This window comes from Kitasatospora sp. NPDC094016 (assembly GCF_040304045.1).
Taxonomy (GTDB): domain Bacteria; phylum Actinomycetota; class Actinomycetes; order Streptomycetales; family Streptomycetaceae; genus Kitasatospora.
Genome location: NZ_JBEOUK010000007.1, coordinates 112,769 through 227,197 on the forward strand (window position 1 = coordinate 112,769; position 114,429 = coordinate 227,197).

General features: G+C 73.1%; 97 protein-coding genes and 3 tRNA genes (2 of these 100 only partly in view). 32 read left to right on the top strand and 68 right to left on the bottom strand.

The annotated features are described in order from the left end of the window. Positions 1 to 1,330, top strand: the 3' portion of a protein-coding gene (gene gad, locus ABT015_RS09740) for a glutamate decarboxylase (protein ID WP_350878159.1). Its footprint begins 74 nt before the window's first position; only the last 1,330 of its 1,404 coding nucleotides appear in the window; its start codon lies beyond the left edge, outside the window; it ends in the stop codon at positions 1,328 to 1,330. A gap of 468 nt (positions 1,331 to 1,798) precedes the next feature. Then, positions 1,799 to 2,902 carry a helix-turn-helix domain-containing protein gene (locus tag ABT015_RS09745; RefSeq protein ID WP_350878161.1) on the top strand — a complete coding sequence of 368 codons (1,104 nt, stop codon included), beginning with the start codon at positions 1,799 to 1,801 and terminating at the stop codon, positions 2,900 to 2,902. A 13-nt stretch (positions 2,903 to 2,915) separates the two neighbouring features. Here ABT015_RS09745 and ABT015_RS09750 read toward each other — a convergent pair whose 3' ends face one another. From ABT015_RS09750 to ABT015_RS09770, 5 genes are all read right to left on the bottom strand, one after another. Next, on the bottom strand, positions 2,916 to 4,085 hold the full coding sequence (locus tag ABT015_RS09750; protein ID WP_502897278.1) for an RNA polymerase sigma factor: 1,170 nt from the start codon (positions 4,083 to 4,085) through the stop codon (positions 2,916 to 2,918). Positions 4,086 to 4,222: 137 nt separating this feature from the next. Continuing rightward, on the bottom strand, positions 4,223 to 6,127 hold the full coding sequence (gene dnaG / locus ABT015_RS09755; RefSeq protein WP_350878164.1) for a DNA primase: 1,905 nt from the start codon (positions 6,125 to 6,127) through the stop codon (positions 4,223 to 4,225). 96 nt (positions 6,128 to 6,223) lie between these two features. Further along, positions 6,224 to 7,537 (bottom strand): deoxyguanosinetriphosphate triphosphohydrolase, encoded by a 1,314-nt coding sequence (locus tag ABT015_RS09760; RefSeq protein WP_350878166.1) that lies wholly within the window; start codon positions 7,535 to 7,537, stop codon positions 6,224 to 6,226. 126 nt (positions 7,538 to 7,663) lie between these two features. Next, positions 7,664 to 8,629 carry an SGNH/GDSL hydrolase family protein gene (locus ABT015_RS09765; RefSeq protein ID WP_350878168.1) on the bottom strand — a complete coding sequence of 322 codons (966 nt, stop codon included), beginning with the start codon at positions 8,627 to 8,629 and terminating at the stop codon, positions 7,664 to 7,666. A 174-nt stretch (positions 8,630 to 8,803) separates the two neighbouring features. Beyond that, the gene (locus tag ABT015_RS09770) at positions 8,804 to 9,748 is read right to left on the bottom strand and encodes a PAC2 family protein (protein ID WP_350878170.1); all 945 of its coding nucleotides are present in this window, start codon (positions 9,746 to 9,748) and stop codon (positions 8,804 to 8,806) included. A 645-nt stretch (positions 9,749 to 10,393) separates the two neighbouring features. Between ABT015_RS09770 and ABT015_RS09775 the strand changes: the two genes are divergently transcribed. After that, a complete protein-coding gene (locus tag ABT015_RS09775) occupies positions 10,394 to 11,122 on the top strand; it encodes a GNAT family N-acetyltransferase (protein ID WP_350878172.1) in 729 nt (242 codons plus the stop codon). 30 nt (positions 11,123 to 11,152) lie between these two features. Here ABT015_RS09775 and ABT015_RS09780 read toward each other — a convergent pair whose 3' ends face one another. Then, positions 11,153 to 12,412 carry an ADP-ribosylglycohydrolase family protein gene (locus ABT015_RS09780; RefSeq protein ID WP_350878174.1) on the bottom strand — a complete coding sequence of 420 codons (1,260 nt, stop codon included), beginning with the start codon at positions 12,410 to 12,412 and terminating at the stop codon, positions 11,153 to 11,155. Positions 12,413 to 12,523: 111 nt separating this feature from the next. On the opposite strand from ABT015_RS09780, the gene ABT015_RS09785 reads away from it, so the two are divergent. Then, positions 12,524 to 13,519: a hypothetical protein gene (locus ABT015_RS09785; RefSeq protein WP_350878176.1), complete on the top strand. Its 996-nt coding sequence runs from the start codon at positions 12,524 to 12,526 to the stop codon at positions 13,517 to 13,519. 37 nt (positions 13,520 to 13,556) lie between these two features. Here the strand turns inward: ABT015_RS09785 and ABT015_RS09790 are convergent, their stop codons facing one another. From ABT015_RS09790 to ABT015_RS09815, 6 genes are all read right to left on the bottom strand, one after another. Beyond that, a complete protein-coding gene (locus ABT015_RS09790; protein ID WP_350878178.1) occupies positions 13,557 to 14,072 on the bottom strand; it encodes a ribonuclease in 516 nt (171 codons plus the stop codon). Positions 14,073 to 14,356: 284 nt separating this feature from the next. Beyond that, a complete protein-coding gene (gene ppdK / locus ABT015_RS09795) occupies positions 14,357 to 17,065 on the bottom strand; it encodes a pyruvate, phosphate dikinase (RefSeq protein ID WP_350878180.1) in 2,709 nt (902 codons plus the stop codon). Positions 17,066 to 17,629: 564 nt separating this feature from the next. Beyond that, entirely contained in the window at positions 17,630 to 18,799 is a 1,170-nt protein-coding gene (dusB, locus tag ABT015_RS09800; protein ID WP_350878182.1) for a tRNA dihydrouridine synthase DusB, read from the bottom strand. 114 nt (positions 18,800 to 18,913) lie between these two features. Further along, positions 18,914 to 19,702: a DUF4097 family beta strand repeat-containing protein gene (locus tag ABT015_RS09805; protein ID WP_350878184.1), complete on the bottom strand. Its 789-nt coding sequence runs from the start codon at positions 19,700 to 19,702 to the stop codon at positions 18,914 to 18,916. A gap of 2 nt (positions 19,703 to 19,704) precedes the next feature. Continuing rightward, positions 19,705 to 20,349, bottom strand: coding sequence for a response regulator (locus tag ABT015_RS09810; protein ID WP_350878186.1), 645 nt, complete (start codon positions 20,347 to 20,349; stop codon positions 19,705 to 19,707). Next, complete coding sequence (locus ABT015_RS09815) at positions 20,337 to 21,563, bottom strand: sensor histidine kinase (protein ID WP_350878188.1); 1,227 nt, start codon at positions 21,561 to 21,563, stop codon at positions 20,337 to 20,339. Before ABT015_RS09815 ends, ABT015_RS09810 begins: the two co-directional genes overlap by 13 nt. A 135-nt stretch (positions 21,564 to 21,698) precedes the next feature. On the opposite strand from ABT015_RS09815, the gene ABT015_RS09820 reads away from it, so the two are divergent. Both ABT015_RS09820 and ABT015_RS09825 read left to right on the top strand, forming a co-directional pair. Next, entirely contained in the window at positions 21,699 to 22,307 is a 609-nt protein-coding gene (locus ABT015_RS09820) for a hypothetical protein (protein ID WP_350878190.1), read from the top strand. Continuing rightward, positions 22,304 to 22,690, top strand: a complete 387-nt coding sequence (locus ABT015_RS09825) for a hypothetical protein (protein ID WP_350878192.1) — start codon at positions 22,304 to 22,306, stop codon at positions 22,688 to 22,690. The genes ABT015_RS09820 and ABT015_RS09825 overlap by 4 nt, the downstream gene beginning before the upstream one ends. Positions 22,691 to 22,705: 15 nt before the next feature. Here ABT015_RS09825 and ABT015_RS09830 read toward each other — a convergent pair whose 3' ends face one another. Then, positions 22,706 to 23,593: a helix-turn-helix transcriptional regulator gene (locus ABT015_RS09830; protein WP_350878194.1), complete on the bottom strand. Its 888-nt coding sequence runs from the start codon at positions 23,591 to 23,593 to the stop codon at positions 22,706 to 22,708. A gap of 102 nt (positions 23,594 to 23,695) precedes the next feature. Between ABT015_RS09830 and ABT015_RS09835 the strand changes: the two genes are divergently transcribed. After that, positions 23,696 to 25,165 carry an MFS transporter gene (locus tag ABT015_RS09835; RefSeq protein ID WP_502897279.1) on the top strand — a complete coding sequence of 490 codons (1,470 nt, stop codon included), beginning with the start codon at positions 23,696 to 23,698 and terminating at the stop codon, positions 25,163 to 25,165. Between the two features lie 161 nt (positions 25,166 to 25,326). Here the strand turns inward: ABT015_RS09835 and ABT015_RS09840 are convergent, their stop codons facing one another. After that, the gene (locus ABT015_RS09840; protein ID WP_350878195.1) at positions 25,327 to 25,917 is read right to left on the bottom strand and encodes an alpha/beta hydrolase; all 591 of its coding nucleotides are present in this window, start codon (positions 25,915 to 25,917) and stop codon (positions 25,327 to 25,329) included. A 99-nt stretch (positions 25,918 to 26,016) separates the two neighbouring features. Further along, positions 26,017 to 26,961 carry a phosphatidylinositol-specific phospholipase C gene (locus ABT015_RS09845; RefSeq protein ID WP_350878197.1) on the bottom strand — a complete coding sequence of 315 codons (945 nt, stop codon included), beginning with the start codon at positions 26,959 to 26,961 and terminating at the stop codon, positions 26,017 to 26,019. Between the two features lie 205 nt (positions 26,962 to 27,166). Here ABT015_RS09845 and ABT015_RS09850 point away from each other — a divergent pair, with 205 nt between their 5' ends. The 6 genes from ABT015_RS09850 to ABT015_RS09875 all read left to right on the top strand — a co-directional run bounded on the left by ABT015_RS09850 (position 27,167) and on the right by ABT015_RS09875 (position 32,192). Further along, entirely contained in the window at positions 27,167 to 27,400 is a 234-nt protein-coding gene (locus ABT015_RS09850) for a hypothetical protein (RefSeq protein WP_350878199.1), read from the top strand. Positions 27,401 to 27,404: 4 nt separating this feature from the next. Then, positions 27,405 to 28,475 (top strand): methyltransferase domain-containing protein, encoded by a 1,071-nt coding sequence (locus ABT015_RS09855; protein ID WP_350878200.1) that lies wholly within the window; start codon positions 27,405 to 27,407, stop codon positions 28,473 to 28,475. Positions 28,476 to 28,583: 108 nt separating this feature from the next. Beyond that, positions 28,584 to 29,285, top strand: coding sequence for a hypothetical protein (locus tag ABT015_RS09860; RefSeq protein ID WP_350878201.1), 702 nt, complete (start codon positions 28,584 to 28,586; stop codon positions 29,283 to 29,285). Between the two features lie 59 nt (positions 29,286 to 29,344). Further along, entirely contained in the window at positions 29,345 to 29,923 is a 579-nt protein-coding gene (gene ybiA / locus ABT015_RS09865; protein WP_502897280.1) for a riboflavin biosynthesis intermediates N-glycosidase, read from the top strand. Then, a complete protein-coding gene (locus ABT015_RS09870; protein ID WP_350878202.1) occupies positions 29,920 to 31,026 on the top strand; it encodes a hypothetical protein in 1,107 nt (368 codons plus the stop codon). Before ybiA ends, ABT015_RS09870 begins: the two co-directional genes overlap by 4 nt. 68 nt (positions 31,027 to 31,094) lie before the next feature. Then, a complete protein-coding gene (locus tag ABT015_RS09875) occupies positions 31,095 to 32,192 on the top strand; it encodes a hypothetical protein (protein ID WP_350878203.1) in 1,098 nt (365 codons plus the stop codon). Positions 32,193 to 32,282: 90 nt separating this feature from the next. Here ABT015_RS09875 and ABT015_RS09880 read toward each other — a convergent pair whose 3' ends face one another. Continuing rightward, a complete protein-coding gene (locus tag ABT015_RS09880; protein ID WP_063347506.1) occupies positions 32,283 to 33,665 on the bottom strand; it encodes a glycine--tRNA ligase in 1,383 nt (460 codons plus the stop codon). Between the two features lie 191 nt (positions 33,666 to 33,856). Between ABT015_RS09880 and ABT015_RS09885 the strand changes: the two genes are divergently transcribed. Genes ABT015_RS09885 through ABT015_RS09900 form a run of 4 tightly spaced genes read left to right on the top strand, consistent with a single transcriptional unit; the run spans position 33,857 to position 37,055 of the window. Beyond that, positions 33,857 to 34,849 (top strand): metal ABC transporter substrate-binding protein, encoded by a 993-nt coding sequence (locus tag ABT015_RS09885; protein ID WP_502897281.1) that lies wholly within the window; start codon positions 33,857 to 33,859, stop codon positions 34,847 to 34,849. A gap of 15 nt (positions 34,850 to 34,864) precedes the next feature. Further along, on the top strand, positions 34,865 to 35,629 hold the full coding sequence (locus tag ABT015_RS09890) for a metal ABC transporter ATP-binding protein (RefSeq protein ID WP_350878204.1): 765 nt from the start codon (positions 34,865 to 34,867) through the stop codon (positions 35,627 to 35,629). Next, positions 35,626 to 36,609, top strand: coding sequence for a metal ABC transporter permease (locus ABT015_RS09895; RefSeq protein ID WP_350878205.1), 984 nt, complete (start codon positions 35,626 to 35,628; stop codon positions 36,607 to 36,609). The genes ABT015_RS09890 and ABT015_RS09895 overlap by 4 nt, the downstream gene beginning before the upstream one ends. 35 nt (positions 36,610 to 36,644) lie before the next feature. Continuing rightward, complete coding sequence (locus ABT015_RS09900; protein ID WP_350878206.1) at positions 36,645 to 37,055, top strand: Fur family transcriptional regulator; 411 nt, start codon at positions 36,645 to 36,647, stop codon at positions 37,053 to 37,055. 65 nt (positions 37,056 to 37,120) lie between these two features. On the opposite strand, the gene ABT015_RS09905 is transcribed toward ABT015_RS09900, so the two are convergent. The 4 genes from ABT015_RS09905 to leuA form a co-directional block, all read right to left on the bottom strand. Further along, the gene (locus ABT015_RS09905) at positions 37,121 to 37,960 is read right to left on the bottom strand and encodes an isoprenyl transferase (protein ID WP_063347509.1); all 840 of its coding nucleotides are present in this window, start codon (positions 37,958 to 37,960) and stop codon (positions 37,121 to 37,123) included. Positions 37,961 to 37,964: 4 nt separating this feature from the next. Beyond that, positions 37,965 to 38,711, bottom strand: coding sequence for a DNA repair protein RecO (recO, locus tag ABT015_RS09910; RefSeq protein ID WP_063347510.1), 747 nt, complete (start codon positions 38,709 to 38,711; stop codon positions 37,965 to 37,967). 241 nt (positions 38,712 to 38,952) lie between these two features. Next, a complete protein-coding gene (locus ABT015_RS09915) occupies positions 38,953 to 39,495 on the bottom strand; it encodes a TerB family tellurite resistance protein (protein WP_350878207.1) in 543 nt (180 codons plus the stop codon). 360 nt (positions 39,496 to 39,855) lie between these two features. Then, positions 39,856 to 41,652: a 2-isopropylmalate synthase gene (leuA, locus tag ABT015_RS09920; protein WP_350878208.1), complete on the bottom strand. Its 1,797-nt coding sequence runs from the start codon at positions 41,650 to 41,652 to the stop codon at positions 39,856 to 39,858. Positions 41,653 to 41,982: 330 nt separating this feature from the next. Between leuA and ABT015_RS09925 the strand changes: the two genes are divergently transcribed. Together ABT015_RS09925 and ABT015_RS09930 are read left to right on the top strand one after the other, a co-directional pair. Further along, a complete protein-coding gene (locus ABT015_RS09925) occupies positions 41,983 to 43,005 on the top strand; it encodes a M4 family metallopeptidase (RefSeq protein ID WP_350878209.1) in 1,023 nt (340 codons plus the stop codon). A 134-nt stretch (positions 43,006 to 43,139) separates the two neighbouring features. Next, positions 43,140 to 43,406: a protealysin inhibitor emfourin gene (locus ABT015_RS09930; RefSeq protein ID WP_063351090.1), complete on the top strand. Its 267-nt coding sequence runs from the start codon at positions 43,140 to 43,142 to the stop codon at positions 43,404 to 43,406. 101 nt (positions 43,407 to 43,507) lie between these two features. On the opposite strand, the gene era is transcribed toward ABT015_RS09930, so the two are convergent. From era to hrcA, 14 genes are all read right to left on the bottom strand, one after another. Further along, positions 43,508 to 44,437, bottom strand: coding sequence for a GTPase Era (gene era / locus ABT015_RS09935; protein WP_063347514.1), 930 nt, complete (start codon positions 44,435 to 44,437; stop codon positions 43,508 to 43,510). Positions 44,438 to 44,496: 59 nt separating this feature from the next. Continuing rightward, positions 44,497 to 44,655, bottom strand: a complete 159-nt coding sequence (locus ABT015_RS09940) for a hypothetical protein (RefSeq protein ID WP_350878210.1) — start codon at positions 44,653 to 44,655, stop codon at positions 44,497 to 44,499. A gap of 141 nt (positions 44,656 to 44,796) precedes the next feature. Beyond that, a complete protein-coding gene (locus ABT015_RS09945) occupies positions 44,797 to 45,150 on the bottom strand; it encodes a cytidine deaminase-like protein (protein WP_063351091.1) in 354 nt (117 codons plus the stop codon). A gap of 31 nt (positions 45,151 to 45,181) precedes the next feature. Beyond that, positions 45,182 to 45,727 (bottom strand): DUF4383 domain-containing protein, encoded by a 546-nt coding sequence (locus tag ABT015_RS09950; protein ID WP_350878211.1) that lies wholly within the window; start codon positions 45,725 to 45,727, stop codon positions 45,182 to 45,184. A gap of 44 nt (positions 45,728 to 45,771) precedes the next feature. Then, positions 45,772 to 46,008, bottom strand: coding sequence for a hypothetical protein (locus ABT015_RS09955; protein ID WP_063351092.1), 237 nt, complete (start codon positions 46,006 to 46,008; stop codon positions 45,772 to 45,774). A gap of 33 nt (positions 46,009 to 46,041) precedes the next feature. After that, positions 46,042 to 47,367, bottom strand: coding sequence for a hemolysin family protein (locus tag ABT015_RS09960; protein ID WP_350878212.1), 1,326 nt, complete (start codon positions 47,365 to 47,367; stop codon positions 46,042 to 46,044). Positions 47,368 to 47,386: 19 nt separating this feature from the next. Further along, entirely contained in the window at positions 47,387 to 47,881 is a 495-nt protein-coding gene (gene ybeY, locus ABT015_RS09965) for an rRNA maturation RNase YbeY (RefSeq protein WP_063347517.1), read from the bottom strand. A gap of 14 nt (positions 47,882 to 47,895) precedes the next feature. Then, positions 47,896 to 49,014 (bottom strand): PhoH family protein, encoded by a 1,119-nt coding sequence (locus ABT015_RS09970; protein ID WP_402446227.1) that lies wholly within the window; start codon positions 49,012 to 49,014, stop codon positions 47,896 to 47,898. A gap of 176 nt (positions 49,015 to 49,190) precedes the next feature. Continuing rightward, positions 49,191 to 50,114: a ribonuclease Z gene (locus ABT015_RS09975; RefSeq protein WP_350878213.1), complete on the bottom strand. Its 924-nt coding sequence runs from the start codon at positions 50,112 to 50,114 to the stop codon at positions 49,191 to 49,193. Positions 50,115 to 50,119: 5 nt separating this feature from the next. Further along, on the bottom strand, positions 50,120 to 50,473 hold the full coding sequence (locus ABT015_RS09980; protein ID WP_350878214.1) for a histidine triad nucleotide-binding protein: 354 nt from the start codon (positions 50,471 to 50,473) through the stop codon (positions 50,120 to 50,122). A 117-nt stretch (positions 50,474 to 50,590) separates the two neighbouring features. Beyond that, positions 50,591 to 53,827, bottom strand: a complete 3,237-nt coding sequence (locus ABT015_RS09985; RefSeq protein WP_350878215.1) for a S41 family peptidase — start codon at positions 53,825 to 53,827, stop codon at positions 50,591 to 50,593. 70 nt (positions 53,828 to 53,897) lie between these two features. Continuing rightward, positions 53,898 to 54,647 carry a 16S rRNA (uracil(1498)-N(3))-methyltransferase gene (locus tag ABT015_RS09990; protein ID WP_350878217.1) on the bottom strand — a complete coding sequence of 250 codons (750 nt, stop codon included), beginning with the start codon at positions 54,645 to 54,647 and terminating at the stop codon, positions 53,898 to 53,900. A gap of 95 nt (positions 54,648 to 54,742) precedes the next feature. Beyond that, positions 54,743 to 55,882: a molecular chaperone DnaJ gene (dnaJ, locus tag ABT015_RS09995; RefSeq protein ID WP_350878218.1), complete on the bottom strand. Its 1,140-nt coding sequence runs from the start codon at positions 55,880 to 55,882 to the stop codon at positions 54,743 to 54,745. Between the two features lie 76 nt (positions 55,883 to 55,958). Next, positions 55,959 to 56,993: a heat-inducible transcriptional repressor HrcA gene (hrcA, locus tag ABT015_RS10000; protein ID WP_063347523.1), complete on the bottom strand. Its 1,035-nt coding sequence runs from the start codon at positions 56,991 to 56,993 to the stop codon at positions 55,959 to 55,961. Between the two features lie 263 nt (positions 56,994 to 57,256). On the opposite strand from hrcA, the gene htpX reads away from it, so the two are divergent. The 3 genes from htpX to ABT015_RS10015 all read left to right on the top strand — a co-directional run bounded on the left by htpX (position 57,257) and on the right by ABT015_RS10015 (position 59,684). Continuing rightward, the gene (gene htpX / locus ABT015_RS10005; protein WP_350878219.1) at positions 57,257 to 58,177 is read left to right on the top strand and encodes a zinc metalloprotease HtpX; all 921 of its coding nucleotides are present in this window, start codon (positions 57,257 to 57,259) and stop codon (positions 58,175 to 58,177) included. Between the two features lie 70 nt (positions 58,178 to 58,247). Next, the gene (gene pspAB, locus ABT015_RS10010; RefSeq protein WP_350878220.1) at positions 58,248 to 58,832 is read left to right on the top strand and encodes a PspA-associated protein PspAB; all 585 of its coding nucleotides are present in this window, start codon (positions 58,248 to 58,250) and stop codon (positions 58,830 to 58,832) included. A 24-nt stretch (positions 58,833 to 58,856) separates the two neighbouring features. Next, positions 58,857 to 59,684: a DUF3097 domain-containing protein gene (locus ABT015_RS10015; RefSeq protein WP_350878221.1), complete on the top strand. Its 828-nt coding sequence runs from the start codon at positions 58,857 to 58,859 to the stop codon at positions 59,682 to 59,684. 6 nt (positions 59,685 to 59,690) lie between these two features. Here the strand turns inward: ABT015_RS10015 and ABT015_RS10020 are convergent, their stop codons facing one another. From ABT015_RS10020 to ABT015_RS10030, 3 genes are read right to left on the bottom strand one after another with little or no spacing between them, the layout of a single operon-like run. Beyond that, entirely contained in the window at positions 59,691 to 60,248 is a 558-nt protein-coding gene (locus tag ABT015_RS10020) for a Uma2 family endonuclease (protein ID WP_350878222.1), read from the bottom strand. Positions 60,249 to 60,289: 41 nt separating this feature from the next. After that, positions 60,290 to 61,519 carry a radical SAM family heme chaperone HemW gene (gene hemW / locus ABT015_RS10025; protein ID WP_350878223.1) on the bottom strand — a complete coding sequence of 410 codons (1,230 nt, stop codon included), beginning with the start codon at positions 61,517 to 61,519 and terminating at the stop codon, positions 60,290 to 60,292. Between the two features lie 58 nt (positions 61,520 to 61,577). Continuing rightward, the gene (locus ABT015_RS10030; RefSeq protein WP_350878224.1) at positions 61,578 to 63,536 is read right to left on the bottom strand and encodes an AMP-dependent synthetase/ligase; all 1,959 of its coding nucleotides are present in this window, start codon (positions 63,534 to 63,536) and stop codon (positions 61,578 to 61,580) included. Positions 63,537 to 63,893: 357 nt separating this feature from the next. On the opposite strand from ABT015_RS10030, the gene ABT015_RS10035 reads away from it, so the two are divergent. Together ABT015_RS10035 and ABT015_RS10040 are read left to right on the top strand one after the other, a co-directional pair. Next, entirely contained in the window at positions 63,894 to 65,627 is a 1,734-nt protein-coding gene (locus tag ABT015_RS10035) for an ABC transporter ATP-binding protein (RefSeq protein ID WP_350878225.1), read from the top strand. Between the two features lie 209 nt (positions 65,628 to 65,836). Continuing rightward, positions 65,837 to 67,735 (top strand): ABC transporter ATP-binding protein, encoded by a 1,899-nt coding sequence (locus tag ABT015_RS10040; RefSeq protein WP_350878281.1) that lies wholly within the window; start codon positions 65,837 to 65,839, stop codon positions 67,733 to 67,735. 142 nt (positions 67,736 to 67,877) lie between these two features. On the opposite strand, the gene lepA is transcribed toward ABT015_RS10040, so the two are convergent. Continuing rightward, positions 67,878 to 69,746, bottom strand: a complete 1,869-nt coding sequence (lepA, locus tag ABT015_RS10045) for a translation elongation factor 4 (protein ID WP_350878227.1) — start codon at positions 69,744 to 69,746, stop codon at positions 67,878 to 67,880. Positions 69,747 to 69,934: 188 nt separating this feature from the next. On the opposite strand from lepA, the gene ABT015_RS10050 reads away from it, so the two are divergent. Together ABT015_RS10050 and rpsT are read left to right on the top strand one after the other, a co-directional pair. Beyond that, the gene (locus tag ABT015_RS10050) at positions 69,935 to 70,240 is read left to right on the top strand and encodes an antibiotic biosynthesis monooxygenase family protein (RefSeq protein WP_350878228.1); all 306 of its coding nucleotides are present in this window, start codon (positions 69,935 to 69,937) and stop codon (positions 70,238 to 70,240) included. Between the two features lie 155 nt (positions 70,241 to 70,395). Beyond that, complete coding sequence (gene rpsT, locus ABT015_RS10055; RefSeq protein WP_350878230.1) at positions 70,396 to 70,665, top strand: 30S ribosomal protein S20; 270 nt, start codon at positions 70,396 to 70,398, stop codon at positions 70,663 to 70,665. A gap of 449 nt (positions 70,666 to 71,114) precedes the next feature. Here rpsT and holA read toward each other — a convergent pair whose 3' ends face one another. Continuing rightward, on the bottom strand, positions 71,115 to 72,113 hold the full coding sequence (gene holA / locus ABT015_RS10060; protein ID WP_350878231.1) for a DNA polymerase III subunit delta: 999 nt from the start codon (positions 72,111 to 72,113) through the stop codon (positions 71,115 to 71,117). 157 nt (positions 72,114 to 72,270) lie between these two features. On the opposite strand from holA, the gene ABT015_RS10065 reads away from it, so the two are divergent. Next, the gene (locus ABT015_RS10065; protein ID WP_350878232.1) at positions 72,271 to 72,564 is read left to right on the top strand and encodes a hypothetical protein; all 294 of its coding nucleotides are present in this window, start codon (positions 72,271 to 72,273) and stop codon (positions 72,562 to 72,564) included. Between the two features lie 200 nt (positions 72,565 to 72,764). Here the strand turns inward: ABT015_RS10065 and ABT015_RS10070 are convergent, their stop codons facing one another. The 15 genes from ABT015_RS10070 to ABT015_RS10140 all read right to left on the bottom strand — a co-directional run bounded on the left by ABT015_RS10070 (position 72,765) and on the right by ABT015_RS10140 (position 88,350). Beyond that, entirely contained in the window at positions 72,765 to 75,389 is a 2,625-nt protein-coding gene (locus ABT015_RS10070; RefSeq protein WP_350878233.1) for a ComEC/Rec2 family competence protein, read from the bottom strand. Positions 75,390 to 75,488: 99 nt separating this feature from the next. After that, positions 75,489 to 76,193 (bottom strand): helix-hairpin-helix domain-containing protein, encoded by a 705-nt coding sequence (locus ABT015_RS10075; RefSeq protein ID WP_350878234.1) that lies wholly within the window; start codon positions 76,191 to 76,193, stop codon positions 75,489 to 75,491. A gap of 540 nt (positions 76,194 to 76,733) precedes the next feature. Continuing rightward, a complete protein-coding gene (locus ABT015_RS10080) occupies positions 76,734 to 77,579 on the bottom strand; it encodes a DegV family protein (protein ID WP_350878235.1) in 846 nt (281 codons plus the stop codon). 132 nt (positions 77,580 to 77,711) lie between these two features. Continuing rightward, positions 77,712 to 78,521 (bottom strand): hypothetical protein, encoded by an 810-nt coding sequence (locus tag ABT015_RS10085; RefSeq protein ID WP_350878236.1) that lies wholly within the window; start codon positions 78,519 to 78,521, stop codon positions 77,712 to 77,714. Between the two features lie 260 nt (positions 78,522 to 78,781). Next, positions 78,782 to 81,664 (bottom strand): leucine--tRNA ligase, encoded by a 2,883-nt coding sequence (gene leuS / locus ABT015_RS10090; protein WP_350878237.1) that lies wholly within the window; start codon positions 81,662 to 81,664, stop codon positions 78,782 to 78,784. A 313-nt stretch (positions 81,665 to 81,977) separates the two neighbouring features. After that, entirely contained in the window at positions 81,978 to 83,282 is a 1,305-nt protein-coding gene (locus ABT015_RS10095; protein ID WP_350878238.1) for an NsdA family TPR-like regulatory protein, read from the bottom strand. A gap of 97 nt (positions 83,283 to 83,379) precedes the next feature. Further along, a tRNA-Ala gene (locus ABT015_RS10100) sits at positions 83,380 to 83,452 on the bottom strand. Between the two features lie 239 nt (positions 83,453 to 83,691). Continuing rightward, a tRNA-Ala gene (locus tag ABT015_RS10105) sits at positions 83,692 to 83,764 on the bottom strand. A gap of 43 nt (positions 83,765 to 83,807) precedes the next feature. Beyond that, positions 83,808 to 83,880: transfer RNA gene (locus ABT015_RS10110), tRNA-Ala, on the bottom strand. 174 nt (positions 83,881 to 84,054) lie between these two features. Next, positions 84,055 to 84,702, bottom strand: coding sequence for a histidine phosphatase family protein (locus tag ABT015_RS10115; RefSeq protein ID WP_350878282.1), 648 nt, complete (start codon positions 84,700 to 84,702; stop codon positions 84,055 to 84,057). After that, a complete protein-coding gene (gene rsfS, locus ABT015_RS10120) occupies positions 84,699 to 85,157 on the bottom strand; it encodes a ribosome silencing factor (protein WP_063347541.1) in 459 nt (152 codons plus the stop codon). The genes ABT015_RS10115 and rsfS overlap by 4 nt, the downstream gene beginning before the upstream one ends. Before the next feature lie 130 nt (positions 85,158 to 85,287). Next, a complete protein-coding gene (locus tag ABT015_RS10125; RefSeq protein ID WP_350878239.1) occupies positions 85,288 to 87,126 on the bottom strand; it encodes an LCP family protein in 1,839 nt (612 codons plus the stop codon). A 12-nt stretch (positions 87,127 to 87,138) separates the two neighbouring features. Beyond that, the gene (gene nadD, locus ABT015_RS10130; protein ID WP_350878241.1) at positions 87,139 to 87,771 is read right to left on the bottom strand and encodes a nicotinate-nucleotide adenylyltransferase; all 633 of its coding nucleotides are present in this window, start codon (positions 87,769 to 87,771) and stop codon (positions 87,139 to 87,141) included. Positions 87,772 to 87,895: 124 nt separating this feature from the next. Beyond that, positions 87,896 to 88,051 (bottom strand): hypothetical protein, encoded by a 156-nt coding sequence (locus ABT015_RS10135; protein ID WP_167745857.1) that lies wholly within the window; start codon positions 88,049 to 88,051, stop codon positions 87,896 to 87,898. 152 nt (positions 88,052 to 88,203) lie between these two features. Then, positions 88,204 to 88,350: a hypothetical protein gene (locus ABT015_RS10140; RefSeq protein WP_159398425.1), complete on the bottom strand. Its 147-nt coding sequence runs from the start codon at positions 88,348 to 88,350 to the stop codon at positions 88,204 to 88,206. 248 nt (positions 88,351 to 88,598) lie between these two features. Here ABT015_RS10140 and ABT015_RS10145 point away from each other — a divergent pair, with 248 nt between their 5' ends. Continuing rightward, positions 88,599 to 89,693: a M48 family metallopeptidase gene (locus tag ABT015_RS10145; protein ID WP_063347544.1), complete on the top strand. Its 1,095-nt coding sequence runs from the start codon at positions 88,599 to 88,601 to the stop codon at positions 89,691 to 89,693. 71 nt (positions 89,694 to 89,764) lie between these two features. Here ABT015_RS10145 and ABT015_RS10150 read toward each other — a convergent pair whose 3' ends face one another. After that, positions 89,765 to 91,162, bottom strand: coding sequence for a DUF2079 domain-containing protein (locus tag ABT015_RS10150; RefSeq protein WP_350878242.1), 1,398 nt, complete (start codon positions 91,160 to 91,162; stop codon positions 89,765 to 89,767). A gap of 129 nt (positions 91,163 to 91,291) precedes the next feature. On the opposite strand from ABT015_RS10150, the gene ABT015_RS10155 reads away from it, so the two are divergent. Next, complete coding sequence (locus ABT015_RS10155; protein WP_350878243.1) at positions 91,292 to 91,969, top strand: response regulator transcription factor; 678 nt, start codon at positions 91,292 to 91,294, stop codon at positions 91,967 to 91,969. Further along, positions 91,959 to 93,539 (top strand): sensor histidine kinase, encoded by a 1,581-nt coding sequence (locus ABT015_RS10160; protein WP_350878244.1) that lies wholly within the window; start codon positions 91,959 to 91,961, stop codon positions 93,537 to 93,539. The genes ABT015_RS10155 and ABT015_RS10160 overlap by 11 nt, the downstream gene beginning before the upstream one ends. Here ABT015_RS10160 and ABT015_RS10165 read toward each other — a convergent pair whose 3' ends face one another. The 10 genes from ABT015_RS10165 to ABT015_RS10210 form a co-directional block, all read right to left on the bottom strand. Further along, a complete protein-coding gene (locus ABT015_RS10165; protein ID WP_350878245.1) occupies positions 93,540 to 94,598 on the bottom strand; it encodes an SCO2583 family membrane protein in 1,059 nt (352 codons plus the stop codon). It lies immediately after the preceding gene. 116 nt (positions 94,599 to 94,714) lie between these two features. Continuing rightward, positions 94,715 to 95,293, bottom strand: a complete 579-nt coding sequence (locus ABT015_RS10170; protein WP_350878246.1) for an SCO2584 family spore wall biosynthesis protein — start codon at positions 95,291 to 95,293, stop codon at positions 94,715 to 94,717. Between the two features lie 123 nt (positions 95,294 to 95,416). Continuing rightward, complete coding sequence (locus ABT015_RS10175; RefSeq protein ID WP_350878247.1) at positions 95,417 to 96,739, bottom strand: glutamate-5-semialdehyde dehydrogenase; 1,323 nt, start codon at positions 96,737 to 96,739, stop codon at positions 95,417 to 95,419. 135 nt (positions 96,740 to 96,874) lie between these two features. After that, complete coding sequence (locus ABT015_RS10180; RefSeq protein WP_350878283.1) at positions 96,875 to 97,273, bottom strand: DUF8830 family protein; 399 nt, start codon at positions 97,271 to 97,273, stop codon at positions 96,875 to 96,877. A 294-nt stretch (positions 97,274 to 97,567) separates the two neighbouring features. After that, positions 97,568 to 98,704, bottom strand: a complete 1,137-nt coding sequence (gene proB / locus ABT015_RS10185; RefSeq protein ID WP_350878248.1) for a glutamate 5-kinase — start codon at positions 98,702 to 98,704, stop codon at positions 97,568 to 97,570. Positions 98,705 to 99,049: 345 nt separating this feature from the next. Next, positions 99,050 to 100,528, bottom strand: coding sequence for a GTPase ObgE (gene obgE, locus ABT015_RS10190; protein ID WP_350878249.1), 1,479 nt, complete (start codon positions 100,526 to 100,528; stop codon positions 99,050 to 99,052). Between the two features lie 100 nt (positions 100,529 to 100,628). Then, positions 100,629 to 100,886 carry a 50S ribosomal protein L27 gene (gene rpmA / locus ABT015_RS10195; RefSeq protein ID WP_030309712.1) on the bottom strand — a complete coding sequence of 86 codons (258 nt, stop codon included), beginning with the start codon at positions 100,884 to 100,886 and terminating at the stop codon, positions 100,629 to 100,631. 14 nt (positions 100,887 to 100,900) lie between these two features. Further along, positions 100,901 to 101,218 carry a 50S ribosomal protein L21 gene (gene rplU, locus ABT015_RS10200; protein WP_350878251.1) on the bottom strand — a complete coding sequence of 106 codons (318 nt, stop codon included), beginning with the start codon at positions 101,216 to 101,218 and terminating at the stop codon, positions 100,901 to 100,903. Positions 101,219 to 101,451: 233 nt separating this feature from the next. Beyond that, positions 101,452 to 105,045 (bottom strand): Rne/Rng family ribonuclease, encoded by a 3,594-nt coding sequence (locus ABT015_RS10205; RefSeq protein ID WP_350878252.1) that lies wholly within the window; start codon positions 105,043 to 105,045, stop codon positions 101,452 to 101,454. 432 nt (positions 105,046 to 105,477) lie between these two features. Beyond that, complete coding sequence (locus ABT015_RS10210; RefSeq protein ID WP_350878253.1) at positions 105,478 to 106,239, bottom strand: TIGR03936 family radical SAM-associated protein; 762 nt, start codon at positions 106,237 to 106,239, stop codon at positions 105,478 to 105,480. 410 nt (positions 106,240 to 106,649) lie between these two features. Here ABT015_RS10210 and ABT015_RS10215 point away from each other — a divergent pair, with 410 nt between their 5' ends. Beyond that, positions 106,650 to 107,024: a peptidoglycan-binding domain-containing protein gene (locus ABT015_RS10215; protein ID WP_350878255.1), complete on the top strand. Its 375-nt coding sequence runs from the start codon at positions 106,650 to 106,652 to the stop codon at positions 107,022 to 107,024. Between the two features lie 131 nt (positions 107,025 to 107,155). Here ABT015_RS10215 and ABT015_RS10220 read toward each other — a convergent pair whose 3' ends face one another. Continuing rightward, positions 107,156 to 109,099: a TIGR03960 family B12-binding radical SAM protein gene (locus ABT015_RS10220; protein ID WP_350878256.1), complete on the bottom strand. Its 1,944-nt coding sequence runs from the start codon at positions 109,097 to 109,099 to the stop codon at positions 107,156 to 107,158. 468 nt (positions 109,100 to 109,567) lie between these two features. Between ABT015_RS10220 and ABT015_RS10225 the strand changes: the two genes are divergently transcribed. After that, on the top strand, positions 109,568 to 110,860 hold the full coding sequence (locus ABT015_RS10225) for a M14 family zinc carboxypeptidase (RefSeq protein ID WP_350878257.1): 1,293 nt from the start codon (positions 109,568 to 109,570) through the stop codon (positions 110,858 to 110,860). 131 nt (positions 110,861 to 110,991) lie between these two features. Here ABT015_RS10225 and rodA read toward each other — a convergent pair whose 3' ends face one another. Then, positions 110,992 to 112,191 (bottom strand): rod shape-determining protein RodA, encoded by a 1,200-nt coding sequence (rodA, locus tag ABT015_RS10230; RefSeq protein WP_063347559.1) that lies wholly within the window; start codon positions 112,189 to 112,191, stop codon positions 110,992 to 110,994. Next, positions 112,188 to 114,429, bottom strand: the 3' portion of a protein-coding gene (gene mrdA, locus ABT015_RS10235) for a penicillin-binding protein 2 (protein ID WP_350878258.1). 59 nt of this gene lie beyond the right edge of the window; only the last 2,242 of its 2,301 coding nucleotides appear in the window; its start codon lies beyond the right edge, outside the window; its stop codon occupies positions 112,188 to 112,190. The genes rodA and mrdA overlap by 4 nt, the downstream gene beginning before the upstream one ends.

Sequence of the window (114,429 nt, forward strand, 5' to 3'; positions counted from 1 at the left end):
GGGCTCGATGAAGCTGGCACCACCGCTGCACCGGCTCGGCGAGGGGCCCGTCACGGCCGACACCGCGTACCAGCTGATCCACGACGAGCTGATGCTGGACGGCAACGCCCGGCTCAACCTGGCGACCTTCGTCACCACCTCGATGGAGGCGCAGGCCGCCCGGCTGATGACCGAGTGCCTGGACAAGAACATGATCGACAAGGACGAGTACCCGCAGACCGCCGAACTGGAGCGGCGCTGCGTGGCGATCCTCGCCGACCTCTGGCACGCCCCCGACCCGGACGCCGCGGTCGGCTGCTCCACCACCGGCTCCAGCGAGGCCTGCATGCTGGCCGGCATGGCGCTCAAGCGCCGCTGGATGCGCCGCAACGCCGAACGCTACGCGGCCGGGGCCCGGCCCAACCTGGTGATGGGCGTCAACGTGCAGGTGTGCTGGGAGAAGTTCTGCACCTTCTGGGAGGTCGAGGCCCGCACCGCGCCCATGGAGGGCGAGCGCTTCCACCTCGACGCCGAGCACGCGGTCGCGCTGTGCGACGAGGACACCATCGGCGTGGTCGGCGTCCTCGGTTCCACCTTCGACGGCTCCTACGAGCCGATCGCGGAGATCTGCGCGGCCCTGGACGGCCTCCAGCAGCGCACCGGCCTCGACGTCCCGGTGCACGTGGACGGCGCCTCCGGCGGCATGGTGGCGCCCTTCCTCGACCACCAGGTGGTCTGGGACTTCCGGCTCCCCCGGGTCGCCTCGATCAACAGCTCCGGGCACAAGTACGGCCTGGTCTACCCCGGCGTCGGCTGGGCCCTGTGGCGCGACCAGGAGGCGCTGCCGGAGGAACTGGTCTTCCGGGTCAACTACCTCGGCGGCGAGATGCCGACCTTCGCGCTCAACTTCTCCCGCCCCGGCGCCGAGGTCGTCGCGCAGTACTACGTCTTCCTGCGGCTCGGCCGGGACGGCTTCCGGGCCGTCCAGGGCGCCTGCCGCGAGGTCGCCATCCACCTGTCCGAAGCGATCGGGCAGCTGGGCGGCTTCCGGCTGCTGACCCGCGGCGACCAGCTGCCGGTCTTCGCGCTCACCACCGCCGACGACGAGCCGTTCGACGTGTTCGACGTCTCGCGGCGGCTGCGCGAGCGCGGCTGGCAGGTGCCCGCGTACACCTTCCCCGCGAACCGGACGGACCTGTCGGTGCTCCGGGTGGTCTGCCGCAACGGCTTCTCGCTGGACCTCGCCGACCTGCTGCTGGCCGACCTCTCCCGGCTGCTGCCGGAGCTGCGGCGCCAGCCCGGCCCGCTCAAGGAGCTCGGGGTGCCGGCCCGGTCGGGCTTCCACCACTAGCGCGTGGGCCCGCCGGGGCGTGAACGCGGTAGGGCGTGAACGCGGTGGGGCGTGAACGCGGTGGGGCGTGATCACGGTGGGGCGTGATCACGGTGGGGAGGGCGCGGCGAAGCGCCCTCCCCACCGTGCGTCCCGGACGAACCGGGGCAGCCTCCCCCCGCGAGGCTGCCCCGGTCGGTGGGGGAATCGGGACGTGCTGCCGGAGCGGGGACCGGTGACCGGTCCGCGTCCGAACGACGCCGTCGGGCGGCGAACCGCGCCGACCAGAGAACTGTGCACGACGGACACGTGCCCATGCGAGCCTCCCCGGGGGTTGTGAGACACTTCCGTCCGTCTCAGCGCCATGACCTGGGGTTTGGGACGCCGGACCGATGGGTTTGGAGAAGCGGAGACACCCGGACGGCCCCGGCCGGAGCCCGTTCCGCTCTCCCCGTCCCCCGTTCCCGTCCCGCATCGTTGGAAGGCCCCATGGGTTCCGCCTGGAAGAACCTGCCCGAAGAGCTGTCCGGACCCGCCCGGCTCCTGGCCGAGGAGCTCCGGGTCGTCAAGGACACCGCCGGACTCTCGCTGTCCGAGCTGGCCGCCCGGACGCACTACAGCCGGGCCTCCTGGGAGCGCTGGCTGAACGGCAAGCGGGTCATCACCGGGCAGGCCCTGGAGGCGCTGACCAGGGCGGTGGACTGCGACGGGCCGGCCCTGCGGGCGCTGTGGGAGCGGGCCGTGGCGGGGCCCGAGGAGGACGGCGGGCCCGCCGCCCCGGAGGAACCCGCCGCGCGGGCGGCCCCCGAGCAGGCGGCCCCCGAGCAGGCGGCCCCCGAGCAACCCCCGGCGGCACAGCCCCCGACGGACCGGACCGGGGCGCCCGCGCCCTCCGACGCACCTGCCGCCTCCGACGTGGCCGACGTGACCGACGTGCTCGACCTGACCGCCGTACCCGGCGAGCCCGGCGGCGCCGTGCCGGCACCCGCGGCGTGGTGGCGGCGCCCGGCGACGCTGCTGACCGGCGCCGCCCTGCTGGCGGCCCTGCTGGTGCTGGTCGGCCTGCGGGCCACCCGGCACCAGGAGCAACCGCAGACCGTCGCCGAGCCCGCCCCGACCGCCACCACGGCCAAGCCCGTCCCGGGCGCTTCCGTCTGCCAGGCCGTCGGCTGCGCGCACAAGGACCCCAAGGCCACCGGCTGCGGCAAGGACGCCCGGACCCTGCAGACCGACGTCATCGGCAAGGTCGTCGTCTACCTCCGGTACAGCCAGACCTGCCAGGCGGCCTGGGCGGCGATCACCGAGGGCGAGCCGAACGACTACGCGACCATCACCGACGACTCCGGCCAGAGCGAGACCGCGCTCATCCACTGGGGCTACGACAACTACTCGTCGATGCTGGACGCGGCCGACCCGGCCGTCACCTTCCAGGTCTGCGGCTACCAGCCGGCCGGACACGTCTGCACCTCGCCCGTCTCCGGTCTGGCCGCCGTGGTGGCCTCCACCCCGATCCCGATCGGCCCCGCCTCACCGCCCCCGGGCACCGGCCCGGACGCGGCGGCCACCGACCTGCCGTCCCCGGGCCAGCCCTAGGGTCCTGGGCCGCTCAGTCGAGGTACCCGCGCAGCTGCGCCGCGAAGGCGTGGTCGCGGAGCTTGATCAGCGTCTTCGACTCGATCTGGCGGATCCGCTCCCTGGTCACGCCGAACACCGTGCCGATCTCCTCCAGCGTGCGCGGGCGGCCGTCGTCCAGCCCGTAGCGGAGCTGGACGACCTGGCGCTCCCGCTCACCCAGGGTGGCCAGGACCGCGTCCAGGTGCTGGCGCAGCAGCAGGAAGGTGGCGGACTCCGAGGGTGAGGCGGCGTCGGCGTCCTCGATCAGGTCGCCGAGCGCGACGTCGTCCTCCTCGCCGACCGGGGTGTGCAGCGAGATCGGCTCCTGGGCCAGCCGGAGCAGTTCGCGCACCCGCTCCTCGGTCAGCTCCAGGACGGCGGCGATCCCGGCCGGCGTCGGTTCCAGCCCGCGCTCCTGCAGCAGGGCGCGCTGCACCCGGATCACCCGGTTGATCAGCTCGACCACGTGCACCGGCACCCGGATCGTCCGGGCCTGGTCGGCCAGCGCCCGGCTCATCGCCTGCCGGATCCACCAGGTCGCGTACGTGGAGAACTTGTAGCCGCGGGCGTAGTCGAACTTCTCCACCGCCCGGATCAGGCCCAGGTTGCCCTCCTGGATCAGGTCCAGCAGGGTCAGTCCGCGGCCGACGTAGCGTTTGGCGACGGACACCACCAGCCGCAGGTTCGCCTCGATCAGTCGGCGTTTGGCGATGCGGCCGCGCACCACCAGGGTGTCCAGTTCGCGGGCCGGCGGGTCGGGCGGCGGGGGGTCGCCGTTCAGCCGCTCCTCGGCGAACAGGCCGGCCTCGACCCGGCGGGCCAGCTCCACCTCCTCGGCGGCGGTGAGCAGGCGGACCCGGCCGATCTCGCGCAGGTACTGGCGGAGCAGGTCCGGCGCCGGGCCGGCGTCGCCCTCGGCCGGCGGGCGGGGCTCCTCCTCGTCCCCGTCGTCGGGCTCCGGATCGTCGGCGTCGGGGTCCGTCTCCGGGGCCTCGGGGTGGCCCTGCGGCACGCCTCGGGCGCCGTCCGGGGGCGCGGCACCGGCCCGGCCGTGGTCCGCCTCCTGTTCCCCGGGCGGTGCGGCGCTCAGCGCGCCGGGCGGTGCGGCTGTCGGTGCGGCGGTCGGGCTGGAGGTCGCGGCAAAGCCTCGGTCCACGGGCATCCCTCGGGGCGGGCGCGACTCTGGCGGACCCGCGCTGAACGGAGGTGGGACGCCCTCCAGTGTGCGGTACGCCACACTCCGTGGCCGAGACTCGTGCGCCGACTTTTCTGGGCCGCTCCCACAGCCCCGCCGCGCTCCTACAGCCCCGCCGCACCCTGGCTGCGGAGCTGCTGGCCGTACTGCTGGAGCTGCCACAGCTCGGTCTGCACGGCGTGCTGCTGCTCGGCGTCGGCCCGGTGGCCGAGCCGCTGCAGGTAGCCGCGGACCTCGGCGATCCGCCGGTCCACCGCCAGCAGGCGCAGCTTGACCAGGAACTCCCCGGCGTAGACCGCGTCCACCTTCCGGCGGGAGCGCACCGGCTCGACGGTCAGCTCGGTGACCAGCGAGCGCACCTGGTCGTCCGGGGCCGCCTCGCGCACCGCGCTGGTGAAGTCGGGCAGCGTCGCCCCGTACGCGGCGCCGCCGGCCTTGGCGATGGCCTGCCGGACGGCGGTGTACGGCAGGGTGGGGAACTCGTCCTCGCCGTAGTGGTCGAAGGCCGGGCTGACCAGGTCCGGGTGCTGGAGCGCCAGCTTGAGCAGTTCCCGCTCGACGAACTGGGCCGGGTCGCGCGGGTTGAGCCGGAACGCGGGCTGCGCCGGGCGCACCGGCGCGGGCTCGACGCGGCGGCCGCGGTCGGCGCCCCGGGGGTTCTGCTGGCGCTCGCGGTCCCAGCGGGCCAGCTGGGAGACCCGGCGGACGACGAAGGGCTCGTCCAGGATGCCGAGCATGCCGGCCAGGCGGACGGCGTACTCATGCTGGATCGAGCGGTCCTTGATCTTGGCGACGATCGGGGCCGCCTCCTCCAGGGCCGCCGACCGCCCCTCCGGCGTCTCCACCCGGTGCTTGGACACCGCCGAGACCAGCGCGAACTCGAACAGCGGGACGGGGTTGTCGATCAGCTGCTTGACCGCCTCGTCGCCCTGGGCCAGGCGCAGTTCGCACGGATCCATGCCGCCCGGGCTGACCGCGATGGAGGTCTTGGCGGCGAACTTCTGGTCGTCCTCGAAGGCCCGCAGGGCGGCCTTCTGGCCGGCCGCGTCGCCGTCGAAGGTGAAGACCGTCTCGCCGCGGTACTGCGAGGTGTCCATCAGCAGCCGGCGGATGATCTTGATGTGGTCCTCGGCGAAGGCCGTACCGCAGGTGGCCACCGCCGAGGTGACCCCCGCCAGGTGGCAGGCCATCACGTCGGTGTAGCCCTCCACCACGACCGCGCGGCCCGACTTGGCGATCTCCTTCTTCGCCAGGTCGATGCCGTACAGCACGTGCGACTTCTTGTAGATCGGCGTCTCCGGCGTGTTCAGGTACTTCGGGCCGTTGTCGTCCTCGCGCAGGCGGCGGGCGCCGAAGCCGACCACCTCGCCCGCGATGTCCCGGATCGGCCAGACCAGCCGGCCCCGGAAGCGGTCGATCAGGCCGCCGCGCTGGCCCTGCGAGGCCAGGCCGCCGAGCAGGATCTCCTTGTCGGTGAAGCCCTTGCCGCGCAGGTAGCGGACCAGGTGCTCCCAGCCCACCGGGGCGTAGCCGACGCCGAAGGTCTTCGCGGCCTCCTCGTCGAAGCCGCGCTCGGCCAGGAAGCGGCGGCCGATCTCCGCCTCCGCCGAGGCCAGCTGCTCCCGGTAGTAGGCGGCGGCCACCTTGTGCGCCTCGACCAGGCGGGTCCGCTCGCCCTGCTGGTGGCGGGGGCTGTAGCCGCCCTCCTCGTAGCGCAGGGTGATGCCGGCCTGGGCGGCCATCCGCTCGACGGCCTCGGCGAAGGTGAAGTGCTCGATCTTCATCAGGAAGGCGATGGTGTCGCCGTTCTCCTGGCAGCCGAAGCAGTGGAAGACGCCCTTGGCGGGGTTCACGTAGAACGAGGCGGACTTCTCGTCGTGGAAGGGGCAGACGCCCTTGTACTCGCCGCCGCCACCGTTGGTGAGCTGAACGTAGTCGCCGACCACGGCGTCGATCGGCAGTGCGCTGCGCACCGCTTGTACGTCTTCGTCCCTGATCCGCCCGGCCACCCCGGAAGTCTACTGGGGTGGCCGGGGTTTCCCGGCGGTCCGGTCGCGCCGGGACCGGTCCGAACGGTTGTGCCTGATCGGTCGGGCGCCGGGCGGTCAGGCCCAGGATGCGCCGACGAGCCTGGCGTGCAGGGCGAGGGCGGAGGCGTCGGTGAGGGTGGCGATCTGGTCGATGACCGCGCGCAGCGCGGCCCGGTCGTCCTCGGCCTCGCGGTAGAGCGCGCCGAACACCGGGTCCAGGCCCTCGGGGGCGCGCTGGGTGAGCACGTACGCCAGCTCGGCGATCACGATCCGCTGGCGGGCCCGCAGCTGGGCCTGCTCGTCGCGCTGCATCACGTAGCGGACGGCGACGGCCTTGAGCACCGCGACCTCCAGCCGGACGCCCCGCGGCACCACCAGCTCGGCCATGTACCGGGTGAGCCGGCCGGGGCCGTAGCGGGCCCGGGTGGCCTGCTCGGCGGCCAGGCAGAAGCGGCCGATCAACTGGCTGGTGAGGTCCTTCAGCCCGGCCCGGGCGCGGGCCGTGCCGTCGTACTCCTGGGGCCACCGCTCCTGGGCGAGCAGCCGGTCGAGGGCGGCGGCCAGCTCCTCCGGCTCGGCGTCCGGGGCGTAGCGCTCGGCGACCTTGAAGAGTTCGGCCCGCTCGCTCGGCGCCCGCAGCGCGGCCGGGTCGATGTGGCCGGCCTGGAGGCCGTCCTCGACGTCGTGGGTCGAGTACGCGACGTCGTCGGACCAGTCCATGACGGTGGCCTCGAAGCACTTGCGCCCGGCCGGGGAGCCGGCCCGCAGCCAACGGAACACCGGCAGGTCGTCGGCGTAGACGCCGTACTTGGGCGAGGCCGGGTCGGTGGGGTGGGCGCCGCGGGTCCACGGGTACTTGGTGGCCGCGTCGAGGGCGGCGCGGGTCAGGTTGAGGCCGACGCTGCGGCCGGGCCAGGGAGCGAGCCGGGCGGCGGGGTGCTCACCCTCCGGGGCGAAGCGCTTGGGTTCGAGCCGGGTGAGGATGCGCAGCGACTGCGCGTTGCCCTCGAAGCCGCCGCAGGCCTCGGCAGCCTGGTCGAGCGCCTCCTCGCCGGTGTGGCCGAACGGCGGGTGGCCGATGTCGTGGGCCAGGCAGCCGGCCTCCACGAGGTCCGGGTCGCAGCCCAGGGCGGCGCCCAACTCCCGCCCCACCTGGGCGCATTCGAGGGAGTGGGTGAGCCGGGTGCGGGGGAAGTCGCTGCGCATCGGGGCGACCACCTGGGTGGTGCCGGCCAGCCGCCGCAGCGCCGCCGAGTGCAGCACCCGGGCGCGGTCGCGCTGGAACGCCGTGCGGCCGGGGCGCTTGTCCGGTTCGGGGACCCAGCGGGCCTCGGCGGCGTGATCGTACGGGAGCGGGGCGGCGGCGAGGCGGTGCGCGGTGTCATCCATATGCCCCTCACGGTACGCCGCGCCCCCGACAGCCGGGGTGTGCCGCGCACGAAGGGGCGTGGGCCGGAGCGTGAATCCTGCGGTACGCGCTGGTGTCCGCCCCGGCCCGCTGCCTGCCGTACGGCCTCAGCCGCGAACGGCCTTGAGGACGACGGCGGCCACCGCCTCCTGCCCCTTGGCGTTGGGGTGGATCGCCGCCAGGCCCGGGGCCGGGAAGGGCGGTTCGACCCAGCGGGTGGCCTCGCCCGCGCACATGTCGTGCCCGGCCGAGGGGGCGGCCGCGTCCACGAACACCGCGCCGGCGCCCTCCGCCCGCCGCTTCAGCATGCCGTTGAGCTGCTGCTCCTTCTCCGAGAGGAATCCCAGGTCCCCGGCCGCGACCGCCTTGCCCAACACCTTTCGGCAGCCGGCCGGGTCGGACGGGAGCAGCGTCGGGTATCCGATCACGTACACCCGGGCCTGCGGGGAGCGGTGCTTGATGTCCCGCAGGATCCGGCCGAGTTGCTCACCGGCCGCGTCGACCTTGCGCTGCACCTCGTCCGTCCCGCCGGAGGCGTAGTGCTCGCGGCAGGGCGAGGACGCGCGGGTGGCGCCGACGATGCCCTTCACCGCGTCCACCAGGTTCTCCTTGGCGCACTCCTTGACGACCTCCATGAAGCCCGCGTCGTTGCCGCCGATGCCGACCGTCACCAGCCGGGTGGCCGCGGTCAGCGCGTCCAGCTGGGGCGGGTTGGTGCCGTGGTCGGTCTCCTGGGCGCCGGTCAGGTCCCCGGTGCGGGCGCCGCTGCAACTGACGTCCTGGAACTGGCCGGCCGGCAGCCCGAGCCCCTTCGCCACCAGGGACGGGTAGTTGGCCCCCGAGCGGGAGCAGCCCTTCGGCTCGCCCACCTGCGGGGCGAGCTTCAGACCGGCGGTGTACGAGTCGCCGAGCGCCACGTACGGGCCGTTCGGCGGTGGCGTGGACTTGGCGTTCTTGGCGGGCAGCGCGCCCGCGAAGCCGTCCGTCCCGCCGTCCGCGGGGGTGCACCCGGCGAGCAGCAGCACGGCGAGCCCGGCCGTCAGGGCGACGGCCGGGCGGAAGGTCCTGGACATGGTCGTGGGCATGGCATCCCCCCGGGGGATAGGCGTCACGGGCAGCTCCGTACAGCGGCGCGTCCCCCGACGCCGCCACCACCAACGAACGGGGCCCGCGAATGACTCCCGTGACTCCCGGCCGCCACCGACCCGGCCGGATCCCGCCCCTGCGAGGCCGATTCCGCGCCGGGCCTACTCCGCGCCGCGTTCGTGCTCGGCCAGGAACTGCTCGAAGCGCCGCCCCAGCTCGTCCGCCGACGGCAGGTCCACCGGCTCGGCCAGCAGGCTCTCACGGCCCTCCGACCCCGCCACCGCGTCGTACTGGCCCTCCATGCCGCGGATCGCCGAACGCAACTCGCCGTCCCCGTGCGCCAGCTGCTCCTCGATGTCGGCGTACACCTCGCCGACCCGCTCGCGCAGCCGGGTGCCGGGCAGCACCAGGCCGGTGGCGGACTGCACCGCCTCCAGGATCAGCACGGCGGCCGCCGGGTACTCCGAGCGCGCCACGTAGTGCGGGACGTGCACGGCGAAGCCCAGCACGTCGTGCCCGGCCTCGGACAGGCGGTACTCCAGCAGCGCCTGGGCGCTGCCCGGGACCTGCGCCTGCTCGAACCACTGCGGGTAGCCGGCCGCCAGGTCGAGCCGGTTGCCGTGCGGGGTCAGGCCGACCGGGCGGGTGTGCGGCACGCCCATCGGGATGCCGTGGAAGTCCACCGCCAGCCGGACCTCGAAGCGCTCCACCAGCTCGCGCACGGCGCCGGCGAAGCGCTCCCACTCGACGTCCGGCTCGGGGCCGGTGAGCAGCAGGAACGGCGCGCCCGCGCCGTCGCGGACGAGCTGGAGCAGGATCTCCGGCGGCTCGTAGGACGCCCACTGGTCCCGGTCGAAGACCATCACGGGGCGGCGCGCCCGGTAGTCGACCAGGCGGTCGTGGTCGAAGCGGGCCACCACCTGCGGCGAGCCCGTCTCCAGGAGGTGGGCCACCACCTGGCCGCCGGCCTCGCCGGCGTCCATGAAGCCCTCGAAGTGCTGGAGCAGCACGAGGCCCGCACCGGTGTCGCGCAGCTCCGCGGTGGCCGCGGCCACCGCGGCCACGCCCTGCTGATCCAGCTCGTACAGCGCCTGGAAGTCACGCACCGCGCACCCAACCCCGTTCTCTACTCGTCACGACGTACCGGCTTCTCGTCCTCTCCAGCGTGCCGGGCGCCGCCGGAATTCCCGACCCGCCCGGCGGCGGGTCCGGCGGCCTCGCCGGACCGCTCCGGACCATGATCGCACCCGGGTGGAAAGCCCCTGGTCACGGGTGTTCAACGGCCCGTCCGAGGGCGGGTCGCAGCGACCCGCACCGCCATTCGCGTGCCGCGAAGTGACGCACCGCCTTCTGACGGGTATCGTCCTCTCGCTGCCTCGCATCGTCGCGTCGTCGTCACGTCGTCCCGTAACGCCGTCGGCCACGTCCCGGACCGGTGCTCGGCCAGCCCACACGACGCATCTTGCCTTCATCTGGCCGCCTGTTTCCTTCGCGCTCCCGTTTCCTCATCGGCCATCTCGCGGACGCACACTGTCCCCTCGCTCATCCCCGCCGGACCGGTCCGTGGACCCGAGTCCGTTCCGGCACCGCGCTGCCCGCCTCCGGGCCGCCGCCCCCGCCCCGCCCGACCGGCTCTCCGGCGTGCGCGGGTACCGGCGGGCGTGCTCCGGGGCCGGGGCGACTGTCCCTGCCTCCCGCGCCGTACCCCGGCACGGTAGGCACCCTCCGACCGATGAAGGACCGAAGGTTCCGTGCCCGTACCTGTCATCCTCACCGGCCGCACCGTGCGGCTGGAGCCCCTCGCCGCGCACCACGCCTCGGCCATCGCCGAGGCCGGCGCCGAAGACCGTACGACCTACGCCTTCACGCCCGTCCCGCACGGCCTCGAAGCGGCCCGCGACTACATCGCGCGCGCCCTCGCCGACCAGGCCGCGGGCCGGTCGCTGCCGTTCGCGACGGTGAACGTGGCAAACGGCCGGGTCGTCGGCTCCACCCGTTTCCTGGAACTCGACTACTGGCAGGGGCCGATGGTCTGGCCACCGGTGCCCGGGGTGCCGTTCGGCGACCCGGCCACGGCCGTCCCGGACGCCGCCGAGATCGGCAACACCTGGCTCTCGCCGCGTGCCCAGGGCACCGGCATCAACACCGAGGCCAAGCTGCTGATGCTGCGCCACGCCTTCGAGACCTGGGGGGTGCAGCGGATCTCGCTGCGCGCCGACGCCCGCAACCAGCGCTCGCGCACCGCCATCGAGCGGCTCGGCGCCACCTCCGAGGGCGTCCGCCGGGCCCACTCGCGCGGGCTCGACGGGGTGGTGCGCTCGACCGCGTTCTACTCGATCCTCGACGACGAGTGGCCCGCGGTGCGGGACATCATCGAGCTGCGGATCGCCGCCGCCACCTCGCCCAGCGCCCCGGATCCGGCGATCAACCAGGAGTGCCTTAGACACGGCGGCGGCCCCGGGCACCTGATCACGGCCTGACCCGGACGCCTGACCACGGCCCGCCAGGGGCTACGGCCGCCGCCCGTAGCCCCTGGCGGCCAGACCGAGGACCCGCGCGAGGAGCTCCGGATCGGCAGCTCCCCGGAAGCGGTCGGGGTGCGCCTCGGCCAGCGCCGACCCGGGCCGCCAGCCGCCGCGCACCGGGGTGACCCGGACGCTCCAGATCTCGAAACCGGTCCAGCTGCGGTGCAGGTGCAGCACGCCCTCGGCGGTGTGGGACACCCACTTGTCCTCCATCTCCCGGGGGCGCAGCCCGGCCCGGATCCGCTGCCACTCCTCGTCCGTCCAGACCACGTCCGGCACCGGGCAGGCGCGGGGCAGCAGCATGGGCTTCAGACGGCCCTCGCTCTCCGGGGCGGGCCGGACGCCGCCCGGCTCGGGGAACGCCCAGCCGGGCAGCGGTTCGCGGGCGGCCAGCCAGGCGGCCGGAATGCCCTCGGTCCCGGTGCGCGCGGCGACCACTCCCCCGGTGATCGCGGCCACCGTGTCCATGTCGCCGCCGGCCGCGACCGCCGCCCGGACGGCGGCCGGATAGTCGCTCAGGTGCCGGGCGGCGCACCACAGGGCGTACGGGACGGTGTCGACGGCGGACGTCCGGCTGCCGTTGCCCAGGATCTCGGCGGCGGCCCTCGGGTCCGGTTCGGCGAGCAGTTGGAGCGCCTCGGTGAGGCCGTCACGGACGGCGCCGTACGGGGTGAGGGCGACCACCGCCGCCAGGAAGGACTCCGGCGTCATCGCCTCGGTGCGCGCCCGCACCGCGTACGCGGCGGCCACCGCGACCGCGACGGCGCCGTCCACCGCCTGCGGGTGGGTGTGGGTGATCACGGCGGTGCCGGCGGCGGGCCGGACCACGGCGGCCGGGTCCTCGGCGTACGCCGCCCCCAGCGGGGCGACCCGCATCGCGGCGCCGTTGCCGTACGAGCCCTGGCCGTCGAAGAGTTCAGCCGCCAGGGCCTTCGCGTCACCGCCCTCCCGGACCAGCCGCAGCATCCGGTTGGCAGCCGGACCGTACCCGCGGTCGAAGTCGTGGCGCCGGGCGAAGGCGTGGGTGAGGTCGAAGGTGTCGATCGTGCCGCGTTCGGCGTGCGCGGCGTACACCGAGCAGGCCATCTCGGTGTCGTCGGTCCACGGCCAGGGGCCGGGCGGGTCGGTGCGGGCGGCGAAGTAGGCGGCGGCGGTGGCCGGGACGAAGAACTGTGCACCGAAGGCATCGCCTACCGAAAGGCCGTTGAGCGCGTCGAGCGCTGGGCCGGTGGGTGGAGTCGTCATATGGTCCCCAGCTCAGCGGTTCGACCGCTGCTCCGTCAACCTCATTCTCACAGGCTCCCCCGACGAGGGATGTTTCGCATACCCCCGATCCTGGTGGGCAGCACCCGGGGTATGACCCGCGTGAACCCGCTCGACCCCGTCGTGCTGCTCGGCGCCGACCAGCAGCACATCGCCACCCGGGCGCAGCTGCGCCGGCTGGGCGTACCGTCCGGCACCATCGCCCACCGGCTGCGCCCCGGCGGGCCCTGGCAACAGGTGCTGCCCCGGGTGATCTGCCTGCAGTCCGGCCGGTTGACGGCGCATCAGCGGCTGCGCGCCGCGCTGGCGTACGCGAGCCCCAAGGGGCGGGCGCCGCAGGCCGGGGAGGTGCTGCTGACCGGGGACGCGGTGCTGGCCGACGCGGGGCTCCCGAGCGCCGGACACCCGGCGGACCTGGCCCGGATCGACGTCCTGATCCCCGCCCGACGCCGCGTCGGCGACCGCGAGTTCGTCCGGATCCACCGGTCGGCCGGGCCGCTGCCGGGCGGCTTCGAGCGGGACGACGGGCTGTGGAGCACCACCGTCGCCCGGGCGCTGGCCGACCTCGCGCCGGGCGAGACCGGGCAGCGCCGGTTCCGGGCGCTGTGCGCGGAGGCCGTCCAGCGGCGGCACTGCGAACTCGGCGAGCTGCTGGACCACTTGCTGGCCCGGCCGGGCGCGCTCGGACTGCCGCAGGTAACCCGGGTGGTGGAGGACCTCACCGCCGGAGTGCGATCGGTGGTGGAGGGCGAGGCCCGCGAACTCCTCGCGCACGCGGGCCTGCCCGAGCCCCTGTGGAACCCGGTGCTCTTCCTGGACGGCCGCTTCCTCGCCGTCCCGGACGCCTACTGGCCGCACGCCTGCGTGGCGTTGGAGATCGACTCCCGCGCCTGGCACCTGCGCCCCGCCGACCACGAACGCGGTCTGGCCCGCGCCAACCGGCTGACCGCCGTCGGGCTCCCCGTGGTCCGCACCACCCCGGTCCAGCTCCGGCGCGACCCCGTCCCGGTGTTCCACGAGCTGACCGCCCTCCTCACCACCGGCCCGCACGGCCCCCACCGCCGGATCAGCTGGCGCCGGGCCCGGTGAGGGGCGAGGGGTGCGGGGTGTCACGCGGCGTGGGGTGTCAGCAGCGCGGGTCGATCTCCTGGAAGGTCACGTAGTGGTCCGGCGACCAGTACTGCTCGCCGGAGCCGCCGGTGACCACGCGGCGGGTGCCGCGGTCGTTGGAGCCCGGGGTGACCACGGTGAACTCGTGGTAGTAGCCGCCGGACTTCTTCGGCAGGCGGCTCTCGCGGTTCTCGAAGACGATGCCGTCGCGGTTGTACGGGTACGGGCCGTTCTTGGCGATCAGGCCGAGGGTGTCCTGGGCCTGGCTGGGGAGCTTGCTGCGGCAGACGTCGGCGAGCGCCGGGTCGGCGGGCACCCAGGTGCCGCTCGGGGCGGGGGTGCCGCCGGCGGGCGGGGACGGCTTGGGGGCCGAGGACTTGGCGGCCGAGGCGCCCGCCGAGGTGGCGGTGGAGCTCGCGGCGGCCTGGGGGTGGCTGCTGCCGCCCTTGCCGGCGAGCAGGTACCCGATGCCGGCGACGAGGGCCAGGATCAGGACGGCCACGACGACGAGCGGGCTTTTACGTCTGGTCATGCGCCCCAGCTTGGCAGGCCCGCGGGCGCCGCCCGGCCAGCTACACACGTGGCCGCCGCCACATCCGGCCGGCCGGGGAACGCCGGCCGGCAAGCGCGGCCGGGCACAGACGGACGGCCGGGCGGGGACGGACGGCCGGGCGGGGACGGACGCCATTGTCCGTTCCCGCCCGGCCGTTGTTACGTACGCCGGTTCTCCTGCGCCGAGCTCCGGTGTACGCCCTCCCGACGGGGAGGGAAGCGGTCAGTCCGGCCCGCGGCCGAGGAGGGGATGCCTACCCTCTCTCAGCGCGGGTCGCTGCCCGCCGTCTCGATGGCGGCGCGGCCTGCCTCCAGGCGCGCCACCGGGATCCGGAAGGGGGAGCAGGAGACGTAGTCCAGCCCCACCTCGTGGAAGAAGTGGACCGAGTCCGGGTCGCCGCCGTGCTCGCCGCAGACGCCGAGCTTGAGGTCGGGGCGGGTGGCCCGGCCGGCCTCGACGGCGTGCTTGACGAGCGCGCCGACGCCGTCGCGGTCGATGGTCTCGAACGGGGAGACCCCGAAGATGCCCTTCTCCAGGTACGCGGTGAAGAACGAGGCCTCCACGTCGTCCCGGGAGAAGCCCCACACGGTCTGGGTGAGGTCGTTGGTGCCGAAGGAGAAGAACTCGGCGGCCTCGGCGATCTGACCGGCGGTGACCGCGGCGCGCGGCAGCTCGATCATGGTGCCGAGCTTGATGTCCAGCTGGACGCCGGTGGTCTGGGCGACCTCGGCGAGCACGCGCTCGCACTCGTCGCGGACCAGTTCCAGCTCCTGGACGGTGCCGACCAGCGGGATCATCACCTCGGGGCGCGGGTCCCCGCCGGCCAGCCGGCGCTCGGCGGCGGCCTCGGCGATGGCGCGGACCTGCATGCCGAACAGGCCGGGGATGACCAGGCCGAGGCGGACGCCGCGCAGGCCCAGCATCGGGTTCTGCTCGTGCAGCTTGTGCACCGCCTGGAGCAGGCGCAGATCGTTCTCGTTCGGGTCCTTGCGGGCCTCGGCGAGGGCGACGCGCACCGACAGCTCGGTGATGTCGGGCAGGAACTCGTGCAGCGGCGGGTCGAGCAGCCGGACGGTGACCGGCAGGCCGTCCATGGCCTGGAAGAGCTCCAGGAAGTCGCCCTTCTGGAGCGGCAGCAGGGTGGAGAGGGCGAGCTCGCGGTCCTTGTCGTTGTCCGCCAGGATCAGGTGCTCGACCTCCTTGCGGCGCTCCTCGCCGAGGAACATGTGCTCGGTGCGGCACAGGCCGATGCCCTGGGCGCCGTAGCGGCGGGCGCGCCCGCCGTCCTCGGCGTTGTCGGCGTTGGCGCGCACGGCGAGCCGGCGGCGGACGTCGGCGTGCGCCATCAGCCGGTGGACGGCCTGGACGAGCCCGCCCTGGACGTCGGCGCCGGCGTGCAGGGTGCCCTCGAAGTACTCGACGACGGGGGACGGCAGGACGGGGACCTCGCCGAGGTAGACCTTGCCGGTGGCGCCGTCGATGGAGACGACGTCGCCCTCCTCCAGCACCAGGCCGGCGGCGGTGGTCATCCGGCGGCGCTTGGTGTCGACCTCCAGCTCCTCGGCGCCGCAGACGCAGGTCTTGCCCATGCCGCGGGCGACGACGGCGGCGTGCGAGGTCTTGCCGCCGCGCGAGGTGAGGATGCCCTCGGCGGCGATCATGCCGTCCAGGTCGTCCGGGTTGGTCTCGCGGCGGACCAGGATGACCTTCTCGCCGGAACGGGACCACTTGACGGCGGTGTAGGAGTCGAACACGATCTTGCCGATGGCGGCGCCGGGCGAGGCGGCGAGGCCCCAGGCGATCTGCTGGGACTCGGCGTTCGGGGCGAAGCGCGGGAACATCAGCTGCGAGAGCTGGCCGCCGGTGACCCGCATGAGGGCCTCGTCCAGGTCGATCAGGCCCTGGTCGACCAGCTGGACGGCGATCCGGAAGGCCGCGGCGGCGGTGCGCTTGCCGACGCGGGTCTGCAGCATCCAGAGCTTGCCGCGCTCGATGGTGAACTCGATGTCGCAGAGGTCGCGGTAGTGGTTCTCGAGCGTCTGCATGATCGTCATCAGCTCGTCGTACGACTTCTTGTCGAGCTTCTCCAGCTCGGCCAGCGGCAGGGTGTTGCGGATGCCGGCGACGACGTCCTCGCCCTGGGCGTTGGACAGGTAGTCGCCGTAGACGCCCTGGGCACCGGTGGAGGGGTCGCGGGTGAAGGCGACACCGGTGCCGGAGTCCTCGCCGAGGTTGCCGAAGACCATGCTGCAGACGTTGACCGCGGTGCCGAGGTCGTTCGGGATGCGCTCCTGCCGGCGGTACAGGCGGGCGCGGTCGCCGTTCCAGGAGTGGAAGACGGCGTGGATGGCGAGGTCCATCTGCGCGCGCGGGTCCTGCGGGAAGGCCCGGCCGGTCTCGCGCTCGACGATGCCCTTGAACACCTCGACGAGTGCCCGGAGGTCGGAGGCGTCCAGGTCCAGGTCGTCGGCGGTGCCCTTGGCGTGCTTGGCCTCGTCCAGGGCCTCCTCGAACAGCTCGCCGTCGACGCCCAGCACGGTCTTGCCGAACATCTGGACCAGGCGGCGGTAGGAGTCCCAGGCGAAGCGCTCGTTGCCGGACTGGGCGACGAGACCGACCACCGAGGCGTCCGAGAGGCCGATGTTCAGGACGGTGTCCATCATGCCGGGCATGGAGAACTTGGCGCCCGAGCGCACCGACACCAGCAGCGGGTCGTCGGGCTGGCCGAGCTTCTTGCCCATCTCCTGCTCGAGCGCGTCCAGGTGGGCGCCGATCTCCTGGTGCAGCGAGGCCGGCTCGCTGCCGGTCTCCAGGAAGACCTTGCAGGCCTCGGTGGTGATGGTGAACCCCGGAGGGACGGGGAGGCCAAGGTTGGTCATCTCGGCCAGGTTCGCGCCCTTGCCGCCGAGAAGGTCCTTGAGGTCCTTGTTTCCTTCAGTGAAGGAGTAAACAAACTTCTGCTGGGACGGCACGGGTCGGTCTCCTCGTACGCGGTTGCCCTGACGCCGGAGAACATACCCATTTCGAAGGTTCTTCTCTGCCCCGAATAGGCCGTACGAGGCCGGTACCCGGGGGTAACCCGATAGATCGAATGCACATAAAGGCGTTCACCTCTGTTGGTGAAATCGTCCGGATGACGCTAGCCCGCCTTCAAGTCTTGAACGAATGGAAACACGAAGATCGCACGATTCGGACGCTGGGTAGCGGTCGCGGGTCACCCGCGTCGCCCCGGCTTGATTTCCTGCACTCGGATCGGCCGATCACCGGCCCACCGGCTTCGGGAAGCGATTCACAGTCGACCTGTCCATTTCGTCCACCGGCCCGCCATCGGGCGCCGCCACATGTGGCAAGCGTCACCAGCGCATCTCACCGGTCGAACGTAGTCCGCCTCCGCCGATCGTCGCACTCCGTCCAGAAACGTGCCCGTTCCGTGACATCGGACCGCCGAAAAGGAGCCCTCCTGTCCAGATTGGACAAGAGGGCTGGGACCGAGTGGCAGTGGGCCCCGGAGGGGCGATTTCGCCACTACGGACAGATCATCCGCCAGAGGTGTCCGATTCGGCGTCCACCCCCGGTCGGGCGCAGTCGTACGGATCGTCCAACCAGCCCTCGGGCAGCACCACCCGGTTGTTGCCGGCCGTACGCCCGCGCGGCCCGTCCGCACCGGCCGGCCAGGCCTGGGACTGCTCCACCAGGGCGAGGGTTTCGGCCAGTTCGACCAGGGAGGAGGAGTTGGCGAGCTTCACCCGCAGCTCCGAACCGACCGAGAAGCCCTTGGTGTACCAGGCGACGTGCTTGCGGAAGTCGATCACGCCGCGCGCCTCGTCCCCGATCCACTCACCGAGCAGCTGCGCGTGCCGCACCATGGCCCGCGCCACGTAGCCGAAGTCCGGACGGGCGTAGTCGACCTCGCCCTCGAAGATCGAGACCAGGTCCCTGAACAGCCACGGCCGGCCCAGGCAGCCGCGGCCCACCACGACGCCGTCGCAGCCGGTCTCCCGCATCATCCGCAGCGCGTCGTCCGCCGACCAGATGTCCCCGTTGCCCAGCACCGGGACGTGCGCCGGAACGGACTCGCGCAGCCGGGCGATCGCCGACCAGTCGGCCGTACCGCCGTAGTGCTGGGCGGCGGTACGCCCGTGCAGGGCGATCGCCGCCACGCCCTCCTCGGCGCCGATCCGGCCGGCGTCCAGGTAGGTGAGGTGGTCGTCGTCGATGCCCTTGCGCATCTTCATGGTGACCGGCAGGTCGCCCGCGTTGGCCACGGCCTCGCGCAGGATCTCGCGCAGCAGGTTGCGCTTGTACGGCAGCGCCGAGCCGCCGCCCTTGCGGGTCACCTTGGGGACGGGGCAGCCGAAGTTGAGGTCGATGTGGTCGGCCAGGCCCTCGTCCGCGATCATCCGGGCGGCCTTGCCGACCGTCACCGGGTCCACGCCGTACAGCTGGATCGAGCGCGGCTTCTCGCTGGCGTCGAACTTGATCAGCTGCATGGTCTTGGCGTTGCGCTCGACCAGGGCCCGGGTGGTGATCATCTCGGAGACGTACAGGCCCTTGCCGCCGCTCTGCTCGCGGCAGAGCGTGCGGAACGGCGCGTTGGTGATGCCGGCCATCGGCGCCAGCACGACGGGCGGCCACACCCGGATCGGGCCGATGTCCAGCGGCGCGAACTCGGCGTCGGGCGCGGTGGGTGCGGGCGTGGCTGTCATGCGCGGCTGACCTCGGGGCAGGGGAACGGGACTCTCCATTGTCCCCCACTCGGGTCAGCCCCGGTTTCCGGGCCGCTCCAGGCCGCTCCGGGCCTCCCAGGGCCCCAGACCTCTCTAGGCCGGGTCGATCGTGATCGAGCCCGAGGTGACCGAGCCGTGGATCCGGTTCGGGCTGGCCGGGTCCGCCAGGCTCGGGTCGATGTGGCGGCTGCCGCTGCCGACCTCGCCGCTGAAGGCGTAGTGGGAGTCCTGCGGCAGGGCCAGCTTCACCGAGCCCGACCCGCTCCTGGTGTCCACCGACCGCGGCGCCCTGGAGAAGGCCAGGTCGACCGCCCCCGAGGTGGTCTCCGCGTACACCTGCTCCGAGCTCAGGTCGGTGCCCTGCACCATCCCGGAGGTGGCGTGCGCGTACACCTGCCCGGACGTGCCGATCAGTTTCAGCTCGCCCGAGGTGAGGTCCATCCGGACGCCGCCGCTCAGGCCGTCCACCTCGACGCTGCCCGAGCTCACCTCCCCCGAGACGTCGGTACCGGCCGGCACCTCCAGCTCGATCTGGGCACCGCAGCCGAAGTCGGCGAACGGCAGGAACGTCCGGCACTCCATGCCGACCGTGAGCACGTCACCGTCGAAGGTGGTCGACACCGACGGCTTGCGCACCATCCAGTCCAGGTTCTGCCGGACCACCACCCGGCCGTCGCGGCCCGCCCTGATCCGCACCGAGGCACTGCCGGTGTCCAGCCGGAGCTTGTGGACGACGACGTTGTACGGCTGCGTCGAGGTCGTCTGCTGCTGCACCACCATCGCCCAGGTCTGCATCCCGGCGCCGATCATGACGATCGCGATCGCGATCGTGCCGGTGGTCCGCCAGGCCTTCCGCCCCCACGCCTTCGTCGGTCCGCCCACGGCTACCCGACCTCCAGGAACCGCAGCACCGCCAGCACCCGGCGGTGGCTGTCGTCGGCCGGCGGCAGGTCGAGCTTGGTGAAGATCGAGTTGATGTGCTTGGCCACCGCGCTGTCGCTGACCACCAGGGCGGCCGCGATCGCGGCGTTGGAGCGGCCCTCCGCCATCAGGCCGAGCACGTCCCGCTCGCGCGGGGTCAGCTTCTCCAGCGGGTCCCGGTGGCGGCGCACCAGCAGCTGGGCCACCACCTCCGGGTCCAGCGCGGTGCCGCCCGCGGCGACCCGCTGCAGCGCGTCCACGAAGTCGTCCACGTTGGCCACCCGCTGCTTGAGCAGGTAGCCGACGCCGCTGGTGTTGGTCGCCAGCAGGTCGGCGGCGTAGCGCTCCTCCACGTACTGGGAGAGCAGCAGCACGGCGACGTCCGGCCACTGCCGGCGGATCATCAGCGCGGCCTTCACGCCCTCGTCGGTGAAGCCCGGAGGCATCCGGACATCCGCCACCACCACCTTCGGGCGGTGCTCCTCGACGGCCGCCAGCAACTCGGTGGCGTCCCCGACGGCGGCGGCGACCTCGAAGCCCACCGCCTCCAGGACCTTGACCAGGCCGACCCTCAGCAGGACCGAGTCCTCGGCGATCACAGCGCGCACGGCAACTCCACGGTGATGGTGGTGGGGCCCCCGAGGGGGCTGAGAACGGACAGCGTGCCGTCGACGGAGGCGGCGCGCTTGCGCAGGCCGGTCAGCCCGGTACCGCGGGAGGCGTCCGCACCGCCCACGCCGTCGTCGCTGATGACCAGGCGCAGCCGGCCGCCGACCGTCCGCACCGAGAGGTCGACCCGCTGGGCGCGGGCGTGCTTGGCCACGTTGGTCAGGGCCTCGGAGACGGTGAAGTAGGCGACCGCCTCGACGGTCGGGACGACCGGCTCGGCGAGGTGCACGTCCAGGCGCACCGGCAGCGGGGCGCGGGCCGCGATGCCGGACAGCGCCGCGTCCAGGCCGCGGTCCTCCAGGACCGCCGGGTGCAGGCCGCGGACCAGGTCGCGCAGCTCGTCGATGGCCGCCTGCGCCTCCTCGTGCGCGTCCACGATCACCTGCATGACCTCGGGCGGGACGTCCTTGAGGGTGCGCCGGGCCAGGCCCAGGTTCATCGCGAGGGAGGTCAGGCGCTGCTGGGCCCCGTCGTGCAGGTCCCGCTCGATCCGGCGGCGCTCGGCGTCCACCACGTCGACCAGCCCGGCCCGGCTCTCGGCGATCTCCTCGACCCGCCGCTCCAGCGCCTCCGCCCGGTTGGGGCCGAGCAGCAGCTGGGCCGTGCGCACCTCCAGCCAGGCCGCCAGCGCCGCCAGCCAGGGCATCACGGCCAGCAGCAGCACCCCGGCGACCGTGATCAGGACGTCCAGCCCGGCCAGCTCCGAGCGCAGCGGGCTGCCGACCGGCATCAGCCAGACCCAGCCGTACACGCCGGCCATCACCACACCGGCGCCCCAGGCGTACAGCACCACCAGCGCGCCCGCCGCCAGCAGCGGGCCGGCCAGCAGGTGGTGGACGCTCTGGCGCCAGGTCAGCCCCAGCAGCAGCCGGCCCGGCAGCCAGGCCCACGGCTCGCCCGGGCGCGGCGGCGACACCTCCACCCCGCGCAGGGCGCGCAGCCGGCCGCGCTGGGCGGCGGTGAGCGGGCGCGTGCAGACGAGGACCAGGACCGTCATCGGGAAGAGCAGCTTGGACTCGGTGACGGCCAGCCAGACCGGCAGGGCCATCGGGAGGCCGGCGGCTATGAAGCGGGTGTCCCGCCAGGCCTCGGGCGACCACGGGGGGCGCCGAAGGCTCCTGACGAGCGCTCGGCGCAACGTGGTGGAGGGCATGACCGACAGCGTAGGGCGCGATGATCAACGGCCGCCATGAAGGGGGGCTCACGGTCGGGGTGTATCCAGGTACACCCCGGATTCGGAGCACGGCACCACCGACAGCGGCCCGTGATCGACGGGAAGCTGGACGGCATGACGAGCACCGCATCGCACTCCGCCACCCCGCCGCACCGGCGGCCCGTCCCCGGAAGCCACGGGGGTGTTCCCGGGGACGCGCTCCGCCGGACGGCGGGGCCGGAGGGGACGCTGCCGGTCGGGGCCGGGCCCTGGTCGGTCCGCAGCCTGGTCGGCCGCCGCGACCGGGCCGCGCTGGAGGTGTACCAGGACGGCGAGTTGGCCGATGTCCTGGTCGCCGCCCGGCTCACCCCGCAGCTGCTGCGCGGTGCTCGGCGCAGCCCGGCCGGCGGGCGGGCGCACCACGTGCTCGCCTGGGGCCGGCTGGCGGCCGACGGTGGTGCGCCCGCGGTGGCGTTCACCGCCGGGCGGCTGGCCGGGCCGCTCGGGTCCGTGCGGCCGTTCCGGTCCGTGCGCTCGCTCCGGTCGGCCGGGCCGTTCCGGTTCGAGCGGCCGGCCGTCGGCGCCGAGGTGGTCACCGTCGCCGGGCGGTTCTGGCTCGCCTGGGCCGAGGGCCCGTACACCGGGGTGCTGGTCCGGCACCCCGGCGGGGACACCACCGAGCGGCAGCCGCTGGAACGGGTGCGGCGCCGGGGCGAGGCCGCGGTCATCGGAGGGACGGCATGAGCACCGCCGTCCTCGCCGGCCGCCCGGCCGCCGCCCTCGTCCTGCCCGCCCGCTTCGAGCGGGTGCCCGCCGTGGCCGCCGTCGCGCTGCTGCCCTGGCTCGCGGTCCTCGCCGCCTGCCACGAGACCCCGTGGGTGGTGCTCGACCTGCTGGAGTTCTCCGCGCTGCTCTCGCTCGACGCCCTGCTGCGCCGACGCAGCGCCGCCGCCGGCTGGGCCGGCGCAGCGGTGGCCCTGCTGCTCGCGGGGGACGCGCTGGCCGACATCGCCTGCGCCGGCCCGGGCCACGCGGTACTCGCCGCCCTGGTGATGGCGCTCGGCGTCGAACTGCCGCTCGCGGTGGTGTGCGTGCTGCTCGGGCGTGCCGTCCTCGCCCCTCGCTAGAAGCCGTCGGGCCGGCTAGAAGCTGCTGGGCAGTCGGTTCATCAGCTCGCGGGTGTCCTCGTCCAGCGGGGTGTACGTGATCATCCGCGTCCCGAGTCGGGGGCCGAGCCAGAAGCTGGTGTACTCGCAGCGCAGCAGTCCGACGCCCGGCACCTGGAACCGTTTGATCCCGTTGCTCGGCCCCATCACCTCGTGCCGCTGCCAGACCTCCGCGAAGTCCGGCGAGGTCTTGAGCAGCCGGGCCAGCAGTGCCTTCCAGGCGGGCTCCGCGCTGTGGTCGGCCATCGCGGCGCGGAACCGGGCCACCATGCCGAGGCGTTCGGTCCGGTAGTCGATCAGCACCTCGCGGAACCGCGAGGGGGCGAACGCCAGCCACATCAAGTTGCGGTCCTCGGGCGGAAGTTCGTTGAGATCACCGATGATCGCGGTGTACTGGGCGTTGTACGCGAGCACGTCGTAGCGGGCGTTGACGGCCACGGCCGGGTACGGCGCCATCTGCTCCAGCACCAGCCGCACGCTCGGGGTGACCGAGGGGCACTCCTTCACCGGCGCCGGATCCTCCGCGCCGGCCAGGGTGAACAGGTGCGCGCGCTCGCTCGGGTCCAGCAGCAGGGCGCGGGAGACCGCGTCCAGCACCTGGGTGGACACCTGGATGTCGCGCCCCTGCTCCAACCACGTGTACCAGGTCACCCCGACGGCGGCGAGCTGCGCGACCTCCTCGCGGCGCAGCCCCGGCGTGCGGCGGCGGCCGGTCGGGGGCAGGCCCACCTGGTCGGGTGCGATCCGCTCGCGGCGGCTGCGCAGGAAGGCCGCCAGGTCGTGCCGGCGGGCGTCGTCGGGGGCGGTCCGGGCTTGCGCCGCCGAGGCGGACCGGGCTTGCGCGGCCGGAGTGGTGAGGCTCATGGTTCCTAGCATGCGCCAGCCCGGAGCCTGTTGCCAGGTACTTCTTATACCTGGATAACCACACTCTGGTACCAGGGTACGACCAGGCGGATCGTAGGACCCGTGACCCAACAACTCGCCGTCGCCCCCGACCCGGTCCGCACCGCCACCACCCCCGGCACCGCGACCGCGACCGCCGCCCGCACCGCCGTCCCCTCCCTCGGCACCGCCGGGCTGGTCACCGTCCTGCTCGGGGCCTTCCTGCCGATGCTCGACTTCTTCATCGTCAACGTCGCGCTGCCCACCATCGACCACGACCTGGCCGCCGGGCCCGCCGTCCTGGAACTCGTCGCCGCCGGCTACGGCATCGCCTTCGCCGTCCTGCTCGTCCTCGGCGGGCGCCTCGGCGACATCTTCGGCCGCCGCCGGCTCTTCGTCGTCGGCGCCGCCGCCTTCGCCCTCACCTCGCTCGCCTGCGGCCTCGCCCCCGGCGCCTGGACGCTGGTCGCCGCCCGCGCCGCCCAGGGCGCCTCGGCCGCGCTGCTGATCCCGCAGGTCCTCGGCACCATCACCGCCGCCACCGACGGCGCCCGGCGCGGCCGCGCCCTCAGCATCTACGGCGCCGTCGGCGGCATCTCCGTGGTGATCGGGCAGGTGCTCGGCGGCATGCTCGTCGCCGCCGACCTGTTCGGCACCGGCTGGCGCTCCGTCTTCCTGCTCAACGTGCCGTTCGCGCTGCTCGCCATGGTCCTCGCCGTCCGCTACGTCCCGGAGAGCCGGGCCACCCAGGCCGCCCGGGTCGACGTGCCCGGCACCGTCCTGCTCACCGCCTCGCTGCTCGCCCTGCTCGTCCCGCTGATGGAGGGCCGCGCCGCCGGCTGGCCGCTCTGGTCCTGGGTGCTGCTCGGGCTGTTCCCCGTCCTCGCCGCCGCCTTCGTCCTGGTCGAGCGCCGGGCGGAGCAGCGCGGCGCCACCCCGCTGGTGCCGCCGTCCCTGCTGCGCATCCCCGAGATGCGGCGCGGCCTCGGCATCGCCCTGCCCTACTTCGCCGGCTTCGGCGGCTTCATGTTCGTCATCGCCGTCGCCCTCCAGCAGGGCCTCCACCTCGGTCCGGTCGCGGCCGGCTGGGCGCTCGTCCCGATGGCCGTCGGCTACTTCACCGCCTCGCTCTCCGGCCCCCGCCTGATCGGCCGCTACGGCAGCCGGGTGCTGAGCGCGGGCGCCGTCATCCAGGCCGCCGGCCTGGCCACCCTCGCCGTCACCGTCCTCGCCGACTGGTCGCACTTCTCCCCGCTGCGGATGGCGCCCGGCGTCGCCCTCGCCGGCATCGGACAGGGCCTGATCGGCACCCCGCTGTTCCGCGTCGTCCTCGCCAAGGTGCCCGCCGCCCGGGCCGGCGTCGGCAGCGGCGTCCTGGCCACCGGCCAGCAGTCCAGCCTCGCCCTCGGCGTCGCCACCCTCGGCACCCTCTACCTGTCGCTCTCCCCCGGCCTCGGCATGGACCGCGCCCTCGCCCTCTGCCTGGGCCTCCAGCTCATCGGCTCCTTCGTCATCCTGTACCTGACCACCCGCCTCCCCCGCTCCATCGGCTGAGCCCACCGGCCCCACGGGCCACGGCGACGGCAACGGCAACGGCCCCGCGATCGGCACCCGATCGCGGGGCCGCCGCCACGCCGCGGGGCACCTCCTGCGCAGCCCGCCACCCGGGAGGCGTGGACCGCGCCGGCACCCCGGGGGAACCGGCCGGCCGCCCTCTAGATTTCGAGTGAGCCGACGAAGCGGTCCAGCCGCGAGACGACCTGCCGCAGCACCCCGACCGACCCCACGGGATCATCCGCCAGCTCAAGGGAGTGGTCCGCCGAGGGCACTTCCAGGACCTCGTGCCCCACCGACCCGGCGACCTGCCGATCCCACAGCTTGTCGGCGCTCCCGCCGACAAGGAGCGTCGGCGCTTCGGATCGGCGGAGGGAGCGCGCCACCTGGTCGAGGGTCAGGACGGGCGTCAGCCAGGCCGCCGCCATCCTCCGATCGGCCGCGATGCCACAGGCGAGCGAGCCCAAGGACTTGCCGACCAGCAGGCGGCAGGCCTCCCCCTCGGCGGCGACGGCCCCGCCGACCTGCCGCTCGACCCAGGCGATCCGGTCGTCCACGGTCAGCTGGGGAAGGTCGTGCGGGGCCTGCCACCACAACTCCTGCACCGTCCAACCGTGGTGGAGCAGTACGGCACGGGCGAAGTGGAGCAGCGGCCTGGCGGGCGAGTAGCCGCCCCCGGGGATGACGAGTGCGACACGGTCGGGGTCGCCGTCGAAACGGGTGGGGAGCGCGAGGGGGGAGGGAGCAGGCATGCCGGCAGGCTACCCAGCGACGGGGAGCCTGCAACGGCGAGTCGGCGGGCCGGTTCGGGGACCGGTTCGGGGGCGGTTCGGGGGCGGTTCGGGGGGCGGTCAGCGGCCGATGAAGTTCTTGTCGATGAGCAGTTGCAGGACGTCGGTGTGGAAGTCGGGGAAGTCCATCGGGACGATGCCGAAGTGGGCGGGCTGCTGGCGGCGGGCGTTCAGGTAGTCGCGGACGGGGGGCACGATGGCGGCCGCGTTGACCTTGGGCCAGCCGCCGTTGGCGTAGCTGGTGAAGTTCACGTACATCCGCGGGGAGCCCTGGTCGAGGAAGGCCCGGTCGAACCAGTCGGTGACGGCCTTGGACTTGGCGGCGAGGCTGATGCCCTGGAAGGTGTCCTGGGTGGCGAACCAGGTGTTGGTACCGCTGGACCACTGGATGACGGACCACGGGTTGGCGAAGTCGGCGGCGAGGACGACGCGGCCGCGGGCCTGGCCGAGGGTGGGCCACCAGGGGTTCGTCCAGAACAGGCCCCGGTAGCCGAGGTCGTCCAGGTAGTGGTTGATCCGGCGCTGGAACTCGGCGTCGTCGAGCCGGTTCCCGCCCGCGTACTCGTTCCTGACGCGCATGACCAGGCCCTCGCCCGGGTTGGCGGCGAGGAAGGCGCGGCACTGGTCGAGGACGTCCTGGAGGCGGACGTACTGGTAGTTGTCGCTGTGGTAGATGCCGAGTTCGTCGGCCGTCCCGGCGAGCCCGTTGCAGCGGATGTCGAGGAAGCGGATGCCGCGCTGGAGCTGTTCGGGCACGCCCCAGTTCTGGGTGTGGGACCACTCGGTGCCGTGCAGCGGGTCGGTGCAGCAGGAGTCGTGGGTGCCGGGGATCGTCAGGGCGGTCAGCGGCGTGGCGTCGTCCAGGGCACTCATCCAGGCGGACGGGCTGACGGCCGCGGCGGCGGCTTCAGCTGCCACCGCGTCCGGGCCGAACGCGGCGGCGGCCAGGAGGGCGCCACCGGCGCCGGCTCCCCAGCGCAGGACGTCACGACGGGTGGGGCTCATGCGGGCTCCTCACATCGACCTCTGGAAGGGGGAATTGTCATGCCCCCTTCCCGATCTGCTCGATGGGAGGGGCCCCGAAACCCGTGGCGCGCGGCACGAGAAATCGGCCTGGTCGACCTCCCGTGCGGCGGGTCGGTGGAATTGACCCTTCCGTGGAGATGGTTCGTCATGGGACGATCCAGGCCCGGGGGAAAGGTGAGACCTCATGACCTTCGTCATCGCGTTCCTGGTCGCGCTCGTGGCCACCATCGTCGGCACGACCGTCTTCCTGAGTCGCCGAGAGCGCGCCCGTAGCGGCCACTCGGACGACACCGCTGGACTGCTGATCGAACACCAGCGAACCACCCACGCCGCCCAGCTGCGCGGGACCTACTCCAGCCAGGCCATCCACCACGGCACCGGGCTGATCACCGACGACCTGCACAAGCACTACTCCTAGGCCCATGACCCCGGACACCGCCGCCGCCCGCCGCGCGCTCGCCGACCGGCTCGAGGCGGTCGGCGCCCTGACCAACCCGGCGCTGCGGGCGGCCGTGGAGGCCGTGCCCCGGGAGCCGTTCCTGCGGCCCGGGGTGTTCGTGCCCGCCCGGCGCCGCTGGCGGCCGGTGACCGAGCTCGGCGCCGATCCGGCGGAGTGGGTCGAACTCGCGCACAGCAACCGGCCGTTGGTCACCCAGCTCGACGGGCATCTGACCGCCGACCAGGTCTCCGCGCCCGTCCGGGGCTTCCCCACCGCCTCCACCACCGCCCCGGCCCCCACTGTCCGCATGATCGACGCCCTGGACGTCGAGGACGGGCACACCGTGTTGGAGATCGGCACCGGCGCGGGCTACTCGACGGCCCTGCTCCGCCACCTCCTCGGCGAGCGCGACGTCAGCACCGTCGAGGGCGACCCCGAGGTCACGCACGACCGGGTGATCGCCACCCACGCGGTGCGCCGCATCCCCTACGCCTGGGTCCAGCGGACCAGGCCCGGCGGCGCGATCCTGGCCACGATCGGCACCTGGCCCGAGGGCGCCGGCCTGGCCAGGGTCACCGTCGCCGCCGACGGCACCGCCGACGGCCGGTTCATCGACCGCTCCACCCTCCCTCCCGCCCGACCCGAGCCCCCGGCCGCCCGGGTCGGGGGCCTCGCGGCCCGGGCGGGGACGGCCGCGCCGACGCGGCCGGCGCACGTCTCCCCCACCCTCCTCAACGAACCGACACCGGCCCTCCTCATCCAACTCGCCTTCCCCGGAGCCAAGTTCGCCGTTTCGATCGGAGCGGACCTGGAGTCGATCCACTACCTGGCCACCCCCGAATCCGTCGCCGAGGTCGCCGACGACACCTACGGCTGGACGGTCCACCAGAGCGGCCCGGTCGCCCTGTGGGACGAGGTCGAGCGCATCCTCACCGCCTGGCAGGAGGCCGGCCGCCCCGACCTCACCGCCGTCCGCCTGCGGATCACCGACCGGGCGACCCACTACTGGGTCGACGGCCACCCCGCCCTCTGCTGGGAGCACTGCGCCACCTGACGCCCCGACAGAACATTTCCGGGAAACGGGCGATCCCCGGGACGGCGGAGCCGGCCGATGGAATGCTGTGGCTCGATCCGACCACCGCGACCACCCGGGGAGCCACCCATGCCGCTGTTCGGCAGCCGCAAGAACCTTCCGAAGCCGCTGTGCGACGAGCACGGCCCGTGCCAGGCGCTGGCGAAGATCTCGGTCTTCGAGGTCCGGGACCGGCTGCGGCTCCTGATCACCAGGAGCCGTGGCCTGGGGCCCGATCCGATGGCGCGGCAGATCGACGACGAGCTGTCGGTCGTCCTCTGCGTGGACGCCGGCAAGCGGGCCGGCAAGACCGAGGCCCTGTCGATAGCCGAACACGCCGCCGACCAGTGGAGCATCAGCCGGGCCGAGCTGTGGGAGCGGGCCTTCGCGAACCTGGCCACCGAGCAACTCAACCGGCAGGTCTTCGACGCGTCCAACGGCGACACCGTCCACACCGTCAACGGGATGGGGGCCTGGCCCGGCGCCGCCCACGCGCTGCGCCTGGAGAACGCCATCGGAGGGGGCATCGAGCTGCCCAACGGCGCTCTGGTCGCCCTGCCGACGAACAACGCGCTCTGCGCGGTGCCGATCCGCACCAGCCTGTCGCTGAACGCCATCCGCTTCCTGATCGACCTGTCGAAGGAACTGGCGGCCGCCGATCCGGCCCCGCTGACCCCGTCGCTCTTCTGGTACCGGGACGGCTGGATCGAGAACCTCAACGTCGGCTCGGACGGCATGATGCGCGTGTCGCCCCGCTTCCGGGACATGGCGAACGCGCTGCCCGCCGGCTGACCCGACCGGTCACCGAAAACCCGCTGGCCCGACGGCCCCCTTTACGTCAGAATGACGATATGAGCGAGATGCGCGTGGGGGCCTCTGCCGACGTCCGTAGCCGGGCGGAGCTGGCGGCGCTGATGGCCACCGGGGTGCGGCCGAAGTGGCTGATGTTCTGGGGGCACACCGAGCGGAAGGGCGGGGGGACGCGGCGGGAGTGCCTGAGCCAGTGGTGGCCCGGGGAGTTCACCGTCGACGGGGTCGCGTACGCGTCCGCCGAGCACTGGATGATGGCGGGGAAGGCCCGGATGTTCGGGGACGAGGCCATCGAACAGCAGGTGCTGGCGGCCCGCACGCCGGCCGAGGCGAAGAAGCTGGGGCGGCTGGTCGAGGGGTTCGACGACGCGGCCTGGACGGCCGGTCGGTTCGAGCTGGTCGTCGAGGGGAACGTCGCGAAGTTCGGCCAGGACGAGGCGCTGCGCGCCTACCTGCTGGGCACCGGCGACCGCGTTCTGGTCGAGGCCAGCCCGGTGGACCGGATCTGGGGCATCGGGCTCGCGGCCGACGACATCCGCGCCGAACGGCCCGACGAGTGGCGGGGGTTGAACCTGCTCGGCTTCGCGCTGATGGAGGCGCGGGCCCGGCTGGCCGGATGAGGGCGGTCGGCCCGGTGCTGGACGGCACGGTGGTGGCGTCGGCCGCCGCCGCGCTGGCCCTGGCGCCCGGGGTGTGGCGGCGGGAGGTCCGGCCGGGGCGCGGGGGGCGCTTCGGCCCGGAGGGGGTGCTGGCCCTGGTCGTGGCGCTCGTCTACCTGAACCAGGTGCTGTTCGCCGTGTACGTGCAGCGGGTGCGGGGCGGGAGTACGGCGTTCATCGCCCGCTACCTGCCGCCCGGGTGGTTCGACGTGCCTCGCGGCAACCCGGCGGTCGACTGGCTGGCGGCGCACTTCCCCGCGCCCGAGCTGCTCGCGCCCACCGTGCTCCGCGTCCAGGCGTTCCTCGAACTCCCGCTGGTGCTGCTGGCGTTCGCCGCCGTGCTGCGACGCCTGGACCACGGCCTCTACGTCCGGGCGGTGCGCTCGCCGCTGACCGGGCTCGCGGCCGCCTCGTACACGGTGGCGTTCTGCGCCGTGGAGTGGGACCTGCGGAATCCGTACACGGTGGACGACATCGTGCTGCGGACGGCCTCGGCGCTCGTCACACCGCCGCTGCTCGTCTGGCTGGCCTCTCGCGAACGGGCCCGGCCACCCCGCGGCCCGCTGCTGTTCACGCTCGACCTGTGGGCGTTCGGCACGCTGATGCTGACGCTGTACGACACCGCGCTGCTGTACGACCTGGCCCGGCTCGGCGACCATCTCGTCGGCGCGCTGGTCGCGTTGGCGGTCCTGGCCGCCACCCGGTTCGCGCCGTGGAGCGGCGGTCCGGCCGGGGCGCACACCACCGCGCTGACCGACACGCTCGGGCGGGCCCTCGTCCTGTTCTTCGTCCCCGCGCTGGCCGTCCGCTACGGCGTCTCCTTCGGCACCCCCGAACTGGCCGCCGCCGCGGGGCTCGTGGTGCTCCTGCCCGCGGTGCGGACGGTCCGACTGATCCCCGCCGCCCTGGTCGGAGCGGCCGTCGGGTACGCCGTCGCCGTGGTCGCACCCGGCTCGTACTACGAGGCGACCCTGCTGCGGAGCGCGACCGGCGCACTTCTCGCAACGACCGCCGTCTGCGCGCTCCTTGACACCAGTCGCGCACGACTGGACGTGCTCCCTTAACTCCCCCGCCACATAGCGACGCCAGGATGTCCCGCAGTCAGGGGAGAGATGGACGGGGTGGGGCGATCATGCGCATGCGGCCGACGGCACGAGATGCGGGCCAGGACCCGGAGGGCGAGCAGCAGGCGTACGAACTCCGGGCGGAGCTGGACGAGTTACTGCGCGCGAGCCGCTACGCGAGCCAGCGGGAGCGGCGGTTGAACGAGGCGATCCGGGCGGCGCCGGGCCGCCAGCGGCCGGACGGGGACCTGCTGCGGCAGCTGGCCCAGGCGCGCACCCTGCGCGAGGGCCTGGGCGCCCGCTGCCTCCAACTGAGCGATCGGCTGGAGGCGTTGGAGAACCGGCTGCGGAGCCGACAGTCGGAGTCGCAACCGGCCCAGGCCCCGCCGCCCCAGGACCGACCCGCCCGACCCGCCCGACCCGCCCGACCCGACATCGGCGCCCTCGCCGAGCGGGTGGCGGCCCTGCACCGCACCGGCGCCATCGCCGAGGCGACGGAGCTGCTGTCCCGGGCGGCCACCGGCCTCGATCCGGCGGACGCCGCGCTGCTGGCCGGCATGCTCTCCCGGCGCGGTCCGACGGGCGCGTCCCTGCACCTGGCCAGGAGCGCCGCGCGGTGCGCCCCCGAGCAGGCGGTGGCGATGCTGGCGGAGTTGCGCGAGCTGGGGCTGGCGGAGGAGGCGGCGGAACTGTTCCACGCGTTCTGGGGCTATCCGGCGTCGGCCCTGCCCGCCCTGCTGGCCGCGCTGGAGCGGGCCGGGCAGGGCGCGGACGGCGCGACGCTGCTGTGGGAGTGGGGTTCGGCGCCGACGCAGGAGCTGACGGCGCTGGCGACCGGCCTGCGCCGCACGGGCCGGCACGCCGACGTGCGGACGCTGCTGCGCCAGGCGGCCGGCCGGCCGACGGCGGAGCTGGCCGCGCTGGCGGCGGAGCTGCCGGCCGAGCTCGCGACCGTCCTGCTGTACGAGCTGGCGGCGCTGCGCCCGCCGGTGGAACTGGTCAAGCTGGCGGCCGCGTTGGACACCAGCCCGGAGCTGTACGGGCGGCTGCTCGCCGCGCTGCTCGCCGACGGCGCCCGGCACCGGGCGACGCTGGCCGCCCTGCGCAGCGCCGGCCTCCCGACCGAACCGGCCGCGGCCCCCCGGTCCCGCTGGGGCAGGCGGTAAGCGGGGGCGGAAACGGCGGGAACACGCGGGAGCCCCCGCCCGCCCCGGAAGGACCGGGGCGGACGAGGGCTCCAGACGGGCGGAGCCGGCTCAGCAGCCGATCAGCCGCGCGCCCAGGTACGCCTTGACCTGGTCGAGCGAGACGCGCTCCTGCGACATGGTGTCGCGGTCGCGGACGGTCACCGCGTTGTCCTCGAGGGTGTCGAAGTCGACGGTGACGCAGAACGGCGTGCCGATCTCGTCCTGGCGGCGGTAGCGCTTGCCGATGGCGCCGGCGTCGTCGAACTCGACGTTCCACGCGGTGCGCAGGTCGGCGGCGAGGCCGCGGGCCTTCGGCGAGAGGTCGGCGTTGCGCGACAGCGGCAGGACGGCGACCTTGACCGGGGCCAGGCGCGGGTCGAGCCGCATGCCGACGCGCTTCTCCATGACGCCCTTGGCGTTGGGCGCCTCGTCCTCGAAGTAGGCGTCGATCAGGAAGGCCAGCATGGCGCGGTTGAGGCCGGCCGCCGGCTCGATGACGTACGGGAAGTACCGCTCGCCGCTCTCCTGGTCGAAGTACTTGAGGTCCTGGCCGGACGCCTCGCTGTGCACCCGCAGGTCGTAGTCGGTGCGGTTGGCGACGCCCTCGAGCTCGGAGTACTCGCTGCCACCGAAGTTGAAGCGGTACTCGATGTCCACCGTGCGCTTGGCGTAGTGGGAGAGCTTCTCCTTCGGGTGCTCGAAGAAGCGCATGTTCTCGGTGCGCAGGCCCAGGTCGACGTACCAGTCCCAGCGCTGCTGGAGCCAGTACTCGTGCCACTGCTCGTCCTCGCCCGGCTTGACGAAGAACTCCATCTCCATCTGCTCGAACTCGCGGGTGCGGAAGATGAAGTTGCCGGGGGTGATCTCGTTGCGGAAGCTCTTGCCGGTCTGGGCGATGCCGAACGGCGGCTTCTTGCGCGACGTGGTCTGGACGGCCTTGAAGTTGGTGAAGATGCCCTGGGCGGTCTCGGGCCGCAGGAAGGCCAGGCCGCTGGCCTCCTCGGTGACGCCGAGGTGGGTCTTCAGCATGCCCGAGAAGTCCTTGGGCTCGGTGAACTGGCCCTTGGTGCCGCAGTCGGGGCAGTTGACGTCCTTGAGGCCGTTCGGCGGCGGGAAGCCGTGCTTGGCCTCGTACTTCTCCTCCAGGTGGTCGGCCCGGTGGCGCTTGTGGCAGGAGAGGCACTCGGTCAGCGGGTCGTTGAAGGTGGCGACGTGGCCGGAGGCCTCCCACACCTCGCGCGCGAGGATCACCGACGAGTCGAGTCCCACGACGTCCTCACGGGCCTGGACCATCGCGCGCCACCACTGGCGCTTGATGTTCTCCTTGAGTTCGACGCCCAGCGGCCCGTAGTCCCAGGCGGCACGCGTGCCGCCGTAGATCTCGCTGCAGGGGTAGACGAAGCCACGGCGCTTGCTCAGGCTGACGATCGTGTCGATCTTGTCGGCGGCCACAGTGCTCTCTTCAGTACGTACGGCACGGTCAGGGCACGGCTGGTTGCGCGTACCCGAATACCTCAGGTTACCGGCCATATGGGTACGGGGTTCAAATCGGTATCGTCCGGCCCCTCCCAGCCACGGCCACCTGCCGTTCACCCGTCCGAGTGAGTTGACAATCATTTCCAGATAAGATGAGAATGATTGTCATGATGATCGGACGACGTACCCGCAGCTCCATAGCCATCGCCGCCACCGCCCTCACCGCCTCCCTCGTCCTGACCGCCTGCGGTGGCAGCAGCAGCGCCCAGAGCGCCGACGGCAAGCTGAAGGTCGTCGCCTCCTTCTACCCGATGGAGTACCTGGCCCAGCAGATCGGCAAGGAGCACGTCGCGGTCACCGACCTCACCGCGGCCGGCGTCGAGCCGCACGACCTGGAGCTCACCGCCAAGCAGGTCGCCACCGTCCAGAAGTCCGACGCGATCATCTACCTCAAGGGCCTCCAGCCCACCGTCGACCAGGCCGTCGGCCAGTCCTCGGCCAAGTACAAGATCGACGCCACCGCCGCCAGCCCGCTCGTCGACCACCACCTCGACGAGGGCACCGAGGCCGACGGCCACCAGCACGAAGGCCCGGCCGGCGACCCGCACATCTGGCTCGACCCGACCCGCTACGCGGCGATCGCCAAGAGCGTCGGCGACGGGTTCGCCAAGGCCGACCCGGCCCACGCCGACGACTACCGCAAGAACACCGAGGACCTGGTCGGCCGGCTGACCACGCTGGACCAGGAGTTCCGGGACGGCCTGAAGGACGCCAAGTCCAGGACCTTCGTCACCAGCCACGCCGCCTTCGGCTACCTCGCCGACCACTACGGCCTCACCCAGGTCGCCATCAACGGCGTCGACCCCGAGTCCGAGCCCACCCCGGCCCGCCTCGCCGACGTACAGAAGGCCGCCAAGGACAACGGCGTCACCACGATCTTCTTCGAGACCCTGGTCAGCCCCAAGCTCGCCGACACCGTCGCCAAGGACCTCGGCCTCAAGACCGCCGTGCTGGACCCGCTGGAGGGCGTCAAGGACCCGAGCAAGGAGGACTACCTCTCGGTCATGAAGCAGAACCTGGCCAACCTCCAGGCCGCCCTCGGCGCCACCCCCGCCGCACCCGGCGCCACTCCCACCGCGACCGGCACCCCCACCAGCTGACGGGACGACAGCACCATGACCCACCCGATACCCCCGGCCGTCCGCCTCCGCGACGCCGTCGCCTCGCGCGGCGGTCGGCCGGTGCTGCGCGGCGTCGACCTCACCGTCCAGCCCGGCGAGGTGGTCGCCCTGCTCGGCGCCAACGGCTCCGGCAAGTCCACCACCGTCAAGGCCGTGATCGGCTCCGTCCCGCTGGGGCAGGGCACGCTGGAGCTGTTCGGCATCCCGTACGCCGGCTTCCGCGCCTGGCACCGGATCGGGTACGTCCCGCAGCGCACCACCGCCGCCTCCGGCGTGCCGGCCACCGTGCGCGAAGTGGTCTCCACCGGACGGCTGCCGCAGCACCGGCTGCTGCCGTTCCGCCGCCGGGACCGCGCGGCGGTGGACCGCGCGCTCGCCGCCGTCGGCATGCTGGAGCGCGCCGGGGACGGCGTCGCCGACCTGTCCGGCGGCCAGCAGCAGCGGGTGCTGATCGCCCGCGCCCTGGTCGGCACCCCCGACCTGCTGATCATGGACGAGCCGATGGCCGGCGTGGACGCCGCCAGCCAGCAGGTGCTCGCCGACACCCTGCGCGCCGAGGTCGCCCGCGGCGCCGCCGTCCTCCTCGTGCTGCACGAACTCGGGCCGCTGGAACCGCTGATCGACCGCGCCGTGGTGCTGCGGGACGGCTGCGTCGCGCACGACGGCCCGCCCGTGCCCAACACCGGCCTGCACGCGCTGCCCGGCCACGACCACGTCCACCCGCACGCCGACCACACCCCGCCGAGGCTGCTGGCATGACCGAGATGCTCTCCTACGACTTCATGCAGCGCGCCCTGCTCGCCGCCGTCCTGGTCGGGATCACCGCCCCGGCCGTCGGCATCTACCTGGTGCAGCGCCGGCAGGCCCTGATGGGCGACGGCATGGGACACGTCGCGATGACCGGCGTCGGCCTCGGCTTCATCTTCCAGACCAGCCCGGTCTGGATGGCCGTGCTGGTCTGCGTGCTCGGCGCCGTCACGATGGAACTCGTCCGCTCGCGCGGCAACCAGCGCGGCGACATCGCCCTGGCGATGCTCTTCTACGGCGGCATGGCCTGCGGCAAGCTGCTCGTCTCGCTCTCCGCCCAGGCCGGCGCCGGCTCGCTGGAGAGCTACCTGTGGGGCTCCATCCTCACCGTCGCCCCGACCGACCTGATCACCATCGCGGTGCTCGGCGCGGTGGTCGTCGCGGTCACCATCGGCCTGCGCCGACAGCTCTTCGCGATCTGCCAGGACGAGGACTTCGCCCGGGTCACCGGCCTGCCGGTGCGCACGCTCAACCTGCTGCTCGCGGTGATGGCCGCCGTCACCGTCACCGTCGCGATGCGGGTGGTCGGACTGCTGCTGGTCAGCGCCCTGATGGTGGTCCCGGTGGTCGCCGCCCAGCAGCTCACCCGGTCGTTCGCCGCCACCCAGGCGGCCTCGATCGCGCTCGGCGTGGTGGTCTCGCTGGCCGGCGTCACCGGCTCCTACCACCTCAACGTGCCCTCCGGCCCGGCCATCGTGCTGCTCGCCATCGCGGTCTTCGCGGTGTTCAGCCTGCTCGCCGCGCCGCTCGCCCGGCGGCGCCACCGCAGGGGCGTCACGGACCCCGGACCGAAGGTCTGCGACGTCGCCCTGCCGGAACAATCCCCGGGTCAATCCCCGGATCAGGTCCCGGGGCAGATCCCGGGGCAGATCCCGGGCCGCGGTTCCTCCGACGCGATCACTCCGGAGCGGGGGGCGGGGCTGGCACAATGAGGTGCGAGACGCCCACCACCCCAGGAGGACCCACGGTGACCACCGCAGGCCCGTCGCCGCGCGCCCGCTCGACCCGGCAACGTGCCGCCGTCTCGGCGGCCCTGGACGAGATCGAGGACTTCCGCAGCGCGCAGGAGCTCCACGACATGCTCAAGCACCGCGGGGACTCCGTCGGTCTGACCACGGTCTACCGCACCCTCCAGTCGCTCGCCGACGCCGGCGAGGTGGACGTGCTGCGCACCGCCGACGGCGAGGCCGTCTACCGCCGGTGCAGCAGCGGGCACCACCACCACCTGGTGTGCCGGCACTGCGGCGCCACCGTCGAGGTGGAGGGCCCGGCGGTGGAGCGCTGGGCCAACGCGGTCGCCGCGGAGCACGGGTTCAGCGACATCGCGCACACCCTGGAGATCTTCGGCACCTGCGCGGAGTGCGCCAAGAAGGCCTGAGCAGCGGAGCGGCGGTACGGCGAAGGGCCCGTGGGAGCGATTCCCACGGGCCCTTCGCCGTACCGTCAGCGCTGGGTGGGCAGGTCCAGCGCCTCGGGCACCTCGTTCGGGATCGCCCCGCCGAAGCGGCGGTCGCGCCGCGCGTACTGCTCGCAGGCGCGCCACAGGTCGCGGCGGTCGAAGTCCGGCCAGAGCACGTCCTGGAACACGAACTCGGCGTACGCGGACTGCCAGAGCAGGAAGTTGGAGGTCCGCTGCTCGCCGCTGGGGCGCAGGAACAGGTCCACGTCCGGCATGTCCGGGTGGTACATGTACTTGGCGAGGGTCTTCTCGTTGACCTTCTTCGGGTCCAGCTTCCCGGCGGCGACGTCGGCCGCGAGGGCCGCCGCGGCGTCCGCGAGTTCGGCCCGGCCACCGTAGTTGACGCACATGTAGAGCGTGACGGCGTCGTTGTCCTTGGTCTGCTCCTCGGCGACCTGGAGCTCCTGGACGACGCTCTTCCACAGCTTCGGCATCCGGCCCGCCCAGCGGACCCGCACGCCCATCGCGTCCATCTCGTCGCGGCGGCGGTGGATGACGTCCCGGTTGAAGTTCATCAGGAACTTCACCTCGTCGGGCGAGCGCTTCCAGTTCTCGGTGGAGAACGCGTACAGCGAGATGTTCTTCACGCCGAGCTCGATCGCGCCCTTGAGGACGTCCAGCACGACCGACTCGCCGACCTTGTGGCCCTCGGTGCGGGGCAGTCCACGCTCCTTGGCCCAGCGGCCGTTGCCGTCCATCACGATGGCGACGTGTTCGGGGACCAGCTCGCCGGGAATCTTCGGGGGCTGTGCGCCGCTGGGGTGCGGGGTCGGGGGGAGGTACTCCCTCTGCTTGCCGCCGCCGAAGAGCCGTCGCGCTGCCATGTGCTCACTTCTCCACGTATCTCATCGAGCGGATGCCCCGCTCCAAATGCCACTGCAGATAGGCCGCGACCAGGCCGCTGCCCTCCCGCCAGTACCTCGGCTCGCAGGAATCGGCCGTCTGCCAGTCCCCTGACAGCAGCGCCCCGAGCAGTACCAGCGTCTCAGGGGAGGGTACGGCACATCCGGGCACTCGGCAGTCCGGGCAGAGGACCCCGCCCGCGGGAAGGGAGAAGAAGCGGTTCGGCCCCTCCAGCCCGCATTTGGCGCAGTCCGTGAAGCTCGCGCCGTACCCGTTCACCGCGAGCGAGCGCAGCAGGAAGGCGTCCATCACCAGGTGCGACTCGTGCAGCCCGGCCGCCAGCGTGCGCAGGGCGCCCACCAGCAGCAGGTACTGCTGGACGGCCGGTTCGCCCTCGTTCTCGGCGAACCGCTCGGCCGTCTCCAGCATCGCCGTCCCGGCGGTGTAGCGGCCGTAGTCGGTGACGATCGAACCGCCGTACGGCGCGATCGTCTCCACCTGGGTGCACAGCGGCAACCCGCGTCCGATCAGCTCACTCCCCCGGCTGAAGAACTGCACGTCCACGTGCGAGAACGGCTCCAGACGGGCGCCGAACTTGGACTTGGTCTTGCGCACCCCGCGCGCCACCGCCCGCACCTTGCCGTGGTGCCGGGTCAGCAGGGTGATGATCCGATCGGCCTCGCCGAGCTTCTGCGCCCGCAGCACGACGCCGTCGTCCCGGAAAAGACTCATGGGAGCCATTCTCCCCCACGGCGCGCCCCGGCCGCCGACAGCCGTGTTGCCCGCACCGAGTCCGTGGGGGAGGACCGAGCGGTGCGGGTCACGGCGGGCCCGGAGGGGGATTTCGGGCCCGTTCTGTGGGGGATCGGAGATGGCTCGGGGGTTGCGCGGCAGGCCCGGCACCGCGGAGCGGGCCCGGTACTGCGGAGGAGGTCCGGTACTGCGGAGGAGGTCCGGTTACTGCGGAGAAGGCCTAGTACGGAGCCCTGGTCGCCGCCTCCAGCAGCGCCCCGACCCGCGACTGCGGTAGATCCAGACAGCGCCCGACCGCGGCCAGCGCCTCGCGCTCCTGCGGCAGGTAGCGCCCGTCGGACAGGGCGATCGCCGCGCCCTGCAGCAGCAGCCGCTCCCGGCCCTGGTGGGCCAGGTGCGGGGCGAGCGGTTCGAGCACCGCGTGCAGTTCCACGGCCAGGCCGCCGGCCATCCCGTGGGCGTCGTAGAGTTCGCCGCCGAGCCCGGACAGCGCGGCGAGCGCGGCCAGCACCTGGGCCTCGCCGCAGTCCTCGAACCCGGCCTCGCGGACCGCCGTGCAGGCCGCCTCGCGGGCCGCGCGGTGCGCGGTGCCGCCGGCCGCGAGCAGGGCGAGCGCGATGGTGTACTGCGCATCCCGCAGCATCGCGCCGAGCCGTACGGAGGTGGGCTGTTCCAGGCTCTCGACGCCGTAGCGGCCGTGGCAGCTGGTGCACTGCACGCTGCCGATCACCGGGCCGAGCGGGGCCACCGGGGTCCCCAGCAACCGCAGCCACCGCCGACCGTGCTGCCGGCGGTAGTTGCGGTCCCCGCCACAGCCCGGACAGAAGAAGTCACCGAGAACGTCAGTCCGCCACCGCGGGCGAACACCCCACAACCTGGTCACGGCGCCACTCCCCAGACATGGCAGACGGCCTGCACAACAATGGGCAGGTCACGCGACCGGACACCGAGGCCGTCCCACCGACCCGGCTTTCCGGTGGATCGATGTTGCCATGGTTACCGGCACGTGTCAGTACCTCGAACGGCTTCCGACCCGAAAAAATGTGGCGCAGGACACAACTGGCCCCAGGCGCGGCGAAGGGCCGCCCCGGAGGACGGCCCCGCCACATATCACTCGTACGAACTACCCGCGCTGTGCCCGGTTGACGGCGCTGATGATCGCCTTCAGCGAGGCCAGCACGGTGTTGCCGTCGATGCCGACGCCCCACAGCACCTTGCCGTCCACCGCGCACTCGACGTACGCGGCGGCCTGGGCGTCGCCGCCCTCGCTCAGCGCGTGCTCGGCGTAGTCCAGGACGCGGACGTCCAGGCCGATCCGGGCCAGCGCGTCCGTGAAGGCGGAGACCGGACCGTTGCCGACACCGGTCAGCGTCACCGGTACCGAGTCGACCAGCGCGCCGGCGATCAGCGCGTCCCGGCCGTCCTCGGTGGTCAGGGTGCGCGAACCGCTCAGCGAGATCCGGCCCCACGGGTTGTCCGGGGTCGGCAGGTACTCGTCCTCGAAGACCCGCCAGATCTCGGCCGGGGTGACCTCGCCGCCCTCGGCGTCGGTCTTGGCCTGGATGATCCGGGAGAACTCGATCTGCATCCGGCGCGGCAGGTCCAGCTTGTGGTCGTTCTTCAGGACGTACGCCACACCGCCCTTGCCGGACTGGCTGTTGACCCGGATGACCGCCTCGTAGGTGCGGCCGACGTCCTTCGGGTCGATCGGCAGGTACGGCACGCCCCAGGTGTGCTCCCCCACCGGGACACCCGCCGCCGCGGCGTCCGCCTCCAGGGCGTCGAAGCCCTTCTTGATGGCGTCCTGGTGCGAACCGGAGAAGGAGGTGTACACCAGGTCGCCGGCGTACGGGTGGCGCGGGTGCACCTCCATCTGGTTGCAGTACTCGGCGGTGCGGCGCACCTCGTCGATGTCGGAGAAGTCGATCTGCGGGTCGATGCCCTGCGAGAACAGGTTCATGCCCAGGGTCACCAGGTCGACGTTGCCCGTCCGCTCGCCCTGGCCGAACAGGCAGCCCTCGATGCGGTCCGCGCCCGCCATGTAGGCCAGTTCGGCGGAGGCGACGGCGGTGCCGCGGTCGTTGTGCGGGTGCACCGACAGGCAGACGAACTCGCGGCGCGACAGGTTGCGCGACATCCACTCGAACTGGTCGGCCTGCACGTTCGGGGTGGCCCGCTCGATGGTGGCCGGCAGGTTCAGGATGATCTCGCGGCCCTCGCCCGGCTGCCAGACGTCCATGACCGCCTCGCAGACCTCCAGCGCGAAGTCCAGCTCGGTGTCCACGAAGATCTCCGGCGAGTACTGGTAGCCGAAGACGGTCTCCTCGCCCAGCAGCTTCTCGGCGTACTCCATCACCAGCCGGGTGCCGTCGGTGGCGATCGCCTTGGTGGCGGCCCGGTCGTTGCGGAACACCACCCGGCGGAACAGCGGCGCCGTCGCGTTGTACAGGTGGACCGTCGCGCGCGGGGCGCCGACCAGCGACTCGACGGTCTTCTCGATCAGCTCCTCGCGGGCCTGCGTCAGCACCGAGATGGTGACGTCCTCGGGGATCGCCCCCTCCTCGATCAGCGACCGCACGAAGGCGTGGTCGGTGGCACCGGAGGACGGGAAGCCGACCTCGATCTCCTTGTAGCCCATCGCGACCAGCAGGTCGAACATCTTGCGCTTGCGGGCCGGGGACATCGGGTCGATCAGCGCCTGGTTGCCGTCCCGCAGGTCGGTGGAGAGCCAGCGCGGCGCCTTGGTGATCACCTTGCTCGGCCAGGTGCGGTCCGGCAGGTCGACGGTGTCGAACGGCAGGTAGCGCCCGTACCGCATGCCGGAGGGCAGCTGGCGAACGGACGCGGCGGTGATCGGGGTGGGGCGGTCGACGAAGGCGCGACCGGCGGGGATGGGCGCGGCGGAGCTCTGCTCGGTCATGGAATGACTCTCGGCTTCCTGTGATGCGTGGTGCGGGGGCGGGTCGGGGTGGTCAACACCGACTGGCCGGCAGCTGCCGCTCGCGATCCTCCGTTGGATCGCCGGATGACGCGCACAGCTCGATCCCCGCGGCGAGGGAGCCGGCCCTGTGGACTACAGGCCCTCGACGCGGCAGCTAAGAAGAAGCAGCCCGTTGCGCATGATGGCCCCAGCGTAACCCAGGGGCGCGCGCCCCCGAAGTGATCCGGGCCACCGTTCCACCCCTTGAGACACCGACCGGTCACGCCGAGAGTGGTGACAACCGGTCATCGAGGCCTCACCCTGGGCCACATGACTGCAGCAGTTCCGATCTGTGCGATCGTCCCGCCGTACGTCCTGGACCGCCTCGCCGAGGCCGGTCACGAGCCCGCCGTCCGCTCCCTCCTGCTCGACACCGCGCACCGCGCGGCCCGCCTCGCCCCCGCCCCGCCCGTCAGCACCGGCCCGACCCCCAGCCGGCTGATCGCCGACACCGCCCACAGCCAGCGGCTGCCCGGCCGCACCGTCCGCACCGAGGGCCAGGCCCCGGTCGCCGACCAGTCCGTCAACCACGCCTACGACGGCCTCGGCGACACCTTCGCCCTGTACGCCACCGTCTTCGGCCGCCGCTCGATCGACAACCGGGGGCTGCGCCTGGACGCCACCGTGCACTACGGCCAGGACTACGACAACGCCTTCTGGAACGGCCACCAGATGGTCTTCGGCGACGGCGACGGCGAGATCTTCGGCGACTTCACCGCCTGCGTCGACGTCATCGGCCACGAACTCACCCACGGCGTCACCCAGTTCACCGCCGGCCTGCAGTACCAGGACCAGCCCGGCGCACTCAACGAGTCGGTCTCCGACGTCTTCGGCTCGCTGGTCAAGCAGTACTCGCTGGGCCAGGACGCCGCCCACGCCGACTGGCTGATCGGCGCCGGCCTGCTCGCCCCCGGCATCCAGGGCGTGGCGCTGCGCTCGATGAAGGCCCCCGGCACCGCCTACGACGACCCCAAGCTCGGCAAGGACCCGCAGCCCGCGCACATGCGGGACTACGTGGACACCACCGACGACAACGGCGGCGTGCACATCAACTCCGGCATCCCCAACCACGCGTTCTACCTGCTGGCCACCGCCCTCGGCGGCCAGGCCTGGGACCGCGCCGGGCGGATCTGGTACGACGCCCTGACCGGCGGCCAGTTGGCCGCCGACGCCGACTTCACCGCCTTCGCCCGGGCCACCGTGGCCGCCGCCAAGGCCCGCTACCCCGGCCAGTCCTCGGTGGCGGACACCGTGACGGCCTCCTGGGCGCAGGTGGGCGTCAGCCCCGGCTGAACCCCTCAGACCTCGACGACGGCCCCGACGACGGCCCCGATCGAGGACCGGTTGAGACCGGGTTGAGCCGCGCTTAAGGTCACGGTCCGGGAAAAGACCGGCAAACTCCCTCCCCTGGTAGCACCATGGACACCATGCGTATCCAGGTGACCCGGACCGGCGGCTTCGCGGGGATCGTCCGCCATGCGGAACTCGACACCGTCGACCGCACGGACGCCCCGCACGTCCACGCGCTCGCCCGCGAGGCCGTCGCGGGCGGGCTGCGGGCGCCCTCGTACGGGGTGCCGGACGGCTTCCACTACGAGATCACCGTCGACGGCCGGACGGTCTACTGCGCCGACCCGAAGCTCACCGACTCGCAGCGCGAACTGGTGTCGCTGGTCCTGCGCGAGGGCGCTTGATCCTGCCCGACCCCGCTTGATCCCGCTCCGCCGGCCCCCGGACACGCCGAAGGCCCGCCCGATCGACAGATCCGGGGCGGGCCTTCGCTGGGAACCAGGGCTCAGAAACCGAGCTTGCGCAGCTGCTTCGGGTCGCGCTGCCAGTCCTTGGCCACCTTGACGTGCAGGTCCAGGAAGACCGGCGTGCCGAGCAGTGCCTCGATGTGCTTGCGGGCGGTGGTGCCGACGTGCTTGAGCCGCGCGCCCTTGGCGCCGATGACGATCGCCTTCTGGCTCTGCCGCTCGATGTAGACGTTGGCGTGGATGTCCAGCAGCGGGCGGTCCGCCGGGCGGCCCTCGCGCGGGAGCATCTCCTCGACCACGACGGCCAGCGAGTGCGGCAGCTCGTCCCGGACGCCCTCCAGGGCGGCCTCGCGGATCAGCTCCGCGACCATGATCTGCTCGGGCTCGTCGGTGAGGTCGCCGTCCGGGTAGAGCGGCATGCCCTCCGGCAGCAGCTTGGTGATCAGGTCGCCGACCAGTTCCACCTGCTTGTCGCCGACGGCCGAGACCGGGATGATCTCGGCCCACTCGATGCCCAGTTCCTCACCGAGCTGGTGGATGGCGATCAGCTGCTCGGCGAGCCGCTTGGAGTCGACCAGGTCGGTCTTGGTGACGATGGCGACCTTGGGGGTCTTCTTGACCTCGGCGAGTTCCTTGGCGATGAACTTGTCGCCGGGGCCGAGCTTCTGGTCGGCGGGCAGGCAGAAGCCGATCACGTCGACCTCGGCCCAGGTGCTGCGGACCAGGTCGTTGAGGCGCTCGCCGAGCAGGGTGCGCGGCTTGTGCAGGCCGGGGGTGTCGACCAGGACGAGCTGGGAGTCCGGGCGGTGCACGATGCCGCGCACGGTGTGCCGGGTGGTCTGCGGGCGGTCGGAGGTGATCGCGACCTTCGTCCCCACCAGAGCGTTGGTCAGGGTCGACTTGCCCGCGTTGGGTCGGCCGACGAAGCACGCGAAGCCGGAGCGGTACGAGGAGGAAGGGGCACTCATGTGCTCCATTCTCCCTGATCACCGGAGTCGCGCTGTCCGGGCCCGTCCGCATCGCCCGATCAGCCCTTGCGACCGCCCCGCGAGACCACCGACATCACCACCAGCAGCACCAGGAAGGCGATCGAACCCCAGAGCCAGTACGGCGAGCCGGTCTCCTGCCATTTGCCCATCCCCATCACGAACAGCAGCAGCCCGGCGAAGAACGCCACCGCCCCCATGTGCCCAGCCCCCTCACCGAGTTCACTCCCCCGGTGAGACTATCGGCTCGGTTCGGGCAGGTGTTCGCCAGGCCGCCGCCATCCCCCGCCGCAGCGGGCCCCAGCAGACCCCCGGCGGGCCCCAGCAGGCCCCGGCAGCCCTCAGCGGGCCTCGGCCGCCACCCGCAGCGTCCCGTCCACACCGGCCAGCAGCACGGGCGTCCCGGCCCCGCCGAGATCCCGGACGGCCGCCAGGTCGGCCTCGGCCGGCTGCTCCGCCTCGCTCACCACGGCCGCCGCCTCCAGCGACTTCGCGCCGCTGGCCACCGCCATCGCCACCGCCGTCTGCAGCGCGCTCAGCCGGAGCGACTCCAGCGCGACCGTCCCGGCCACGTACGTCCGGCCGGTCTCGTCACGCACCGCGGCCCCCTCGGCGACGCCGTTGCGGGCGCGGGCCGAGCGGGCCAGGGTGATGATCTTCTTGTCTTCGGGGTCGAGCTCGACGATGTCACTCATGCCGCCGAGCATAGGCGGCCCCCGCGGCCGCTCAGTGGCCGACCGGGTGGGTCGGACCGGGGTTCGGATTGAGGACCTTGACGAAGGTCTTCGGCCCGGACGGCCTCGCCGTCTCGTGCTCCGTGCGCTCGCGCCAGAACGGATTGTCGTGCGGCAGGTGACTGCTCACCCGGCCGTACATCCCGAAGGTCGTCAGGATCACCCCGAAGATGAAGGCGAACAGCACGTTCGACATCCGGAAGTTCAGGATGTTGGCGTCCGGCCGCCCGAGCACCGCCAGGCCGTAGAAGCCGGACAGGACGAACAGCACGCCGACCACCATGTTCAGGTTGGACGCGAAGTTGCCGCCGATCACCGCCCCCGCCACCAGGATCGCGCCCGCCACGATGGACAGGATGCTCAGCGCCCCGTTGGTCGACAGCCCGGCGATCCGGTCACCGTGGGTGGCCAGGAAGCCCGGGTGGTCGGCCAGCCCCAGGCACCCGAACACGATCAGGAAGATCCCCCCGAGCCCCGCCCCGATCCGCCACACCGTGGCGAGCCGGCTGTTCACGGGCAGTTCGTCTTGCAGCTTCATGGTGACCTCCACCATGGCCTGGCCGGCCTGCCGGCCACGCCGGCCTAGCTGTAGGGATGGCTCCCCTGCATGTGCGGCACCTCGTGCATGTAGAGCGAACCGCACTGCTGGCAGCAGCGCAGCCCGGTGCCCCACTCCTGCTCGGGCCGCGTCTCGGCGTCGTCGGCCAGGCTGCGGCCGCAGAGCGCCGTCGCGGGGTCGCCGTCGCGCACCACGTGCCAGACCTTGACCCCGCCGGTCGCACCCTGCGGGCCGTACTCCGCGCGAAGTTGATGCGTCATGCTGTCCATGGTCGCTCCGCCGGGGCGCGACCGCTACTCGCCGGGCTCCGCCCCGGCCTCCGCGGCCTTGCGGACCGGGGTCGCGACCATCGAGCCGATCCGGTTGCGGCGCCCGGCCGAGGACTCGGCGGTCAGCAGGATGCCGGTCAGCCCGGTGCCGGCGGGCTCGGGCAGCGGGATCTCGCAGGCCGAGCCGGGGATCGGCACCCGGCCGAGGTGCTTGGCCAGCAGGCCGCCGACGGTCTCGACGTCCTCGTCCTCCAGCTCGATGCCGAACAACTCGCCCAGGTCCTCCACCAGCAGCCGGGCGGTGATCCGGTACGAGCCGTCGCCGAGGTCCTCCACCGGCGCGATCTCCCGGTCGTACTCGTCGGTGATCTCGCCGACGATCTCCTCCAGGACGTCCTCGATGGTGACCAGGCCGGCCGTGCCGCCGTACTCGTCGATCACGATCGCCACGTGCGAGCGGCGCTGCTGCATCTCGCGCAGCAGGTCGCCGGCCGGCTTGGAGTCCGGTACGAAGACGGCCGGGCGCATCACCGCGCCGACCTCCTCGGACTCCGCCTCCCGGTTGATGTGGGTGCGCCGGACCAGGTCCTTCAGGTAGACGATGCCGACCACGTCGTCCTCGCTGTCCCCGACCACGGGGATCCGCGAGAAGCCCGAGCGCAGCGCCAGGGTGAGCGCCTGCCGGACGGTCTTGTGCCGCTCGATCATCACCAGGTCGGTGCGCGGCACCATCACCTCGCGGACGATGGTGTCGCCCAGCTCGAAGACGGAGTGCACCATCCGGCGCTCCTCGTCCTCGATCAGGTCGTCCTTCTCGGCGAGGTCGACCAGCGCCCGCAGTTCGGCCTCGGAGGCGAACGGCCCCTCCCGGTAGCCCTTGCCCGGGGTCAGCGCGTTGCCGAGCAGGATCAGCAGCCGCGGGATCGGGCCGAGCACCGCGGCCAGCGGCAGCAGCACGAAGGAGGCGGCGGTCGCGGTGGTGAGCGGGTGCTGGCGCCCGATCGTGCGCGGCGAGACCCCCACCGCGACGAAGGACACCAGCACCATCACGCCGAACGCCAGCAGCACGGCCTGCCAGACCGGCTCCACGTTGCGCACGCACACCACGGTGACCAGGACGGCCGCCGCCATCTCGCTGGCCACCCGGATCAGGGTCGCCAGGTTGAGGTAGCGGATCGGGTCGGAGGCGACGGTCAGCAGCCGGACCGAGCCGCGCCGCCCGGCCCGCACGGCCTCCTCCGCCCGGAACCGGGAGACCCGGGAGATGCCCGCCTCGGCGCACGCGGCCAGCCAGCCGAGCACGACGAGGAGCACGGCACCGAGGATGAAGCTCGTACTTTCACCACTCACAGGGGTTCGGGCTCCGCGCTCAGTGGGTGGTGGGGGCCGGGGAGAGACCACCGAGGCCCCGGCCCGCCCGCCAGTCGTCCAGGATGCGCTTCTGGAGGGCGAACATCTCCTCCTCCTCCTCGGGCTCCTCGTGGTCGTACCCGAGGACGTGCAGCACCCCGTGGACGGTGAGCAGTTGGAGCTCCTCGTCCATCGAGTGCTTGGAGGGGGCCGCCTTGCCCTGCTGCTCGGCGACCTCAGGGCAGAGCACGATGTCGCCGAGCAGGCCCTGCGGCAGTTCCTCGCCCTCCTTGCCGGGGCGCAGCTCGTCCATCGGGAAGGACATCACGTCGGTGGGGCCGGGGAGGTCCATCCACTGGATGTGCAGCTCCTCCATCGCCGCTCCGTCCACCAGGATCACGGACAGTTCGGACTGCGGGTGGATCCGCATCTTGTCCAGGGCGAAGCGGGCGACGTCGAGGATGGCTTCCTCATCGGCGTCCCAACCGGACTCGTTGGCGATGTCGATCGACATGACGGGCTGCGTACTCAGCTTTCGGTGCGATGGGACTGGCGGGGTGCGCGGGAGCCGCGCCGCTGGGCCGGCTTGCGGGCGGGCGAGGGGTTCTCCTCGGCCTCCTGCTTGGCGTCCCAGCGTTCGTAGGCGTCCACGATCCGGCCGACCAGCTTGTGGCGGACCACGTCGGTGCTGGTGAGGACGGAGAAGTGGATGTCGGGCACGTCGGCCAGGATGTCCTGGACGACCTTGAGGCCGCTGCGGGTGCCGCCCGGGAGGTCGATCTGGCTGGTGTCGCCGGTGACCACCACCCGGGAGTTGAAACCGAGGCGGGTGAGGAACATCTTCATCTGCTCGGGCGAGGTGTTCTGGGCCTCGTCCAGGATGATGAAGGCGTCGTTGAGGGTGCGGCCGCGCATGTAGGCCAGCGGCGCGACCTCGATGGTGCCGGCCGCCATCAGGCGCGGGATGGAGTCCGGGTCCATCATGTCGTGCAGTGCGTCGTACAGCGGGCGCAGGTACGGGTCGATCTTCTCGTAGAGGGTGCCGGGCAGGAAGCCCAGCCGCTCCCCCGCCTCGACGGCCGGACGGGTCAGGATGATCCGGTTGACCTCCTTGGCCTGGAGGGCCTGGACGGCCTTGGCCATCGCGAGGTAGGTCTTGCCGGTGCCGGCCGGGCCGAGGCCGAAGACGATCGTGTGCTTGTCGATCGCGTCGACGTAGCGCTGCTGGTTGAGGGTCTTGGGGCGGATCGTGCGGCCCCGGTTGGACAGGATGTTCGCGGTGAACACCTGGGACGGCGCCGGGCTGTCCGGGTTCTCCGCGGCACCGCGGAGCATGGCGATGGAGCGCTCCACGGAATCCTCCGTCAAGGGCTGGCCGGTGCGCAGCACCAGCATCATCTCGGTGAAGAGCCGCTGCACGAGGGCGACCTCGGCGCGCACTCCGGTGGCGGTCACCTCGTTGCCGCGGACGTGGATGTCGGCGGCGGGGAAGCCCTGCTCGATCACGCGCAGCAGCGAGTCCGCCGTGCCGAGCAGGGTGACCATCGGGTGCTTCTCGGGGATGACGATCCGGGCGCTGACGCGACCGTCGTCGGCCGGTTCGGGGCGCGACTGTCCGTTCGTACGGGTCTGCGATGTGTCACTCATAGGTCGGCGCTGGGCCTGCCTCATCCCATCCGTGGTGTCGTGTGCCGATCGGTCTCTCCGGGGCACCAGGGTACGCCGCGCACGTGGTCGCCGCGGCGGGCGGCGGGGCCGCACCCGACGATGCTGCGGCAGATCGGGGGGCGGCGCGAGCGCTTTTCACGCGGTGCGGGCCGGGTTCACGGCTGGCGCCGGACGGGGACGGGCACCCGGGCGAGATCGGCGGCGAGCACCAGCTCGCCGTCGAAGTGCTTGCGGGCGTCGGCCAGGTGCTGGCCGAGGTCCGGGTAGCGCTGGGAGAAGTGGGTCAGCACCAGGGTGCGCGCGCCGGCCTCGGCGGCGGCCTTGGCCGCCTGCCCGGCGGTGAGGTGGCCGTGCTCCTCGGCGAGCCGGGCGTCGGCGTCGGTGAAGGTCGACTCGACGACCAGCAGGTCGGCGCCCTCGGCGAGTTCGTACACGCCGTCGCACAGCCGGGTGTCCATCACGAAGGCGAAGCGCTGGCCCGGCCGGGGCTCGCTGACCTCCTCCAGGGTGACCCGCCGGCCGTCCGCCTCGATCGCCCCCTCGTGCTGGAGGCGGCCGACCGCGGGGCCGAAGACGCCCAGCGCGGCGAGGCGTTCGGGCACCAGGCGGCGGCCGTCCGGCTCGGACAGCCGGTAGCCGAAGGACTCCACGGGGTGGGACAGCCGCACGGCGTCCAGCGCGAAGCGGGCACCGGGCGCGGGCAGCGGGCCCGGCTCGTCGATCGGCCGGGGCCGCAGGACGGCCGTCTCGTGGTAGGCGGTGGCGTGCCGCAGCCGCTCGAAGTAGACCTCGCCGGAGGCCGGGAAGTAGACGTCCACCGGGTGGGGGACGCGGTCCAGGTTGATCCGCTGGATCACCCCGGCGAGGCCCAGGCAGTGGTCGCCGTGGAAGTGCGTCACGGCGATCCGGGTGATCTGGGTGGCCGAGACGCCGGCCAGCAGCATCTGCCGCTGGGTGCCCTCGCCGGGGTCGAACAGCAGGCCCTCGCCGTCCCAGCGGAGCAGGTAGCCGTTGTGGTTGCGGTGCCGGGTGGGCACCTGGCTGGCGGTGCCGAGGACGACGAGTTCGCGCTGTGACACGTAGGTCAGACCATGTTCTCGGTCATCGGCTTGCCGCCGAGCACGTGGACGTGGGCGTGGAAGATCGTCTGACCGGCGCCGGCGCCGGTGTTGAAGATCAGCCGGTAGTCCTCGACGCCCTCGTCCCTGGCCACCGCGCCCGCCTCGGCGAGGAGTTCACCGGCGATCTCCGGCTCGGCGGCGGCCAGCGCGGCGGCGTTCGGGTAGTGGACGTGCGGGATGACCAGGACGTGCAGCGGTGCCTTGGGGGCGATGTCGCGGAAGGCGAGGACGCGCTCGGTCTTGCGCACCACGGTCGCCGGGATCTCGCCCGCAACGATCTTGCAGAACAGGCAGTCGGGCTGCGGCTCGCCGGCCATCGGCTTCTCCTCGGTTCGTGTCTGGTCTGGGCCGTACGGGCGCAGCCTAGCGGGAAGTCGGCCCGGCCGACCTCCCGTTCGGCCGCTCTCCCGCCCGCCGGGCGGCGGGGGCGCGCCCTACGCCCAGGGCATCGGCGGGGCCGTGCGGGGCGGGGCCGCGGCGAGCGCGGCGAGGGCGATCCGGACGCCCTCGGCCAGCTGCGGGTCCTCGCCGGCGGCCCACTGGTGCGGGGCCATCGGCACCTCGACGTCCGGGTCGACGCCGTGGTTCTCCACGCCCCAGCCGTAGTTCTCCAGCCAGTACGCGTACTTGGGCTGGGTGACCAGGGTGCCGTCGACCAGGTGGTAGCGGCTGTCGATGCCGATCACCCCGCCCCAGGTGCGGGTGCCGACCACCGGGCCGATGCCGAGCGTCTGGATGACGGCGTTGACGACGTCGCCGTCCGAGCCGGAGAACTCGTTGGCGAGCGCGACGACCGGCCCGCGCGGGGCGTCGAGGGGGTAGGGCACCGGGTGGTCGGTGTCCCGGATGGCGTTCCAGCCGACGATCCGTCGGGCGAGCTTCTCGATCACCAGCTGCGAGGTGTGGCCGCCGCGGTTCTCCCGGACGTCGACGATCACGCCGTCCCTGGCCAGTTCCACGGCCAGGTCGCGGTGGATCTGGGCCCAGCCGGCGGACTGCATGTCGGGGATGTGCAGGTAGCCGAGCCGGCCACCGGACAGCTCGCGCACCGCGGCCCGCCGCCCGGCCACCCAGTCGTGGTAGCGCAGCGGCTCCTCGTCGGCGATCGGGACGACCACCGGGTGGCGCTGGTCGGTGCCGTCCTTGCCGGCCACGGTCAGCTCGACCGGTTGCCCGGCGGTGCCGGCCAGCAGCGGGGCCGGGCCGGTGACCGGGTCCACCGGGCGGCCGTTGACGGCGAGGACCGCGTCGCCCGGGCGGATCGCGGCGCCGGGTGCGGCCAGCGGCGAGCGGGCCCGGGGGTCGGAGGACTCGCCGGGCAGGATGCGGGCGATCCGCCACCGGTCGCCGTCCTTGGCGAGGTCCGCGCCGAGCAGGCCCTGGCGCCGGGCCGGCTCGGTGTACCGGCCGTACGGGACGACGTAGGCGTGCGAGGTGCCGAGTTCGCCGTGCACCTCCCAGAGCAGGTCGACCAGGTCGTCGTGCGAGCCGAGGCGTTCCACGAGCGGCCGGTAGCGGTCCAGCACGCCGGCCCAGTCGACGCCGCCGAGGTCGGGGCGCCAGAAGTTGTCCCGCATCAGGCGGCCGTTCTCGGCGTACATCTGCCGCCACTCGGCGGCCGGGTCGACGGTGACCCGCAGCCGGGCCAGGTCGACGCCCACCTCGTCGTCCTCGCCGCCCGCCTTGTGCTCGGCCGGGACGATCCGCAGCTCGCTCCCGTCCAGCACGGCCACCCGGGTGCCGTCCCCGCTGACCGCGAAGCCGTCCACGCCGTGCACCAGTTGCTCGACGCGGCGCTTCCTCAGGTCGAAGCGCTCCAGCACCGGCCGGGGCCGCTCGTCCTCGGGCGAGGCCGCCGCGTCGCCGAGTTCGCCGAGCAGCGGGGCGCGGGTCCACAGCACGCCGTCCTTGGCGGCCCTGAGCGCGTCGAACCGGCCGCCCTCGACCGGGAACGGGACGATCCGGTCCGCGATGCCGTCCAGGTCGACCCTGGTCGCCGGCGCGGCGTCGCCGGCGGCCTCCTCGCCGTCCGCCCTCCTGCCGCGCGGTTCGTCCTCCTCCCCGCCGAGCGGGCGCCCGGCCCGCTGCGGCCCGAACGGGGACGGCGTGTCGGCGGCCAGCGTGATCAGGTACGGGCGGCAGCCGTTGGGGAACGACAGGTCGAAGACGTGCGAGTCGTAGACCGGGTCGAGGTTGCGCACCGACAGGAACGCCAGGTAGCGGCCGTCCGCGGTGAAGGCCGGCGAGGTGTCGATGAAGCGCTCCTGGGTGACCTCGCCGACCGTCCGGGTCGCCAGGTTGGCCAGCACGATCTGGCGCAGCGAGTACGGGCCCAGCCGGTGCACCGGCCGCGACCAGGCCAGCCAGGCCGAGTCCGGGCTGAAGGCCAGCCCGCTGACCTCGCCGTCGGCGCTGCGGTCCAGCTCGTGCACGGTGCCGTCGGCGAGCGCGACCAGCAGGACCCGGCCGTCGTGCACGCCGAGCGCGGCCTGCTTGCCGTCCGGGGACACCGCCAGGGAGTTGACCCGGCCGATCCGCCCGGCGGCCAGCCGGCGGCGCTCGGCGCCCTGGGCGTCGGGGGCGAACTCCAGGGCGTCCTCGCCCTCGGCGTCGGACACCCACAGCACGCCCTGGGCGTCGTCCTCGCCCGGCACCACCCGGGCCAGCCGCCCGCGCACCCCCGGGGTCTCGTCCAGCACCCTGGCCGGGCCCTCGCGGTGGGTCAGCCAGTGCACGTCGCCGCGCACCACCACGGCGCCGGCCCGGCCGGTGCGGTCGGGGGCGGCGGACTCCAGCCAGTGCGCGGCGTGCACCGGGCGGGGGCGGCGGCCGCTGCGCGGGCCGGCCAGCCGGATGTCGAGGCGGCGGGGCGCGGCTCCCGCCAGGTCGTCCAGCAGCCAGACGTCGCCGGCCCGGTGGAACACCGCCCGGGTGCCGTCGGTGCCGGCGTTGCGGGCGTAGAAGCCGTCCGGGTCGGTGGTGTGGCGGCGCAGGTCGGAGCCGTCCGGGAGGCTGGAGTAGAGCTCGCCGACGCCCTCGTGGTCGGAGAGGAAGGCGATCCGGTCCCCCACCCACAGCGGCGAGTCGAGCTGGCCGTCCAACTCCTCGTGGACGCGGACGAATTCGTCCCGCCCGATCCACAACTTGCCCGCCCGGCCGCCCCGGTAGCGCTTCCACCAGGCCGGCTCGCGGTTGTTGACGGTACCCAGCAGCACGCGGTCGCCGCCCGGCTCGAAGGCGAGCCCGCCGACCGGCCCGTACGGCAGCCGCACCGGCTCGCCGCCGTCCAGCGGCACGGCGTGCGCCCAGCTGCGGCGCAGGGTCGCCTCGCCGGCGGTGGTGAGGGCGATCGGGCGCCCGTCGGCCGTCCAGCCCCGCACCTCGGTCTGCTCGCTGCCCCAGTGGGTGAGCCGCCGGGACGGCCCGCCGTCCACCGGCACCACGTGCACCTCGGGCGCGCCGTCCCGGGTGGAGGTGAAGGCGATGTGCCGCCCGTCGGGGGCGAACCGGGGGTGCCGGACGGGCAGGTGATCGGCCGTCAGCCGCCAGGCCCGGCCACCGTCCAGCGGGGCCAGCCAGACGTCGTCCTCGGCGACGAAGGTGACCAGGTCGCCGTGCAGATGGGGGTGGCGCAGGTAGGCGCCCGCAGAGGTGCTCAGGGGTTCCGTCACGCGGTCAGCGTAGGCACGTGCGCGTACCGCGCGGGCCGGTTCGGGCAGACTCCGACCGCACGGGCGCGGGCTACGACCAGCGGCCGGTGCGCCCCAGCAGCAGGGCGCCGGCGGCCACCCCGGCGGTGGAGGTGCGCAGCACCGAGGGGCCCAGCCGGTACGGCCCGGCGCCCGCCTCGGCGAACGCGGCCAGCTCCTCCGGGGAGACCCCGCCCTCCGGGCCGACCACCAGCACCACGTCCCCGGCCGCGGGCAGCGCGGCCAGCGCCAGCGGCTCGGCGCCCTCCTCGTGCAGCACGGCGGCGAAGGCGGCCCCGGCCAGCAGCGGCGCCAGCTGCCGGGTGGTCGCCGGCTCGCGCACCTCGGGGAAGCGCAGCCGGCGGGACTGCTTGCCGGCCTCCCGGGCGGTGGCCCGCCACTTGGCGAGCGCCTTGGCGCCCCGCTCACCCTTCCACTGCGTGATGCAGCGCGAGGCGGCCCACGGGACGATCACGTCCACGCCGACCTCGGTCATGGTCTCCACCGCGAGCTCGCCGCGGTCGCCCTTGGGCAGCGCCTGGACGACGACGATCCGCGGCGCCGGCTCGGGCTCCCGGCGGACGGCGGCCACCGTGACATCGATCGCGTCCTTGCCGAGCACCGCGGCGACCGTCCCGTCCACCCCGAGGCCCAGCCCGTCGGCGAGGGTCACCGCCTCGCCGGCCGCCAGCCGCTTCACCGCGGCCGCGTGCCGCCCCTCCGGCCCGTCGAGGCGCACCACGGAACCGGGCGCGGCGGCGGCGATCCGCTCGGTCTCGACGACGAAGACGGGGGCGGTCATGCGGGGAACCTCCGGGGGGGGTGGGGCGGATCGGGAACGCGAAAGGGGCGCCGGGCGAACCCGGCACCCCCGCGCGGACGGCCAGGGCCTAGGGCCTAGCGGCCGTTGAACGCGTCCTTGAGGCGCGAGAACAGGCCCTGCTGGCCCGGCGCGAACTGGCCGGACGGCCGCTCCTCGCCGCGCAGCACCGCGAGCCGGCGCAGCAGCTCCTCCTGCTCGGGGTCGAGCTTGGTGGGCGTCTGCACCTCGACATGCACTATCAGGTCGCCCCGGCCGCCGCCGCGCAGGTGCGTGATGCCGCGGCCGTGCAGCGGGATCGACTGGCCGGACTGGGTGCCGGGCCGGATGTCGACCTCCTCCAGCCCGTCCAGGGTCTGCAGCGGCACCTGGGTGCCGAGGGACGCGGCCGTCATCGGGATGGTGACGGTGCAGTGCAGGTCGTCCCCGCGCCGCTGGAAGACGGTGTGGGTGGTCTCGGCGATCTCGACGTACAGGTCGCCGGCCGGGCCGCCGCCGGGGCCGACCTCGCCCTCGCCGGCCAGCTGGATCCGGGTGCCGTTGTCGACACCGGCCGGGATCTTGACGGTCAGGGTGCGCCGGGCGCGGACCCGGCCGTCGCCGGCGCACTCCGGGCACGGGGTCGGCACGACGGTGCCGAAGCCCTGGCACTGCGGGCAGGGCCGGGAGGTCATGACCTGGCCCAGGAACGACCGGGTGACCTGGGAGACCTCGCCCCTGCCGCGACACATGTCGCAGGTCTGCGCGGAGGTGCCGGGGGCCGCGCCCTCGCCGCTGCACGTGGTGCAGGTGACGGCGGTGTCGACCTGGAGTTCCTTGGTGGTGCCGAAGGCGGCCTCCTCCAGGGTGATCTCCAGCCGGATCATGGCGTCCTGGCCGCGCCGGGTGCGCGAGCGCGGGCCGCGCTGGCCGGCCGCGGCGCCGAAGAAGGCGTCCATGATGTCGGAGAAGCCGAATCCGGCCGCGCCCGCGCCGAAGCCGCCCGCGCCCCCGCCGCCCGGCGAGAGCGGGTCACCGCCGAGGTCGTAGACCTGGCGCTTCTGCGGGTCGGAGAGCACCTCGTAAGCGGCGTTGATCTCCTTGAACCGCTCCTGCGTCTTCGGGTCCGGGTTGACGTCCGGGTGCAGTTCGCGTGCCAGGCGCCGGAAGGCCTTCTTGATCTCGTCCTGCCCCGCATCCCGTCGGACGCCGAGTACCGCGTAGTAGTCCGTGGCCACCAAATGCTCCGCTTGTTCCGCCTGTAGTAGTGCTGCGACTGGACACCGCCGTCAGAGGTTCCGACGGCGGCCTGTGCTACGACTCGGCCAGGATCTGGCCCACGTACCGCGCCACCGCACGCACCGCCCCCATTGTGCCCGGATAGTCCATCCGGGTCGGACCGATCACACCCAGTTTGGCCACGCTCTCGTCGCCCGAACCGTAACCGACCGACACCACCGAGGTGGAATTCAGCCCCTCGTAGGCGATCTCCCGCCCGATCCGGACCGTCATCGCGGCGTCCGCCGTCTCACCCAGGAGGCGGAGCAGGACGACCTGCTCCTCCAGGGCTTCCAGCACCGGCTGGATGGTCAGGGGGAAGTCGTGCCCGAAGCGGGTCAGGTTGGCCGTGCCGGCCAGCATGATCCGCTCCTCGTTCTGCTCGGCGAGCGCTTCGAACAGCGTCGCCAGGACCGTGCTGACGGTCGGGCGGTCCGGCGGCTCGAAACCCGCCGGGAGCTCCTCCAGGAACCCCGGCACGTCCGGCAGCCGCTGGCCGACGGCCCGCGCGTTGATCCGGGCCCGCAGGTCCGCCAGGACCGTCTCGCCGACCGGGCCCGGGCAGTCGACCATCCGCTGCTCGACCCGGCCGGTGTTGGTGATCAGGACCAGCATCACCTTGGTCGGGGCCAGCGCCACCAGCTCGATGTGCCGGACGGTGGACCGCGACAGCGAGGGGTACTGCACCACCGCGACCTGCCGGGTGAGCTGGGCGAGCAGCCGCACCGTCCGCATGACCACGTCGTCCAGGTCGACGGCGCCGTCCAGGAAGTGCCGGATCGCCCGGCGCTCGGGGGCGCTCATCGGCTTGACCTCGGCGAGCTTGTCGACGAACAGGCGGTACCCCTTGTCGGTGGGGATGCGCCCGGCGCTGGTGTGCGGCTGGTGGATGTAGCCCTCCTCCTCCAGCGCCGCCATGTCGTTGCGCACGGTCGCCGGGGAGACTCCGAGGTTGTGCCGCTCCACCAGGGCCTTGGAGCCGACCGGCTCCTCGGTGCCCACGTAGTCCTGGACGATCGCGCGGAGCACGGCGAGCTTGCGGTCGTCCAGCTGGCGAACCTCACCGGCCATGGGGCACACACCTCCGTCTTCGCACGTTGTCCGTTCGTGTCACGCATGCTGCTGCCCGCTCCGGGAGGATCCCGGCTCCGGCACCCGCTTTGGCACTCTGAACCTGTGAGTGCCAAAACCGTACCTGCCAGTGTAAGGCCCGGGCCCAACGGCAGGAACGGCCCGGCCGGAGTGATCCTGCCCGCAGTTCCCGGCGCGGGGGTGGTGCCGCGGGGCCGTCCGGGTGGCAGCATCGAAGACGACGGCGAATGGAGGAGCAAGCGATGTCGAGCTCGGGCCAGCACACCCGTTTCGCGCCCGACCGCGGCCTGACCGGCCGCATGGTCGTGACCATGTTCGTGATCGGGCTGCTGTACGTCGGTTTCACCGGTCTGCTGATCGTGCTGCTGCGCGGCGCCTGGCCACTGATCGTCCTGATCTCCGGCGGGCTGTTCGTGGCCCAGTTCTGGTTCAGCGACAAGATCACCGAACGGGCGATGGGCGCCCACCAGGTGACCCCTGAGCAGTACCCGCAACTGCACGGCACCATCGACCGGCTCTGCGCGCTGGCCGACATGCCCAAACCCCGGGTGGCGGTCGCCGACAACGACATGCCGAACGCCTTCGCCACCGGCCGCAACCCGCAGAACGCCGTGGTGTGCGTCACCACCGGCCTGCTGCGCCGACTGGAACCCGAGGAACTGGAGGGCGTCCTCGCCCACGAGCTGTCCCACGTCGCCCACCGGGACGTCGCGGTGATGACCATCGCCGGCTTCCTCGGCGTCCTCGCCGGGGCCATGACCCGGATCGCCATGTACGGCGGGTTCATGGGCGGCAACCGCAACAACAACGACCAGAACGCGGCCATCGTCGCCCTGGTCATCCCGCTGGTGTCGATGCTCGTCTACGCCATCAGCTTCCTGCTCACCCGGCTCCTGTCCCGCTACCGGGAACTCGCCGCCGACCGCGCCGCCGCCCAGCTCACCGGCCGGCCCAGCGCCCTCGCCTCCGCGCTCACCAAGGTCACCGGCCAGATCGCCGCCATCCCCAGCAAGGACCTGCGCCAGGCGCAGCCCTACAACGCCTTCTACTTCGCCCCCGCGCTGAGCGCCCGGGAGACCGCCTCGCAGCTGTTCTCCACCCACCCGACGCTGGAGAAGCGGCTCGCGGAGCTGGCGAAGATCTCCGAGCAGCTCGGCCGCTGAGGCCCCGGCCCCAGCCGCCCTCCTGCGGCCCTCCCGACTCCTCCCGACTCCCTCCTCCGAAAGGACCGCCGTGGGAATCCTGGACACCCTGTTCGGGCGCACCAAGCCCGTCAAGCCCGACCTCGACCAGCTGTTCGGCGTCCCGTCCGCCGCCCTCACCCTGGAGGCCGCGGCCGGGTTCACCCCCACCGGGCTCGGCTCGGTCTGCTTCGCCGCCGTCGAGGGCGCGGCCTTCGGCCAGGTCGAACAGCAGGTGCGGGCGCTGCTCGACGCCGACACCGAGCGCGGCGGCGTCCCGGTGGAGGCCTCCAAGGACGGCTACGGCTACTCCTGGCTGCTCGCCCGGCACACCCCCGAGGAACTGCCGGACCTGGTCAACGACCTGCACGCGGTCAACAGCGAGCTGGAGGCGAACGGCTTCGGACCGCAGCTGCTCTGCTCGCTGGTCGGCTTCCGCAACCCGGACGGGCAGTCGCTGGCCCTGGTCTACCTCTACAAGCGCGGCACCTTCTACCCCTTCGCCCCGATGCCCGGCGGCGGGGAGCGGCGCAACAGCCCGCTGGAGCTCCAGGTCAACGCGATGCTCGGGAACGACCTCCGGCTGGAGAAGGACCTCAGCCGCTGGTTCCCGGTCTGGGGCGCGCCGGGCCTCTGACGGTCCGTCCGTATAGTCGCTTTCATGCGCAGCCGCCAGTACGGACCCGACCTGACCCCGCCGTGGAAGAAGCAGCAGCCCGCCCCGGAGGTGACCGCCGAACGGGGCCTGGTGGTGGAGGAGGCCGCCACCGGCTTCTGCGGCGCGGTGGTGCGCTGCGAGAAGACCGCCGAGGGCTTCACCGTCACCCTGGAGGACCGCTTCGGCAAGCTCCGGGTGTTCCCGCTGGTGCCGCGCGGCTTCCTGCTGGAGGGCCGGACGGTCACCCTGGTGCGCCCGGCCGGCCCCGCCCCCTCCCGTACGCCGGGCCGCACCGCCTCCGGCTCGGTCGCCGTCCCCGGCGCCCGGGCCCGGGTCGCCCGCGAGTCGCGGATCTACGTCGAGGGCCGGCACGACGCCGAACTGGTCGAGCGGGTCTGGGGCGACGACCTGCGGATCGAGGGCGTGGTCGTCGAGTACCTGGAGGGCGTGGACGACCTGCCCGCGATCGTCGCCGACTTCGCCCCCGGCCCGGGCCGGCGCCTCGGCGTCCTGGTCGACCACCTGCTCCCCGGCACCAAGGAGCACCGCATCGCCGCCCAGGTCACCGGCGACGCCGTCCTGGTCGTCGGCCACCCCTACATCGACATCTGGCAGGCCGTGAAGCCTGCCTCCGTCGGCATCGCCGGCTGGCCCGCCGTCCCGCGCGGCGAGGAGTGGAAGGAGGGCGTCTGCCGCCGCCTCGGCTGGCCGGTGAACACCCCCGCCGCCTGGAAGCGGATCCTCTCCACGGTGGACAGCTACAAGGACCTGGAGCCGGAACTGCTGGGCAAGGTCGAGGAGTTGATCGACTTCGTGACGGTTCCGGAGTGAGGCCGATCAGACGTACTGCTGAAAGTCCGTGGTGTCCAGATCGATCTCGAGCAGGCCGACGGGGACGGGCTCGCCGAACTTGCTGGTCCGCTCGGACATGTACCTCGGGAGGCCGGACCCGGGATCCCTGCCCAACTCGGTCAACAGCACGCAGACCCCCTTGATCGGGTCCACGATCAGGTACGCGGGGACTGAGCCCTCGGCGTAGAGCTCCCGCTTGGTCCGGTAATCACGATCGACACTGGTCTTCGACACCACCTCGACCACCAGGGTGACGGCGGGCGACGGCAGCAGTCGTCCGTGCTCCTGGACCGCCCCGCGTTCGAAGACGACCAGGTCGGGCTGGGGTTCGCTCGCCTGGCCGGGGATCCCCAGGTCCTGGGTCGTGAGGGGACGCCACCGACCGTACGGAAGCTGGTGCTGAATCGCCAGGACGATGAGGTTGTGGACCATGTCAGGCCCCGCCATCATCACGATTTCCCCCCTGATGAGTTCGGCCTTGATGCCTTCCGGCACCTCCAGGTTCTCGAAGATCCCGGTCATCCGATCATCGATGGCGGTCATCGCACGCTCCCTCCGACGGCTGACACCCACGGTAACGAATGTCAGTCCACCAGGTCACGTACGACCGCGTCGGCGAGCAGCCGGCCCTGGAGGGTGAGGACGGCGCGGCCCCCGGCGTACGGCCCGGCGGCGAGGAGGCCGTCGGCGAGGTGGCGGGCGGCGGCGTGGCGGCCGGTGTCGGTGAGGAGGGTGAGCGGGATGCCCTCGGCGAGGCGCAGTTCCAGCAGGATGCGCTCGACCCGGCGGTCCTCCTCGGCGAGCACCTCGCGGCCCAGGGCCGGGGTGCGGCCCTCGGCGAGGGCCTGGGCGTAGGCGGCGGGGTGCTTGGCGTTCCACCAGCGGACGCCGCCGACGTGGCTGTGCGCGCCCGGGCCGGCGCCCCACCAGTCGGCGCCGGTCCAGTACAGCTCGTTGTGGCGGCAGCGGCCCTCGGGGGTGGTGGCCCAGTTGGAGACCTCGTACCAGGTGTAGCCGGCGGCGCTCAGGGCCCGTTCGGCGATGAGGTAGCGGTCGGCGTGCACGTCGTCGTCGATCATCGGCAGTTCGCCGCGCTTGACCCGGGCGGCGAGCTTGGTGCCGTCCTCGACGATCAGGGAGTACGCCGAGACGTGGTCGGGCCCGGCGCCGATGGCGGCGTCCAGGGAGGCGCGCCAGTCGTCGTCGGACTCGCCGGGGGTGCCGTAGATGAGGTCCAGGTTGACGTGGTCGAAGCCGGCGGCGCGGGCCTCGGCGACACAGGCCTCGGGGCGGCCCGGGGTGTGGTGGCGGTCGAGCAGCTTCAGGACGTGCGGGCGGGCGCTCTGCATGCCGAAGGAGATCCGGTTGTAGCCGCCCTCGCGCAGTTCGGCCAGGTAGGCCGGGTCGACGGACTCCGGGTTGGCCTCCGTGGTGACCTCGGCGCCGTCGGCGAGCCCGAACTCCTCGCGCAGCGCGGCCAGCATCTTCACCAGGTCGCAGGCGGGCAGCAGGGTGGGGGTGCCGCCGCCGAGGAAGACGGTCTGCACCGGCAGGTCGACCGGGCCGAGGACCTGGCGGGCCAGCCGGATCTCGGCGACCACGTTGTCCGCGTAGGTCTCCTGGGAGGCGACCGCCCCGGAGGAGCGCAGCTCGGTGGCGGTGTAGGTGTTGAAGTCGCAGTAGCCGCAGCGGCTGGCGCAGTAGGGCACGTGCAGGTAGAAGCCGAACGGCCGCTGACCGAGTCCGGTGCGGGCGGATGCGGGCAGGGAACCGTCGGACGGCACCGGTTCGCCGTCGGGGAGTGCGGAGGGCATGACCCCATTGTCCCGTACGGCTCACCCGAACCGGTGAGCCGTACGGGGGCGGGGCCGGTCAGGCCTCGTTGGCGCCCGCGTACATCGCGGTGACGGCGTCCGCGTAGGTCCGCTCGACCACCGGGCGCTTGATCTTCAGGCTCGGGGTGAGCTCGCCGTGCTCGATGTCGAGATCGCGCGGCAGCAGGTGGAACTTCTTGATCGTCTGCCAGCGCTGGAGGTCGGCGTTGAGCCGCTTGACGAAGCCCTCGATCAGCTGGTGCACCTGCGGGTCGGCGGTCACCTCGGCGTAGGACTTGCCCTGCAGCCCGTGCTCGGCGGCCCACGGCATGATGACCGCCTCGTCCAGGCCGATCAGCGCGGTGCAGAAGTTGCGGCCGTTGCCGATCACGAGGATGTTGCTGACGAACGGGCAGACGGCCTTGAACCTGCCCTCGACCTCGCTGGGCGCGACGTACTTGCCGCCGGAGGTCTTGAACAGGTCCTTCTTGCGGTCGGTGATCCGCAGGAAGCCGTCGGGACCGAGCTCACCGATGTCCTCGGTGTGGAACCAGCCGTCGGCCTCCAGCACCTCGGCGGTCTTCTCGGGCAGGTCGTGGTAGCCGCGCATGACGCCGGGGCCGCGCAGCAGGATCTCGCCGTCCTCGGCGATCCGGACCTCGGTGCCGGGCAGCGGGCGGCCCACGGTGCCGATCCGGATGTCCTCCTCACGGTTGACGCAGGAGCCGGCGCTGGTCTCGCTGAGGCCGTAGCCCTCCAGGATCGGCACGCCGGCGCCGAGGAAGAAGTAGCCGATCTCGGGCGCGAGCGCGGCGCTGCCGGAGACGGCGCCGCGCAGCCGGCCGCCGAAGGCCGCGCGGATCTTGGCGTAGACCAGCTTGTCGGCCAGGCCGTGCTGGAGCCTGAGGCCCAGCGGGGCGGTGCCGGCGCCGGTGGCGATCCGGCTCTCCTGGACGGCGCGGGCGTGCTCGCGGGCGACCTTGGCGGCCCACCGGAAGATCTTGTACTTGGCGCCGCCCTCGGCCCGGGCCCGGCCGGCGATGCCGTTGTAGACCTTCTCGAAGATGCGCGGCGCCGAGGCCATCACGGTCGGCCGGATGACCGGCAGGTTGTGGATGATCCGATCGACCCGGCCGTCCACGGCCATCACGTGGCCGGTGGCGATCTGGCCGGAGATCAGCGTCTTGCCGAACACGTGCGACAGCGGCAGCCACATGAACTGGACGTCGTCGGAGCGCAGCAGCCCGCTGGCCTCCTGGGCGCGGGCCTCGTACGCCCAGCAGTCGTGCACCAGGCGCACGCCCTTGGGGCGGCCGGTGGTGCCGGAGGTGTAGATGAGGGTGGCCAGCTGCTCCTTGTCGAGCGCGGCGACGGTCTTCTCGACCACGTCCGGGTGCTGCTCCAGGTACTCGGCGCCGCGCTGCTCCAGCTCTGCGAGGGTGAGCACCGTGAGGGCGTTCAGGCCTTCGGCCCCGGGGGTACCAGTGCCGGGGGCCTCGGCGGCGCCGGCCTCGGGGGCGTCGAACAGGATGACGGTCCGCAGCTCGGGCAGCTGTCCGAGCTGGCCGACGGCCTTGGCGAGTTGGGCGGAGTTCTCCGCGAACAGCGCCCTGGAACCGGAGTTGGAGAGGATGAACGCGGTCTCATCGGCGTTGGTGCTGGGATAGACGGTCGTGGTGGCGGCACCCGCGCACATGTTCCCGAGGTCGGCGATGATCCATTCGAGCCGGGTGGAGGAGGCGAGCGCCACCCGGTCCTCCGGCTGGATGCCGAGCGCCATCAGGCCGGCGGCCACCGCCCTGACCCGGGCCGCGGTCTGCGCCCAGGTGAGCGAGCGCCACTGCTCGGCGCCCGGGGCGCTGTCCGCGGCGTGCTCGTCGACCGGGGCCGGGTAGCGGTAGGCCTCGGTGTTCGGGGTGGCGGCGACCCGCTCCAGGAAGAGGTGGGCGACGGAGGCGGGACGCCCGGCGACCAAGTCGGCACTGCCGGAGTCGATCAGGGACTGCGCGGAACTCAACGAGGACCTCCGGGGGCGGGTGGCCGTCTGAGGGATGGTTTCGGCGCCCGTGGGGGCGGCCGCCGGGCCCCCGGTCAACCCGGGCGATACCGGCGGGTAACAAGGGGGCAATCAGCAGCCTAGGGGGAAACCGGTCATTCCGTAAGAGGGCGGGGCCCGGCCGGCACACCGCCGCGCCACCGGTGCCCGACGACGACTCCGCCCGCGCCCCGGTGAACCCGGGCAATCGGGCCCGCCGTACGGTTCGGCAAAGGACTGGGCAAACCTGCGATCCACAACTCGTGAATCTCCTGTACGAGTCCACCAAAGAACGAGAATCGGGATGCGAATCCACCCGTCGACGACAAGAGTGTGCCAGTGCTGATCAGACTCCTCAGGGCGTACCTGCGCCCGTACTCCCGACCGATCGCGCTGCTCGTGGGGCTCCAACTGGTGTCCACCCTGGCGGCGCTCTACCTGCCGACGCTCAACGCCGACATCATCGACGACGGCGTGGTCAAGGGCGACACCGGCTACATCCTGCGCGTGGGCGGGGTGATGATCGGCATCACCCTGGTCCAGGCGCTCTGCTCGATCGGCGCCGTCTACTACGGCTCCAAGACCGCCATGGCCTTCGGCCGGGACGTCCGCGCCGCCGTCTTCGACCGGGTGCAGAGCTTCTCCTCCCGCGAGGTCGGCCAGTTCGGCGCCCCCTCGCTGATCACCCGGACCACCAACGACGTCCAACAGGTCCAGATGCTGGCCCTGATGAGCTTCACGCTCATGGTGGCCGCCCCGATCATGTGCGTCGGCGGCATCATCATGGCCCTCAACCAGGACGTGCCGCTGTCCGGCCTGCTGCTCGCCGTCATCCCGCTGCTCGGCGCCGTCGTCGTCCTCCTCGTCCGCTCGCTGCGCCCCAAGTTCCGCAGCATGCAGACCCGGATCGACACGGTGAACCGGGTCCTGCGCGAGCAGATCACCGGCATCCGGGTCATCCGCGCCTTCGTCAAGGACGACCACGAGCAGGCCCGCTTCGCCAAGGCCAACGGGGACCTCACCGACACCGCCCTCCAGGTCGGCCGGCTGATGTCGTTCATGTTCCCGGCCGTGATGCTGGTCGTGAACGTCTCCAGCGTCGCCGTGCTCTGGTTCGGCGCCCACCGGATCGACAACGGCGGCATGCAGATCGGCGCGCTCACCGCCTTCCTCTCCTACCTGATGCAGATCCTCATGAGCGTCATGATGGCCACCTTCATGTTCATGATGGTGCCGCGCGCCGAGGTCTGCGCCGAGCGCATCGAGGAGGTCCTCGGCACCTCCTCAAGCGTCGTCCCGCCCGCCGCGCCGATCACCGAGGTGCTGCGCCGCGGCAACCTGGAACTGCGCGACGTCGACTTCCGCTACCCCGGCGCCGAGGCCTCGGTGCTGCGCGGCATCGCCATCACCGCCCGCCCCGGCGAGACCACCGCCGTCATCGGCTCCACCGGCAGCGGCAAGTCCACCCTGCTCGGGCTCGTGCCCCGGCTCTTCGACGCCACCTCCGGCCAGGTCCTGCTCGACGGCGTCGACGTGCGCGAACTCGCCCCCGAGGCGATCGCCGAGAGCGTCGGCCTCGTCCCGCAGAAGCCCTACCTGTTCTCCGGCACCGTCGCCAGCAACCTCCGCTACGGCCGGCCCGACGCCACCGACGAGGAACTCTGGCACGCCCTGGAGATCGCCCAGGCCAAGGACTTCGTCCAGGAACTGGCCGAAGGCCTGGACGCCCCCATCGCCCAGGGCGGCGGCAACGTCTCCGGCGGCCAGCGCCAGCGCCTGGCCATCGCCCGGGCCCTGGTCCGCCGGCCCGACGTCTACCTGTTCGACGATTCCTTCTCCGCGCTCGACTACGCCACCGACGCCAGGCTGCGCAAGGCCCTCGCCCGCGAGACCTCCGACGCCACCGTGCTGATCGTCGCCCAGCGCGTCTCCACCATCCGCGACGCCGACCGGATCATCGTCCTCGACGAAGGCGCGGTCGTCGGCACCGGCACCCACCACGAACTGATGGCCGACAACCCGACGTACCGGGAGATCGTGCTCTCCCAGCTCACCGAGCAGGAGGCGGCGTGACCACCCCCGGCAAGCCCGACGCGGACACCAGGACCGCGGACACCGCGACAGCCGACCCCGAGGCCGCGGACCCCGGAACCACGGACACCAGAACCGCGGACCCCGCGGAGCCCGACCCGGACACCAAGACCGCGGACCCCGCCGACGAACTGCCCAGCGACTCGCAGGCCGCCGCCGCCCGCCGCGGCCCCGCCGGACCGGGCCGCTTCATGGGCGGCCAGGGCACCGAGAAGTCCATGGACTTCAAGGGCTCCGGCAAACGACTGCTCTCCCTGCTGCGCCCCGAACGCAACCTGATCTCCGGCGTGCTGGCCCTCGGCGTGCTCAGCATCGGCTGCGCCGTCACCGGCCCCAAGGTCCTCGGCAACGCCACCGACCTGATCTTCGCCGGCGTCGTCGGCGCCCGCTTCGAACCCGGCACCTCCAAGGCGCAGATCGTCGAAGGGCTGCGCGCCCACGGCGAGGGCGGCGTCGCCGGCCTGCTCTCCTCGGTGGACTTCACCCCCGGCCAGGGCATGGACTTCGGCGCCATCGGCACCGTCCTGCTCTGGGTGCTGGTCATCTACCTCGCCTCCGCCCTGTTCGGCATCGTCCAGGGCCGGCTGGCCACCGCGGCGATCCAGCGGGCCGGCTACCGGCTGCGCCAGGACGTCGAGGCCAAACTCGCCCGGCTGCCGCTCAGTTACTTCGACAAGCAGCCGCGCGGCGAGGTGCTCAGCCGGGTCACCAACGACATCGACAACATCAGCCAGTCCATGCAGCAGACCATGGGACAGGTCGTCAACTCGCTGCTCACCGTGGTCGGCGTGCTGGCGATGATGTTCTGGATCTCCCCGCTGCTGGCGACGATCGCCCTGGTCTCGGTGCCGCTGTCGGTGGTCGTCGCCGCCAAGGTCGGCAAGCGGGCGCAGCCCCAGTTCGTCCAGCAGTGGAAGTCCACCGGCCAACTCAACGCGCACATCGAGGAGATGTACACCGGCCACACCCTGGTCAAGGTGTTCGGCCGCCAGCGCGAGTCCGCCGAGACCTTCCGCGAGCACAACGAGGCGCTGTACACCTCCAGCTTCCGGGCGCAGTTCATCTCCGGGATCATCCAGCCCGCGATGATGCTCATCGGCAACCTGCAGTACGTGCTGGTCGCGGTCGTCGGCGGCCTGCGGGTGGCCAGCGGCGCGCTGTCCATCGGCGACGTGCAGGCGTTCATCCAGTACTCGCGGCAGTTCAGCCAGCCGCTCACCCAGGTCGCCAGCATGGCCAACCTGGTGCAGTCCGGGGTCGCCTCCGCCGAGCGCGTCTTCGAGCTGCTGGACGCCCCCGAGCAGACCCCCGAGCCGGCCGTGTCCGAGCGGCCCGACACCATCCACGGCCGGGTCGCCTTCCAGGACGTGTCCTTCCGCTACGACCCCGAGAAGCCGCTCATCGAGGACCTCTCGCTCAAGGTCGAACCCGGCCAGACCGTCGCCATCGTCGGCCCCACCGGCGCCGGCAAGACCACCCTGGTCAACCTCCTGATGCGGTTCTACGAAGTCAGCTCCGGGCGGATCGCCCTCGACGGGGTCGACGTCTCCGCGATGTCCCGCGAGGAACTGCGCTCCGGCATCGGCATGGTGCTCCAGGACACCTGGCTGTTCGGCGGCACCATCGCCGACAACATCGCCTACGGCGCCCAGGGAGCCACCCGCGAGCAGGTCGTCGAGGCCGCCAAGGCCGCCCACGTCGACCGCTTCGTGCGCACCCTGCCGGACGGCTACGACACCGTCATCGACGACGACGGCGCCGGGGTCAGCGCGGGCGAGAAGCAGCTGATCACCATCGCCCGGGCGTTCCTCGCCCAGCCGTCGATCCTCGTCCTGGACGAGGCGACCAGCTCCGTCGACACCCGCACCGAGGTGCTGATCCAGCGGGCCATGGCCCGGCTGCGCACCGGCCGCACCAGCTTCGTGATCGCGCACCGGCTCTCCACCATCCGGGACGCCGACGTGATCCTGGTGATGGAGAACGGCTCGATCGTCGAACAGGGCTCGCACGACGAGCTGATCGCCGCGGACGGCGCCTACGCGCGGCTGTACCAGGCGCAGTTCGCGGAGGCCGTGGCCGAGGTGGACTGACCGTCGCACACCGCGTGCCGAGCCGGGGCGGACAACCGCCCCGGCTCCTCGTCCGCGGCGCGCCGCGATGGCCCGCTCCGGCGGGGAGAACGAGGAGGGGCCCGGGCGGTTGTCCGCCCGGGCCCCTCTCACGCGCCTGTGGTTACTTCTTTTCCTTCGGCGCCTCGGCGTCGGTGGACAGCGCGGCGATGAAGGCCTCCTGCGGGACCTCCACGCGGCCGACCATCTTCATCCGCTTCTTGCCTTCCTTCTGCTTCTCCAGCAGCTTGCGCTTACGCGAGATGTCACCGCCGTAGCACTTGGCGAGGACGTCCTTGCGGATCGCGCGGACCGTCTCACGGGCGATCACCCGGGAGCCGATGGCCGCCTGGATCGGCACCTCGAACTGCTGGCGCGGGATCAGCTTCTGCAGCTTGCCCGCCATCATCACGCCGTAGCCGTAGGCCTTGTCCTTGTGCACGATCGCGGAGAAGGCGTCCACCGCGTCGCCGTGCAGCAGGATGTCGACCTTCACCAGCTGGGCGGACTGCTCGCCGATGGGCTCGTAGTCGAGCGAGGCGTAGCCGCGGGTCTTGGACTTCAGCTGGTCGAAGAAGTCGAAGACGATCTCGGCGAGCGGCAGGGTGTAGCGCAGCTCGACCCGGTCCTCGGACAGGTAGTCCATGCCCTGAAGGTTGCCGCGGCGGGACTGGCAGAGCTCCATGATCGCGCCGACGAACTCGTTGGGCGCCAGGATGGTGCCGCGCACGACCGGCTCGTACACCTCGGCGATCTTGCCGGTCGGGAACTCGCTCGGGTTGGTGACGGTGTGCTCGGTGCCGTCCTCCATGATCACCCGGTAGACCACGTTCGGGGCGGTGGAGATCAGGTCGAGGTTGAACTCGCGCTCCAGGCGCTCCCGGATGATCTCCAGGTGCAGCAGGCCGAGGAAGCCGCAGCGGTAGCCGAAGCCGAGCGCGACCGAGGTCTCCGGCTCGTACACCAGCGCGGCGTCGTTCAGCCGCAGCTTGTCCAGGGCGTCGCGCAGCAGCGGGTAGTCCGAGCCGTCCAGCGGGTACAGGCCGGAGAACACCATCGGGCGCGGGTCCTTGTAGCCGCCCAGCGCCTCGGTCGCACCCTTGTGCATCGAGGTGATGGTGTCACCGACCTTGGACTGCCGGACGTCCTTCACGCCGGTGATGATGTAGCCCACCTCGCCGACGCCCAGGCCGTCGGCGACCTTCGGCTCGGGCGAGATGACGCCGATCTCCAGCAGCTCGTGGGTGGCGCCGGTGGACATCATCGCGATCCGCTCGCGCTTGGTGAGCTGCCCGTCCACGACACGCACGTAGGTGACCACGCCGCGGTAGGAGTCGTACACCGAGTCGAAGATCATCGCGCGGGCCGGGGCGTCCTTGACGCCGACCGGGGCCGGGACGGTGTTGACGATGTGGTCCAGCAGGTCCTCGACGCCGAGGCCGGTCTTGGCGCTGACCTGCAGCACGTCCGAGGGGTCGCAGCCGATGATGTGCGCGATCTCCGCCGCGTACTTCTCCGGCTGGGCGGCCGGCAGGTCGATCTTGTTCAGCACCGGGACGATCGTGAGGTCGTTCTCCAGCGCCAGGTACAGGTTGGCGAGGGTCTGCGCCTCGATGCCCTGGGCCGCGTCGACCACCAGGATGGTGCCCTCGCAGGCCGCGAGGGAGCGGGACACCTCGTACGTGAAGTCCACGTGGCCGGGGGTGTCGATCATGTTGAGGATGTGCGTCGTCCCGGCACTCGGACCGGTGTTCGGCGCCCACGGGAGGCGGACCGCCTGCGACTTGATGGTGATGCCGCGCTCGCGCTCGATGTCCATGCGGTCGAGGTACTGGGCGCGCATCTGCCGCGGGTCGACGACGCCCGTGATCTGCAGCATCCGGTCTGCGAGCGTCGACTTGCCGTGGTCGATGTGGGCGATGATGCAGAAGTTGCGGATCAGCGCCGGGTCGGTACGGCTGGGCTCTGGCACATTGCTGGGGGTCGCGGGCACCTTGGTCCGATTCTCCGTTGGTCCGGGGCCGGGGGTGTCCTGGTCATCGCTGACCGGTTTTCCCGGGGACCGGACAGTCTCGTCCGATCGAAATAGTTCCTCCCATCCTCCCACGACCACGGCGCGAGCCGCCGTTCGGTCCGCCCGGACCTTCTCCGGGCCCGCGCCAGGCGGCAGGATGGCACCCCGTGATCCTCGAAAGCGCACTGCTCGACGTCCTGCCCGGCCAGGAGGACGAGTTCCTCGCCGCCTTCGCCGAGGCCCGGCCCCTGATCGCCGTCCAGCAGGGCTTCCGCTCCCTGCGACTGCGGCGCTGCCTCGACGAAGGACGCGGCTCGCGATTCCTCCTCCAGGTGGAATGGGAGACGCTCACGGACCACACCGAGGGCTTCCGCGGCTCCGCCGAGTACCGGCGCTGGCGGGAGCTGCTGCACCGCTTCTACCGGCCGTTCCCGGAGGTCGAGCACTACGGGGAGCCGGTGCTCAGTGCGTAGGCGACCCACTGCGGGGCCGGGCGCCCGGTTTGGGGCGGGTGGCGGGCCCCTGGTAGCGTGGGCTGCTGCACCTGGCCCCGGCATGCCCTCTCAGCTGCCCGGTGGCCGCGCGGTGCAGCCCGTTCAATCCTTTTAGACAAGACTGAGGCTCCTTCGTGGCGAACATCAAGTCCCAGATCAAGCGCAACAAGACCAACGAGAAGGCGCGCCTGCGCAACAAGGCCGTCAAGTCCTCGCTGAAGACCGCCCTGCGCAAGGCCCGTGAGGCCGCTGCCGCCGGCGAGACCGAGAAGGCCACCGTGCTGGCCCGCGCCGCCTCCAAGGCGCTGGACAAGGCCGTGAGCAAGGGCGTCATCCACGCCAACCAGGCCGCCAACAAGAAGTCGGCCATCACCAAGCGCGTCAACGCGGCCGTCCAGGCCTGACGCCTCGGGGGCCTCGGCCCCCACCGCCTCGGGGCGGACCCGGCCCTCTACCCGGACCCCTGAGGCGCGCGAGACTCGCACCGCACGCGGCCTGCGTTCGCCACGCGGGTGCGGTGCACGAAGCAGTACGACAGGCGCCGTAGTCGGCCTCTCCCCAGAGGCCCACTGCGGCGCCTGTCGCGTTCCGTGGCCCGGCCGCTCGTCGTCGACCGGTCACGCGCGAGCGGGGCTCCGGACGGCGCTGCGGGCCGACGCCGGGGAGGCCGTCCGCTCGATGGGCGCGTAGGCGGTGGCGGGCGGGTCCGGCTCGGTGACCGGGCAGGCGGGTAGCCGGGTCCGGCTCGGTTCGGTTCGGGTCCGGCTCGGTTCGGGTCCGGCTCGGTTCGGGTCCGGCTCGGTTCGGGTCCGGCTCGGTTCGGGTCCGGCTCGGTTCGGTGGCCGCGCCGCCGCTAGTACGCCGGGCGGGACCCGGCCCGGGCCGCCCGGGCGACGGCCACCACCGCGCGCTCCAGCGCGAAGGCCGGATCGTCCGAACCACCCTTGACGGCGGCGTCGGCCTGGGCGATCGCGGTCAGCGCGGTGGCCACCCCGTCGCCCGTCCAGCCGCGCATCTGCTGGCGCACCCGATCGACCTTCCACGGCGGCATGCCCAACTCGCGGGCCAGGTCGGCCGGACGCATGTTCCGCCCGGTGGTCGCCAACCGCCCGATGCTGCGCACGCCGGAGGCCAGCGCGTAGGTGATGCCGGTCGGCGGCTGGCCCACCGCCAGCGCCCAGCGCAGCCGCTCCAGCGCCTCCGCGGCCCGGCCGGTGACCGCCAGATCGGCCACCTCGAAGCCCGTCGCCTCGGCCCGGCCGCTGTAGTAGCGGGCCACCACCGTCTCGTCGATCGCGCCCTCGACGTCCGAGGTGAGCTGGCTGCACGCGGCCGCCAGCTCCCGCAGGTCGCTGCCGAGCGAGTCCAGCAGGGCCTGGCAGGCCTCCGGCGTCGCCGAGCGGCCCAGCGTACGGAACTCGCCCCGGACGAAGGCCAGCCGCTCGTTCGCCTTGGTCAGCTTCGCGCACGCCACCTCGCGACCGCCCGCCTTGCGCCCGGCGTCCAGCAGGCCCTTGCCCTTGGCGCCGCCCGCGTGCGCCAACACCATGATCACTTCTTCGGCCGGCGCCTCGATGTACGCCTTGACCTCCTTCACCGAGTCGGCGGAGAGGTCCTGCGCGGCCCGCACCACGATCACCTTGCGCTCGGAGAACAGCGACGGCGTGGTCAGCTCGGCCAGGCTGCCCGGCTGCAGGCCGCCGGGCGGCAGATCCCGCACGTCGGTGTCCGGGTCCGCCGCCTTCGCCGCCGCCACCACCTGGGCGACCGCGCGGTCCAGCAGCAGCTCCTCCTGGCCGACCGCGAGGGTCAGCGGGGCGAGCAGGTCGTCGGGTGCACTCTTCCTGGCCATCGCCTACCAGCATCCCACGGGGCACGGACACTCCCGCCCGGGGCGACCCCGGCCCTCCGGCCCGCCGATCCCGCCTCTCCGGCCCGACCTGCCCGACCCGGCCTGCCGGACCCGACCTGCCCGACCGCGCCGGTCACCCGACCTGGACAATGGTCCGGTGACCGAGAACCACACCACCGACCTGCCGGACGTCAACGACCCGCACGCCCGGCAACTGCTCGTCCTGCCCGACCGCGACGCCGCTGAGGACGCCTCCGAGGAGCTCAGCGCCGCCCACCCCGACCTCGGCGAGCTCGACCTCGTCCGGGACGCCCTGGCCGGCGAGGACGACGCCGAGGACGCCCAGTGGCTGGTCGTCGTCGAGCCCCCGGAGGACGGCTGGACCCCGGCCCTGCTGCGCGCCCTGGACGCCATCGCCGTCGAGCACGAGGGCTGGCGCGAGGAAGGCTGACCCGGTCGGCCCTGCCAACAGCTCGCGCTTGATGGTCGAGTGCGACGCACCACCGCAGGTGCCCGTACTGCGGCGCGCTCCGGGCGGGGCCCGGAGCGCGCCGCAATCGTTCTCCGGGCCCCGCCCCCCTCCCCTCCCTCCTCCCCACCCCCGCCCCTTTCCCTTCCCCACCTGATGGCTGGGAGGAGAGGAGGGCGGGGTCAGCCGGGCGGGGCTCGCGGGGTGTGCGGGCCCCGCCCGGTACGGGAGTCGGACGCTCCGTCCGCAGCGTGCGAGCGGGGCTTGCGCGCCTCGTGCGCGGCCTGCGGGTGCACGGACACCCCGAGGACGGCCGGCGAGCCACCCGTCACCGCGATGTCGCCCACCCGATCGGTGCGCAGCACACTCGCGCCCAGCGCGCGCAGCCGGTCCACCGTCCGCACGGACGGATGCCCGTACGCGTTTCCCTCGCCGCACGAGATCAACGCCAGCCGAGGACGCAACACACCGGTCAAAGCCCAGTCCTGATGTGCCGATCCGTGGTGCGCCACCTTCAGGACGTCCACCCGCCCCAACCGGCCCAGCAGCGCCGACTGGGCAGGCGGTTCGAGGTCACCGAGCAACGCCATCCGCAGTCCGCCCGCCACCGTCACCACCACCGCGACGCTCGCGTTGTTCGCCCCCGGCGCCTCGACAGCCGCCCCGGCGTCGGGCCAGACCACCTCCCAGGACAACCCCGGTCCCACCGAGCGCCGTTCACCGCGCCCCGCACGCAGCAGCGGGACTCCGGCACCGGCCGCCCAGCCCGCTACCCGGGCCGCCTCACCCGGTGGATCGTCCAGGGTCGTGCCCTCGATCGCTCCGACCCGGCGGCCCCGGACCACCCCCGGCACACCTTCGACGTGATCGGCGTGGAAGTGCGTCACCACCAACAGCGGCACTTCCGAGACACCCAGATCCCGCAGGCACCTGTCAGCGGCGTTCGGATCCGGCCCCGCGTCGACCACCACCGCACTGTCCGGCGCACCGGCCGCGAGCACCAGCATGTCCCCTTGGCCCACGTCGCACATCACCATCCGCCACCCCGGCGGCGGCCAGCCGGTCGCGATCCGGGTGAGCTGCGGTGGCCGCAGCAGCACGGCCAGCAGGACCACGAGCAGGACCCCCGTCACCAGCGCCCGCACCCACCGCCGCCGAACGCGGACGGGCTTGCCGGACGGCACTCGCCGTGGCAGCAGGAGCGGCATCACCCAGCAGGCCGCCAGGGTGGCCAGCGCGACCGTCACCGTCCCGAACCACCCGCCTGGCCAGGAGAGTTGGCTGCCCGGAAGTTCGGCACCGCGCCGCGCCACCAGGGCGAGCCAGCCGACCGGCACGCCGGCCGGCTCCGCGAGCAGGCGGGCCAGGTCCGGGAGGAGCGGCTGCAGCACGAGCACCCCGAAGCCGAGCAGGGTCGCCGGGGCCACCGCCAGTTCGGCCAGCAGGTTGCACGGGATCGCGACCAGGCTGACGTGCCCGGACAGCACCACCGTCACCGGCGCGCACAGGGCCTGGGCGGCGGCCGTCGCCGCCAGGGCACCCGCCAGGTGGTGCGGCCAGCGCCGGGACCGCAGCGCCTCGGCCCAGTGCGGCCCGAGGACGAGCAGCCCGGCCGTGGCGAGCACCGAAAGCAGGAATCCGAAGGAACGCGCCAGGAACGGGTCGAGCAGGACGAGCACCAGTACCGCCCCGGCGAGCGCCGGCACCGCCTGCCGGGGCCGGCCGGTGGCCAGGGCGAGCATGCCGATCAGCCCCGTCCCGGCCGCGCGCAGGACGCTGGGCTCCGGCCGGCAGACGGCGACGAAGGCCAGCGTCAGCGCCGTCCCGAGCAGCGCACTGGTGCGCAGCGAGAGCCCCAGCAGCGCGGCCAGCCCGCGCCGTTCCGGGGTGCCGGCCTGCCCCGGGGCGCCCAGCAGCGCGCCGAGGACGATCGCCAGGTTGGCCCCGCTCACCGCCACCAGGTGCACCAGGTCGGTGGCCCGGAAGGCGTCCTCAAGGTCGTCGGGCAGTCGCGAGGTGTCCCCCACGACCAGGCCCGGGAGCAGTCCGCGCGCGTCCGGCGGGAGCCCGTCGCTGGCCGTGCGCAGACCGGCACGCAGCCGCCCGGCGATCCGCTGCGGCAGGCTCGGCGGCGCGAGGTGCCGGGGCGGGCCGTGGACGACCAGCAGCGCCGCGCACTCGGTGTCGTAGCCGTCTCCTGCGGGCCGCACCTCGGCCTCCACCGCCAGCCGCTCCGACGGGAGCAGCCCCTGCCAGGGCCCGGATTCCGCGCCTCGGACCATGACGGTCACCGGGGTCCGCGTCCGGGTGCTCCGCCCGTCCGGCAGGAGCGTGACCCGGTCGGCCACCGCGTCGACGGTGAGGAGGGTCTGCCCGCCGGTGGTCCCGCCCCGGGCCGCGTGGGCCTTCGGGTCCCCGGCGACGGTCAGCTCGGCCTCCACCACCCGAGCGGGCTCGCCCGGGGACCGCGGCGGGGCGTGCTCGGCCGCTCGGACGAGCTCCGGCAGCGGCCCCCGGTGCAGATCGGCGGTGTGCAGCGGGGTCGCCACCGCGGCGGCGGCTCCGGTGAGCAGGACGGCGGCCAAGGTCACCGCCGCCGCGCGTCGGCGCAGGAGCGCGGGCCTGACGAGCAGCAGGACGGCCGCCGGCGCGGCGGCACCCGCCAGAACGAAGGCGAGGACGTCGTACCCCGGCTCCAGGCCGAGGAGCGCGGCCGTCACCACCCAGGCCGAGACGGCGGGAAGCAGCAGCCGGAAGTCGGCACCGGTGGAGCGGTTCGGCAGGTTCGGTTCGGCGGTGGCGGGCATGGCGGTACCTCCCTTCGACGGGTGGCGGCGACGGACGAACGACGACGGACCATGACGGATGGGCGGGAGAACAGGCGGGCAAGGGGACGGGCGGGGAGGTCAAAGAGTCAGCAGCGGACGGAGTTCCGCGAACGTGCGCGCCCCGATGCCGCTGACCTGCCGGAGCTGGTCGAGCGTGCGGAACGAGCCGTGCGACGTGCGGTAGGCGAGGATGCGCTGGGCGAGGGTCGGGCCGACGCCGGGGAGGGTGTCGAGCTGTTCGAGGCCGGCGCGGTTGAGGCTGACGGGCGGTCTGGGCGTGCCGGCCGCCGGCGGTCCGTTGCCGGCTCCGGCGCCCGGAGCGGAGGCCTGAGCCGGCTCGCCGACCAGGATCTGTTCACCGTCCGTCAGCACCCGGGCCAGGTTGAGGCTTCGGGTGTCCGTCTCCGGCAGCGGACCGCCCGCCGCCCGTAGGGCGTCGGCCACCCGCGAGCCGCCGGGCAGGGTGTGCAGGCCGGCGAGGTGCACCCGCCCGCCGATGTCGACCACGACGACCGCCCCGCTCCCGGGGCCGACGGGGTCGGCCGTCGAGACGGTGGCCGGGCCCGATGCCGGAGCCGGTACGGATGCGGATGTTGCCCCCGCCGCCCCCTCCGCCCCCGGTGAATCCGGTGAGACCGGTGAAACTGGTGAGCCCGGGGCGGAGGCCAACGCCGGCACGGCCACCGCCTGCGGTCTGGCCAGCCAGAAGTGCTGCACGGCGTAGCCGACCGCGAACAGCAGCAGGACGGCCAACCCGGCCACCGCCCGCCGGTCGAGCGCCATCGCCGAGCCGAATCGAAGGCCCGACCCGGCCCCCGGCTCCGGCGGATCCGCGTCACCGCCCGCCCTGACCGGCTCCAACGGCGCAGCTGGCACAGGCGGCGCAGGCCCCGCCGGCGGAGGCCGCTTCCCCGCCCCGGACGGAACCGCGCCCGAAGGCGGCCCGGTCGCCGCGAGCGCGCCCACCGCGACACCGGAGCCCACCGGCCCGCCGACCCCGGCCCCGGCCCCGGCCCCTGCCCCTGCCCCTGCCCCTGCCCCTGCCCCTGCCCCATCGCCCACGGCGCTGCCACCGCCGCTCGGCAGCAGCGCCGCCATCCGCAGCCGGACGGTCTCGTTGATCTCGTGGCGCTTCGCCGCGCCCAGGCCCATGGTCGTCATGCCGAGAACGGTAGGAGTCCTCGGCAGAGTGCGCAGAAATTACCGAACCCCTGTGGATAACTCGGGGGTTGTGGACAAAACAGATCACTCACACGAGTGATCGGTATCGCGAAGAGTTGACCAGAGCCCGCGACGCGACGCGCCCGGCCCGCTCAGCTCAGCTCAGCGCGGCGCGACGACCACCGCGAGCAGCCCCGGCCCGACGTGCGCGCCGATCACCGCCCCCACCTCGCCCACGTACAGCTCCCGCAGCCCCGGCACCCGGGCCCGCAGCCGCTCCGCGAGCGGCTCGGCCCGTTCCTCGGCCGCCAGGTGGTGCACGGTGATGTCGACCTCCCCGCCCCCCGACCGCTCGACCGCGATCTCCTCCAGGCGCGCGATCGCCCGCGACGCGGTGCGCACCTTCTCCAGCGGTTCGATCCGCCCCCCGTCCAGGTGCAGCAGCGGCTTGACCGCCAGCGCCGACCCGAGCAGCGCCCGCGCCGCCCCGATCCGGCCGCCCCTGCGCAGGTGTTCCAGGGTGTCGACGTAGAAGAATCCGCTGGTCACGGCCGCCCGCCGGGTGGCGGCCTCGGCCGCCGCCGCCAGGTCCCGCCCGGCCGCGATCGCCTCGGCCGCCGCCAGCACCGCGTATCCGAGGGCCATGCCGACCAGGCGGCTGTCCACCACCCGCACGGGCACCGGCGCCTCGGCGGCCGCCAGCCGGGCGGCCTCCACCGTGCCGGACAGCTCGCCGGAGATGTGCACCGAGACGATGCCCTTCGCCCCGGCCTCGGCGGCGGCCCGATAGGCGGCGGCGAAGGCCTCGGGGTTCGGTCGGGAGGTCGTCACCCGCTGCCTGTCGCGCAGCGCCTCGGCGACGTCCTTGGGGGAGATCTCGACGCCTTCGCACAGGACCGCGTCACCGACCGCGACGCTCAGCGGGACCACCGTGATCCCGTACCGGTCGAGGGTCTCCTGCGGCAGGTAGGCCGTGGAGTCGGTGACAAGTGCGAGGTCAGAGGGCATGAGGCGGAGATTACTCCCCGTTCGTCCGGGAGGACAGCGCCCGGGTGCGAGCCCCGAAGGGCCCCGCGGGCACCGCCGGAACAACCGCGCAGCACCTGCCGAAACACGGCCGCGGCACCCGACGCGGGGTGCTCAGCCCGCCGTCGGCCCTGCCGACGGCTTCCGCAGCCGCTGGGCCAGCTTGGCCAGCGGGTCGGCGAGCCCGAGCAGTTCCTCCGCGCTCGGGCGCCCCTTCCCCTCCGTCAGCCCGGCCCGCGCAGCACCGCCGGAGGCCGCCCCTGACCGCGTACCCGCAGACGCGGACGCGGAGCCAGAGGAGCCAGAGGAGCCGGAGGCGGCAGCGCCAGCAGCGGAGCCCCCGGAGGAGGACGCGGACGACGACTCCCCCGAGGTGTCCCAGTGCCGCAGCGCCCCCGCCTCGCTCTCGCACTCCTGGCTGAGCCGGCTCAGCTCGTCGTCCGCGAACCGGTGCATCCGGTCCTGCGCGGCCCAGCGCATGGTCTCCGCGGAGTGGGTGATCCGTTCGGCGCGCTCGCGCAGCTCCGGCAGCTTGGCCGCGATCCGCGCGGTGTCCGGCTCCCGCTCCAGCATCCGCAGTTCGCCGTCGAGTTCGGCGGCGTGTGTGTCGAGCCTGCCGAGCAGGGCGAGGGACTCGCCGAGCTGGCCGTCCTGGGGGAGGCCGCTCTCCAGCACCTGCCGGGTGCCGTCGAGCGAGGTGCGCAGGCCGAGCCGGACGGCGGCGATCTGGCCGGGCGGTCCGACCTTGGTGAAGGTCTTCGCCTTGAGGCCGGCGTTCTCCACGGCGCGCCGGGCGTTGGCCTCGTGCCGCCCGATCTTCGTGGCGACGGCCTTCGCCGCCTTGACCGTGCCGACCACGGCCAGGACGAACGCCGCGATCCCGAAGAGCAGGACCAGGCCGATCATCACGCCGAACGCGTTCATCGCGAGCCACCTTCCGCCACCGTTTCGGCCCCCACCGGACCCAACGCGGGCCGCACTGCCGAGGGTTCCACGGTAGCCGCCGGATCGGGTCCGGAGCGGACGGAACGGGCCCGGGCGGTGGAGATCAGGGACAGATCGGGGATCTCCCCGAGGGTTCGCGGGTCCTCCCGAGGGCCCGGGTACGAGCAAGGGCGGGCGTCCCGAAGGACACCCGCCCCAGCAGCGTCGGCCGGCCGACTGACAACCAGCCGACCTCGGCCTCAGCCGGTGACGATGTTCACCAGCTTCGGCGCCCGCGCGATCACCTTGCGCACCGGCGCCCCGCCGATCGCCGCGACGACGGCCGGGTCTGCCAGCGCCAGCGCCTCCAGCTCGGCGTCCGAGATCGTCGGCGCGACCTCCAGCCGGGCCTTCACCTTGCCCTTGAGCTGCACCACGCAGGTCACCGTCTCGTCCACCACGTACGCCGGGTCGGCGACCGGGTAGTCGGTGTGCGCCAGCGACTCGCCGTGGCCCAGCCGGCGCCACAGCTCCTCGGCGATGTGCGGGGCCAGCGGCGCGACGATCAGGACCAGCTGCTCGGCCACGGCACGCGGCGTGGAGCCGCGCTTGACCAGGTAGTTGTTCAGCTCGATCGCCTTGGCGACGGCCGTGTTGAACCGCAGCCCGGCCATGTCGCCGCGGATGCCGTCGATCGCCTTGTGCAGGGCACGCAGCGTCGCCTCGTCCGGCTCCTCCTCGGTGACGACCAGGTCGCCGGTGGCCTCCGAGACGACGTTGCGCCACAGCCGCTGCAGGAAGCGGTACGAGCCGACGACGGCGCGGGTGTCCCAGGGGCGGGAGACGTCCAGCGGGCCCATGGACATCTCGTACAGGCGCAGCGTGTCGGCGCCGTACTCGTCGGCGATCTCGTCGGGGGCGACTGCGTTCTTCAGGGACTTGCCCATCTTGCCGGCCTCGCGCTTGACGGCCTCGCCCTGCCAGAAGTACTGGCCGTCGCGCTCCTCGACCTCGGCGGCGGGCACCGGGAAGCCGCGCTCGTCTCGGTAGACGTCGGCGGTGATCATGCCCTGGTTGAACAGCTTGTGGAACGGCTCGACGGACGAGACGTGGCCCAGGTCGTGCAGCACCTTGTGCCAGAAGCGCGCGTACAGCAGGTGCAGCACGGCGTGCTCGGCACCGCCGACGTACAGGTCGGCGCCGCCGGCCGGCTTGGTGGCCGTGGGGCCCAGCCAGTACTTCTCGTTGGCCGGGTCGACGACCGCCGAGGAGTTCGACGGGTCGACGTAGCGCAGCTCGTACCAGCACGAACCCGCCCAGTTGGGCATGGTGTTGGTCTCGCGCCGGTACGTGCGGACGCCGTCGCCCAGGTCCAGCTCGACGTTGACCCAGGCCTCGTTGCGTGACAGCGGGGTCTTGGGCGAGGAGGTGGCGTCGTACGGGTCGTAGGTGTGCGGCGAGTAGTCCTCGACCTCGGGGACCTCGACCGGCAGCATCGACTCGGGCAGCGCGTGCATGACGCCGTCCTCGTCGTAGACGATCGGGAAGGGCTCGCCCCAGTACCGCTGGCGGCTGAACAGCCAGTCCCGCAGGCGGTAGTTGACGGTTCCCTCGCCGATGCCGCGCTCGGCCAGCCAGGCGGTGACGGCGGCCTTGGCGTCGACGACGCTCAGCCCGTCCAGCGTCAGCCCGTCCCGGGAGGAGTTGACGATGGCGGAGTCGTAGGTGTCGAAGGCGTCGTCCCAGGCGGCCGGGTCCTCGCCGCGCCCGTCGGTGGGCTGGACGACGCAGCGCATCGGCAGCGCGAAGGCGCGGGCGAAGGCGAAGTCGCGGTGGTCGTGGGCGGGGACGGCCATGATGGCGCCGGTGCCGTAGCCCATCAGCACGTAGTCGGCGATGAACACCGGGACGGACGCGCCGCTGACCGGGTTCACGGCGTAGGCGCCGGTGAAGACGCCGGTCTTGACCTTGGCCTCGACCTGCCGCTCGACGTCCGACTTGGCGGCGGCGGTGGCCCGGTAGGCGGCGACGGCCTCGGCGGGGGTGGCGGCGCCGCCGGTCCACTCGGCGGGCACGTCCGCGGGCCAGGCGGCCGGGACGATCGAGTCGACCAGGCCGTGCTCGGGGGCCAGCACCATGTAGGTGGCGCCGAACAGGGTGTCGGGCCGGGTGGTGAAGACGGTGATCTTCTCGTCGGAGCCGACGGCGAAGTCGACCCGGGCGCCCTCGGAGCGCCCGATCCAGTTGCGCTGCTGCAGCTTGATGGCCTCGGGCCAGTCCAGCAGGTCCAGGTCGGAGATCAGACGGTCGGAGTACGCGGTGATGCGCATCATCCACTGGCGCAGGTTGGACTTGAACACCGGGAAGTTGCCGCGCTCGGAGCGGCCGTCCGCGGTGACCTCCTCGTTGGCCAGGACGGTGCCCAGGCCGGGGCACCAGTTGACCGGCACCTCCTTGGAGTACGCCAGCCGGTACTCGCCCAGCAGTTCGTCGCGCTCGGCGGCGGACAGGTCGGCCCACGGGCGCCCGTCCGGGGTCGGCTTCGTGCCGGACTCGAACCGGGCGATCAGCTCGGCGATCGGCCGGGCCCGGCCGGCCTGCTCGTCGTACCAGGAGTTGAAGATCTGCAGGAAGATCCACTGGGTCCAGCGGTAGTACTCCGGGTCGATCGTGGAGATCGAGCGGCGCGGGTCGTGGCCCAGGCCCAGCCGGCGCAGCTGCTGGCGCATGTTGGCGATGTTGGCCTCGGTGGAGACCCGCGGGTGGGTGCCGGTCTGCACCGCGTACTGCTCGGCGGGCAGGCCGAACGCGTCGTAGCCCAGCGTGTGCAGCACGTTGTGGCCGGTCATCCGCTGGTAGCGGGCGTAGACGTCGGTGGCGATGTAGCCCAGCGGGTGGCCGACGTGCAGGCCCGCGCCCGAGGGGTACGGGAACATGTCCATGATGAAGCTGTGCGGCTTCGCGGCGACGTCACCGGCCGCCGGGTCGGCCAGCGCACCGGCGGGGTTGGGGGCGTTGAAGGTGCCCTCCTTCTCCCAGAGGTCCTGCCAGCGGGACTCGATCTCCGCCGCCAGCGCGGCGCTGTACCGGAACGGCTCGGTCGCGGTCTCGGCCGTGCCGGACGCAGGGGTCGTCTCGCTCATGGTCCTTCAAGCTCCATCGATGTCAGTTGGCGAACCGCGGACACGGCCGGCCCGTGCACGGGGGCGGAAAACAAAAAATCCCCTCGCAGGAGGGGACGCCACGCCGACTCCGGCACCGCCCGAGGGCGTAACCGGTCCTGGTCAGCGCGGCCGGCTAAGGAGCAGGCGCACGGTTCGCATGGGCTCAGGGTACCGCAAGCGGATCAGGGCGCTCCCGGGTATCCACCGGGGCCCGACGGCCCCCCGGGCCCGCCCCCGCACGGACCGTCGACCTGAGAAGCCCTGCCGAAGCCACCCCCACCGCACGCAGGCCTCACCGCCCCGCCGACGCCGCCGCCCGCGTCGCCGCGTCGAAGTCGCGCAGCGCCCGCGCCAGCCGCTCGGACTGCATGCCCGCCGCGAGCGCCCGGGCGAGCGACGCCGTGCGGGCGGCCTCCCGCTGGTCGCCGAGGCGCCGGTGGGTCTCGGCGAGGCGGACCATCAGCAGCGCCTTGGACCGCCCGCGGCCGGCCCCCAGCCCGGCGACGGCCTCGGCGAGCAGCGCCTTGGCCATCCGGTGCTGGCCCAGTGCCAGCCGCCCCTCCCCCACCATCCCGGCGAGTTCGGCGCGGGCCGCCTCCGTGCCGGGCACGCCGTCGAGTTCGGCGAAGGCCCGGGCGGCGGCGGCCTCGGCCTGCTCGGCCTCGCCCCGGCGGCCGTGCGCGCGGGCGATCCGGCCGAGTTGCCGGGCCCGTCCGGCGGGGCTCAGTACGGAGCCGTGCCGCGCCAGGGCGGTGTTGAGCGCGGCGACGGCGTCCAGGCCGCGTCCGCCGGCGCCCTGGGTGGCGAGCACCACCAGGCCGCCGAGCACGGCGACGCCGAGCCGGGCGTCGCCGCTGACGTGGGCGGCCCGCAGGGCGGCGACGAAGGCGCGCTGGGCGGCCGCGTCGTGGCCGAGGTCGTACGCGGCCCAGCCGGCCAGCCGGGCGAGCCGGCTGGCCGTGCCGTACAGCTCGCGGCCGACCCGTTCGTCGTAGGCGCCGAGTTCCAGCAGCTTGGCCAGCATGGCGAGTTCGGCCCGGGTGGGGCCGAGGACGAGCCCGCCGCCGCAGGAGCGTTCGAGCCGCTGCTTGCTGCGGTAGGACAGGCCGAGGTCGCCGACGAGGCCGGGGTCGATGCGCAGCGCCCCTTCCCCGCCCCCGACGGGCGGGGGCGGGGAGGCGAGCCGTTCGGCGGCCTGGTCGAGGTCGGCGCCGCGGAAGAGGTCGGTGAGGCGGACGGGCCCGGCGTCGGTGGCGGCCTCGCGCAGCGCGGTCTGGGCGGTGTCGGCGGTCCACGGGTCGGTGAGCAGCCGGGGCGAGAGGATCTTGGCGCCGCGGTGGCCGCCCATCCGGCCCCAGAGCTGTTCGTAGGTGACGGCGATGCCGAGGGTGCGGCTGAGCACTTCGCAGACGGTCTGGTCGTGCGGGCTGCGCGGCACCATGCCGCGGTCGCGCCACTTGTAGGGGGCGGTGGAGCTGATGGCCAGGCCTGGCGGCAGGGCGAGGCTCACCTCGCGGGCGAGCCGTTCCGGACTCCAGCCGAGCTGGTGCAGTATCCGGGCCAGTTCCTCGTTCCGCCTTCTCTCCAGATCGGCCATGGAACGACGGTAGCGGTCTTTCCCGCCCTTCCGCCGGTGGCGTGCACAGAACGCCGAAGGGCCGCCTCCCATTTCGGGAGGCGGCCCTCGACTTCTGTGGAGCTACGGGGAATTGAACCCCGGACCTCTTGCATGCCATGCAAGCGCTCTACCAACTGAGCTACAGCCCCTTGACCTGCGACGTCACCGGGGGCTTTCGACCGTTTCCGTCCGGTTTCCCTCGGCGACATCGACTACTTTACACGGTCCCGGGGGTGCTCCACGAATCCGTTCCCGGGGGCCCGCGTTCCCGCCCTCCCAGGCCCGCGCTCCCCCACCCCCGAGACCCGCAGGGCCCGCACCCCACCCCGGAGGCGGCCCGACAACGCGAGAGGCCGCCACCCGATGGGTGACGGCCTCTCAACTACTGTGGAGCTACGGGGAATTGAACCCCGGACCTCTTGCATGCCATGCAAGCGCTCTACCAACTGAGCTACAGCCCCGCGACACGGGCGCTCCTGATCGAACAGGATCGCTGGTGCGGAGTGGAGCTATGGGGAATTGAACCCCAGACCTCTTGCATGCCATGCAAGCGCTCTACCAACTGAGCTATAGCCCCGCAGTCGTCGGATCTCCCGCTTCCCTTCCGGGCCGCGTTCCTTCCCTGCGAACGAGGAAAACTCTAGCTGGTCAGGCCCGGAACTGCGAAATCCGCCCCTGTGAAGCCCCTGCACGCCCCCTGGCGAGCCCCTGCATGCCCGCACCCCACCCCACCCCGCGACACGCCCGTCGCTCAGGTGTCGTCGCCGATGACCGGCTGCGGGAGCGTGCCCGCGTTGTGCTCCAGCAGGCGCCAGCCGCGCGCCCCCTGCCCGAGCACCGACCAGCAGCAGTTGGACAGCCCGCCGAAGCACTCCCACTGGACCGGGTCCAGGTCCAGCAGCCGCCCGAGCATGGTGCGGATGGTGCCGCCGTGGCTGACCACCACCAGCGTCCCGTCCTCCGGCAGCTTGTCGACGGCCTCCAGCACGACCGGCACCGAGCGGTCGGCGACCTCGGTGGCCAGTTCTCCGCCGCCGCGCCGCACCGGCTCGCCAGCCGCCCAGGCCGCGTACTCCTCCGGGAAGCGGTCACGGATCTCGGCGTTGGTCAGGCCCTGCCAGGAGCCCGCGTAGGTCTCCCGCAGGCCCTCGTGGTGCTGCACGTCGAGGCCGGTGACCTTGGCCAGTTCCTCGGCCGTGCGCTTGGCCCGGGTGAGGTCGGAGGAGATCAGCAGGTCGGGGCGCAGGCCGGAGAGCAGCCGGGCCGCCCGCTGGGCCTGGAGGACGCCCTGGCCGGTCAGTTCGATGTCCGTGGTGCCCTGGAAGCGGGACTCCAGGTTCCACGAGGTCTGGCCGTGGCGCCAGAAGACGACGCGCGGCCCCCGCCCGTCCCGGCTCAGTGCAGGTCCTCGGGCTTGCCGAAGTCGTCGGCCGGGGCGACCACGTTGCCGGCCTCGTCGGTGTGGGCGTCGGGCCGGTTGCGCGTGGCCAGGGCGTCTTCGGGCAGCGGCAGCTCGGGGCAGTCCTTCCAGAGGCGGTCCAGCGAGTAGAAGGAGCGCTCCTCGGAGTGCTGGACGTGCACGACGATGTCCAGGTAGTCGAGCAGGATCCAGCGGCCGTCGCGCTCGCCCTCGCGGCGCACCGGCTTGATGTCCAGCTGCTCGCGCAGCTGGTCCTCGATCTCCTCGGCGATCGACCGGACCTGGCGGTCGTTGTTGGCGGAGGCGATCAGGAAGGCGTCGGTGATCGACAGCACCTCGCTGACGTCGAAGGCGATGATGTTGTGCGCGAGCTTGTCGGCCGCCGCCTGCGCGGCGACGGTGATGAGCTGCTGGCTGTGGTCGGTGACGGTCACGGTGTTCTTCCGGATCGGCGGCTTGGGGGGCGACCCCTGGCTCCTGGCCGGGGGTCGCCTTCCAGGATCTCACGCCGCCCGGGCGGCCCCGGAACGCTTTTCCGGGGCCGCCCGGGCCGGAGGCCGCGGCCTACTGGCTCTTCGGCGGCTGGTAGTCCTTGCCGAGCACGACCACCAGGTCCGCGTTCTGGGCGTCGGCGACCTTCTTCACCGCCGTGTCCGGCAGTCCGAGGCTGATCGCCAGCGACTTCGCCGCGGCCTGCCGGGCGTCGTCGGTGTAGCGGATCTCACTGGCGGCCTGCGCGGCGGTCTTGGAGCCGGGCAGGAAGGTCAGGCCGGAGTTCACGATCTGGACCTGTGCGGCGGCCGCCGCCTGGTCGTTGCCGGTGGCGTCCTGGAGCGAGACCCGGGCGGGGGCGTCGGCGGAGGCCGCGGACTTCACGGTGCCGCCGAGCACGTCCTTGACCTGCTTGCCGGCGGTGGCGTCGTCCAGGCCGCCGTCCGGTTTGACGGTCAGCGCGGTGGTGCCGAGGTGGCCGTCCTTCGCCTGCTGGGCGAGCTGGGCGAGCACCCCGGCGAGGGCGTCCTCGGGCAGCGAGGGGTCGAGCACCGCGTTCATCCGGTGCACGTCGTCCTTGGCGTCCTTGAACTCGGTGGGCATGGTGCGCACCACCGCGTCCATCACCTGTCCGAACCGGGCCAGTTGGGCGTCCCGGCTCTCGCCGGACGCCTGGAGGGTGGCGTAGGCGACCGCGGCCTTCCCGTTCAGCAGGGTGTTCTTGCCGGCCGCGGACAGCAGCTTGCCGTCCGGCTTGCCGCCCTCGTGGGTCTCGGCGTTGGTGTCGACCCGGACGCCGCCGAGCTGGGAGACCAGCATCTCCAGGTAGGGGGTGTCCAGCCGCCAGGTGCCCGCGACCGGGGCGCCGAGCACGGTGGACAGGCCGTCGCGGGTCGCGGAGGCGCCGATGCTGTCCATGGCCTGGCCGACGGTGGTGACCGGCGGGTCGCCGGGGCCGGGCAGCCGCAGGGTGTCGGGCAGCAGGAGCACGGTGCCCTTCTTCCCGGTGGAGTCGTTGACCAGCAGCGCGCTGGAGACCTTGCCCTGGAGGTCGCGCAGGTGGACCACGTTGACCTGGCGCGGACCGGCCGCGCTCGCCGCGGTCTGCTTGTCGCCGGTGAACCAGAGGTAGCCGCCGGTGCCGGCCGCCGCGAGCGCCACCACCACGCCGAGGCCGATCAGCCGGTTGCGCAGCCGGCGGCGGCGCTCGGCGCGCACCTCGCTGCGGGACTCGGCGAACTTCAGCCAGTCGATGACGTCCTCGGACTCCTCCTCCTCGTCGACGAAGGTGAACTCGTCCGTGGGGTAGTCGTCCTTGGCGGCCTTGCCTCCACCCTTGCCGCCGGGCTTGCCGGCCCGGGCCCCGCCGACCAGTTCGGACGGCGGCTCGGGCTTGGCGCCCGCCGCCTCGGCGGCGGGCCGGGGCACGCGCGGGCGCGACGGCGCGGGGGCGACGGGGGCGGGCGCGGCGGCCTCGGGCTCGACCGCCGCCGGCGAACCCGCCGCCGGCGCGGCCGGGTAGGCCTGCTGCTGGTAACCGCCCCCGGCCTCCGGCCCGGCCGACCCCCATCCCCCGTACGCCGGGTCCTGGTAGCCGTAGCCCCCCTGCTGCTGGTACGCCTGCGCGGGCTGCCCAGGCTGCACCGGCTGCCCGTACTGGTCGTACTGCTGGTCGTACTGCTGCTGCGGGGGCTGCTGGTACGCCTGGTACGGCTGCTGCTCCTGGTAGCCGCCGTACGGGTCCCCCGTGTACACCGGCTGCCCGTACTGGTCGTACTGCTGCTGGTCGTACTGCTGCTGCGGAGGCTGTTCAGGCTGCTGCTGGTACCCCTGGTACTGCTGGTACTGCCCGGTCGACCAGTCCTCCGGCTGCTGCTGGTGCCGCTGGCCTCCGCCGCTTCGCTCGGTCACGCCCGCTCCTGGTCAGGTCCGGTGCGGCGCGTAGAGCGCCCGCTTGTCGATGTAGCGGACCACGCCGTCCGGGACGAGGTACCAGACCGGTTCGCCCTTGGCGACCCGGTTGCGGCAGTCCGTGGAGGAGATGGCCAGCGCGGGGACCTCGACCAGGGAGACCCCGCCCACCGGGAGCCCGGCGTCCGACAGGGTGTGTCCCGGGCGGGTGCACCCGATGAAGTGCGCGAGCGAGAAGAGCTCGTCGGAGTCGCGCCAGGAGAGGATCTGGGCGAGCGCGTCGGCGCCGGTGATGAAGAAGAGGTCGGCGTCCGGGTGCCGGGAGTGCAGGTCTCGCAGGGTGTCGACGGTGTACGTCGGGCCCTCGCGGTCGATGTCGATCCGGCTGACCGAGAACTGCGGGTTCTCGGCGGTGGCGATGACCGTCATCAGGTAGCGGTCCTCGGCCGGGGTGACGTGGCGGTCGCTCTTCTGCCACGGCTGCCCGGTCGGCACGAAGATCACCTCGTCCAGGTGGAACGCGCTCGCCACCTCGCTGGCGGCGACCAGGTGGCCGTGGTGGATCGGGTCGAAGGTGCCGCCCATCACCCCGAGGCGCTTCTTCACCGGTTCCGGTCCGCCGGGATTCCCGGCCTGCTCTCCCATGCCGCCACACCTTACGCGACGCCCGTTACGGTGCGGGAACGCCCGGGTGGGGGTTGTCCGAAGACGCGTGAGGGAGCGGCCGGCCGGTACGCCGGACGCTCCCCGAGCGGCCCCGGGAGGCGGCTCAGCGGTCCCGGTTGAAGCGGGTGGTCACGAAGAGCAGGAGCGCCAGGATGAACAGTGCGGCGCCACCCGTCAGGTACGGGTTCAGGCTCTCGTGGTTGCCCCCCTCGCTCTCGGCGAGCAGGTTCAGGACGGGGAGTGCGGCGGCAGTGTTCATGGTCGGCGGGACCTTCTCGGCTCGGGTGAACGGACCAGGGGTTCTTCCGGGCCCGTGAAGGCCCACCTGTCATCGTACGGGGGCTTACCCGGCAACCGCTCGGCGGCCCACCGCCGCTGACCGGGCGTGAGCCTGAACCGGGGCGTCGGCGCTCAGTTGCCGCGGAAGGCCCGCGCCATGATCCAGACCAGCAGGCCGACGCCGACGAACGACGCCACCACGATGATCCGCAGGAACAGGCCCGGGCCGGCCTCGTTGGAGATGGGTGCGGCCAGGCTGACAAGCGCGTCGGTGGACATCTGCGGGGCTCCTCGAACTGCTCGGTACCGGGGCCGGGTCCGGTCTCGGTTCTCCAGGGCATTCAGGGTAGACCGGCCTCACACCGGCGGCGCCCACCGGCCCCTGCGGCGTGGCCCGGCCCGCGCGTACGCTGCCGGTGGGGACGAGTACGCAACCGCGGACGTTGCAAGGACAGTCGTTGCAGGCGTAGACCAGCGGGGGCCGGCCGCCGAGCCGGGGCCGCCGTCGACCAGGAGGTACTCAGACCATGACCGACCCGACCGCGAAGACCCCGAGCCGGCGCCGCCAGCGCTTCCCCGACATCTCCACCCGCGCCTGGGAGCACCCCGCGGACCGTTCCGCCCTGGTCGCCCTGCGCAAGCTCACCGGCTTCGACGACGTCCTGCGCAAGCTCGCCGGGCTGGTGTCCGAGCGCTCGATCCGGCTGATGTTCCTGGCCACCGCCGTGAAGACCTCCGAGCGCCAGTTCCCCGAGCTGTACGACATGGTGCGCGACGCCGCCTACGTGCTCGACCTGGAGCAGGTCCCGGACCTGTACGTCACCCAGGACCCGACGGTCAACGCGTACTGCATCGGCATCGACACCCCGATCATCGTGATCACCAGCGGCCTGATCGAGCTGCTCGACGAGGAGGAACTGCGCTCGGTCATCGGCCACGAGGTCGGCCACGCGATGTCCGGCCACGCGGTCTACCGGACGATGCTGATGATCCTCACCAACATCGCCACCCGGGTCGCCTGGGTGCCACTCGGCAACCTGGCGATCATGGCGATCGTCACCGCGCTCAAGGAGTGGTTCCGCAAGGCCGAGCTGTCCAGCGACCGGGCCGGCCTGCTCGCCGGGCAGGACGTCCAGGCGTCCATGCGCGCCCTGATGAAACTGGCCGGCGGGCACAACCTGGCCGAACTGAACGTCGACGCCTTCCTGGAGCAGGCCGAGGAGTACGACAAGGCCGGCGACCTGCGCGACGGCGTGCTCAAGCTGCTCCAACTGCTGCCGCAGAGCCACCCGTTCGCGGTGGTACGGGTCGCCCAGCTGAAGAAGTGGGCGGAGAGCGACGAGTACCGCTCGATCCTGGCCGGCGCCTACCCGCGCCGCACGGACGATCCGGACACCTCGGTCGGCGAGCAGTGGAAGGCCGCCGCCGACCACTACACGACCTCGGTGAAGGAGAGCAAGGACCCGCTGATGGGCCTGATCCGCGACGTGGCCGGCGGCGCCGCGACCGTCGGCGGCAAGCTCCGCGACACCTTCGCCGACACGTTCACCGGCGGCTCCCGCGGCGGTTCCGCCACCCGCGAGGACGGCCGCACCGACCGGGGCGAGCGCACCGACGGCTGACCCGCCGCACCCGCGCCGACGGCCGGTGCGCCCCGCCCGGGGGCACCGGCCGTCGGCCTGCCGGGGCGGGCCTACCCCGGCTGCCAGTGGTACACCGCCACCCCGGCCCCGTCCGCCACCCGCCGGTACCCGCCGCCCTCGACCAGCCCGGCCAGGAACCGCCGCTGCTCCGCCACCGGCACCGGGAAGGCGTCCGGCTCCTCCAGCACCGCCACCCACTCCGCCACCGGCCGCCCCCAGCCGCCCGGCCCGCCCGCCCCGCCCGGCGGCGTCAGGTACGGGAACAGCGACACCGTGCAGCGCCCGGTCAGCTGCGGCGCCAAGCGGTTGGCGGCGGCCACCCGGGCGCCGTCCGGGACGACCGCCAGCACCCGGCGCACCTGCGCCGCCCGCCCGTCGCCCCGCCGGGCGTCCCCCGACAGCACGCCCGCCACCGGGCCGGCTGCGGTCAGCGCCACCGTGACGGCGAGCATCCCCGCCGCCACCGGCAGCCCCCGGCCCAGCCTGCCCAGCCGGGGCAGCCGGGGCAGCAGCAGGCCCACCCCGTGCAGCCCCGCCGTGAACAGCAGCGGCACCAGCACCGCGTCGTAGTGCTGCCCGGTGCGCCAGAACGCCGGGTTGTCCACCCAGAACCGGGCCGCCAGCAGCACGCCCGCCAGCAACACCAGCGGCGAGCGCAGCGCCAGCAGCAGCGTCGGCGCCAGCAGCAGCAGGACGGTCAGCGCCTTGACCGCCGGGAACAGCAGCCGCGCCAGCGGGTTCCCGCCGTCGAACTCCCCCATGTGCGCGTACGTGTACTCGCCGCCGGGGTTGAGCGCCGGGATCACCACCAGGGTGACCAGCAGCCCGGCCGCCACCGCCGCCAGCACGGTGACCGCCCCCAGCCGGCGCCGCCCGCGCCACCACACGTAGCCGCCGACGGCCGCGACCAACAGCGCCTGGTCCTCCTTGACCAGCAACAGCGGCAGCGCCCACGCCACCGCCGGGCCGTACCGCTCCCGGGCCAGCGCCACCAACGCGCACGCCGCGAGCGGCACGGCGAAGACCACCTCGTGGAAGTCGAACGCCACCGCGCTCTGCAACCCCGCCGACAGCCCGTACGCGACCCCGGCGACCGCCCCGCCCGCCGGCCCCAGCACCCGCACCGCGTACGCCGTCACCGGCACCGCGGACAGCGCCACCAGCACCGCCTGCGCCACCAGCAGCGTGCCGGCCCCCGGCCAGAGCCGGTAGAACGGCGCCAGCACCGCCAGCACCGGGCTGAAGTGGTCGCCCAGGAGGTTGAAGCCGGTGCCCTTCAGCGCGACCACCGGCGCTTCGAGCCGGGAGTAGGCGCGCACCGCCTCCTCGAAGATGCCCAGGTCGAAACCCGCACTCTCCAACCGGGCGTGCCGGGTGAGCGAGACGGCCGCGTACAGCGGGGCGAACAGGGCGGCCACCGACCACGGCAGCACACGTCGGAAATCCATGGTCCGGACGCTAGGAATTCCGCACTGAAGGGAAACTGAGGAAAGCTGAGGAAAACTTCAGCTCGGATATCCCGGGCAAGCCGGTCAAGGCCGTTGCGGGAAAACGGAATTCCCCCAAGGATGGTCGCCATGCGGCTACTGATCGTCGAGGACGAAGAGCGACTCGCGCGGTCCCTGAGACAGGGGCTGGCGGCGGAGGGCTACGCGGTCGACCTGGCCCACGACGGCGCCCAGGGGCTCGAACTCGCCCTCACCGAGCCCTATTCGGCGATCGTGCTCGATCTGATGCTGCCCGGTCTCAACGGCTTCAAGGTCTGCCACGAACTGCGCGGCGCCGGGAATTCCGTACCGATTCTGATGCTCACCGCGAAGAACGGTGAGTACGACGAGGCCGAGGCACTGGACTGCGGCGCCGACGACTTCCTCAGCAAGCCGTTCTCCTACGTCGTGCTCACCGCCCGGCTGCGCGCCCTGCTGCGCCGCGGCGCCGCCGCCCGCCCGCCGGTGCTCGCGGTCGGCGCGCTGCGGATCGACCCGGCGGCCCGCCGCTGCACCGCCGCCGACCGACAGGTCCGGCTCACCACCAAGGAGTTCGCCGTGCTGGAGTGCCTGGCCCACCGCCCCGGCGAGGTGATCCCCAAGGGCGGCATCCTGGACACCGTCTGGGACGCCGCCTTCCGGGGCGACGTGAACATCGTCGAGGTCTACATCGCCGCCCTGCGGCGGAAACTGGACGTGCCCGGCGTCGGCTGCCGGATCGAGACGGTGCGCGGCGCCGGGTACCGGCTGGTGCCCGATGCGCGCTGACCGCCTCCGCCCGCTGCTGCGCCCCTGGCACCGCTCCTCGCTCCGCGTCCGCGCCGCCCTCGGCGCGGCCCTCGCCTCGGTGCTGGCCTTCTCGGTGGCCAGCCTCTGGGTCGGCGGCGCGGTCCACGACCAGTGGACGGCCGTCACCGAGAAGCAGGCCCGGGAAAGCGTCCGGCTCGTCGCCCACGACATCCCCACCGGCACCCAGACCTGGGGCTCGACCCTGAAGGAGTCGTTCCTGCTGGTGCTGGCCGACGGCAACGTGGCCTTCCCGGCCAGCCCCGACGGCCGGGGCAGCATCACCACCTACCGCAACCAGGGCTCCGTCCAGGCCAACACCCTGCTGGGCGAGTACGCGGGCCTGCCGCCCGAGCCCTTCGCCGCCCTTCCCCCGTACCCCCAGGACGTCCCCACCGGGCAGACCGAGCAGGTCCGGATCACGCTGCCCGACCACACCCGGCTGTTCCACTGGCCCGCGAACGGTCCCTCCCTCGTCAGCCGGGACGTCACCCTGCTCAAGCAGGTCACCGACCAGGCGTCCTCGGAGGCGCTGAAGACGTACACCGGCATCGCGGGCCTGCCGGCCCAGCGCGTCACCGTCTACCTGCTGGTCAACCCCACCGCCGCCGACCAGGCCGAGGACCGGATCACCGGCATCCTGCTGCGCTACGTACTGCCCGCCGCGACCCTGTTCACCGCCCTGATCGCCTGGCTGGTCACCGGCCTGGCGCTGCGGCCGGTGGAGTCGATCCGCCGGGGCATGGCCCGGATCGGCGCCGGCGCCTTCCACGAGCGCGTCCCGGTGCCACCCTCGCGGGACGCCATCGCCCGGCTGGCCGAGACCACCAACACCACGCTCGGCCGCCTGGAACACGCGATCGACGAGCAGCGCCGGCTGGTCTCGGACGCCTCGCACGAGCTGCGCAGCCCGCTGGCCGCGCTGCGCAACTCGCTGGAGGTCCCGCTGGCCCACCCGGCGGGCGTGGAATGGCCACAGGTGGTCCGCGACGCGCTCACCGACACCGAGCGGCTGCAACTGCTCACCGACGACCTGCTGCTGCTCGCCGCCGTCGAGGAACGCTCCGGGCCGCTCAGCGGCGAGCCGGTGGACCTCGCCGACCTGGTCGGCGAGCAGGTCGCCGAACGCGCCCACCCGTCCGCCGACGGGCCGGCCTTCCTGGCCGTCTCCCTGGAGCCCGCGCCCGTCCCGGGCAGCGAACTGCGGCTGGGCCGGCTGGTGCGCAACCTGCTCGACAACGCCGCCCGGCACGCCCGCACCGCCGTCGCCGTCTCGGTGACCGTCGAGGACGGGCACGCCGTGCTGACCGTCACGGACGACGGTCCGGGCATCCCGCCGGAGGACCGGGAGCGGGTCTTCGACCGGTTCGTCCGGCTGGACGACGCCCGCTCCCGCGACGCCGGCGGCGCCGGCCTGGGCCTCGCCCTGGTCCGCTCGATCGCCCGCGGCGTCGACGGCACCGCCGCCTTCACCGACCCGCCCCCGCCCGGCCCGGGCGCCCGCGCGGTGGTCCGCCTCCCGCTCGCCGCCGGCGCCCCGGACACGCCCTAGCTAAGGCGCCAGCACCCCGCACACCTGCCAGGCCGGCTGCGCGTGGTTGCCCGGATCGATCGGCGCCGGCGGCGGGACCTGGGTGCCCTGCGGGGTGGCCAGCACCGGCTGGAGGAAGCCGGCCATCGAGGTGGTGCAGGGCTCCGGCCCGGCCTGGATCACCGAGTCCACCAGCCGCAGCTGGGCCGAGGCCAGGTCGACCCGGTCGAACTGGAAGGTCAGCTGCCGCCGGACGGTCTCCAGGGTGACCGGCGCACCGGCCGCGGCTCCGGCCGCCTTCAGCGCGTAGACGAAGGTGTGGTCGGTGGTGATCTGCAGCGTGCCGCCGTCGGCCTCGTCGATCCGCATCGCGCCGGTCACCTTCACGGTGTCGGCGGCCAGCGCGACCTGCGCCGGGTCGAAGCGCACCAGCCAGCCGGTCAGCGCGTGGTGCCGGTCGTCGACCGGCTGGGTCACGCTGGTGTCGAACTGGGCCTGCTCCCCGGGGGTGACGAAGGCCCGCACGTCGGCGGTCGCGCCCTGGACGAGGGTGGCCGGGGCCAGCGAGGAGGCCACCAGGTAGCGCTGGACGGTGTCGAGCGCCTTGGTCACCTCGACCCGGCTGAAGTGCTCGGTGGCGGCCCCGGTCGGGGTGCCCAGTCCGATCGCCCCGTCGCTGTACCCGACCGGCAGCGCGGCGAACGGGTTGGCCGGGTCGGCGACCGGCCGGACCACCGAGGCCGGACTCAACGCGACCAGGCTGACGGTCAGTTGGCTGCCCTCGGGCCGGGCCGAGATCCGGTTCGGCGAGCTGACCCCGAAGTACACCGCGGCCCCGAAGGCCAGCAGCACGAGCAGCAACAGGGCGAGCGCCTGCCGCGGCACGCTGCCCAGCGGGCCGAACCGCACCCGCGGGCGGGTGGCCCGGCCGAAGGACCCGGCCAGCCGCTCCCGGGCGGACAGCTCCTGGATCCGGGCAGCCCGGACGAAGGACTCGTCGAAGACGACGGACCGGTACTCGTCCTCATTGCCGGAACCACCGTCGGGCGCACCCTCAGGAGGCTCTCGCGGGTCACCCATGACACCAGGGTAAGGCGCGCCCTCGCCCCTCCACGAGGGTGCGCCCGCAGATTCCCGGGAACGCCCCGCGACCGCCCGCCCCGGCGCGCACCACCCCCGTGCCACGCCCTACGACGTCACCCCGCAGGTGCGGTGACCACGAGCGACGGCTCGGCCGGCGCGGGCCTCGGATCGGTCCCGGGGCTGCTGCTGCCGGACTCCGGGCGCCGGGGCGCGCCGGAGGAGCCGCCCACGCCCTGGTAGATCGCCGCGACCGCGACGGCCACCAGGCTCACGCCCATGATCACGGCGAGCACCCAGGCCACCGGCCGGTGCCAGCGCTGCTGGGCCACGTACCGCCCGCGCCCGCGCGCCGGGTCGTAGCCGCGTCGGCGGCGGCCCGGGCGGCCGGTCGCCCGGCCGGGGCCCGACCAGGGATCGGGGTACAGGTGGTCGTCGTCGAGTCCGCTCGGGTGCGGGCGCAGCTCCAGCGGCAGCCCGTCCCCGGCGGTGACGTCATAGCCCCAGACCGGGCCCGCGGTGTCCGGCTCGAACCGGGCCTCGGCGGCGGCGAGCTGCCGCTCCTTGGCCGTCGGCTCGTGCACGGCGGCGGACCGGACGAAGGCCTCATCGAAGACCACGGTGGCGAACTCGTCGTCCGCACCACCGTGGTCGGCGCCGTCGGGGTACGGCGAGCCCCCCACATCGTCAGCCACGGCTTCAGCGTATTACCGGGCGGCCGATTTGTCTGTGGCTCATCGCAGTTGGTCCGTCACACGTGTGACGCGGGCCGCCGCGGACCGCCCCGGGGCCCGGCCGGCCGGCCGCGCGGGCCGCGCTCAGCGCGCGTCCGCGTCCCCGCCCACGGTCTGCGTCGCCTCGCCGCGCACGTGCCCGTCACCAGTGACGATGTACTTGGTGCTGGTCAGCTCGGGCAGGCCCATCGGACCGCGGGCGTGCAGCTTCTGGGTGGAGATGCCGATCTCGGCGCCGAAGCCGAACTCGGCGCCGTCGGTGAAGCGGGTGGAGGCGTTGACGGCCACCGTGGTCGAGTCGACCAACCGGGTGAAGCGCCGGGCGGCGGCCTGCGAGGTGGTGACGATCGCCTCGGTGTGGCCGGAGGACCAGCGGCGGATGTGCTCGACGGCGGCGTCCAGCGAGGGCACCACGGCCGCCGCCAGGTCGTAGGACAGGTACTCGGCGCCCCAGTCCTCCTCGGTGGCGGGCACCACGGTGGCGGCGCCGCCCTCGGCGGCCTTGAGCACCGCGTCGTCGCCGTGCACGGTCACCCCGGCCTCGGCGAGGGCGGCCAGCGCGAGCGGCAGGAAGGCGTCCGCGACGTCCTGGTGGACGAGCAGCGTCTCGGCCGCGTTGCAGACGCTGACCCGCTGCGCCTTGGAGTTCAGCAGGATCCCGACGGCCATCGCCAGGTCGGTCTGCGCGTCCACGTACACGTGGCAGTTGCCGGTGCCGGTCTCGATCACGGGCACGGTCGAGCCCTCGACCACCGTGCGGATCAGCGAGGCCCCGCCGCGCGGGATCAGCACGTCGACCAGGCCGCGGGCGCGCATCAGCTCCTGGACGGAGTCCCGGCTCTCGCCCGGGACGAGCTGGACGGCGTCGGCGGGCAGCCCGGCCGCGGCGACCGCGTCCCGCAGGACGGCGACCAGCGCGGTGTTGGAGCGGTAGGCGGAGGCCGAGCCGCGCAGCAGCACGGCGTTGCCGGACTTGAGGCAGAGCGCGGCGGCGTCCACCGTGACGTTCGGCCGGGCCTCGTAGATGATGCCGACCACGCCGAGCGGCACCCGCACCTGGCGCACGTCCAGGCCGTTGGGCAGGGTGTAGCCGCGCAGCACCTCGCCGACCGGGTCGGGCAGGCCGACGACGTCGCGCACGTCGGAGGCGATCGCGGCGATCCGCTCGTGGTCGAGGCTCAGCCGGTCGATCACCGACTCGGCGGTGCCGGCCGCGCGGGCGCGGGCCACGTCCTCGGCGTTGGCGGCGGTGATCTCGGCGCTGCGGGCCACCAGGGCGTCCGCGATCGCCAGCAGCGCGGCGTCCTTCGCCCTGCGCGGCAGCGGGGCGAGCGCGGCGGCGGCCTCCCGGGCTCGGCGCGCTACGGCGAGGACGGGGCTGTCGGCGGTGGCGAGATCGCTGGTCATGCGCCAAGGGTAGCGACTGCGCGGGGCCCGCCGAGCGGCCATTTCGCCCGGCGAGACGGCCTGGCGGGACGGTTCTCCCCGCGGCTCACCCGCTCCGGGGCTCGTCCCGGTGGCCGCGTCCGGGGTGCGTCCCCCTCAGTACGGGTGCACCCCGCCCAGGTGCGGCGGCGGATCGCCGAAGCCCTCCGCCACCCGCTTGTGGTACGTCGCCCGGTCGACCACCTCCAGGCCGACGATCTCCCACGGCGGCAGGTTCGCGGTGACCTTGTGCTCGCCCCACAGCCGCAGCGCTATCGCCGCCGCGTCGTGCAGGTCCCGGGCCTGCTCCCAGTACCGGATCTCGGCGTGGTCGGCGGCGTAGCGGGCGGTGAGGAAGAACGAGTGGTCGTGCGCCAGCCGCTCCAGCGAGGTCCGCAGCGAGGACAGCGGGGTGACCTGCCCGGACACGCTCAGCACCACGTGCCAGAGCCGGGCCTGCTCGGGCACGGTGGGCGGCTCCCCCGGGTCCGCGTGCCGCGACCGCGGCCTGCGCATCCCGCCGGGCGTCTGCGGCGGCGGACCGGCCGGCTCGGCGGGTCCGTCCCCGCGTCCGCCGTCGATGCTGGTCAGCCGCCGGCCCGCCGTCCCTGCGGTCAGCGTTGCCTCGCTTCTGCGTTCCACCGGCGGCCTCCTGTTCGGCGATGTCGTGTCGTCCCCCGCACCGGACCCGCCGGCCCGCGGCCGACCGGTACGGCTGCACCGCTCCTCGCCCGCGGCCGAGCCACTCCCCGTACGGAGCGGCCCGCCCACCGCGCTCTGCCGGTCGGCCGGTACCGGCCGACCGGCCGGTCAGCCGCGCAGAACGACCAGGTCGTCGCGGTGGACGACCTCACGCTCGTACGCGGCGCCGAACTCCTGGGCCAGGTCGCGGGTGGACCGGCCGAGCAGGCGGGGCAACTCCCTCGCATCAAAGTTGACCAGTCCGCGAGCCACGATGTGGCCGTTTTCGGCAAGAAGGTCCACCGGATCACCCGCCGTGAACTCCCCGTCCACCTTGGTGACCCCGGCGGGCAGCAGCGAGGCGCCGCCGGAGACGACGGCCGTGACGGCGCCCGCGTCGAGGTGCAGGGCGCCGCGCGGGCTGCTCGCGTGGGCCAGCCAGAGCATCCGGTCGGAGGTGCGGCTGCCGGTGCGCAGGAACAGGGTGCCGGTGCGCCGTCCGGCCAGCGCGTCGGCGGCGTAGCTGGCAGCGGTGAGCACCACCGGGATGCCCGCGCCGGTGGCGATCCGGGCCGCCTCGACCTTGGTGACCATGCCGCCGGTGCCGACGCCGGCCTTGCCCGCGCTGCCGATCTCGACGCCGTCGAGGTCGTGCGGGCCGCTCACCTGGTCGATCCGGCTGGTGCCGGGCCGGGCCGGGTCGCCGTCGTAGAGGCCGTCCACGTCGGAGAGCAGCACGAGCAGGTCGGCCCGGACCAGGTGGGCGACCAGCGCGGCCAGCCGGTCGTTGTCCCCGAACTTGATTTCGGCGGTGGCGACGGTGTCGTTCTCGTTGACGATCGGCATCGCGCCCATGGCCAGCAGCTGGTCGAGGGTGCGGTAGGCGTTGCGGTAGTGGGCGCGCCGGCTGGCGTCCTCGGCGGTGAGCAGCACCTGGCCGACCCGGATGCCGTACCGGGCGAAGGAGGCGGTGTAGCGGGCGACCAGCAGTCCCTGGCCGACGCTGGCGGCGGCCTGCTGGCGGGCCAGGTCCTTGGGCCGCTTGTCCAGGCCGAGCGGGGCCAGGCCGGCGGCGATGGCGCCGGAGGAGACGAGGACGACCTCGGGGGCGTCCGGGCGGCTGCGCACCTTGGCGAGCGCGTCGACCAGGGCGTCGACCCGGTCGGCGTCCAGGCCGCCGGCCGCCGTGGTGAGGGAGGAGGAGCCGACCTTGACGACGATCCGCCGGGCGGTCAGCACCTCCTCGCGCAGTGAGTCCTCGCTCATCTCGCTGTACGCCCTTCCGGTGTGGTGCGGGTGCGGCGGGCCGGGCCCGGCCGTCACCCCCGAAATCTACGCGATCCGCGCAGGTCGCCCGCAGGGAGTTTCACCGGCTGGACCGGCCCCGGCCTCGGCGAAGCCACGCCCGAAGCCACGGCCGGAGTCACGGCCGGAGCGCCGGTCCGGACGGCCGGCGCTCCTGGGCCGGTACGGTTCCCGACCGCGGACCCGGCAGACATGACGACCCGTCAGTTCCGAACGGGGGGCCGGACACGCGAACGGCCCCCACCGCCCCGGAGGGTGGTGGGGGCCGTTCGCCCGGTCGGCCGGGACGCGTCCCGGCCGACCGGGTCACTCCTCGTCGTCGCCCTCGTCGATGGCGGCCGGGCGGGTGCTGGAGAGCGCCTCGAAGGCGAGGAACTCGGCCTCGGCCGCGTCCCGGCCCTTCTGCTTCTCGCGGCGGCGGTCGACCGCCGGGCGCGGGCTCTCCAGGCGGTGGTCCTCACCGCGGCGGCCGAGCATCTCGGCACCGGCGGCCATGGTCGGCTCCCAGTCGAAGACGACGGCGTTCTCGTCCGGGCCGATGATGACGGTGTCGCCCTCGTGCGCCCCGACCTTCCACAGCTTGTCCTCGACGCCGAGGCGGGCCAGCCGGTCGGCGAGGTAGCCGACGGCCTCGTCGTTGGAGAAGTCGGTCTGGCGGACCCAGCGCTCCGGCTTGGTGCCGCGGATGCGGTAGGCGCCGTCCTCCTCGGTGATGGTGAAGCCCTCGTCGTCAACGGCCTTGGGCCGCAGCACGATCCGGGTCGACTCCTCGACCGGCTTGGCGGCGCGCGCCTCGGCGACGATCTGCGCCAGCGCGAAGTTCAGCTCGCGCAGGCCCTTGCGGGAGGCGGCGGAGACCTCGAACACCTTGTAGCCGCGCTCCTCCAGGGACTCCCGGGTGAGGTCGGCGATGTCCTGGCCGTCCGGCACGTCCACCTTGTTGAGCGCGACCAGGCGCGGGCGCTCCTCCAGACCGCCGTACTCGGCCAGCTCGGCCTCGATGGTCTCCAGGTCGGTCAGCGGGTCGCGGCCGGGCTCCAGGGTGGCGCAGTCCAGCACGTGCACCAGCACCGAGCAGCGCTCGACGTGCCGCAGGAACTCCAGGCCCAGGCCGCGGCCCTGGCTGGCGCCGGGGATCAGGCCGGGCACGTCGGCGATGGTGTAGACGGTGTCGCCGGCGGTGACCACGCCGAGGTTGGGGATCAGGGTGGTGAACGGGTAGTCCGCGATCTTCGGCTTGGCCGCCGAGAGCACCGAGATCAGCGAGGACTTGCCGGCGCTCGGGTAGCCGACCAGGGCCACGTCGGCGACGGACTTGAGCTCCATCACGATGTCGCGGGCCTCGCCGGGCTCGCCGAGCAGCGCGAAGCCGGGCGCCTTGCGGCGGGCCGAGGACAGCGCGGCGTTGCCGAGGCCGCCACGGCCGCCCTGGGCGGCGACGAAGCTGGTGCCGTGCCCGACCAGGTCGGCCAGCACCTCGCCGTTGCGGTCCAGCACCACGGTGCCGTCCGGCACCAGCAGGACGAGGTCGCCGCCGTCCGCGCCGGTGCGGTGGCCGCCCGCGCCGGGCTTGCCGTTGGTGGCCTTGCGCTTGGGCGAGTGGTGGTACTCGAGCAGGGTGGTGATCTGCGCGTCGACGGTGAGGATGACGCTGCCGCCCTCGCCGCCGTTGCCGCCGTCGGGGCCGCCGAGCGGCTTGAACTTCTCCCGGTGCACGGAGGCGCAGCCGTGGCCCCCGTTACCCGCGGCGACGTGAAGTTCGACGCGGTCCACGAAGGTGGTCATGGTGTGCCTCCAGTGTGCGAAAGTCTGCTGCTACCTGCGTAAAGCATGAAGGGTGGACCGGAACATTCCGGCCCACCCTTCACTGTGAGTCTGGTGTGACTCAGGCCTCGACGGCCACGATGTTGACGACCTTGCGGCCGCGGCGGGTGCCGAACTGCACGGCACCGGCGGTCAGCGCGAACAGGGTGTCGTCGCCACCGCGACCGACGCCCGCACCCGGGTGGAAGTGGGTGCCGCGCTGGCGCACGAGGATCTCGCCGGCGGAGACGACCTGGCCGCCGAAGCGCTTCACGCCGAGGCGCTGGGCGTTCGAGTCACGGCCGTTACGGGTAGAGCTTGCGCCCTTCTTGTGTGCCATATCTCGCTATCCCCTTACTTGCTGACCGAGTCGATGCTGGTGATGCGCACCGCGGTGTGCTTCTGACGGTGACCCTGGCGACGGCGGTAGCCGGTCTTGTTCTTGTAGCGCAGGATGACGATCTTGTCGCCCTTGGTCTGGTCGACGACCTCGGCGTGGGTCTTCACACCGGCCAGGACCCACGGGTCGGACGTGACGGCTTCGCCGTCGACGATCAGGATGGTCGAGAGCTCGACCGAGTCACCCGGCTTGGCCTCGATACGGTCGATCTCCAGCACGTCGCCGACGGCGACCTTGTGCTGGCGGCCGCCTGCGCGAACGATCGCGTACATGCGGTACCTGCTTTCCTTACTCGGTCGGAACTCCCGACGCCAGCCGCCTGGGTACGGACACAGGGGCCTCTCCCCGCCCGCTGCCGCGCGAACGCGGCGCTTCGGGAAGGTGATGTGCTCGGGAGCGTGTGGCGTAGACACGCCGAGGGTCAAGAATACGGACCGGCCGCCCGGGGGGCAAACCGGCCCGTACGGCCCGGGGCGGGAAGGGTCCCGCCCCGGGCGCGTGGGCACTACTCGGCCGCCGTATCACCTTCGGCGGCCGCCGCCTTCTTGGCCGCCGCGCTCGTCCGCTTGGTCGCGGTCTTGCGGGCGGTGGTCTTCTTGGCCGCCGTGGTCGTCTTCTTGGCGACGGTCTTCTTCGCGGCGGTCTTGCGGGCGGCCCGCTTCTTGGGCGCCGGGGCCTCCTCCGCGGGCGGCTCCTCGGCCTCGGCCTCGGCGGCCGGTGCCTCCTGCGCCGGAGCCTCGACGACGGCCTCCACGGCTTCCACGGTCTCGACGGCCGGGGCCTCCTCCGCGGGCGCCTCGACGACGGCCTCCACGGTCTCGACGGCCTCGGGCGTCACCACGGCCGGGGCGGCCGGGTTGGCGGCCTCCAGGGCCGCCTCCAGCGCCGCGTCGGCCCGCGCCTGGAGCACCACGATCTCGGCCTCGCCCGGCGCCCCGGCCGGAGCCGTCGCCTTGCGGACCGCGCGGCGGCGGGTGCGGCCGGCCGGAGCCGCCGGAGCGGCGGGGATCTCGACCAGGTCCGGCTGGGCGGCCGGGGCCTCCTCGACGGCCTCCGCCTCGACGCCCGGGACCTCCAGGGCCAGCTGGCCCTCGATCTCCTCGCGCACCGGCTCGCCCTCGACGGCCACCTCGGCCACGGCGGCCTCGACGGCCTGCGGCTCCTCGGCGGCCGCCCCGCCCTTGCCCCGGCGACGGCGCTTGCTGCTGCCCGCGGCCGCCTCGGCCGACACGGCCGGGGTGTGGACGTGGGCGCTCGGCTGCTCCATGTGAACGATCACGCCGCGGCCGTTGCAGTGCACGCACGGCTCGGAGAAGGACTCCAGCAGGCCCTGGCCGACCCGCTTGCGGGTCATCTGGACCAGGCCCAGCGAGGTGACCTCGGCCACCTGGTGCTTGGTCCGGTCCCGGCCCAGGCACTCCAGCAGGCGGCGCAACACCAGGTCCCGGTTGGACTCCAGCACCATGTCGATGAAGTCGATCACGATGATGCCGCCGAGGTCGCGCAGCCGCAGCTGGCGCACGATCTCCTCGGCCGCCTCGATGTTGTTGCGGGTGACCGTCTCCTCCAGGTTGCCGCCCTGGCCGACGAACTTCCCGGTGTTGACGTCGACGACGACCATCGCCTCGGTGCGGTCGATCACCAGCGAACCGCCGCTGGGCAGCCAGACCTTGCGGTCCAGCGCCTTCATCAGCTGCTCGTCGATCCGGTAGGTGGCGAACACGTCCACCTCGGAGGTCCACCGCTGGAGCCGCTCGGCGAGGTCCGGGGCCACGTTGGAGACGTAGTCGTGGATGGTGCGCCACGCCTCGTCGCCGGAGACGATGACCTTGGTGAAGTCCTCGTTGAAGATGTCGCGGACGACCCGGACGGTCATGTCCGGCTCGCCGTACAGCAGCGCGGGGGCGTTGCCGGTCGCGGCCTTCTTCTGGATGTCCTCCCACTGCTGCTGCAGCCGCTGGACGTCGTGGGTCAGCTCCTCCTCGGAGGCGCCCTCGGCGGCGGTGCGCACGATGACGCCCGCGTCGTCCGGGACGATCTTCTTGAGGATCTGCTTCAGCCGGGCGCGCTCGTTCTCGGGGAGCTTGCGCGAGATGCCGGTCATCGAGCCCTCGGGCACGTAGACCAGGTAGCGGCCGGGCAGCGAGATCTGGCTGGTCAGGCGGGCGCCCTTGTGGCCGATCGGGTCCTTGGAGACCTGCACCAGCACGGACTGGCCGGACTTCAGCACCGACTCGATCCGGCGCGGGCCGCCGTGGCCCAGCGCACCGAAGTTGACCTCGCCGGCGTACAGCACGGCGTTGCGGCCCTTGCCGATGTCGACGAAGGCGGCCTCCATCGACGGCAGCACGTTCTGGACCTTGCCCAGGTAGACGTTGCCGACGTACGAGGTGGCCTGCTCCTTGTTGACGTAGTGCTCGACCAGCACGCCGTCCTCAAGGACGCCGATCTGGGTCCGCTGGCCGTTCTGGCGCACCACCATGACGCGCTCGACCGACTCGCGGCGGGCCAGGAACTCGGCCTCGGTGATGATCGGCACCCGGCGGCGGCCCAGCTCGCGGCCCTCGCGGCGGCGCTGCTTCTTCGCCTCCAGACGGGTCGAGCCCTTGATGGACTGCACCTCGTCCGGGTCGAAGGACGGCTCGGTGGAACGGCGGCGCGGCTCGCGCACCTTCACCACCGTGCGGACCCCGTCCTCGGTGGTCTCGGCGGTCTCGACGGCACCGGCCTCACCGCTGCGGCGGCGACGACGGCGACGACGGCGGGACGAGGACAGGCTGGCGGCCAGGTCGTCGTCGTCCTCGACGTCCTCCTCGGCGTCCGCGGCCGGCTCCTCGACGACGGACTGCCCGGTCTCGACGGCCTCGGCCTCGAACTCCTCGGCCTCGCCACGGCGACGACGACGGCCGCCCCGACGGCGACGGCGCGACGGACGGTCGTCCTCCCACTCGCCCTCGGTCTCCGGACCGGCGACGGGGGCCTCGACGACGGGCACCTCGACCGGCACCTCGACGGCCCGCTCGACCGGCTTCGCCTTTTCGGCGGCCTTCGCCCGCTCGATGACCTTGGCCTTCTCGGCCTTCTCGGCCTTCTCGGCGGCCTTCCGCTCGGCGGCCTTCGAACGGCTCGGCGGCTGCACCCGCACCGAGGTGCGCACCCGGCGACGGCGGCCGACGCCGCTGTACTCGAACTCGTCCTCCTCGCGCTGCGCGGCGGCCGGGGCCTCCACCGGCGCCGGAGCGGCGGCGGGCTGCTGCGGCGCCTGCGGCTGCGCGGCGGGGGCCGGGGCGGCGGCGGGCTCCTGGAACACCGGAGCCTGGAAGATCGCGGTGGACGGGCGGACCGCACGGCGGCGCACCCGGTGGGTCGGCTCGGCGGCCGGCGCGGGCTGGACGGCCGCGGGCTCCTCGACCGGCTCCTCCTCGACGGGCTCCTCCACCGCGGCGGGCTCCTCGACGGGGGTCTCGACGACCGGCGCGGCCTCGACCACGCGGCGGCGACGGGGCCGGCGGGCCGGAGCGGCGGGGGCCTCCTCGGCGGCGGGCTCGACGGCGGCGGGGGCCTCGGCCACCGGGGCGGCGGCGGGCTCCTCGGCCGGGGTCTCGGCGGCAGCCGGCGCCCCGGCGGGCGACTCGGCGCGCTTGCGGGTGCGGCGGGCCCGGGCGGGCTTCTCGGCCACCGGCTCGGCGGCCGGCTCGGCGGCCTTCTCGACCGGCTTGGCGGTCGCCTTCGCGCTCGCCTTCGCGGTCGTCTTCTCGACGGCGGGCGCCTCGGCGGCGGCCGGCTCGGCGGCCACGACCGGGGTCGTCTCCGGCGTCCCGGCCGGAGCCTCGGCGCGCTTGCGGGTGCGGCGGGCCCGGGCGGGCTTCTCGGCCACCGGCTCGGCGGCCGGTGCGGCCTGCGCCTCGGCGGCGGGCGCCTCGGCCGGAACGACCGTCTCGGCCGTCTCGGCGGCCGCGCCCTGCGGGGTGCCCGCCGGGCGGGACACCGCACGGCGACGGCGGCGCGGCGGCGCCGCGGAGGTGCCCTCGCCGCCGGTCGCGGCGGTCTCGTTCTGTTCCGTCGCCGCGTTCTGCTGCGGATCGGTGTTATCGAGCATGCGGGTGGATCTCCCGTCAGGCCCCCGGGCTCCACATCCGGGCACGGCACGGCACCCGTGGCCGGCCGGCATCTCGACGATGCTCGGGCCGGACCCTTTCACGGTGCCGCCGCGCGGACGCGAGGCCGCACAGGGGCTCGTAGTCTCGCTCGGCGCCCCGCCGCTCGGCGGGGTGTCGAAAGTCTTCTGGTCTGACCAGTCTTCTGAGGTTTTCCCAAGCTGCGCCGTTCCCCAACCCCGGGTGGCTCCCGGACGGGGTTCCCGGGCCCACCGACCTTCCTGGTCGGCGGGCCTCAGGTGGACGGCCTGTGCTGCGACGACGCTCGCTCCCCTGGGGAGCCGCGGGAACCTGGAGGACCGTCGGGCCCAGTGAGGCACTGGACCCGGCCTCCGCCCGTCAGGCGGACGCGGCCCCGCGAACCCCGGCGGCTGTCAGCCGGCCGGAGCCGCGGCGCGGTCGAGCGCCAGCGGGTCGGTCACCGTGCCGGACTCCTCGTCGAGCGGCCCCTGCGCCAGCCTGGTCACCTCTGCGGGGACCGGCGGCGCCAGGTCGGCCGTCACACGGAGACCGGACAATACGTCGTCGGGTCGTACGGCGGGTGTGGCGTGTCGTACTACCAGGCGCAGTATCGCACAGGGACGGCCGGTCCGAACATCGCGGTCCGCTTCGGCCGCCGTGTCCGCACCGTCGACGACCTGCGGCGCGACGATCTCGAGCGCCGCCACCGGACCGCGCGCGTCGAAGACCCGCACGCCGTTCTTGGTCACTCGTTCGACCTCGGCCCGCTCCGCGGCGAGGAACACCGCGACCGCGCGGGCGGCCTCCTGCGGCTCGACGCCGTCCAGCCGGACCAGCCACTCGGAGGCCTCGAGGCGCTCCACGAAGTTCGGCGTCCGGACCTCGACCGCGTCGATCACGTCCAGTCCGGTCGGCAGCGACTCGTCCAGCTGTGCCCGCAGTTCCTCCGGGTCGCGGAGGGCGGCCAGGCCGATCTCCAGGTACTCCGCCTCGCTCGCCACCCCGGTCGGGGCCGCGTTGGCGTAGGACACCTTCGGGTGCGGGGTGAAGCCTGCCGAATAGGCCATCGGCACGGCGGACCGGCGCAGGGCGCGCTCGAAAGCGCGCTGGAAGTCACGGTGGCTGGTGAAGCGGAGCCGGCCGCGCTTGGTGTAGCGGAGACGGATCCGCTGCACCGTCGGAGCGGGCGGAGGACCGTCGGGCGTACGGCGTGCCAGGGTCGCTCAGTCCTTAGTCAGTTGTCCCCGTCCGGCGCGACGGCTGCCGCCGCTGTCCGGACTCTGTCACCTCAAAGGGTACGCGCCCCGCCACCCCCCTCGTCCCGCCCCTGGTCAGCCGCACCCCGACGCCCCCCGCCCGCGCCCCTGTGACCGAGACGGCCGGGCCCACAACCCCCCGACACTCCGCGGCGAGTACGTCCCCGCAGGTGGCGGGCCGTCCTGAGGCCGTCGTCCAGCGGCGGGAAATTCCCAGAACATCCCTGAAGCCGTTCCCCCGTGTTGGGACGCCCACCCGCCAGGCAGGATTCGAGCCGTCCGAGTGCGGCCCACCCGGACCCACCGACCGCACACCGGGGGTGTGCGGCATGAGGAAGGGAACCTCCATGCGCAAGATCCTCGCCGGCCTCGCCGTGACCGGCCTCCTGTTCGCGGGCGGCGTCGCCACGGCGGGCAGCGCGTCCGCGGCGCAGGCCGGCAGCTACTGCGGGACCACCTACACGACGTGGGAGCCGCTGCTGCGCGGCGGCGAGAACAACGACGCCGTCAAGGCCCTGCAGTGCGAGCTCAACTCCTCGCTGAACACCACCCCCCTGAACGTCGACGGCGCGTTCGGACAGGACACCCTGAGCAGGGTGCTGCGGTTCCAGGCCTGTACCGGCCTCTCCCAGGACGGTCAGGTCGGCGCGCAGACCTGGGCCAAGCTGGACTCCGTCAGCACCTCGACCAACTGGGCCTGCTGATCCCGCACCCGGCCGTCGCCCGCCCGGCGAACGCGTGGAGCCCTCCCCGATCCCCGGGGAGGGCTCCATCCGTCACTTCGGGCACGTCACGCGGCCCGGACCCACCCGATCCGCGCCGCCCGCGCCGTCAACTAGCCCTGCGGGGCAGCCCCGTTGACCACGGCCAGCGGAAGCAGCTTCTTCCCGGTGGGACCGATCTGGATCTTGAGGTCCATCTGAGGGCACACACCGCAGTCGAAGCACGGGGTCCAACGGCAGTCGTCGACCTCGACCTCCTCCAGGGCGTCCTGCCAGTCCTCCCAGAGCCAGTCCTTGTCGAGGCCGCTGTCCAGGTGGTCCCAGGGCAGCACCTCCTCGTAGGTGCGCTCACGGGTGGTGTACCAGTCGACGTCGACGCCGGTGCCGGCCAGGCCCTTCTCGGCGGAGGCCATCCAGCGGTCGTAGGAGAAGTGCTCGCGCCAGCCGTCGAAGCGGCCGCCGTCCTCGTAGACGGCGCGGATGACGGCACCGATGCGGCGGTCGCCGCGGGACAGCAGGCCCTCGACGATGCCGGGCTTGCCGTCGTGGTAGCGGTAGCCGATGTTCTTGCCGTACTTGCGGTCGCCGCGGATCGAGTCGCGCAGCTTGGCCAGCCGGGCGTCGGTGGCCTCGGCGGACAGCTGCGGGGCCCACTGGAACGGGGTGTGCGGCTTGGGCACGAACCCGCCGATGGAGACGGTGCAGCGGATGTCGTTCTGGCCGGTGACCTCGCGGCCCTTCTGGATGACGTTCTTCGCCATCGCGCCGATCTGGAGCACGTCCTCGTCGGTCTCGGTGGGCAGGCCGCACATGAAGTACAGCTTCACCTGGCGCCAGCCGTTGCCGTAGGCGGTGGCGACGGTGCGGATCAGGTCCTCCTCCGACACCATCTTGTTGATCACCTTGCGCATGCGCTCACTGCCGCCCTCGGGGGCGAAGGTGAGGCCCGAGCGACGGCCGTTGCGCGACAGCTCGTTGGCGAGGTCGATGTTGAAGGCGTCGACGCGGGTGGACGGCAGCGACAGGCCGATCTTGTCGTCGCTGTAGCGGTCGGCCAGGCCCTTGGCGATGTCCCCGATCTCGGTGTGGTCGGCGCTGGACAGCGACAGCAGGCCCACCTCCTCGAACCCGGTCGCCTTCAGCCCGCGCTCCACCATCTCGCCGATGCCGGTGATGCTTCGCTCCCGCACGGGGCGCGTGATCATGCCGGCCTGGCAGAAGCGGCAGCCGCGGGTGCAGCCGCGGAAGATCTCCACGGACATCCGCTCGTGCACGGTCTCCGCGAGCGGGACGAGCGGCTGCTTCGGGTAGGGCCACTCGTCGAGGTCCATCACGGTGTGCTTGGACACCCGCCACGGCACGCCCGGGGCGTTCGGCACGACGCGGCCGATCCGGCCGTCGGCCAGGTACTCCACGTCGTAGAACTTCGGCACGTACACCCCGCCGGTGCGGGCGAGGCGCAGCAGCAGCTCGTCGCGGCCGCCCGGGCGGCCCTCGGCCTTCCAGCCGCGGACGAGCTCGGTGATGTCGAGCACGGCCTGCTCGCCGTCGCCGACCACCGCGCAGTCGATGAAGTCCGCGATCGGCTCGGGGTTGAACGCGGCGTGGCCGCCGGCCAGGACGATCGGGTCCTCGTCGGTGCGGTCCTTGGCCTCCAGCGGGATGCCGGCCAGGTCGAGCGCGGTCAGCATGTTGGTGTAGCCGAGCTCGGTGGAGAACGACAGGCCGAACACGTCGAAGGCCTTCACCGGGCGGTGCGCGTCCACGGTGAACTGCGGGACGTCGTGCTCGCGCATCAGCGCTTCGAGGTCCGGCCAGACGCTGTAGGTGCGCTCGGCGAGCACGCCCTCGCGCTCGTTGAGCACCTCGTAGAGGATCATGACGCCCTGGTTGGGCAGGCCGACCTCGTAGGCGTCGGGGTACATCAGCGCCCAGCGGACGTCGCAGGCGTCCCAGTCCTTGACGGTCGAGTTGAGCTCGCCGCCGACGTACTGGATCGGCTTCTGGACGTGCGGGAGGAGGGCCTCCAGGCGTGGGAAGACCGATTCGACAGTCATGTACTAGGAACCCTTACGACGTGATTCGGGTGCCGCGCGCATCGGCAGGCGACGGCGGGGAGGGGTGACCCTCAAGGGTAGCCCAATCCGGGGAAAGGCCCGCTGGCTCACCCCCGGGCTCACCGGCGCCCGGCCCGGGCACCCGCCCGCGCTCCGGCGCGGCCGCCCCGCCCCGGCCCGCCCCGGCCCGCGCAGTGCGCGCCCGCCGCCCGGCGCCGTCCGCCGTTGACATGCCCGGACCACCCGTGCGGTACTGACAGGGCCCCGCCAGAGACCTCTGCACCCCTTCCGGACACGGGAGTTGGGCCGTACGCTCAACCCTCGCCGATTCCTCCCCGGCGACCCGTCCCCGGCGCGCAGGGCCCCGCCCCCGGCCCCACCGGCCGCGTCCCTCGGCGCCCCCGCGCGCCCCGGCGGCCCGACAAGCCAGGCGGCCGCGCGGCCACGCGGCCACGCCCTAGGAGAGCCATGACCGACACCGACCGGCGGGTCCGCCCGCCCCGACCCCTCGGCAGCCGGGCCGCCCGCTACCCCGCGCCGGCCCAGGCCGAGGCCGCGGCCCGGCGCCTCGCGCTGCGCCACCCGGAGCGGTGCCGGCTGCGCGAGGTGGGCCGCTCGCGGGCCGGGCGCCCGCTGCTGCTGCTGTCCGTCGACCGGGGCCCGCGCACGGTGCTGGTCGTCGGCGGCCCGCACCCCAACGAGCCGATCGGCACGGCCGGCGCCCTGCGGCTGGCCGAGGTGCTGCTGGCGCGCCCCACCCGGCCCGGCCTGTCCTGGCACCTGCTGCTCTGCCTGGACCCGGACGGCGCCGCGCTCAACGCGGGCTGGCTGGACGGGCCGCTCACCGCGCGCCGGCACTACGAGCACTTCTTCCGCCCCTCGTTCGAGGAGCAGCCCGAACTGCTGCCGGCCGCCGACGCGGGCCGGCCCCCGATGCCGGAGAGCCTGGCGCTGACCGGCCTGATCGACGAGCTGCGCCCGTTCCTGCAGTGCTCGATGCACGGGGTGGACTTCGGCGGCGCCTTCATCCAGCTGACCGCCCCGGTGCCCGGGCTGCCCCAGCTCTTCGCCGCCTCGGTGCGCCGGGCCGGCATCCCGCTGGACGTCGACCCCTTCGACGCGGTCGGCTGGGCCAGCCCCTTCCCCGGCACCTATCTGATGCCCCCGGCGGACGGCGCGGGCCGGTCACGGGCGCTGCCGGACGAGCCGGAGCTGTCCACCTGGTCGTACGCCGGCCGGCACGGCGGGGTGACGGCCGTGCTGGAGGTGCCGATGTGGGCCGTGGACTCGGTCGGCGACGGCCGTCCGCACCCGGCGGCGGACCGGGCGGTCGGCGCCGCGGCCCGGGCGCTGCGCGAGCGCGCCGAGGAGCTCTCCGGGCTGCTGGCCCACGTGCCCGCGCACACCCGGGCGGCGCACGGGGAACTGGTGCGCGCGGCCGGGTTCACGCTGGAGTTCTGCCCGTCGGTGGCGGAGGAGTGGCTGGCCCGCTGGTGCGCCGAGCCGCTCACGGTGTCCCGGGTGACCACCGCCGAGATCGTCGCGGCCCGGATCCCGCTGCGGGTGGCGTCGACGGTGCTGCGACTGCTGGCGGACACCGGCGGTCCGACCGTGGAGGCGGCCCGGGGCCGGGCCCGCGACATCGTCACCGAGAGCCTGGGCCGGCTGCACCACCGCTTCGGCGCCCGCTGGGTGCCGGTCCAGGAGCAGCTGGCCCACCAGGTCCGCGCGGCGCTCACCGCCGCCGACTGCCTGCTCTGACCGGGACCGCAGCCCGCCACAACCGGGCGACAACTACCCACCCACAGGGCCAGGTTGAGAAACGCCGAGGGCCGACCCGAGAAATTCCCGGGCCGGCCCTCGACCGACGAACGCGCGGACGGACAGTCGACTCAGGCCGCTATCGGCCGCTGACTGCGGACCGCCTGGAGCAGCCCGATCGCGATCCAGACCGCGAACATCGACGACCCCCCGTAGGAGACGAACGGCAACGGGATGCCCGCCACCGGCATGATGCCCAGGCACATCCCGATGTTCTCGAAGGCCTGGAAGGAGAACCAGGCGATGATCCCCGCGGCCACGATCGTCCCGTACAGGTCGGTCGCCTGCCGGGCGATCCGGCAGGCCCGCCACAGCACCACGCCGACCAGCAGGATGATCGCCAGCGCCCCGACGAAGCCCAGTTCCTCACCGGCCACCGTGAACACGAAGTCGGTCTGCTGCTCCGGCACGAACTGCCCGGTGGTCTGCGTCCCGTGGAACAGCCCCTTGCCGGTCAGCCCGCCCGAACCGATCGCGATCCGGGCCTGCGCGGTGTTGTAGCCGACGCCGGAGGGGTCCAGCTGCGGGTTGGCGAAGGCCGCGAAGCGGTCGATCTGGTACTTGCTCAGCACCCCGAGCTTCCAGATCGCCACGCACCCGCCGGTGCCCGCCACCAGCAGCCCGAGCACCCAGCGGTTGGCCGCCCCCGAGCCGAGCAGGATGCCCAGCACGATCGCGGCCATCACCATCACCGAGCCGGCGTCCGGCATCAGCAGCACGACGCACATCGGCAGGAAGGCCCAGACCAGGCCGCGGAACACCGCCCGGTGCGAGGGGTACTCCCGCTCCCCCGCGTCCACCTGGTCGGACAGCACGACCGCCATCGCCAGCACGATCCCCAGCTTCGCGAACTCGGCGGGCTGGATGGAGAAGCCGCCGCCCAGTTGGATCCAGGAGTGCGCGCCGTTGATGGTCGAGCCCAGCGGGCTGAGCGTGGCGAGCAGCATCAGGATCACGCCGATGTACAGGAACGGCACGAGGGTGCGGAAGCGCCGACTCCCTATCCCTATCACCACCGAGCACAGCACCAGCCCGACGACCAGGTTGGTCAGGTGCCGGTACAGGAAGTACTGCGGGTCGCCGTGGGTGAGCGAGTCCCGGCCGCGGGTGGCCGACCACACCAGCAGAGAGCTGCCGAGGGACAGGGCGAGCGCGGCGAGCAGCAGTATCCAGTCCAGCCGCCACAGCGGCGAGTCCTTGGCCAGGGCCTTGGAGACCCCGCTGCGCTGCGGGCTCAGCCGCAGTTGCCGGTAGGAGCCGTAGGAGGTCATGCCCGCCCCCTTCCCGGGCCGCGGTTCGGTTCGAGTGCGGCGTCGGCCGCGGTGCCCGGGGCGGGCCGGTCGTTCGGCTGCGCCGGGTCCAGGAAGGCCGAGGCCGGGGCGGGCTCGCCCTGCGCCTGTTCCAGGAAGGCCGGCGCCGGGCCGACGGTGTTGCTGGTGTCGGCAGTGTTCGCGGTGTAGGCCGCCTGCTTGACGATCGCGGTGCCGTCCGGGTTGAACTTCGGCAGTTCGGCCTGCGGCGCGGGCAGCAGCGCCTTGCCGTTGTCGATGTTGCCCTTGTCGTCGACGCCGTACAGCGCCTGGTAGATCCGGCGGACGGCGTCGCCGGAGCCGCCGGAGCCGGTGCCGCCCTGGCTTATCGTCATGACGACCGCGTAGTCCTTGCTGTACGTGGTCAGCCAGGAGGTGGTCTGCTTGCCCTCGACCTCGGCGGTGCCGGTCTTGGCGTGCAGCTCGATCTTGTTCTGCGGCCAGCCGGCGCCGGAGAACTTCCAGGCGGCGGTACCGCCGGTGATGACGCCCGCGGTGGCCTGGTCGATGTAGCTCAGCAGCTTCTGAGAGCCGGGGAACTTGCCGTCCTCGTGCGGGGCGATCTCGCGGACGAGGTCCCCGCTCGGGCTTATCACCGCCTTGGCGATGGTCGGCCGGTAGAAGGTGCCGCCGTTGGCCAGCGCCGAGTAGATCCGGGCCATCTGGACCGGGGTGACGAGCGTGTCACCCTGGCCGATCGCGAAGTTGACGGCGTCACCGGCGCGCATCTGGTAGCCGTCGACGCAGTTCTCCTTGGCGATCTGGTCGGAGAAGCTGGTGCCGCCCTTCTGCGCCTGCGCGCACCAGGCGTCCTTGTTGTTGTCGTAGAAGGACTGCTTCCACTGCCGGTCCGGCACTCGGCCGGTGACCTCGCTGGGCAGGTCGATGCCGGTCTTGGCGCCGAGGCCGAACTGGTGCGCGGTCTTGAAGAACCAGTCGCCCGGCTCCTTCTTCGGCTTGATGCCGCCGTCCTTCATCCACTGGTCGTACGCCAGGCCGTAGAAGACGGTGTCGCAGGAGACCTCCAGCGCCTTCTCCAGGGAGATGGAGCCGAAGTTCTCGCTCTCGAAGTTCTTGAACTCGCGGCCGCCGATGGTCATGCTCTTCGGGCACGCGTACGTCCCGTCCAGCGAGTAGCCGGCCTCCACGGCGGCGGTGGTGGAGACGACCTTGAAGGTCGAGCCGGGGGCGGACTGACCCTGTATGGCCCGGTTCAGCAGCGGGAAGTTGGAGTCCTTGCTGGTCAGCGACTGGTAGTCCTTGCCGGTGATGCCGCCCACCCAGAGGTTGGGGTCGTAGGTCGGCGCGCTGGCCATCGCGACGATCCGTCCGGTGTGGACGTCCATCACCACGGCGGCGCCGGAGTCGGCCTCGTAGTTGCGGTTGGTGACCTTGTCGAAGGTCTTCCGGGCGTCGGCCATGGCCTGCGCCAGGTTGTCCTCGACCACCTTCTGCACCCGGGCGTCGATGCTGGTGACCAGGTTGTTGCCGGTCTGCGGGGCGGCGGCGCCGGCGGTGCCGATCACCCGGCCGAGGTTGTCCACCTCCAGCTGGGTGATGCCGGCGGTGCCGCGCAGGTCGCGGTCGTACACCGACTCCAGGCCGGCCCGGCCGATCTGGTCGGCCGGCAGGTAGCGGTCCAGGCCGGACTTGGAGGCGGTCTTGCTGACCTCCTCGTCGGTGACCGGCGAGAGGTAGCCGAGCACCTGCGCCATGTTGGCGCCCTCGGCGCCGGTGTAGCGGCGCACGGCGGTGGGCTGCGCGGTGACCCCGGGGAAGTCCTCGCGGCGTTCCATTATCTGCATCGCCTGCTGGGTGGTCGCCTCCTTGGTGACCGGGATCGGCTGGTAGGGCGATCCGTTCCAGCAGGGCTGCGGGGTCTTGGCGTCGCAGAGCCTGGTCTTCTCCTGCACGTCCTTGGCGGGCATCCCCAGCACCTCGGCCAGCCGGCCGAGCACCGCCTTGCCGCCGTCCTTCTGCTGCAGCAGCGAGGTGCGGCTGACCGAGACCACCAGCCGGGCCTCGTTGCCGGCCAGGATCCGCCCGGAGGCGTCCAGGATCTCGCCGCGGACGGCCGGTTCGACCACCTCGCGGATGTGGTTGCCGGTCGCCTTGGCGGTGTAGACGCTGGCGTTGCGGATCTGCAGGTACCACAGCCGCCCGCCGAGGGTGGCGAGCAGCGACAGGACCAGGATCTGC

Bases quoted from the DNA above. Each gene is read 5' to 3' on its own strand.
- ABT015_RS10160 (WP_350878244.1), top strand. From the start codon at position 91,959: ATGCGCGCTGACCGCCTCCGCCCGCTGCTGCGCCCCTGGCACCGCTCC.
- obgE (WP_350878249.1), bottom strand. From the start codon at position 100,528: ATGACCACCTTCGTGGACCGCGTCGAACTTCACGTCGCCGCGGGTAAC.
- ABT015_RS10165 (WP_350878245.1), bottom strand. From the start codon at position 94,598: ATGGGTGACCCGCGAGAGCCTCCTGAGGGTGCGCCCGACGGTGGTTCC.
- ABT015_RS09780 (WP_350878174.1), bottom strand. From the start codon at position 12,412: ATGACGACTCCACCCACCGGCCCAGCGCTCGACGCGCTCAACGGCCTT.
- ABT015_RS09980 (WP_350878214.1), bottom strand. From the start codon at position 50,473: ATGGCCGGCGAGCCGCAGCCCGACTGCCTGTTCTGCAAGATCGTTGCG.
- ABT015_RS09870 (WP_350878202.1), top strand. From the start codon at position 29,920: ATGAGGGCGGTCGGCCCGGTGCTGGACGGCACGGTGGTGGCGTCGGCC.
- ABT015_RS10175 (WP_350878247.1), bottom strand. From the start codon at position 96,739: ATGACCAGCGATCTCGCCACCGCCGACAGCCCCGTCCTCGCCGTAGCG.
- ABT015_RS09850 (WP_350878199.1), top strand. From the start codon at position 27,167: ATGACCTTCGTCATCGCGTTCCTGGTCGCGCTCGTGGCCACCATCGTC.
- ABT015_RS09790 (WP_350878178.1), bottom strand. From the start codon at position 14,072: ATGACCAGACGTAAAAGCCCGCTCGTCGTCGTGGCCGTCCTGATCCTG.
- ABT015_RS09940 (WP_350878210.1), bottom strand. From the start codon at position 44,655: ATGGGGGCGGTGGCGTTCTTCGCCGGGCTGCTGCTGTTCGTGATGGGG.
- ABT015_RS10180 (WP_350878283.1), bottom strand. From the start codon at position 97,273: ATGCGCAGGCCGCGGTCGCGGCACGCGGACCCGGGGGAGCCGCCCACC.
- ABT015_RS09860 (WP_350878201.1), top strand. From the start codon at position 28,584: ATGCCGCTGTTCGGCAGCCGCAAGAACCTTCCGAAGCCGCTGTGCGAC.
- ABT015_RS10220 (WP_350878256.1), bottom strand. From the start codon at position 109,099: ATGACTGTCGAATCGGTCTTCCCACGCCTGGAGGCCCTCCTCCCGCAC.
- ABT015_RS10135 (WP_167745857.1), bottom strand. From the start codon at position 88,051: ATGAACACTGCCGCCGCACTCCCCGTCCTGAACCTGCTCGCCGAGAGC.
- dusB (WP_350878182.1), bottom strand. From the start codon at position 18,799: ATGACAGCCACGCCCGCACCCACCGCGCCCGACGCCGAGTTCGCGCCG.
- htpX (WP_350878219.1), top strand. From the start codon at position 57,257: ATGTCGAGCTCGGGCCAGCACACCCGTTTCGCGCCCGACCGCGGCCTG.
- ABT015_RS09895 (WP_350878205.1), top strand. From the start codon at position 35,626: ATGACCGAGATGCTCTCCTACGACTTCATGCAGCGCGCCCTGCTCGCC.
- ABT015_RS09950 (WP_350878211.1), bottom strand. From the start codon at position 45,727: ATGAAGCTGCAAGACGAACTGCCCGTGAACAGCCGGCTCGCCACGGTG.
- ABT015_RS09930 (WP_063351090.1), top strand. From the start codon at position 43,140: ATGCGTATCCAGGTGACCCGGACCGGCGGCTTCGCGGGGATCGTCCGC.
- ABT015_RS09845 (WP_350878197.1), bottom strand. From the start codon at position 26,961: ATGAGCCCCACCCGTCGTGACGTCCTGCGCTGGGGAGCCGGCGCCGGT.
- ybiA (WP_502897280.1), top strand. From the start codon at position 29,345: ATGAGCGAGATGCGCGTGGGGGCCTCTGCCGACGTCCGTAGCCGGGCG.
- ABT015_RS10225 (WP_350878257.1), top strand. From the start codon at position 109,568: ATGACCGACACCGACCGGCGGGTCCGCCCGCCCCGACCCCTCGGCAGC.
- ABT015_RS10075 (WP_350878234.1), bottom strand. From the start codon at position 76,193: ATGGCGCTCGACCGGCGGGCGGTGGCCGGGTTGGCCGTCCTGCTGCTG.
- ABT015_RS09905 (WP_063347509.1), bottom strand. From the start codon at position 37,960: ATGGCAGCGCGACGGCTCTTCGGCGGCGGCAAGCAGAGGGAGTACCTC.
- ABT015_RS10145 (WP_063347544.1), top strand. From the start codon at position 88,599: ATGACCGACCCGACCGCGAAGACCCCGAGCCGGCGCCGCCAGCGCTTC.
- ABT015_RS10140 (WP_159398425.1), bottom strand. From the start codon at position 88,350: ATGTCCACCGACGCGCTTGTCAGCCTGGCCGCACCCATCTCCAACGAG.
- ABT015_RS10085 (WP_350878236.1), bottom strand. From the start codon at position 78,521: ATGAACGCGTTCGGCGTGATGATCGGCCTGGTCCTGCTCTTCGGGATC.
- ABT015_RS09890 (WP_350878204.1), top strand. From the start codon at position 34,865: ATGACCCACCCGATACCCCCGGCCGTCCGCCTCCGCGACGCCGTCGCC.
- ABT015_RS09765 (WP_350878168.1), bottom strand. From the start codon at position 8,629: ATGTCCAGGACCTTCCGCCCGGCCGTCGCCCTGACGGCCGGGCTCGCC.
- hemW (WP_350878223.1), bottom strand. From the start codon at position 61,519: ATGCCCTCCGCACTCCCCGACGGCGAACCGGTGCCGTCCGACGGTTCC.
- ABT015_RS10155 (WP_350878243.1), top strand. From the start codon at position 91,292: ATGCGGCTACTGATCGTCGAGGACGAAGAGCGACTCGCGCGGTCCCTG.
- ybeY (WP_063347517.1), bottom strand. From the start codon at position 47,881: ATGTCGATCGACATCGCCAACGAGTCCGGTTGGGACGCCGATGAGGAA.
- era (WP_063347514.1), bottom strand. From the start codon at position 44,437: ATGAGTGCCCCTTCCTCCTCGTACCGCTCCGGCTTCGCGTGCTTCGTC.
- ABT015_RS09760 (WP_350878166.1), bottom strand. From the start codon at position 7,537: ATGGATGACACCGCGCACCGCCTCGCCGCCGCCCCGCTCCCGTACGAT.
- ABT015_RS09885 (WP_502897281.1), top strand. From the start codon at position 33,857: ATGATGATCGGACGACGTACCCGCAGCTCCATAGCCATCGCCGCCACC.
- rplU (WP_350878251.1), bottom strand. From the start codon at position 101,218: ATGTACGCGATCGTTCGCGCAGGCGGCCGCCAGCACAAGGTCGCCGTC.
- ABT015_RS10205 (WP_350878252.1), bottom strand. From the start codon at position 105,045: ATGCTCGATAACACCGATCCGCAGCAGAACGCGGCGACGGAACAGAAC.
- ABT015_RS09990 (WP_350878217.1), bottom strand. From the start codon at position 54,647: ATGACCGCCCCCGTCTTCGTCGTCGAGACCGAGCGGATCGCCGCCGCC.
- rpmA (WP_030309712.1), bottom strand. From the start codon at position 100,886: ATGGCACACAAGAAGGGCGCAAGCTCTACCCGTAACGGCCGTGACTCG.
- ABT015_RS10040 (WP_350878281.1), top strand. From the start codon at position 65,837: ATGGGCGGCCAGGGCACCGAGAAGTCCATGGACTTCAAGGGCTCCGGC.
- ABT015_RS09855 (WP_350878200.1), top strand. From the start codon at position 27,405: ATGACCCCGGACACCGCCGCCGCCCGCCGCGCGCTCGCCGACCGGCTC.
- ABT015_RS09970 (WP_402446227.1), bottom strand. From the start codon at position 49,014: ATGAGTGACACATCGCAGACCCGTACGAACGGACAGTCGCGCCCCGAA.
- ABT015_RS09840 (WP_350878195.1), bottom strand. From the start codon at position 25,917: ATGCCTGCTCCCTCCCCCCTCGCGCTCCCCACCCGTTTCGACGGCGAC.
- rodA (WP_063347559.1), bottom strand. From the start codon at position 112,191: ATGACCTCCTACGGCTCCTACCGGCAACTGCGGCTGAGCCCGCAGCGC.
- ABT015_RS10150 (WP_350878242.1), bottom strand. From the start codon at position 91,162: ATGGATTTCCGACGTGTGCTGCCGTGGTCGGTGGCCGCCCTGTTCGCC.
- ABT015_RS09830 (WP_350878194.1), bottom strand. From the start codon at position 23,593: ATGAGCCTCACCACTCCGGCCGCGCAAGCCCGGTCCGCCTCGGCGGCG.
- hrcA (WP_063347523.1), bottom strand. From the start codon at position 56,993: ATGGCCGGTGAGGTTCGCCAGCTGGACGACCGCAAGCTCGCCGTGCTC.
- ABT015_RS10080 (WP_350878235.1), bottom strand. From the start codon at position 77,579: ATGCCCTCTGACCTCGCACTTGTCACCGACTCCACGGCCTACCTGCCG.
- ABT015_RS10020 (WP_350878222.1), bottom strand. From the start codon at position 60,248: ATGACCGCCATCGATGATCGGATGACCGGGATCTTCGAGAACCTGGAG.
- ABT015_RS09945 (WP_063351091.1), bottom strand. From the start codon at position 45,150: ATGAGTGACATCGTCGAGCTCGACCCCGAAGACAAGAAGATCATCACC.
- ABT015_RS10215 (WP_350878255.1), top strand. From the start codon at position 106,650: ATGAGGAAGGGAACCTCCATGCGCAAGATCCTCGCCGGCCTCGCCGTG.
- ABT015_RS09785 (WP_350878176.1), top strand. From the start codon at position 12,524: ATGACCCGCGTGAACCCGCTCGACCCCGTCGTGCTGCTCGGCGCCGAC.
- ABT015_RS10095 (WP_350878238.1), bottom strand. From the start codon at position 83,282: ATGGCCGATCTGGAGAGAAGGCGGAACGAGGAACTGGCCCGGATACTG.
- recO (WP_063347510.1), bottom strand. From the start codon at position 38,711: ATGAGTCTTTTCCGGGACGACGGCGTCGTGCTGCGGGCGCAGAAGCTC.
- ABT015_RS09820 (WP_350878190.1), top strand. From the start codon at position 21,699: ATGACGAGCACCGCATCGCACTCCGCCACCCCGCCGCACCGGCGGCCC.
- holA (WP_350878231.1), bottom strand. From the start codon at position 72,113: ATGGCCAGGAAGAGTGCACCCGACGACCTGCTCGCCCCGCTGACCCTC.
- leuS (WP_350878237.1), bottom strand. From the start codon at position 81,664: ATGAGCGAGACGACCCCTGCGTCCGGCACGGCCGAGACCGCGACCGAG.
- ABT015_RS10015 (WP_350878221.1), top strand. From the start codon at position 58,857: ATGCGCAGCCGCCAGTACGGACCCGACCTGACCCCGCCGTGGAAGAAG.
- ABT015_RS09815 (WP_350878188.1), bottom strand. From the start codon at position 21,563: ATGCCCTCCACCACGTTGCGCCGAGCGCTCGTCAGGAGCCTTCGGCGC.
- ABT015_RS09825 (WP_350878192.1), top strand. From the start codon at position 22,304: ATGAGCACCGCCGTCCTCGCCGGCCGCCCGGCCGCCGCCCTCGTCCTG.
- ABT015_RS09750 (WP_502897278.1), bottom strand. From the start codon at position 4,085: ATGCCCGTGGACCGAGGCTTTGCCGCGACCTCCAGCCCGACCGCCGCA.
- ABT015_RS10070 (WP_350878233.1), bottom strand. From the start codon at position 75,389: ATGCCCGCCACCGCCGAACCGAACCTGCCGAACCGCTCCACCGGTGCC.
- leuA (WP_350878208.1), bottom strand. From the start codon at position 41,652: ATGACCGAGCAGAGCTCCGCCGCGCCCATCCCCGCCGGTCGCGCCTTC.
- ABT015_RS09955 (WP_063351092.1), bottom strand. From the start codon at position 46,008: ATGACGCATCAACTTCGCGCGGAGTACGGCCCGCAGGGTGCGACCGGC.
- ABT015_RS09925 (WP_350878209.1), top strand. From the start codon at position 41,983: ATGACTGCAGCAGTTCCGATCTGTGCGATCGTCCCGCCGTACGTCCTG.
- nadD (WP_350878241.1), bottom strand. From the start codon at position 87,771: ATGGGAGAGCAGGCCGGGAATCCCGGCGGACCGGAACCGGTGAAGAAG.
- ABT015_RS09875 (WP_350878203.1), top strand. From the start codon at position 31,095: ATGCGCATGCGGCCGACGGCACGAGATGCGGGCCAGGACCCGGAGGGC.
- ABT015_RS09745 (WP_350878161.1), top strand. From the start codon at position 1,799: ATGGGTTCCGCCTGGAAGAACCTGCCCGAAGAGCTGTCCGGACCCGCC.
- proB (WP_350878248.1), bottom strand. From the start codon at position 98,704: ATGAGCGAGGACTCACTGCGCGAGGAGGTGCTGACCGCCCGGCGGATC.